A 112,979-nucleotide genomic window follows, 5' to 3' on the forward strand; every position below is an offset into this window, starting at 1 on the left:
GATGACGTCGCGGGCCGCAAGGCCGGCGATCTTCTCGACCACGCCGTCGGCGATCGTGGTGCGGCCGCGTCCCGCCGGATCGCCGCCGCCGCGTTTGCCGACGGAGGTGGTCTTCCTTGCCTGCTCGGCGGGTTCGCCCGACGGGTCCTTCTCGGGTGTACCGGGCCTGTTGCGCTGTGCGGTGTCGCTCATTGACCGTTCATCCCTTCGCCCTTGGACTCCGCTGCCCACATTAGGCGCGGTTGCCCCGGCCCGCCCCTGCGATGCGGCAGGCTGGAACCATGACGGGTGACGGATGGAATGCCGCGGTACGCAGGCGACTCGGCCTGGGCCGACTGCTTGCCCTCGGTGGTCCCCGGGACGGCGCCTGGATCTCCGAACGGGCCGCGGCCGCGGCGCTCGGAGCCGCGGCGGCGCGGTTGCCGGATCTGTGCGTGACGTCCCTGCGGCTCGCCCCGGCCGACCCCGAGGCGCCGGGCGAGGCAGTGGTTCCGGCCCCGCCGAGCGCCCTGCCGCCGGGCCCGCTCCGCATCTCGGCGGAGCTGGCCGCCCGCGGCGACCAGCCGCTGCCGGAGCTGGCGGCGGGTCTGCGCGACGCCCTGCTCACGGCGGCGGACGAGCGGCTCGGGCTGCTGGTCTCGGACGTCGACCTACGGGTGACCGCCCTGCTGGACGCCCTCCCGGATCCCCCGCCCAGCGGCCCCCCACCCGGCGTAGCCGAGCCGCCCGCGACGGCGGCCGCGGCGGCCGCCCTGTCGACCCCGGGCGTCGCCCACCTGACCGCGGAACTGGGCCCACCCGTGCACACGGCAGCCGGCCACATCAGGCTCGAACTGGCGACAACACCCCCGCACCACCCCCTGGAAGTGGCCCGAGCGGTCCGCAACGCGGTGGCAACGGCGACGCCGGAGGCGAAGTCGGTGGCGGTCCTGATCACGTGGTCCAGCTGACCATCCGCCGACCCTCCCGCGTCCGAGACCGGGCGACCAAAATCAAGCCCGCTCCGGCGATGGAGGACCGGGCAGCCAAATCAAGCCCCTCCGGCGATGGAGGAGCGGGGGTCTGGGGGCAGGGCCCCCAGCAACCCCCGTGGGATGCGGCCCAGTTCAGTCGGACAGGCCCGCCAGGTCCCGCAGCCGCCGAGCCTGAGCAGCCCGCTCAGCAGCCCGCTGCTCCTCGTACGGCCGCCCGACCGCACCCCGCAGCAGCCCCTTCGTCTCCACCACCGCATCCCGCGGAGCGGCAAGCAGCGCCCCCGCCAAGTCCCGTACCGCGGAGTCGAGTTCATCACCCGGCACCGCGAGGTTGGCGAGTCCGGTCCGCTCGGCCTCCTCGGCCCCCACGAACCGCCCCGTCGCACAGATTTCGAGCGCTCGGGCGTACCCGACGAGCCCGACGAGCGGATGCGTGCCGGTGAGGTCGGGGACGAGTCCGAGGCTGGTCTCGCGCATGGCGAACTGCACGTCCTGCGCGACGACCCGCAGGTCGCAGGCGAGGGCGAGCTGGAAACCGGCCCCGATCGCATGCCCCTGGACGGCCGCGATCGACACGATGTCGTTGCGGCGCCACCAGGTGAACGCCTCCTGGTACTCGGCGATGACCGCGTCGAGCTCCGCGTCGGAGCCGCGCGCGAGGTCGAGGAACGAGGGCTCGCCGTCGAAGCCTTCGGGGGTGAAGGCCTGGCGGTCGAGGCCCGCGGAGAAGGACTTGCCCTCACCGCGCAGCACGACGACACGCACGCTGCCCGGCAGCGACCGTCCGGCGTCCGCCAACGCCCGCCACAGAGCGGGAGATTGGGCGTTGCGCTTGGCCGGATTGGTCAGGGTCACCGTGGCGACCGCGTCGTCGACGGAGAGCCGGACGCCGTCCTTGTCGAATACCTCAGCTGCGGATGCGGGCGAAGCCATGGAGCGCCTCCGGGTCAGTGGCCGTCAGTGCATGACCGCGTCGGCGGTCATTAAGTGACTGCACAGTAACCACCCGGTCGACCGCACGGCCGACCGGGTGGCCACCACCGGACCCGGTGGGCCACAGGGGACGTCCGAACCCGCCTCGGTCAGGCCGAGGTGGCCTTCTTGCCCCGTGTCGCTCCGCCGCGTCCACGGAGAACGACGCCGGACTCGCTGAGCATCCGGTGGACGAATCCATAGGAGCGGCCGGTTTCCTCGGCCAGCGCCCGGATACTCGCACCGGAGTCGTACTTCTTCTTCAGGTCTGCCGCGAGCTTGTCGCGCGCGGCGCCGGTTACCCGGCTGCCCTTCTTCAGAGTCTCGGCCACCCGTGCCTCCTCATGGGAAGTGCGCTCTGGACTTCTCATGATCACCCCTCCCGCGCTTCCTGGCCACCCATTCGGCAAGGTCCGTACAACGAGCTTGCGGGCGCCGGCGGAGTCCAGCGGGGGCCGAATGCCGCATTCCGACGGGGCTTGGACCTGCACCGGCCCGAAAGTCGAGACGAAACGCCAGGTCAGCGTTGCGTTCCGGGTCACATACGGAAAAAGGCCCGTCCCGCGGGGGACAGACCTTGATCCGATGCGTCACACGCCGGGGTACGAGACGTACTCACTCAGATTGAGGATCACGGCTGAGCCGAATGATCCATAGGGAGTGGATCAGCGGATGGATCATGCACGGATCCCGCCGCCGGGGGCCTCGGATCAGGCGAGCGCGACGAGATCCGCGTAGTCGGGACCCCACAGGTCCTCGACGCCGTCCGGAAGCAGGATGATCCGCTCCGGCTGGAGCGCCTCGACCGCGCCCTCGTCGTGGGTGACCAGCACGACGGCGCCCTTGTACGTGCGCAGCGCGCCCAGGATCTCCTCGCGGCTGGCCGGGTCGAGGTTGTTGGTGGGCTCGTCGAGCAGCAGGACGTTGGCGGAGGAGACGACGAGGGTGGCAAGCGCGAGGCGGGTCTTCTCGCCGCCGGACAGGACTCCGGCCGGCTTGTCCACGTCGTCGCCGGAGAAGAGGAACGAACCGAGCGTCTTGCGCACCTCTACGAGGTCCAGGTCCGGGGCGGAGGAGCGCATGTTCTCCAGGACCGTGCGCTCCGGGTCGAGCGTCTCGTGCTCCTGTGCGTAGTAGCCCATCTTCAGGCCGTGGCCCGGGGTGACCTCGCCGGTGTCCGGGTTCTCGGCCCCGGCGAGCAGCCGCAGCAGCGTCGTCTTGCCGGCACCGTTCAGACCGAGGATGACGACCCGCGAGCCCTTGTCGATGGCCAGGTCGACATCGGTGAAGATCTCCAGGGAGCCGTACGACTTCGACAGGCCCTCGGCGGTCAGCGGGGTCTTGCCGCAGGGCGCCGGGTCGGGGAAGCGCAGCTTGGCGACCTTGTCGGAGACGCGTACCGCCTCCAGGCCGGACAGCAGGCGCTCGGCGCGCTTGGCCATGTTCTGCGCGGCGACGGTCTTGGTGGCCTTGGCGCGCATCTTGTCGGCCTGCGAGTTGAGGGCGGCGGCCTTCTTCTCGGCGTTCTGGCGCTCGCGCTTGCGGCGCTTCTCGTCGGCCTCGCGCTGCTGCTGGTAGAGCTTCCAGCCCATGTTGTAGATGTCGATCTGGGCTCGGTTGGCGTCCAGGTAGAAGACCTTGTTGACGACCGTCTCGACCAGGTCGACGTCGTGGGAGATCACGATGAAGCCGCCGCGGTACGTCTTGAGGTAGTCCCGCAGCCAGACGATGGAGTCGGCGTCGAGGTGGTTGGTCGGCTCGTCCAGGAGCAGGGTGTCGGCGTCCGAGAAGAGGATCCGGGCGAGCTCGATGCGGCGGCGCTGACCGCCGGAGAGGGTGTGCAGCGGCTGGCCGAGCACCCGGTCGGGCAGGCCGAGCGCGGCGGCGATGGTGGCGGCCTCGGCCTCGGCGGCGTACCCGCCCTTGGTGAGGAACTCGGTCTCCAGGCGCTCGTACTTCTTCATCGCCTTCTCGCGCGTGGCGCCCTTGCCGTTCGCCATGCGGTCCTCGTTCTCGCGCATCTTGCGCAGGACTTCGTCGAGGCCGCGGGCGGACAGGACGCGGTCGCGGGCGAGCACGTCGAGGTCGCCGGTGCGCGGGTCCTGCGGCAGATAGCCGACCTCGCCCGAGCGGGTGATGGCGCCGGCGGCCGGGACGCCCTCGCCGGCCAGGCACTTGGTGAGGGTGGTCTTGCCCGCTCCGTTGCGGCCGACCAGGCCGATGCGGTCGCCCTTGGCGACGCGGAAGGAAGCGGACTCGATGAGGATTCGGGCGCCGGCGCGCAGCTCGATGCCGGTGGCGGTGATCACGGAAAGACTCCAGGGCGGTATGGACGGCGGACGGGACGGGGGTCGCGGAGGTCGACGCCGTCTAATGCACAAGGAGAATTGCCATGGAGCCAATTCTAACTGGGCCGCGCAACCCGATTTCCGCCGCCGTCCGTGCGCCGCTGACCAGGGAGTTCGTTACCGAGCGGGGTACGGTCCGGGGTGATCGGGCCGAAGGTGTCGACGGCGGTCGGCCGCCGGCTCCCGGGTCCCCGTTCCCGGCAGGGCTGCGCGACGAGCAGCGCCCCGCCGGAGTGAGCGGTGTGCCCGGGGTCGAAGGTGCAGCCCTCGCGGGCGGACAGCAGCCAGCGCAGATCGCCGTCGGCGGCGCGGAAGGCGGTGATCCGCTCGGGCGTCACGACGGCGAGCATGCGGGCGCCGGGATCCAGCGGCTGGAACACGCCCGAGGCACGGCCGGGCCGTCCGGTCAGCCAGGCGCCGAGGCCGGGCACCGCGCGGTGCCAGCGCACCCAGCCCGGCCCGGTGTCGGTGATCATGCCGTCGGCCCAGAGGGTGAAGGTGTGGCCGGGCGCGCGACGCAGGGCGAGCGGGACGCTGCCTCGTCTCGCGTAGGTCCAGTGCCGGGCGCCGGTGCGGCGGTCGTACGCCTCGACGGCCGCGCCCCGGATCCGTACCGCCACGGGACCGGCCGGGCGTGCGGAGAAGCTGTCGAAGCGGTCGCCGTAAGGGGTTTGGCGGGTGTGCTGGGCCGCGGTGACCAGCGGCAGAGCGAGTACGGCGGCGACTGCGGTCAGCGCGAGGCGGGTCCGGTCCATGACGCGCAGAGCGTATCGGCCGACGTAACAAAACGGGCGTAGCGCAATGAACTGATCGATACTCGGGGAGACATTCGGTGGGCTGCCGCGCACGCCGGCCCCGGTGGAGCAGAGGGTGGTGCGCCCATGCAGTTCGACGACGACGCCGATCTGGACACATCCGAGGTCAAGGATGTGCGCGGCAGCCGGATCCCGGGCGGCCGGGCCACCGTGGGCGGCGGGCTCGTCGCCTTCGTGGCCCTGCTGCTCGGGCTGTTCTTCGGGGTGGGTCCGGAGGAACTCGGCCTCTCGTCGGGCGGCACCACACCGGCGGCCAGCTCCTCGTCCCAGGCGCAGGTGTCGCAGAGCTGCAAGCGGGGCTCGGACGCCAACACCAAGGAGGACTGCCGGATCGTCGCGGTGGTCAACAGCGTGCAGGACTACTGGAGCCAGGAGTTCCCGAAGCGGGGCGGCCGGTACTCCCCCGCCCAGACCGTCTTCTTCACCAACCGTGTCAACACCGCGTGCGGCGCGGCGAGTTCGGCGGTCGGCCCCTTCTACTGTCCGGGCGACCGGCAGGTCTATCTCGACCTGGGATTCTTCAACGAGCTGCGGACCAAGTTCGGCTCCAGCGGCGGCCCCTTCGCGCAGGCGTACGTGGTGGCGCACGAGTACGGGCATCACATCCAGAACCTGATGGGCACCCTGCAGAAGGCGCAGGACGGTCAGCAGGGCGCCAACAGCAACGCGGTGAAGGTGGAGTTGCAGGCCGACTGCTACGCCGGGATCTGGGCGCACCACGCGACGACGACTCCCGACCGGTCCACGGGCCGCCCGCTCATCTCCCAGCTGACCAGTCAGGACATCAAGGACGGCCTGGACGCGGCGGCCGCGGTCGGCGACGACCGGATCCAGGAGAAGTTCCAGGGCCGGGTCACCCCGGAGACCTGGACGCACGGCTCGGCCCAGCAGCGCCAGCAGTGGTTCTACACCGGCTATCAGAGCGGCGACATGGCCCGTTGCAACACCTTCGCGCGGTGAATTCCGGCGGCAGGAGGCGTTGTCAGTGCCGGGTGCCACACTGAGATCCAGGTCACAGTCAGCGGCTTGGACCCGGAAGGAATGATCGGCATGAGCATGTATCCGACGATTCTCTACAGCGACGCGAAAGCGGCGATCCGCCAGCTCAAGGACGCCTTCGGCTTCACCGAGGTGTGCGCGTACGAGGGGGAGGACGGCACCGTGATGCACGCCGAGCTGTCCTATGGGACCGGCATGGTGATGCTGGGCTCCAAGGGCCGCGAGGGCCTCTTCGCCCGGACGATGGCGGACGCGGGCCCGGCCGGGGTGTACGTGGTGGTGAGCGATGTGGACGCCCACCACAAGCGCGCCGCGGAGCAGGGCGTGGAAATCCTGATGGAGCCGACGGACCAGGACTACGGCTCGCGGGACTACATGGCGAGAGACGCGGAGGGCAATGTGTGGAGCTTCGGCACGTATGCGCCGGGCGGGGCGGAGTGAGGGGGTAGCGGGCGGCGGGCCCTTCGCCGACCTGCTTGGCACCGCTCGGCTCCGGGCCCGATCACGCCGACCGGGCTGACTCCCGACTAAGCGCCAACTGGCCGACGGGAAAGGGGAGTTGGCACATCGCCCGCGGCGCCCCGGGGCGGATGGGGGCGCCGCTACACGGAACCGTTGTGGACCTGGAAGGCCGCGCGGCGGACCGCCTTGGCCAGGGCCGGGTCGGGGTGCGCCGCGGCGAGGGCGACCAGGACCTGCACCGTGCGGGGATGTCCGACGGCCCGTACCTCGGCGAGCAGCGCGGGCACCGTGCCCTGCACCGCCGAATCGAGGTGGCGTACGAGCAGTTCGCTCTCGCCGTGGTCGGCCACGGCGGCGGCCGTGTCGACCCACAGCCAGGTGGACTCCTCCCGGGTGAGGACCCCCAGCGCGTCCTCCGGATCGCCGCCCTCGTACTCGGCGAGCCAGAGCAGGGCGTAGGGGCGCAGGGAGGTCTCCGTCGCGGCGGCGCGCACTCCGGGCTCGGCGGGTGCCCCCACCGCGCGCAGCGCCTCGAAAGCGAGTCCGCGCAGCAGGGCGTCGTCGCCGCGTGCGGTGTCGAGGAGCTCGGTGACGGCACTGCCGACGGTGCGCGCGGCGATCCAGGCGCGGTACTCGGCGCGGGCCGGGCCCGGGGTGAGACCGGCGCAGCCGCGCAGCATGTCCTCGGCGGACTGCTCGATGTTCCCGGCCGGGCTCTGCGCGGCGACGCAGATCTGCTCCAGCTTGACCCAGACCGCCCAGTTGCCGAGCGGGGTCAGGGTGGCCTGGCCCTCGCCGAGGGTGAGCGCGCCGACGGCGGCGAGGCCGGCCAGGGCCCAGTCGAGGAGGTGCGGAAGCAGCGGCGGCAGGGCTGTGAGGTCGGGCTCGGGGCGGTAGGGAACCTCGCAGCGCTCCTCGCGGAGTTCGGCGACCCGCTGCCCGAGCAGGTCGAGCAGGGCCGGGACCAGCACGGGGCCGGCCGAGAGCTGAAGGAGGGAGAGCACCTGGGGCACGGCCTCGACGACCTCGGCCACGGCGGTGGGGGCGATGTCGTCCGGGGCGGGATGGACGATGGACCACGCGTCGAACAGGGCGACCCAGCCGCGCAGTACGGCCGCGTCGTCGCGGTCCCAGGCGCGCAGCCGCCAGCCCGGACGCACGGTGTCGCCGTGCAGCTCGACCAGGCCCGCGAGCCGGGCGCGGTCCCAGGCGGCCCGCACCTGAGCGGCCGTCAGGCCGAGAGCGGCGGCGGCCCGCTCGGCGACCGCGGCCGGGAGCGGCCCCGGCCGGCCGGGGCCGGGGGCGGCGCCGCGGGCGCGCTCGGCGTCGGTCCAGCGGGCGACGCGTACGGCGTCGGCGAGCACCGCCCTGGCCTGGCGGGCCAGTTCGCCGGCGGCTGGGGTGCCCGCGGGTGGCCGGGGCGCCGGCCTGGTACGCCGGTCGGTCACGGCCCTGCGAGCGGTGGCAAGAGGTCGGGCTTCCCTCGGCTGCGGAGCGCGGACAAGCCGCAGTCTGGAGTCGCGCGGCAACTTCTCTTCAGGCTTCCGGGAGGTCACGGATGCAGTCTTCCCGCTGACGGCCCGAAAGCCCAAACGGAATCGGCCACGCCTGCCGTCCGCGGGACGGCGGGGACCGCTGGGATCCGGGGGCGGGGCCCCGAGTGATCGCCGTCCGCCGGCGGCCCGCGAGCCCGGCCGGAATCGACCGGCCGGCCTCGCCCGGCGGTGGGACCCGCCGTGCCCGGAACGGCGGGCCGGTCCGATGTCGTGGCGGAGGGCGCGTCACATGAGGGGGGTCAGGAAGCGGCGCAGGGTTTCTTCGTAGCGGGCCGGGTCGGCGTTCCACATCGAGGCGTGGGGGGCGTGCGGGACCGTGTGCAGGGTGATCAGTTCCGGGCGGCGGTCGGCCAGTTCGCGGGACGGGCCCCACGGGGCGAGCGTGTCGTCGGGGCCGTGGAAGAGCAGCGTCGGGACGCGCAGCGCCTGGGGGTCGACGGCTTCCTGGAGGCGGTCGCCGTGGATGCCGGTGCGGCCCTGGGCGGCGCGGACGGCGAGCGGCAGCAGCGCGCCCGGGGTGCGGCGGGCCGCGGCCAGGGCGCGCAGGGTGAACTCCCAGTCCAGCACCGGCGAGTCGAGGACGATGCCCCTGATGCGGTCGCGCAGCGGGGAGTTGGCGGCGGCGTGCAGGGCCATCGTGGCGCCGGTGGACCAGCCGTGCAGGATGACGCGCTGCGCCCCGGACCGCGTGGCGAAGCGGATCGCGGCGTCGAGGTCGCGCCATTCGGAGTCGCCGAGGTGGCCGAGGCCGTCCGGGGAACGGGGCGCGCCCTCGTCACCGCGGTAGGCGAGGTCGAGCACGGGCAGCTGCTGGCGGTGCAGGAACTCCATGATGTTCAGGGGGTGTTCGCGCGTGGTGCCCAGGCCGTGCGCGGTGATCACCCAGGTGGTGCGGGGGCCGGGGACCAACCAGGCGGGCAGCGAGCCGAGTTCGGCCGGGATCTCGACGTCGCGGTAGGAGAGGCCGAGCGCGGTTTCAGGGGTGCCTCGGTGCACCTGGGGCGTGAGCCGCACCCGGTCGCCCGGCGTGACGGCGCCCTGGGTGACCCGCTCCAGTCGGCGTACCACCGTGTCGGCGGTGTGCGGCTCGCCGTCGAGTACATCGCCGACGACCGCGTGGAGTCCCTCGCCTTCCAGGCCGTACGTCCCCGGGCGCAGCGCCGCGAGCGAGCGGGTCAGGGTGATCCGGCCGGGGGCCGTGGCGTGCACGGTCAGCCGGGGGTCGGTGGGCAGTGGGCGGCCCGGCGGCGGCCTGAGGGCGGCGTCGCTGGCGTACCGACCGGCGACGAACGCTGCCGCACCGACGCCGATGAGTGTGGTGACGGCCGCTGCCGTCTTCGTAGCGGGGCGCACAGTTCCAGTCTCGGCCCGGGTCGGCCCGGGTGCCAGCGGGCGGGACCGCAGGAGGCGGCGGCGCGGCGGGACCCGGCCATGATCCGCCGGACACCCCTGCCCCGGCCATGGCCCGCCACGCCCTAGGGCTGGCCGTAGCCGCGCAGCCGGTCGGCGGCCTCGTCGAGCTGGGCGGGGCTGAGCAGGGACGGGGTGCGGCCGGGCAGGGCGGAGGCGGTGAGCCAGAGCCGGCACATCCACTCCAGCTGGGCGGTGCGGTCGTAGGCCTGGGCGAGACCGGTTCCGTAAGTGACGGTTCCGTGGTTCTGGAGGAGGCATCCGGTGCGGCCCGCGAGCGCGCGCAGCATGTTCTCGGCCAGTTCCTCGCTGCCGTACAGGGCGTACGGGGCGACCCGCACCGCGCCGCCGAGGGCGGCCGCCATGTAGTGGACCAGCGGCAGTTCGGGCACGAGGGTGGACACGGCCGTGGCGTGCACGGCGTGGGTGTGGACGACGGCGCGGGCGTCGGTGTTCCGGTACACGGCCAAGTGCATCGGGATCTCGCTGGTGGGCCGGAGCGCGCCCATGACCTGGCGGCCTTCGAGGTCGACGGCGACGGTGTCGGCGGGGCCCAGCCGGTCGTAGGGGACGCCGGTCGGGGTGACGAGGACCAGGTCGCCGACGCGTACCGACACATTGCCCGAGGTGCCGACGACCAGTCCTTCCGCGGCGGTCCTGCGCGCGGTGTCGATCAGTTCGGCCCAGGCCGCGGCGGTCGCCGCCTCGTCACTCATGCGGCTGATCCTGCCAGGCCGGTTGCGGCCGGGGCACGGCGGCAGAACGGCGTTCTTCCACTAGCCTCTGGGCATTTGTTCCGTAAATCAGGCTGTACACCGGGATTCTGGGGGATCCATGGCTCGCGATCGCAACCCGGTTCGACGCGGCGTACGGGCACTGCTCGCGGCGTCGCTCGCCGCCCTTGCCGCGGGCTCGCTCGCGCTCACCGCGCTGCCCGGCGCGTCCGCCGCGGGCAAACCGCTCGGCCACGATGTCTCCTCGCACCAGAAGAACGTCGACTGGGGCTCCGCGAAGGACCGGGGCGCCTCGTTCGTCTATGTCAAGGCGACCGAGTCCACGACGTACCGCAATCCCTACTTCGGGCAGCAGTACGACGGTGCCCGCCAAGCGGGTCTGGTCCGGGGCGCCTACCACTTCGCGGTGCCCGACCAGTCCTCCGGCCGGACGCAGGCCGCGTACTTCGTGCGGAACGGGGGCGGCTGGCGGCGCGACGGCCGGACGCTGCCGCCCGCGCTCGACCTGGAGCACAACCCGTACGGCAAGGACGCCAAGGGCGGCAGCAGCGACAAGTGCTACGGGCTGAGCCCGGCCGCGATGACCGACTGGATCACGGGGTTCAGCGACGAGGTGCGGCTGCGCACCGGCCGCCGTCCGGTGATCTACACGACCGCCCGCTGGTGGAACGACTGCACCGGCGGCAGCCGGGCCTTCGCCGCGACCCACGCCCTGTGGCTCGCCCGGTACGCCGCGTCGCCGGGCGCGCTGCCGGCCGGCTGGTCGTACTGGACGTTCTGGCAGTACGCCAACGGCAGCGGGAGCCTGCCGGGTGACCAGAATCTCTTCAATGGGACTTTTGCGCAGCTGGAGCGGCTCGCGGCGGGCTGAGGCGAGGTTCCCGCTGGGCCGAGGGGGTTGGAAAGCGGCCACATACACCGCCACGCCCGCCTCAGTTCACCTTCCGTTCATCCAGGTTACTTACGTTCGTCCAGCCACTGACGTCGAACGATTGCCTGGGTAAATGGAACACATGACACTGCTGCTCGCGATCGTGATCGCGACAGCTCTCGTGTTCGATTTCACGAACGGTTTCCACGACACCGCCAACGCGATGGCCACCACCATCTCGACCGGCGCCCTGAAGCCCAAGACGGCGGTCGCCATGTCCGCCGCGCTCAACCTGGTCGGCGCGTTCCTGTCAGTGGAGGTCGCCAAGACGATCTCCGGCGGGATCATCGACGAAAAAGGCATCAGAACCGAGGTGATCTTCGCGGCGCTGGTCGGCGCCATCCTCTGGAACCTGGTGACCTGGCTGCTCGGACTGCCCTCCAGCTCCTCGCACGCGCTGTTCGGCGGCCTCATCGGCGCCGCGGTCATGTCGGCCGGCTGGTCCTCGGTCAACGGCTCGACGGTCGTCACCAAGGTGCTGCTCCCCGCCGTCGCCGCCCCGATCGTCGCGGGCATCGCCTCGATGCTGGCCACCCGGCTCACGTACCGGATCAACCGGAACACCGACGAGAAGGCCACCGCCAAGGGCTACCGTGCGGGCCAGATCGCCTCCGCCGGCCTCGTCTCGCTCGCCCACGGCACCAACGACGCCCAGAAGACGATGGGCATCATCACCCTCGCCCTGGTCGCCAGTGGTGTGCTGCACCCGGGTGCGAACCCCCCGATGTGGGTCATCGTCTCGGCCGGCCTCGCCATCGCGCTGGGCACCTACCTCGGCGGCTGGCGCATCATCCGCACCATGGGCAAGGGGCTGACCGAGCTCAGGCCGCCGCAGGGCTTCGCCGCCCAGACCGGCGCCGCCGCGGTCATCCTGACCTCCTCGCACCTCGGCTTCTCGCTCTCCACCACCCAGGTCTGCACCGGCTCGGTCATGGGCGCGGGCCTCGGCCGCAAGGGCGGTGTGGTCCGCTGGTCCACCGCCACCCGCATGGTCGTCGCCTGGTGTCTGACGCTGCCGGCGGCCGGACTGGTCGGCGCGGGAGCGGAGTTCCTCACCCGGCAGGGCGCCTGGGGCATCGCCGCCGTCGCGGTGCTCCTGATCGCCGGTTCGGGCGTCATCTGGTCGCTCTCGCGCCGCCAGCCCGTCGACCACACCAACGTCACCGCCGACGCGCCCGCCGAAGCGGCCGAGCCCGCCGGTGTCATCACCACCGCGATCGCCGCGGTCACCCCGCCGCCGACCGGCGTCGCCGCCGCGGCCACCGACCTCAAGGCCACGATCCAGGCCCCGGCCCCGGTGACCCCCGCCGACCCGCCCCGCCCGGCGACGGTCTGACCAGGTACAGGTAAGGAATCCCCATGCACATCGACTGGGCGGCCCTCGGCTCCGTCTTCGGCGTCAGCCTCGTGGTGACCGTCGGCCTGGTGGGCCTGTTCACCCTCGGCATCGTCGGCCTCACCAAGCAGGAGGCCGCGGCCTCCGGCTCCGGCAACGCGGCCCTGGCCCGCACCGGCGCGTACGCCTGCTTCGCGCTCTGCGCGGCGGCCGTCGGCTACGGGATCTACTTGATCGTCGGCTGACCCGCACCGCACTCGTGAACCGCCCTCCGGCCCCGCCGGGGGGCGGTTCGCTGTGTGTCTCGGCACACTCTCGCGCCGCAGGTCAACAGCAAGTTGACGGGTGTTCTCGCAGCGTGGTGGACTGCACCGGCCAGCTACGGCGGCAGAAGAGGAAGCCGGTGCGAATCCGGCGCGGTCCCGCCACTGTCACCGGGGAGCGATCCCCGCGAGCCAGGAACTCTCACCGCCGGTCACGTCGAACCAGGGCGCGGACACCCTGAGTGAGGACATACCGCCATGCGCGCCTGCCTGTTGAGACATACCGCAGTTCCACGCGACGGCCTGGCGGGCTGAGCCCGTGCGGGCCGATCGCAGCTTCGCGTACGGCGCCACGGCCGGACTCCTCGGCGACCTCCTGCTCGGCGATCCGCGCCGAGGGCATCCGGTCGCCGCGTTCGGGCGGGCGGCCGGCGCCGTCGAGCGCGTGCTGTGGCGCGACCACCGCGGGTGGGGCGCGCTGCACACCGTCGTGTGCGCGGGCGGCGCCGCGGGCGCCGCGGCCCTGCTTTCCCGCGCCGTACGAGGCCGTCCCGCCGCGGCCGCCGCGCTGACCGCCGCCGCCACCTGGACGGTGGTGGGCGGCACTTCGCTGGGCCGCGAGGCGCGGGCCATCGGCGGCGCGCTGGCCGCGGGCGATGTGGAGGTGGCCCGGGAGCGGCTGCCGCACCTGTGCGGGCGCGACCCGCAGTACCTGGACGCCGACCAGATCGCCCGTGCCGTCGTCGAGTCGGTGGCCGAGAACACCTCGGACGCGGTCGTCGGCGCCCTGGTGTGGGGCGCGCTGGCCGGAGTGCCGGGGCTCGTGGGCTTCCGGGCGGTCAACACGCTGGACGCGATGGTCGGGCACAAATCGGCCAAGTACCGCAGATACGGCTGGGCTTCGGCGCGCCTGGACGATGTGGCGGGCTGGCCGGGGGCCCGGCTCACCGCCGTCCTCGCGGCGCTCGCGGGCCCGGACAAGAAGGGTGCGGTGCGGGCCTGGCGCGCCGATGCCGGCCGGCACCCGAGCCCCAACGCGGGCCCGGTCGAGGCCTCGTTCGCGGGGGCCCTCGGCGTACGTCTGGGCGGCACGCTCTCCTACGGAGGGCGCGTCGAGCACCGGCCGGTCCTGAACGCATCCGGGCGGGCCGTCGAAGTCGCGGACATCGAGCGGGCGGTACGGCTCTCGCGCCGGGTGGGCTGGCTGACGCTGGCCACCGCCGTCGCCACGAGGGCCGCTGTGAGGAAGGGACGTACATGGGTGGCGGGCTGCTGATCGCGGGCACGACCTCCGACGCGGGCAAGAGCGTCGTCACGGCCGGGATCTGCCGCTGGCTGGTGCGCCAGGGCGTCAAGGTCGCGCCCTTCAAGGGGCAGAACATGTCGCTGAACTCGTTCGTCACGCGCGGGGGCGCGGAGATCGGGCGGGCGCAGGCCATGCAGGCGCAGGCGGCGCGCGTGGAGCCGACCGCGCTCATGAACCCGGTGCTGCTCAAGCCGGGGAGCGACCGGTCGAGCCAGGTCGTCCTCATGGGCAAGCCGGTGGGCGAGTTGAGCGCCCGCGGCTACCACGGGGGCCGCCAGCAGGCGTTGCTCGGCACCGTCCTGGAGTGCCTGGAGGAGCTGCGGGGCACATATGACGCCGTGATCTGCGAGGGGGCGGGCAGTCCGGCCGAGATCAATCTGCGGCGCACCGACATCGTCAACATGGGCATCGCGCGGGCCGCGCGGCTGCCCGTGGTCGTGGTCGGCGACATCGACCGGGGCGGGGTGTTCGCCTCGTTCTTCGGGACGACGGCGCTGCTGAGCCCCGAGGACCAGGCGCTGATCGCCGGGTACGTCGTCAACAAGTTCCGGGGCGATGTGTCGCTGCTTGAGCCCGGCATCGAGATGCTGCGCGGCCTCACCGGCCGGCACACCTACGGGATCCTGCCGTACGCCCACGGCCTCGGCATCGACGAGGAGGACGGCCTGAGCGTGTCGATGCGCGGAGCGGTGCGCGAATCGGTCGTCGCGCCGCCGGTCGGCGAGGACGTGCTGCGCATCGCCGTCTGCGCGGTGCCGCTGATGTCCAACTTCACGGACGTCGACGCGCTCGCGGCCGAGCCCGGTGTGGTCGTCCGCTTCGTGGACCGGCCCGAGGAACTCACCGACGCGGACCTGGTGGTGGTGCCGGGAACGCGCGGCACGGTCCGCGCGTTGGAGTGGCTGAGGGAGCGGGGGCTCGCGGAAGAGCTGGTGCGCAGGGCTGCCGAGGGGCGCCCGGTGCTCGGGATCTGCGGTGGCTTCCAGCTGCTCGGCGAGCACATCGAGGACGAGGTCGAGTCACGGGCGGGCTCGGTGCCCGGTCTCGGACTGCTGCCCGTGCGGGTTCGGTTCGCCGCCGAGAAGACGCTCGCCAGGCCCGTCGGCGAGGCCCTCGGCGAGCAGGTGGAGGGGTACGAGATCCACCACGGCGTCGCCCAAGTCCTGGGCGGGGAAGCCTTTTTGGATGGTTGCCGGGTGGGCGCGGTCTGGGGCACGCACTGGCACGGCTCGCTGGAGAGCGACGGCTTCCGGCGCCGCTTCCTGGAACAGGTCGCGCGGGCCGCGGGCCGCCGTTTCGTGCCCGCCCCCGACACGTCGTTCGGCGCGCTGCGCGAAGAGCAGCTGGACCGGCTCGGCGACCTGATCGAAGAGCACGCGGACACCGACGCGCTGCTGCGCCTGATCGAGCAGGGCCCGCCCGCCGGGCTGCCGTTCATCCCGCCGGGGGCACCGTGAACGCGCCCCGCACAGCCGACGACAGCCCGCCGCACACCCTGCCCGGCCCCGCCGGCAGCGATCGACCGCCCCTCGAAGGAGTGATCAGCACATGAGCACCCGGTATCCGTTCACCGCCGTCGTCGGCATGGACGACCTGCGCCTTGCGCTGCTCCTGAACGCCGTCAGCCCGGCCGTGGGCGGTGTCCTCGTCCGGGGCGAGAAGGGCACCGCGAAGAGCACGGCCGTCCGGGCCCTCGCGGATCTGCTGCCCGAGGTGGCGGTGGTGGCGGGCTGCCGCTTCAGCTGCGACCCCGCCGCGCCCGACGCGCGGTGCCCGGACGGGCCGCACGAGGCCGGGCCGGGTGCCGCCCGCGCCGCGCGCATGGTCGAGCTCCCGGTGGGCGCATCGGAGGACCGCCTGGTGGGCGCCCTCGACATCGAGCGCGCCCTCGGCGAGGGCGTGAAGGCCTTCGAGCCGGGCCTGCTCGCGGACGCCCACCGCGGCATCCTGTACGTGGACGAGGTCAACCTCCTGCACGACCACCTCATCGACCTCCTGCTCGACGCCGCCGCCATGGGGTCCTCGTACGTCGAGCGCGAGGGCGTCTCCGTGCGGCACGCCGCGCGGTTCCTGCTCGTGGGGACGATGAACCCCGAAGAGGGCGAGCTGCGGCCGCAGTTGCTCGACCGGTTCGGGCTGACCGTCGAGGTCGCGGCGTCCCGGGAGCCCGGACAGCGCGTGGAGGTCGTGCGGCGCCGGCTCGCCTACGACGACGACCCGGCCGCGTTCGCCGCGCGCTGGGCCGACGAGGAGGGCGCGCTGCGGGCCCGGATCGTGGCGGCTCGCGAACTCCTGCCCTCCGTCGTGCTCGGGGACGCGGTACTGCTGCAGATCGCCGCCACCTGCGCGGCGTTCGAGGTGGACGGGATGCGCGCCGACATCGTCATGGCGCGGACGGCGACCGCGCTGGCCGCCTGGGACGGGCGTACGGACGTGACGTCCGAGGACGTGCGGCAGGCCGCGCTGCTCGCGCTGCCGCACCGGCGCAGGCGAAACCCCTTCGACGCGCCGGGACTCGACCAGGACAAGCTCGACGAGACCCTGGAACAGTTCAGGGACGAGACCGAGGGTGACGACGATCCGGACCCGGGCCCCGAGGGGCCGGGCGGTCCCGGCGGGGGCGGTGGCATCCCGCCGCAGGGCGACTCCCCCGAGAACCCGGCCGAGGCCCCGGAGACCGCGGCGGCCTCCGACGCGCCGGAGACGGCCGGCTCCCCCGCCCCCGGTGGCCCCGGCGAGCGGGCCGCGGTGAAGGCCGCCGAGCCGTTCCGTACGAAGATGCTGAGCGTGCCCGGTCTCGGCGAGGGCGCGGCGGGCCGCCGCTCGCGGGCCCGTACCGACCACGGCCGGACGACCGGTTCGCGGCGGCCCCAAGGGGCGCTCACCAAGCTGCACTTGGCGGCGACCGTGCAGGCCGCGGCCCCCCACCAGCGGGCGCGCGGCCGGTCGGGCCGCGGCCTCGTGGTGCGGCGGGACGATCTGCGCCAGGCCACCCGCGAGGGCCGCGAGGGCAACCTGGTGCTGTTCGTGGTGGACGCGTCCGGGTCGATGGCGGCCCGGCAGCGGATGAGCGCGGTCAAGGGCGCGGTGCTCTCGCTGCTGCTCGACGCCTATCAGCGGCGCGACAAGGTCGGTCTGATCACCTTCCGCGGCAAGGACGCCGAGGTGGCGCTGCCGCCCACCTCGTCGGTGGACGCGGCGGCGGCCCGGCTCGAATCGCTGCCCACCGGCGGCCGCACCCCGCTCGCGGCCGGGCTCCTGAAGGCCCATGACGTGCTGCGCGTGGAGCGGCTGCGCGACCCGTCGCGGCGGCCGCTGCTCGTGGTCGTCACCGACGGCCGGGCGACCGGCGGCCCCGAGCCGGTGGCGCTCGGCGCGCGGGCCGCCCGGCTGCACGCCGCCGAGGGCACCGCGTCCGTGGTCGTGGACTGCGAGTCGGGATTGGTGCGGCTCGGGCTCGCCGGGGAGCTGGCGCGCGAGCTCGGCGGGAGCGCGGTCACGCTGGACGAGCTGCGGGCGGATTCCATCGCCGGTCTCGTCAAGGACGTACAGGGAACTTCGAGGAGGGCCGCTTAATGCCGCAGGGACAGGTCAGTGTCGTACCCGAGGACGGTCTGACGACGCGTCAGCGGCGCAACCGGCCGCTGGTCATGGTGCACACGGGCGTCGGCAAGGGGAAGTCGACGGCCGCGTTCGGGATGGCGCTGCGCGCCTGGAACCAGGGCTGGCCGGTCGGGGTGTTCCAGTTCGTGAAGTCGGCGAAGTGGAAGGTCGGCGAGGAGAACGCGCTGAAGGTGCTCGGGGCGTCCGGCGAGGGCGGCCGGGTGGACTGGCACAAGATGGGCGAGGGCTGGTCCTGGATCCAACGGGAGCCCGCCGACGGCGAGCCCAGCCACGAGGACAAGGCCCGCGAGGGCTGGGAGCAGGTCAAGCGCGACCTGGCGGCCGAGACCTACAAGTTCTACGTGCTCGACGAGTTCGCCTATCTGCTGCACTGGGGCTGGGTCGACGTGGCGGAGGTGGTCTCCGTGCTGCGGGACCGCCCCGGCACCCAGCACGTGGTCATCACGGGCCGCAACGCGCCGCAGCACCTGGTGGACTTCGCGGACCTGGTGACGGACATGTCCAAGGTCAAGCATCCGATGGACGCCGGGCAGAAGGGCCAGCGGGGCATCGAGTGGTAGCACGTCTCGTCATCGCCGCCCCGTCGTCGGGCAGCGGGAAGACCACCGTCGCGACGGGGCTCATGGCCGCGTTCGCGCAGTCCGGGCTCGCGGTGTCGCCGCACAAGGTGGGCCCGGACTACATCGACCCCGGATACCACTCGCTGGCGACCGGCCGCCCCGGCCGGAACCTGGACGCGTACATGTGCGGCCCCGACCTGGTGGCCCCGCTGTTCGCGCACGGCGCGCTCGGCTGCGACCTCGCCGTGGTCGAAGGGGTGATGGGCCTCTACGACGGCGCGAGCGGACTCGGTGAACTCGCCTCCACCGCGCAGGTGTCGAAGCTCCTGCGCGCCCCGGTCGTCCTCGTCGTGGACGCCTCGTCGCAGTCCCGCTCGGTGGCGGCGCTGGTGCACGGCTTCGCGTCCTGGGACCCGCAGGTGCGGATCGGGGGCGTGATCCTCAACAAGGTGGGCTCGGACCGGCACGAGGCGCTGCTGCGGGAGGCGATGGAGGACGTGGGGGTGCCGGTACTCGGCGCCCTGCGCCGCGCTCCCCAGGTGGACACCCCGTCCCGCCATCTGGGCCTGGTCCCGGTGGCGGAACGCCGCACGGACGCCCTGGCCGCGGTGTCGGCGATGGCCGCACAGGTACGGGCGGGCTGCGACCTGGAGGCCCTGCTCGCCCTGGCCCGCAGCGCACCGCGGCTGACAGCGCAGGCATGGTCCGCCGACGACGCCCTGGCCGGCGGAAAGCCGGCCGCGTGTGAGGAGCGGGGGCCCGGGGGCAGCGCCACCAGCGACCCCGGCAGGCCGGTGATCGCGGTGGCCGGAGGCCCCGCCTTCACGTTCTCGTACGCCGAACACGCGGAACTTCTCCGAGCCGCCGGCGCAGACGTGGCCGTCTTCGACCCGCTCAAGGACGAGCAACTCCCGCCCGACACCGCGGGGTTGGTCATCGGCGGCGGCTTCCCCGAGATGTACGCCGCCGAGCTCTCCGCGAACGAACCCCTCCGCAAGGCCGTCACGGAGCTGGCGCTGGGCGGCGCCCCCGTGGCCGCCGAGTGCGCCGGGCTGCTCTACCTCGCGAGGTCCCTGGACGGGCAGCCCATGTGCGGCGTGCTCGACGCCGACGCGCGGATGTCGGGCCGCCTCACCCTCGGGTACCGCGAGGCCGTGGCGGTGCAGGACAACAGCCTGGCCGCGGCCGGAACCCGGCTGCGCGGCCACGAGTTCCACCGCACCGTCATCGAGCCGGGCGCGGGCACCACCCCCGCCTGGGGTCTGGTGCATCCGGAGCGCCGGGTCGAGGGCTTCGTGCTGCGGGGTGTGCACGCGAGCTATCTGCACACGCACTGGGCGGCCCGCCCCGAGGTGGCCCGCCGCTTCGCCGGGGGCTGCGCGGGATGACACGCTCAGCCCGCGATGCCCACCACCAGCCAGATGAACCCCACGCCCGCGACGGTGCACAGCAGTGTCGACAGGGCGGGGTGCTCGTGGTGGGCCTCGGGGAGGATCTCGGCGGCGGCCAGATAGAGGAGCACGCCGCCGAAGAAGCCCAGATAGCTGCCGAGCAGCTGCTCCGAAAGGGTGAAGAGCAGCGTGGACGCGGCCCCCGCCATCGGGGCCAGCGCATCGGCGACCAGCATCGCCACCGCCTTGCGCTTCTCGTTCCCGTACAGGCTGGTGATCGTGTACGTGTTGAAGCCGTCGGCGAAGTCGTGGGTGATCACGGCGAGGGCCACGGCGGCGCCCATGCCGCCGCCCACCTGGAAGGCCGCGCCGATCGCGATGCCGTCCATCAGGCTGTGCCCGACCATCGCGGACGCGGCCGTGAGGCCCACCTGCGGAACCCTTTCGTCGCCCGCTCCGTGGGCGGCCTGGCGGACCGCGAGCACCCGCTCCACGACATGCGCGAAGAGGAAGCCGCCGACGAACAGAAGCAGCGCCCGCGGCACTCCGAACACGTCCTCGCCGGCCGCGTTCAGGGCCTCCGGCAGCAGGTCGAGCCCGACCACGCCGAGCATCAGACCGCCCGCGAGCCCGAGCACGAGGTGGCGCCGGTCGGTGACCCGCTGGGCGGTCCAGCCGCCCACCAGGGTCATCAGGAACGCGCCGAGCGCGACGATTACCGCCATGCGCCCTTGCTAACCGACCCGGCCCGTACTCCGCATGTCCACGCTCCGTCCCGCCGCCGCCCCCGAGCGGTCCGAGAGGAACCCCGCCATGGCCGACGACGCCACCCGCGGCAAGGCCGCCCTCGCCCCGCAGGACGCCGGGGCCCGTCTCGTCGTGGGGGTCGGCGCCTCGACGGGTGTCTGTGCCGAGGAGGTGCTGGACCTGATCGAGGCCGCGCTCACGCAGGCGGGTCTCGCCGGGTTCGCGGTCGCCGAGCTGGCCACCGTGGAGGGCAGAGCGCGGGAGCCGGGGATCGTCGGGGCCGCGGCGGAGCTCGGGGTGCCGGTCGTCTCGTACGCCGTCGAGGAGCTCGCGGCGGTCCGGGTGCCGCACGGGTCGGACGCGGTACTGGCCGCCGTCGGAACCCGTTCCGTGGCGGAGGCCGCCGCGCTGGCCGGGGGCGGCGAACTGCTCGTCCCCAAGCGGAAGTCGAACCCCGGTGGCCGGGCCGCGATGGCGACCTGCGCGATCGCGAGACGCCGTTCGGTCGCCCTTCGGGGCTCCGGGACCCCCACCAGCAGCGAGGAAGCCATGCCCATACCCGCGACCGAGGCCCCGCACGATCCGCGGCACCACCAAGGCCCCGAGGCGCACCACGATCTGCGCCACCACGGCGACGCCGAAGTCCGGGACGACGGCGTCGAGTTGACCGATCTGGCGGTCAACGTCCGCACGGGCACTCCCCCGGTCTGGCTGCGGGAGCGGATCGCCGAGTCGCTGACCGGCCTGGCCGCCTATCCGGACGGCCGGGCGGCCCGCGCGGCGGTGGCGGCGCGGCACGGGCTCGACGTGGAGCGGGTGCTCCTCACGGCGGGCGCCGCGGAGGCCTTCGTCCTGCTGGCCCGCGCTCTGACGTTCCGTCACCCGGTCGTGGTGCACCCGCAGTTCACCGAGCCCGAGGCCGCTCTGCGCGATGCCGGGCACGAGGTGCGGCGGGTGCTGCTGCGGGCCGAGGACGGCTTCCGGCTGGACCCGGCGTCCGTCCCGGCGGAGGCGGACCTGGTGGTGGTCGGCAATCCGACGAACCCCACCTCCGTACTGCATCCCGCGAGCACGCTGGCCCAACTCGCTCGCCCCGGGCGGACGTTGGTGGTGGACGAGGCGTTCATGGACGCGGTGCCCGGCGAGCGCGAGGCTCTCGCGGGCCGGACGGACCTCCCCGGGCTTGTGGTGCTGCGCAGCCTGACCAAGACCTGGGGGCTCGCCGGGCTGCGGATCGGTTACGTACTGGCCGACCCCGGGACGGTCGCCGCGCTCCAGCGGGCCCAGCCGCTGTGGCCGGTGTCGACCCCGGCACTGGTCGCGGCGGGTGCCTGTGTGGAGCCCCGCGCGCTGGCGGAGGCCGAGGCGGCCGCGGCGCGGATCGCCGGGGACCGGGCCCATCTCCTGGCGCGTCTCGGGGAGTTCGAGGAGGTGCTGGCGGTGGAACCGGCCGAGGGCCCCTTCGTCCTCATCCGCGTCGAAGGCGCGGCGGAGGTCAGGCAGCGGCTGCGCGGCCTCGGCTTCGCGGTCCGGCGCGGCGACACGTTCCCGGGCCTCGGGCCGGAGTGGCTGCGCCTCGCGGTACGCGACCGCCCCACCACCAACCGCTTCCTCCAGGCCCTCGACCGGGCGCTGGCCCGCGACAAGCACTGAGGAGCGCGGTGGACGGGCGGCGCGCATCCCTCGCACCGCCCGCCCCGCCCCCTCCGGCACCACGCCCTGAAGGGGCGCGGGGAACTGCGCGGCCGGCCACGCACGGCCCGCAGCCGACAACCGCCCTTCCCCGCGGAGCGCTCAGTGCTCAGTGCTCAGTACTCAGTCGGACCGGTTGCCGCGCCCCCGGGTCAGGACCAGGGCGCCCGCGCCGCCCACGAGCAGGACCGCGGCCCCGCCGACGAGGTACGGGGTCGCCGAACTCCCGCCCGTCTCCGCCAGCTTGGAGTCCCCCGCGACGCTCTGCGCCTTCACATCGGTGCTGGCCGGAGCCTTCGCCGGGTCTCCGCTCGCCACCGTGGTGCCGCCCCGTTCGGGCTGCTCCGGCGCCTTGGGCGCTTCGCAGCTCGCCTCGGCGAGGGTGACCTCGCCCTTGACGTCGGCGACGTTCAGATGGAGCGGGTTGACCGACACCTTCAGCTGAAGGGCGACGGCCGCGGCGGTGCGCGAGGTGGTCGTGGTCCTCGACAGGTCGAGGGTGACCTCGCCGACCCCGGGCACCTGCACCCGCGTGGTGCCGCCCGACGACAGTGTGACCTTCCGGCCGAGCACGGTCACCGCGCCCAGCACATTGGACTTGGCGACCGGCGCCCGGCCCGCCTCGCAGACCGCGCTGGAGGTCACCTCGCCGACCTCCACGAGGGAGAGCAGCGGCAGCCCCGGCACATGCAGCCGGGCGTTCACGAGGTGGGTGGAGCCCTCCGCCTTCCCGGCGTCGGCGCTCGCCCCGGCCGTGGCGACGTCCGCCTTGAGCACATTGACGGGCTGACCACCGCTCACCCCGTCCAGCTTCACGGTCAGCGCGGTCTTCTCGGCCCCGGCCGGCGCCTGCACCTCGTTGAGCGTGGCCTTGAGCGGTACGTCGACGGTCTTGTCGAGCAGGGCGACATCGAGCCCGGTGCGCAGCACGGCGGCGCTCGCCCGGCCGCCGCCGTCGCCGGATCCGCCGGTGGCCCGCGCGGGCGCGGCGAGCAGCAGCGGCCCGGCGGCGAGTGCCACACAGGCCGCGATCGCGGCGGAGCGGCGGCCGGTGGGACGACGGGCGGCCGGACCGTGCGCGGGCAGGCGGAAGTTGTTGCTGTTCAAAGTGGTGGAACCCCCACAGGAGACATGGCTGTCCGGGCGCCCGCCACGGGGACTCGTGGGACTCCTGCGAATCGTGGGGCGCGCCGGTGACTTGGGACACCGGAATCTTTACGCACTGAGAGTGAACTGGCAGTAGCCTGCCGTGAGTTCACCCCAAAGGGTGGTTTCCGCGCCTATTTTCGATTCTTCCGGCACGGGAGTTCCCACCTGTCACCCTTGTCGTCGCCCCGCGCCCCCTACGCCCGGCGTACGCACAAAGAAGTTCAACGACCCACCCACGCCACACGTAACGTCCAGTCAACCGGCCAAGGTACTGAACTACGAGGGAACGCCTACCGCCTCGCCGGGGCCCCAGTTGGCCGTCGTCAGCCCACGATGCGTCCGTTGAGCACGATCCGGCTCGGCGCCGCGAGCGCCCGGACGTCCGCGCGCGGGTCCTGGTCGTAGACGACCAGATCCGCCGGGGCGCCCTCTTCGAGGCCCGGACGCCCCAGCCAGGACCGCGCTCCCCACGCCGTCGCGGAGAGCGCGTCGAGCGCCGGGATACCCGCCTTGACCAGTTCGGCGACCTCGGCGGCGACCAGGCCGTGGGCGAGCGAGCCGCCCGCGTCCGTACCGACGAAGACGGGCACCCCCGCGTCGTACGCCGAACGCACCGTGTCGTAGCGGCGCTCGTACAACCGCCGCATATGGGCGGACCAGTTGGGGAACTTGGCCTCGCCGCCGTCGGCGAGATGCGGGAACGTGGCGATGTTGACCAGCGTCGGGACGATCGCGACGCCGCGCTCGGCGAACAGCGGGATGGTGTCCTCGGTCAGGCCCGTGGCGTGCTCGACGCAGTCGATGCCCGCCTCGACCAGGTCCCTGAGGGAGTCCTCCGCGAAGCAGTGCGCGGTGACCCGGGCGCCGAGCCGGTGGGCCTCGGCGATCGCGGCCTCGACCTCGCCGCGCGGCCAGCACGCGGTCAGGTCGCCGGCGTCCCGGTCGATCCAGTCGCCGACCAGCTTGACCCAGCCGTCGCCGCGCCGCGCCTCCCGGGCGACGTACGCCACGAGGTCGCCGGGCTCGATCTCGTGGGCGTAGTTGCGGATGTAGCGGCGGGTGCGGGCGATGTGCCGGCCGGCCCGGATGATCTTCGGCAGGTCCTCGCGGTCGTCGATCCAGCGGGTGTCCGAGGGCGAGCCCGCGTCGCGGACCAGCAGGGTGCCGGCGTCGCGGTCGGTGAGGGCCTGCTTCTCGCTGACATCGTCGGGCACCGGGCCGTGCCGGTCGAGGCCGACGTGGCAGTGCGCGTCGACCAGACCCGGCAGCACCCAGCCGGTCACGGCGAGGGCCTCGCCCGGGGGCCGCTCGTAGGTGATCCGCCCGTCGACCGCCCACAACTCGTCCCGTACGTCCTCGGGTCCGGCAAGGACGCGCCCCTTCACATGCAGCACCGCGCGATCGCTCATGGTCAGCACTGTACGAGGCGCTGGGTACCCTCGATCCAGAGGCTCAAGAACACCGACTTGACTGAAGAAGGCACCGCCGTGACGCACCCGCTCCTGGACCTGGCCCCGCTGACCGCCGACCACTTCGCGGCGATCGAGCGACGGGTGGCCGCCCTCCTCGCCACCGAGCAGGACGTGGTGATCATGCAGGGCGAGGCGCTGCTCCCCCTGGAGGGATGCATCCGGGGCGCCGCGCACCCCGGCTCCACCGCGCTCAACGTCGTGACCGGTCCCTACGGGCAGACCTTCGGCAACTGGCTGCGCGACTGCGGGGCCGAGGTGATCGATCTGGAGGTGCCGTTCCACACGGCGGTCACCGCGGAGCAGATCGATCGCTCGCTCACCGAGCACCCGGAGATCGATTTCGTTTCGCTCGTTCACGCGGAGGCGGCGACCGGCAATACGAACCCGGTCGCGGAGATCGGCGAGGTCGTGCGCCGGCACGGCGCCCTGTTCATGCTGGACGCGGTGGCTTCGGTGGCCGCCGAGCCGCTGCTCCCGGACGCCTGGGGCGTGGACCTGTGCGTGATCGGCGCGCAGAAGGCGATGGGCGGCCCGGCCGGTGTGTCGGCCGTCTCGGTCAGCGCCCGCGCCTGGGAGCGGATCGCCGCCAACCCCGAGGCGCCGCGCCGCTCCTACCTCTCACTCCTGGACTGGAAGCAGCGCTGGATCGACGGCGGCCGCAAGACCCTGCTGCACGCGCCCGCGCAGTTGGAGATGCTGGCCCTTGAGGCCTGTGTGGAGCGCATCGAGTCCGAGGGCCTGGACGCGGTCATGGCCCGGCACGCCTCGGCGGCCGCCGCGACCCGGGCGGGTGCGATCGCGCTGGGCGGCGGGCTCGCCCCGTACGTCCACGAGGCCGCCGACGCCGCCCCGGTGGCCACAACTCTCCGTGTTCCGCAGGGAGTTGACGCCCGCGACCTGGTCGCGAAGGCGCTCGCATCGGACCCCTCGCTGCCGATCATCGCGGGCGGCGGCGCGCTCGCCACGACGATGATCCGGGTCAACCACTACGGCGTGGACGCCACCCGCGGCGCGGTCCACTCCTCGCTGGCGGCACTGGGGGCGGCGCTCGGCGAGTACGGGATCGCGGTGGACCTGGAGGCCGCCCGCAAGGCCGTCTCCGAAACCTGGTGACACTTTTCCGGCAGTCCTCCGCCACATAAAGAGCAACCGAATTCCATAAAACATTCCGCACAACGATTCAACACAACGGGAAGCTGCTTATCCAACGCAGCTTCCCGTTTTCTTCTGCCCCGACTTCCCGACCTCAAACGCATACGTTTCATCAAGATTCCGTGGCCCTCATCGGGGTGTGATCGACTCCACAACCCTGCTCTTTTGCCCTGTAATACCAGGATATTTCGGTTCGCGCGCATGCTCGCGTGATAACACAGATGCCCTCCTGGCACACCCCCTGGCGGGAATGCGATTTCAATTTCCGGTCGGTAAATTCCCTCCGCATGACCGCCGCGCAAACAGCAGTCCATATCGAAAGCCCACGAGTGGAGGACGGAGCCGCGATCTGGCGCATCGCGCGTGACTCCGAGGTGCTCGACCTCAACTCCTCGTACAGCTATCTGCTCTGGTGCCGCGACTTCGCCCGGACCTCCGTGGTGGCCCGGGACGGCGCCGGTGAGCCGATCGCGTTCACCACCGGCTACGTACGGCCCGAGCGGCCGGACACCCTCGTGGTCTGGCAGGTCGCCGTCGACCGCGTCCACCGGGGCCGGGGGCTTGCCGGACTGCTGCTCGAAGCGCTGACCGCGAAGGTGACCGCCTCGCACGGGATCACCCGGGTCGAGACGACGGTGTCGCCGGACAACATCCCTTCCGACCGGCTCTTCACCTCGTACGCCGAGCGGCGCGGCGCCGCGCTCAGCCGTGAACTCCTCTTCGATGCGGGGCTGTTCCCCGACGACGGGCACCAGCCCGAGGTCCTCTACCGCATCGGCCCCCTCCACCCCCAGGGAGAATCGCTGTGACCATCACCCCGCCTGCCCGCCCGTCTCCCACCACCGCCCTCAACGGAGCGGCTTACAGCCGCACTCCCTCATCTCTCAGTGTCTTCGAGTCGCTCGAATCGGAGGTGCGCAGCTACTGCCGCGGCTGGCCCGCCGTGTTCGACCGTGCGCAGGGTGCCCGCCTCGCCGACGAGGACGGCCACAGCTACCTGGACTTCTTCGCCGGGGCCGGCTCACTCAACTACGGCCACAACAACCCCGTACTGAAACGGGCGTTGATCGACTACATCGAGCGGGACGGCATCACGCACGGCCTGGACATGGCGACCACCGCGAAACGGGCGTTCCTGGAGACCTTCCAGAACGTGATCCTGCGGCCGCGCGACCTGCCGTACAAGGTGATGTTCCCCGGCCCCACCGGCACCAACGCCGTCGAGTCGGCGCTGAAGCTGGCCCGCAAGGTGAAGGGCCGCGAGTCGATCGTGTCCTTCACCAACGCCTTCCACGGCATGTCGCTCGGCTCGCTCGCGGTGACGGGCAACGCCTTCAAGCGGGCCGGCGCCGGGATCCCGCTCGTGCACGGCACGCCGATGCCGTTCGACAACTACCTCGACGGCCGGGTGCCCGACTTCCTGTGGTTCGAGCGTCTGCTGGCGGACCAGGGCTCCGGGCTCAACAAGCCGGCCGCGGTGATCGTGGAGACCGTGCAGGGCGAGGGCGGCATCAACGTGGCCCGCGCCGAGTGGCTGCGCGCGCTCGCCGATCTGTGCCGGCGCCGCGACATGCTGCTCATCGTCGACGACATCCAGATGGGCTGCGGCCGCACCGGCGCCTTCTTCTCCTTCGAGGAGGCGGGCATCGTGCCGGACATCGTCACCGTCTCCAAGTCGATCAGCGGCTACGGCCTTCCCATGTCGCTGTGCCTGTTCAAGGGCGAGCTCGACGTGTGGGAGCCCGGCGAGCACAACGGCACCTTCCGCGGCAACAACCCGGCGTTCGTCACCGCGACCGCCGCGCTCGACGCGTACTGGGCCGACGGCCAGATGGAGAAGCACACCCTGGCGCGCGGCGAGCAGGTCGAGCAGGCGCTGCTCGCGCTGTGCGCCGAACACGTCCGGCTCGGTGCGCACTACCGGGGCCGGGGCCTGGTCTGGGGCCTGGAGTTCACCGACCCGGCCCGCGCGTCCGAGGTCTGCGCCCGCGCCTTCGAGCTGGGGCTGCTCCTGGAGACCTCGGGGCCCCGGAGCGAGGTGGTCAAACTGCTGCCGCCGCTGACCATCACGCCCGAGGAGCTGGACGAGGGGCTGCGGACGCTGGCCCGCGCGGTCGCCGCGACCGTCTGACCGATCGCCCAGTCCACCGACGTACACAGAAAGGCACCATCTCACCGTGATCGTCCGATCGTTCAAGGACATCGAGAACACCGACCGCCACGTCAGGGCCGCCTCCGGCACCTGGGAGAGCAAGCGGATCGTCCTGGCGAAGGAGAAGGTCGGCTTCTCCCTGCACGAGACCGTGCTGTACGCGGGCACCGAGACGGCCATGTGGTACGCCAACCACATCGAGGCGGTGCTCTGCGTCGAGGGCGAGGCCGAGCTCACCAACGAGGAGACCGGCGAGACCCACTGGATCGCGCCCGGCACGATGTACCTCCTCGACGGCCACGAGCGCCACACCCTGCGCCCCAAGACCGACTTCCGCTGCGTCTGCGTCTTCAATCCGCCCGTCACCGGACGGGAGGACCACGACGAGAACGGCGTCTACCCCCTGTTGACCGAACCCGAGGAGGGCTGACCATGACCGCCCAGGACCTGTACCCCACGCGTGGCACCGCCGAGGTGATCACCCCCCGCCAGGACCCGGTCGTCTGGGGACCGGCCGCCGGGCTCGAAGCGTACGACCGGGACGGCTTCCTCGCGATCGACCAACTGCTCACGGACGACGAGGTCGCGGTCTACCGCTCGGAACTTGAGCGATTGATCGTCGATCCTTCCGTACGTGCCGATGAGCGGTCGATCATCGAACCGCAGTCGCAGTCCGTGCGTTCGGTCTTCGAGGTGCACCGGATCAGCGAGCTCTTCGCCCAACTGGTGCGCGACGAACGGGTCGTGGGCACGGCCCGCCGGATCCTCGGCTCCGAGGTGTACGTCCACCAGTCGCGGATCAACGTCAAGCCGGGCTTCGGCGCTTCGGGCTTCTACTGGCACTCGGACTTCGAGACCTGGCACGCGGAGGACGGCCTGCCGCGGATGCGGACGGTCTCGGTCTCGATCGCGCTGACCGAGAACCACGACACCAACGGCGGCCTGATGATCATGCCCGGCTCGCACCGGGACTTCCTCGGCTGCGCGGGCGCCACCCCGAAGGACAACTACAAGAGGTCCCTGCAGATGCAGGACGCGGGGACGCCGTCCGACGAGGCGCTCACGAAGATGGCCGACCGGCACGGCATCCGGCTGTTCACCGGCCGGGCCGGCTCGGCGACCTGGTTCGACTGCAACGCGATGCACGGCTCCGGGGACAACATCACCCCGTATCCGCGCAGCAACGTCTTCATCGTCTTCAACAGCGTGGAGAACGCGGCGGTCGAACCCTTCGCGGCCCCGATCCGCCGCCCGGAGTTCGTCGGGGCGAGGGACTTCACGCCGGTGCGGTGAGCGCCCTGCCCTTGCCCCCGGGGCGGGCCGGCGGGCGAGGAACTCCCTTCCGTCGGCCCGCCACTGAGCGTTCGCACAACGATCACAGCCTCATTGATCATTCGCACAGAGATCGTTGGTACGGTCGCCCCATGGCTGATGAATCTTCACGGACTCCCGTCACCGCCGCCGACGTCGAGCACTCCGTGCGGCTGTCGGTCACCGCACTGCGGGCCGGGCTCGCCGCGGACTGGAGCGTGCGGGCCGGCCCGCTGGAGTGGGACTGCTGGGAGACCGTCGAGCACCTCTCGGACGACCTCTTCGCGTACGCCGTGCAACTCGGCCCCGCACAGCCGCCGCTCGACGGCGAGGTGCCGTACCTGTGGGAGGCGAAACGTCCCGGCGGCCCCCACAACGCGGTGCACGCGGACCGCGCCGCGGGTCCCGCCGGGCTTCTCCAGACCCTGGAGGCGAGCGGCGCCCTGCTCACCGCGATGGTGCGCACGGCCTCGCCGGAGGTACGGGCCTACCACAGCTTCGGTGTCTCGGATCCCGAGGGCTTCGGGGCGATGGGGATCGTGGAGACCCTGCTGCACACGCACGACGTGGCCCAGGGGCTCGGGCTTGCCTGGGCCCCGCCCGGCGGTCTGTGCGACCGGGTGCTGGCCCGGCTCTTCCGGGACGTACCGGCCGATCAGGACCGCTGGCAGGTGCTGCTGTGGGCCACCGGCCGGGCGGACCTGCCGGGGCGGCCCCGCCCGGAGCGGTGGCGCTGGCACGGCGAGCCGCTCGGCCGGGGCGCGGCCACTCGCTGAATCCGCTCCGGGCGACGCCTTCCGCCGCCTCGTACGCCCCCGACCGCGCTCAGCGCGCCCGCAGCAGTTCCAGCAGCCGGTCCACGTCGTCGGCCGAGGTGTAGAAGTGGAAGGCCGCGCGCAAGTTGCCCGCGCGGTTGGAGAGTTCGAGGCCGGCGCGGCTCAACTCCTCCTGGCGGTGGCCCAGTCCGGGCACCGAGACGATCGCCGAGCCGGGCGCGGCCACCGGCTCGTGCCCCAGCGGGGCGAGCCCGGCGCGGAAGCGGTCGGCGAGCGCCGTGTTGTGGGCGCGGATGCGTTCCGTGCCCAGTTCCTCGATCAGCGCGAGGGAGTGCCGGGCCCCGGTGTACGAGAAGAGCGCGGGGCTCTCGTCGAACCGCCGCGCGGAGTGGGCGAGTTCCTCGACGGGGCCGTAGCAGCTGTCCCAGGGGCGCTCGCCGGCCACCCAGCCGGCGAAGAGGGGGTTCAGCCCGCCGAGGTCGTCGGGGACGGTGAGGAAGGCGACGCCGCGCGGGGTGGTCAGCCACTTGAAGCCGACGGTCACGGTGTAGTCGTACGCGTCGGCGTCCACCGGGTACCAGCCCGCGCCCTGGGAGACGTCGACCAGGGTCCGGGCGCCGTGGGCGCGGGCGGCCGCGCGGATCGCGGCGAGGTCGGCGATCCGGCCGTCGGCGGACTGCACCGCGCTGACCGCGACCAGCGCGGTGCCCGGCCGGACCGCTTCGGCGAGGCCGTCCAGCGGCACGGTGCGCACCTTCAGGTCGCCGCGCATGTGGAACGGGTTCACCACGGAGCTGAAGTCGGCCTCGGGGACGAGGACTTCGGCGCCCTGCGGCAGCGAGGCGGCGACGAGCCCGGTGTAGACGGCGACGGAGGCGCCGGCCGCGACGCGGCGCGCGGGGACGCCGACCAGCCGGGCGTAGGTCGCGCGGGCCGCCTCCACGTCACCGAACATGTCGGTCGGCCGCCCGGCCGCCGAGGCGGCCACGGCTTCGCCCATGGCCGCCACGGTACGGGCGGGCAGCAGCCCGGTGCTCGCCGTGTTGAGGTAGGTGGTCTGCGGCGCGAACTCGCCGCGCGCGAGGGGGTCCAGTTCCATGGCTCCACCCTGAATCCCCGGCAACCCCAAGTCAATTGACAAAAAGTAACCGGCACCCCCAAGCGGCGCTTATGCAAGGGGCCGGGTCAGCGGACTTCGCAGCCCTCGGGTCCGCAAGCCTCCGCGTCGCCGTCGATCGTCTTCAGGACCGGGGTGTGCGACTGCCAGGCCTGCTCCAGGGCCCGGGTGAAGACCTCGGCGGGCTGGCCGCCGGAGATCCCGTACGTGCGGTCGAGCACGAAGAACGGGACGGCGTTGGCGCCGAGCTCCGCCGCCTCGCGCTCGTCGGCGCGCACCTCGTCGGCGTAGGCCTCCGCGTCACCGAGGACCGTGCGCACCTCGTCCGCGTCCAGACCGGCCTCGGCCGCGAGCTCCACCAGGACCTCGGCGTCGAAGACGGAGCGCTCCTCGGCGAAGTTGGCCCGGTAGGCGAGGTCGAGCAGCTCGCTCTGGCGGCCGCGCGCCTTGGCGAGGTGCAGAACGCGGTGGATGTCGAAGGTGTTGCCGTGGTCGCGCCCGTCGGCCAGGTAGCCCAGGCCCTCGGCGTGCGCGTTGGAGGCGACGTGCGCCTCCATCTCGCGGGCCTCTTCGAGGGTCCGGCCGTACTTCTTCGCCAGCATCGGGATCACCGGGCCGATGTCGCCCTTGGCGCGGTTCGGGTCGAGCTCGAAGGAGCGGTGGACCACCTCGATCTCGTCGCGGTGGGCGAACTCCGCCAGGCCCTTCTCGAAGCGGGCCTTGCCGATGTAGCACCACGGGCAGGCGATGTCGCTCCAGATCTCGACGCGCATGTCACTTCTCTCAGATTTGTTGAACACCGTACGTTTTGCCTCTGGGCAACGCATATCGGACCGGGACCATTCCCCGGGACCCTTCCCCGGGGTCAGGCCGCCGCGGCCAGCCTGCTGAAGGTGGCCCGGTAGGCGCTCGGCGTGAGCCCGGTGCGCCGCACCAGGTGGCCGCGCAGGGAGTCCGCGCTGCCCAGGCCGCTCGCCTCGGCGACCTGGTCCATGGCGAGCGTGGTCGTCTCCAGGAGCTCCTTGGCCCGCTCGATGCGCTGGTGCAGCAGCCACTGGAGCGGGCTCACCCCGCTCTCGGCGTGGAAGCGCCGGGTCAGGGTGCGCACGCTGACGCCCGCGTGCCGGGCCAGGTCGGTGAGGGTGAGCGGCTTGTCGAGGTTGCTCATCGCCCAGCCCCGGGTGTCCGCGCAGACCACCCCGCGCTCGGCGGGCAGCGGGGTCTGGGTGAACTGGGTCTGCCCGCCCGGCCGCACCGGTGCGACCAGCGCCTGCCGGGCCACCTTGTTGGCGACGGCGGCGCCGTAGTCGGTGCGGATGATGTGCAGGCACAGGTCGATCCCGGCGGCGTACCCGGACGAGGTCATGACATTGCCGTCCTGGACGTACAGGACATCGCCCTTGAGGTCGAGCGCGGGGTAGCGCTTGCGCAGTTCCTCGGCGAGTTCCCAGTACGTGGTGGCGCTGCGCCCGTCGAGCAGTCCGGCCTCGGCGAGCACGAAGGCGCCGCTGCAGATGGACGCGATGCGCACGCCTTCGGCCGCGGCCCGGCCGACCGCGGCCACCGTGCGCGGGTCCGGTTCGTAGCGCCGGCCCGTCCCGGCGACCAGCACGGTGCCGGCTCCCTCGACCGCCTCCAGGCCCCGGCCCACGTACAGGTCGAGTCCGCCGGTCGTGGCGATCGGGCCGGGCTGCGGGGTGCAGACCACCACCTCGTAGCCGGGCCCGCCGTCCACCTCGACCTTGCTGAACAGCAGCTCGGGGATGGCGAGGTTGAACATCGAGACGGGCGAGGGCGCGATGACGGCGACCCGGTGCAGCGACATGGCCAGAACCTCCGGACGTATGGCATTCAGGCCACTACTGTACGCGGCCTCCACTCGCCAAGCTGGGGGCATGTCACCGAACGCCACACTCCAAGCCGCGCCCGCCGACCACCAGTTGACCCCGAAGCCGCCGCGCGGGGCCTCCCCCGCCCTCACCCTCGCCGCCTCCCTGCTCGGCTTCGCGCTGATCACCCTGGACGCCTCCGTGGTGAACGTGGCACTGCCCGCGATCGGCGGCGACCTCGGCGGCGGCATGTCCGGCCTCCAGTGGGTGGTGGACGCCTACACGCTGGCATTCGCCGCGCTGATGCTCTCGACCGGCGCCTTCGCCGACCGGATCGGCTCGGCGAAGGCGTACGCGCTCGGCACGGTCGTCTTCACCCTCGCCTCGGCGGCCTGCGGCCTCGCCCCGGACCTGGGCGTGCTGATCGGCGCCCGGGTCGTGCAGGGCGTGGCGGCCGCGGTGGTGCTGCCCGCCTCGCTCGCCCTCGTACGCCAGGCGTATCCGGATCCGGCGCGGCGGGCCAAGGCCGTGGCGCTCTGGGCGGCCGGGGGTTCGGTCGCGGTGGCGCTCGGCCCGGTCGCGGGCGGCGCGCTGACCACGGTCTGGGACTGGCGCGGCATCTTCTTCATCAACCTGCCGCTGGGCATCGCGGCCCTCGCCCTGACCGCCCGCGCCCCGCGCACCGAGCGCCGGCCGGCCCCGCTCGACCTGCCGGGCCAGCTGGCGGCCGTCGTCGCCCTCGCCGCGCTCGCCTTCGCGGTGATCGAGCAGGGCACGGTACGGATCGCGGCGGGCGCGGTGGCACTGGCCGCCGGGGCCGCGTTCTGGCTGATCGAGCGGCGGGTGGCGCACCCGGTGGTACCGCTCGGCCTGTTCCGCAGCCGGACCGTGGTGGTCGCCATCGGCGCGGGCGCCGCGGCCAGCGTCGCCTTCTACGGGGTGATCTTCGTCTTCAGCCTCTACTTCCAGCGGGTGCGCGGCGAGTCCGCGCTGACGGCCGGACTGATGTTCCTGCCGATGACGGCGCTGATCCCGGTGGTCAACGTGCTCTCCGGAAAGCTGTCGAACCGCTTCGGGCCGCGCGTGCCGATGCTGATCGGCCAACTGCTCGCCCTGACCGGCCTGTTGGTGCTGCTGCTCGCCGATGAGCACACCCCGACGCTGCTCGCCGCGTTCCTGATGGTTCCGCTCGCGCTCGGCTGCGGGATCTCGGTGCCCGCGCTGACCGCCGCCATGATGGAGGCGCTGCCCCAGGAGCGGGCGGGCCTGGCGGCGGGGGTGCTGAACGCGGGCCGGCAGGTCGCGGGCGCTCTGAGCATCGCGGTGTTCGGCACCCTGGTCGCGGGCGGTGGCGGCTTCGTGCCCGGTCTGCGCACCAGCCTGCTGGTCGCGGCGGCCCTGTTCGCCCTGTCGGCACTGGCCACGCTGCGGCTGCGGCCCGCCGCGAAGTAGGTTCTTGACCCTCACACCGTGTCAGGCAGTGGACTCGGAGACGTCATGTTCACCATCGGAGACTTCGCCCGGCACGGCCGCGTATCGGTCCGCATGCTGCGTCACTACGACGCGACCGGACTGCTGTGCCCCGCCCGTGTCGATCCCGCCACCGGCTACCGCTTCTACACCGCCGCCCAGCTCGCCCGCCTCAACCGCCTCATCGCGCTGAAGGACCTCGGCTTCACGCTCCAGCAGGTCAAGAAGATCCTGGACGAGAAGGTCGACGCCGAGGAACTGCGCGGCATGCTGCGGCTGCGGCGGGCCGAGCTGGCGGAGACCGTGGCGGCAGCGGCGGCGCGGCTTGTGCAGGTCGAGGCGCGGCTCCGGTCGATCGAGAGCGAGGGCACCATGCCCGTGCAGGACGTCGTACTGAAGAAGCTTCCCGTGGTCCGGGTGGCCGAACTGACCGCCACCGCGGCCAGTTTCGTGCCGCAGGACATCACGCCCGTCATCCAGCCGCTGTACGAGGAGCTGTTCCGGCGCCTGGAGGCGGCCGGGATCGCGCCGACCGGCCCCGGCATCGCGTACTACGAGGACGCGCCGCGGGGCGGCGGCGCGATCACCGTGCACGCGGGCGTCCAGGTCTCGGCCCCGCCGCAGGAGCTGGACGGACTGCGGGTGCACGACCTGCCGCCCGTCGAGCGGGCGGCGACCGTCGTGCACCGCGGTTCGATGGACGCGGTCCTGACGAGCACGCAGGTGCTGGCCCGCTGGATCGACGCGCACGGCCACCGCTCGGCGGGCTACCCGAGGGAGGTCACCCTGGAGTGCCCGGCGGACGTCGACGCCTGGGTGACCGAACTCCAGGAGCCGGTCGCCTGAGCACGCGGGCCGGGACCTTCGCGGGGCCCGGCCCGTGCCGGGTCAGCCGCCGTCGCGGGCGTTCACGCGGCGGGGCAGTCCCAGCGGGTTGTCGTCGCGCAGCTCCGGCGGGAGCAGGGCCTGCGGAGTGCTCTGGTAGGTGACCGGACGCAGCCAGCGTTCGACGGCGGTGGCACCGACCGAGGTCGAGGTGGAGGTGGTCGCCGGGTAGGGGCCGCCGTGGTGCTGGGCGGGGGCGACCGCGACCCCGGTCGGCCAGCCGTCGACCAGGACCCGGCCAGCCAACTGGGTGAGTTCCGCGAGGAGTTGGGCCACCGAGCCGTCGCCCTCCGCTTCGGCGGCGGAGAGCTGGAGGGTGGCGGTGAGGTTGCCGGGCAGGCGGGAGAGCACCGCGCCGATCTCGCTGTCGTCCGCGTACCGGGCGACGACGGTCACCGGGCCGAAGCACTCCTCCAAGAGCAGATCGTGCTCGCCCGCCGCGGCGAGCAGCGCGGCCGGTACGGTCAGGAATCCGCCGCTCACCGTGTGCTCGCCGCCCGCACCGGGCGTGACCGGGGCCCCGACGCCGGGCAGCGCGGCCCGCTCGGCGACCCCGGCGAGGAACGCGTCCCGCATCCGGTGGTCGAGCATCACCCCGGCGTCGGTGTCGCTGACCGCCGCCGTGAGGGCCTTGAGCAGGGCGTCGCCGGCCTCTCCCCGGGGGGCGAGGACGAAGCCCGGCTTGGTGCAGAACTGGCCGACGCCCATGGTCATCGAGGCGCCGAGCCCGGCCCCGATCCGCTCGCCGCGCTCCTCGGCGGCGGCCGCCGTCACCACGACGGGGTTGAGGGAGCCGAGCTCGCCGTGGAAGGGGATGGGCACCGAACGCGCGGCCGCCGCGTCGAACAGGGCCCGCCCGCCGCGCACCGACCCGGTGAACCCGGCGGCCGCCACCAGCGGATGGCGTACGAGCTCGACGCCCGCGGCGAAGCCGTGCACCAGGACCACGACGTCCTCGGGCAGCCCCGCCCGCGCGGCGGCGCGGCGCAGCAGCGAGACGCAGAGTTCGGAGGTGGCCGGGTGGCCGGGGTGCGCCTTCACGACGACGGGGCAGCCGGCCGCGAGCGCGCTCGCGGTGTCGCCGCCGGGCACGGAGAAGGCGAGCGGGAAGTTGGAGGCCGAGTAGACGGCGACGACACCCAGCGGGATCTTGACGCGCCTGAGGTCCGGCCACGGCGGGGTGCGGGACGGGTCCGCGTGGTCGATCCGTACGTCGAGGAAGGAGCCCTCCTCGACGACCCCGGCGAAGGCCCTCAACTGGGCGGTGGTGCGGGCGAGTTCACCGGTGAGCCGGACCGGGCCCAGCGCCGTCTCGGCGTCGGCGGCCTCCACCACGTGTTCGGCGGAGGCGTCCAGGAGGTCGGCCGCGGTGCGCAGGAACACGGCGCGGACGCTCAGGTCGGCCAGCGCCGGGCGGGCGGCCCAGGCGGCCCGGACCGCCTGGTCGACCTCCTCGGGCGTGGCTTCGACCGCAACCTCTTCACGCGGCTTCCCGGTTCGGGGGTCGACACTCCAGACTGGTGCTGCTGTGCTCACCGCATTGTCCTTCCACTGCCGTTCCGCCACTGCCGCCCACCAGTACTTGTTCGCTATTCTGAACAGAGTTCCCGATGCTGAATATGCTGGGACTCTATTGACGGGCGTTCCGCCTTGGCAAGAAGCCTTGGCGAGAAGGAGCGGGGAGCTGCATGTCGGCCGATTCAGGTGGAGCACAGGTCAAGTCCGCGGTGCGGACCGTCGAGTTGCTCGAGTATTTCGCAGGGCGCCCCGGAATGCACTCCCTCGCCGCCGTCCAGGAGCAGGTCGGCTATCCCAAGTCCAGCCTCTACATGCTCCTGCGCACCCTGGTGGAGCTGGGCTGGGTGGAGACCGACGCGACGGGCACCCGGTACGGAATCGGGGTCCGGGCCCTGCTGGTGGGCACCTCGTACATCGACGGCGACGAGGTGGTGGCGGCGGCCCGCCCCACCCTGGACCGCCTCTCCGACGACACCACCGAGACCATCCACCTCGCCCGCCTGGACGGCACGAACGTGGTCTACCTGGCCACCCGCCAGTCCCAGCACTACCTGCGCCCGTTCACCAGGGTCGGCCGTCGCCTGCCCGCCCACTCGACCTCGCTCGGCAAGGCGCTGCTCGCCACCCACAGCGACGAGCAGGTGCGCAAGCTGCTCCCGGAGACCCTCCAGCAGCTCACCGAGCACACCATCACGGACCGCGAGAAGCTCATCGAGGAACTGCACCTCATCCGCGAGCAGGGCTACGCCGTGGACCGCGAGGAGAACACGCTGGGCCTGCGCTGCTTCGGCGTCGCGATCCCGTACCGCACCCCGGCCCGCGACGCGATCAGCTGCTCGGTCCCGGTGGCCCGGCTGACCCCGGCCCACGAACAGATGGTGAAGGACGCCCTGTTCGACGCGAGGGACCGCCTGACACTGGCGACGCGCCGGCTGTGACGGAGCCCGGCGCCTCCCCCGCGCGGCGGAGGCGGATCATCAGGGCGCAGGAGGCGCCGCCCCCGGGCGGCACGGCACGGTGAGGACATGACCGCACGCACCACCTACCCTGTGCAGATGATCATCGGGGTGCGGGCGCGGCACCGCTGGGTCCATCTGGTCCTCGGCGGTGCCCTGTTGATGCCGTACTTCCTGGTGGGTTCCGTCATCGTCGGTTCCTTCACGCACGGCACCAGCGCCTTCGCCTCGTTCCCGCTCGCGCTCCTCGCCTTCGCCGTCGCGCTGCCGTTCGCCGCCGTCTCCGGGCTCGTGCCGATCGCCCGGCCGCTCCTGGTGTTCGGCGTGCGGGCGCTGTGCGGGGTCGATCCCGCGGCGCTGGCCGACGGGCCCGCGCGCTCCCGGGACGCCCGGCTGCGCGCCTCCGCCTGGTACACGCTGCACGTCGCGACGGGCGGGATCCTGAGCGGGATGAGCCTGGCGCTGCCGCCGTTCGCGGTGTTCCTCATCGTCCTTCCCGCCTTCCCGGACCTGCGCGGGACCCCGTACAGCACCTCGGGCCCCCTCTCGACCGGCTGGGGCCTGGCCCTCGCCCCGGTCGCCGGGATCGCGATGCTGCTCGGTCTTGCGGCGTGCTCGGCGGCGGCCGGCTGGCTGCTCGCCCGGCTCGCGCCGGTGCTGCTCGGGCCGACGCCCACCGACCGGCTCGCCGCCGCCGAGCAGCGCGCCGCGGAGCTGGCCGTGCGCAACCGGCTCGCGCGCGAACTGCACGACTCGGTCGGACACGCCCTGAGCGCGGTCACCCTCCAGGCGAGCGCGGCCCGCCGCGTCCTGGACTCCGACCCCGGGTTCGTGCGCGACGCGCTCGCCGCGATCGAGGAGACCACCCGCCGCACGGTCGGCGAACTCGACTCCGTACTGGGCCTGTTGCGCCAGGACGACGAGGGCGGCGACCTCGCGACCCCGGACCTGGCGGCCCTGGAGGGCCTGCTGTCCCGCACCGGCCTGAAGGTGGCGTACACCCTGGAAGGCGATCCGGCAGCCGTGCCCGCGCTGGTCTCGCGCGAGGCGTACCGGATCGTCCAGGAGGGGCTGAGCAACGCCCTTCGCCACGGCGGGAGTTCACCCGTGACACTGCACGTCGCCGTCCGTGGCGGAGAGTTGGAGATGGTGATGGAGAACCCCCTGTCCGATGCCGCGCCCGTGGTGCGGCCGGGAGGCGGCCGCGGACTGCGCGGCATAGCGGAGCGGGCCCGGCTCCTGGGCGGCCGGGCCGAAGCGGGCCCGCGGGACGGCGTGTGGCGGCTCGGCGCCCGCTTCCCGCTGGACGGTGGCCGATGAGCACCGCGATCCGGGTGGTCGTGGCCGACGACGAGCGGATGGTGCGCACGGCGCTGCGGGTGATCCTCGACGCCGAGCCCGGCCTGGAGGTCGTCGGCGAGGCCGCCACGGGCGCGGAGGCCGTCTCGGTCGTCCGGGACAAGCTCCCCGACGTCGTCCTGATGGACGTCCGGATGCCCGAGATCGACGGCATCCGCGCCACCGAGCAGATCCTGGCCACCCTGGCGGCGCCGCCGCGGATCGTGGTGGTCACGACCTTCGAGAACGACAGTTACGTGTACGACGCGCTGCGCGCGGGCGCCGCCGGGTTCCTGCTGAAGCGGGCCGCGGCCGAGGAGCTGATCCAGGCGGTCCGCCTGGTCGCCCGCAGCGATTCGCTCCTCTTCCCGGCGAAGGTCCGCGACCTCGCCGCCCGGCACTCCCCCGGCCGCCCGGCCGCCCCGGCCTGGGCGGCCCGGCTCACCGAGCGCGAGGCGGAGGTGCTGCGGCTGATGACGACGGGCCTCACCAACGCGGAGATCGCGGGCCGCATGCATGTCGGCCCGGCCACGGTGAAGACCCATGTCGCCTCGGTCCTGGCCAAGACGGGCACCCGTGACCGCACCCAGGCGGTGATCGCGGCGTACGAGTCGGGCTTCGTACGGCCGCGATGAAGCCCTCCCGCGCGCCCTGCTGGAGCCCTCCCGCCCGATGAATGTTTCCTGAGAAACCGGGGCAACCGGAACTTCCCGCTCCCGCCCGGCCGTCTTGCGTTCGGGATGAACAAGACAATCAGGCACGCCTCGGTCTTCTGCCTGCTGATGGTGCTCGCCCTCCTCGGACGAGCCACCTATGTGCAGTTCTACAAAGGCCAGGCCCTCGCGGACGACAAGCTGAACCGGCGGAACACCATCGCGGAGTACGCGCAGCCGCTCGGGGACATCATCGTGGCCGGCTCGCCGGTCACCGGCTCGGAGAGGAAGAACAGCGGCGATCTCGCTTATCAGCGCAGCTACAAGGACGGGCCGATGTACGCGCCCGTCACCGGCTTCGCCTCACAGGTGTACGGATCGACCCAGCTGGAGGGGATCTACTCCAAGGTCCTCGACGGCAGCGACCCGCGCATGCAGAACCCGTTCGACGCGATCACGCGGCAGCGCGCGGCCGGCGGCGACGTCCTGACCACCATCGACCCGGCCGTGCAGAAGGCCGGGTACACGGCGCTCGGCGGCAAGGAGGGCGCGGCGGTCGCGATGGACCCGAAGACCGGCCGCATCCTCGGCATGGTCTCCACCCCGTCGTACGACCCGTCGAAGATCGCGGGTTCCTCGTCGGCGGACGGCGACGCGTGGAAGCAGCTGTCCGAGGACAAGAGCCAGCCGATGCTCAACCGGGCCCTGCGCCAGCCGCTGGCACCGGGCTCCACCTTCAAGCTGGTGGTGGCATCTGCGGCGCTGGAGAACGGGCTCTACTCCTCGATCGACGACAGGACGGCGAGCCCCAACCCGTACCGGATGCCGGGCACGACGACCGATCTGCGCAACGAGTCGGCGTCCGCGCCCTGCGAGAACGCCTCGATCCGCACGGCGCTCGAATACTCCTGCAACAACGTCTTCGGCAAGATGGCCGTGGACCTGGGCCAGGACAGGGTGCGGGCGATGGCCGAGAAGTTCGGCTTCAACGACGCCGCGCTGGATGTGCCCGTACGCGCCGCGGCGAGTGTGTATCCGAAGAACATGAACCCGTCGTCCACGGCCCTGTCGGGCATCGGCCAGTTCGATGTGACCGCGACGCCGATGCAGATGGCCATGGTGTCGGCCGCCATCGCCAACGACGGTGTGCTGTCGTCGCCGCACATGGTCTCGAAGGTCACCGACTCCAAGGGCACCACGCTCCAGTCGTACCCGGACTCCGAAGGCAAGCGGATCCTGTCCTCGAAGACGGCGCAGCAGATGTACAGCGCCATGGTCTCGGTGGTCACCGACGGCACCGCGTCCAACGCGAAGACGGACGGTCTGGAGGTCGGCGCCAAGACCGGCACGGCGCAGCACGGCGTGGACAACTCCAAGAAGCCGTACGCCTGGTTCACCTCGTTCGCCAAGGACCCGAAGACCGGCAAGGAGGTCGCGGTCGCCGTGGTCATCCAGGACTCCGACGCCGAGCGCTCCGAGGTCAGCGGCAACGGCCTGGCGGGCCCGGTCGCCCAGGCGATGATGAAGGCCGCCCTGGCTTCCCCGTGAGACACCGGCTCCAAGGCCCGGTCCGGGGCGCGCGGAACGGCGCGCGCCCCGGACCGGAGCGTGATCAGGGCAGGAAGTACATCGGGTTCGGGATCTTGTACGTCTTGTCGGCGTAGCCGCCCGAGAGATCGGTGTACTGGTCGCCGAGGTTGGCGACGATGTTGTAGCCGAGCGACTCGATGTGCTTGCGGGTACCCGCCTTGTAGTCGACGGTCGAACAGGTCCAGGTGGGCTTTCCGCAGCTCAGGTACGCCGGCGGGTTGGCCTTGTCCTTGAGGAAGAAGTGCGCGGCGTCGACCGGCACGGCGTAGCCCGCCCTGGTGAGGTTGGCGGCGCTGGCGTCCCGCTGGGTGGCGTCGCGGCCGGTGAGGAAGAAGACCGTGACACCGTTCTTGGCCGCGTAGTTGACCAGGTCCGGCATGCCGAACACGGCTATCGACTGCGCACGCTGCACATAGGCGTTGAAGGCGGCCGCGTTGTAGGCGAAGCCGTTCTTCTTCTCGAAGTCGTACGTCAGCAGCGTGGTGTCGTCGACGTCGAGCACGATGGCGGGCTTACGGCCGTCCCGCCCCGGGTGCTCGGCGGCGTGCTTGATCTGCCGCTTGGCACGGGCCTCGATCTCCGCGACCTGCTTGGCGTAGTTGCTGGTGGGCGAGGCCTGGTAGTTCCCGGCGGCGTCCGCCGTACCGCCGTAATACGCGTTGATCTTGTCTTCGACCTTGGTGATGTTGGGGATCTCGCGGTCCGACTTCGGCGCCGCGTTGTCGGCGGTGGCCGCGCCGACTCCGTAGAAGGCGACACCGGTGACGGCGAGCGCAGCGGCGGCGGCTGCGGTTTTGGTGAGAGTACGCATGGTCGCTTGTCTACGCGCATCACACGCGCCCCGCCAGGGGAAACGTCAAAAACGTTGCCGCACTGTGTCCTGCCGCGGCGGGGCGGAAGTGCCCGGTCTGCGCCCTTGACTAGGAAGCGGGCGCGCGCACTCGTAGGGAATCCGCCCGATCCGCGGGGGCGTGCCTATTGGCCACATTGGACGCCGTGAAACATGCAGAGAAGTGGGCAGTCGGACGTGTCCTTGGCGACCGGAACGCCGGGCTCTTCCTGACCGGTGTGGTCGTCTCGGGCTTCGGCTCGTCCGCGATGTGGCTGACGTCCGGCATCTGGGTCAAGTCGCTTACCGGCTCGGACAGTCTGGCGGCGCTGACGGTGTGCGCGATGTGGCTGCCGACGCTGGCCGGCCCGGCGCTCGGCACGGTCGCGGATCGGGTGCGCCGCCGTCCCCTCCTGGTGACGGCCAACCTGACGATGGCGGTCCTGCTCCCGCTGCTCCTCGCCGCGAACTCCCGCGACCGGATCTGGCTCCTGTTCGCCGTGCTGGTGCTGTACGGAGTGAACGGCGTCGTCCAGGACGCGGCCGAGGCCGCGCTGGTGGCCACGGCCCTGGACGAGGATCTGCTCGGCGACTTCAACGGGCTGCGGATGACGGCCAACGAGGGCATGAAACTGCTCGCCCCGCTCGCGGGCGCCGGCCTGTACGCGCGCTGCGGCGGCCCGGCGGTGGCCCTGCTGGACGCGACCACCTTCGTCCTGGCGGGCGGAGTCTTCGCGCTGATCCGGGTGCGCGAGCAGCACCGTCCCCGTACCCGGTCCGTGAGCTGGAGGGCCGAAACGGCGGAAGGCATACGCCACTTGTGGCACTCGCGGACCCTGCGCCCGCTCGTCCTGGCCGGGGCGGCGACGATGTTCCTGGCGAGCCTGAGCAGTTCGGCGCTGTACGCGGTGGTCGACAAGGGGCTCGGCCATGCACCCGGGTTCATCGGGGTGCTGTACGCCGTGCAGGGCGCGGGGTCGGTGACCGTCGGACTGCTCGCCGGGCCGCTGCTGCGGCGGCTGCCCGCGCGGGTGTTCGGGGCGGCGGGGACCGGGGTGTTCGCGGTCGCGGTGTGCCTGCGCGCGCTGCCCTCGGACGGGGTGGCGCTCGCGTGCGCCTTCGCCGTGGGGGCGGGGCTGCCGTGCGTGCTGATCGCGACGCTGACGTCGGTGCAGCGGGCGACTCCGTCGGCGCTGCTCGGCCGCACCGCGGCCACGGCGAACACCCTGCTGTTCGCCCCGAACGCGGTTGCGCTGGCGCTGGGTTCGGGATTGGTGGCGGTGGCGGACTTCCGGGTGACGCTGCCGGTGATGGGGGCGGCGGGCCTGGTGGTGGCGGGGTGGCTGCTTCCCCGGACCCCCCAGGTTTCAGCCGAGGCAAGTTCAGGCCCCTCCGGCTGTTGAGGAGCGGGGTCCGGGGCAGAGCCCCAGTTCGGGAAGGGGCGGGTAGGGGACTGGCGCCGCAGGCCTCCTACCCCACCACCCCCGACCTCCGCACCGCCTCAAGGTCCGCCTCGGACGCCAACCCCGCGTGGTAGAGCCGGAGTTCCGTCGCCCCCAGCGACACCGCCCGCCCCGCGTCCTCGGCCAGCGACCCGGGCCGACCCCCCATCCCCGACACCACGGTGAAGTTCGCGGCCAGCACAGCCCCCTGGTCGGCACACCCGGCAAAGGGCTCCAGCAGCCCCGCCCCGCCCGTGCAGGGCACCACCACCCCGTCGGCCACGCCGAGGATGTGCGCCGGGTCCACTCCCGCGTTGGGCCCGCAGTGGTGGGCCGCCGGGTCGGCGTGCAGCAGCACCTGGAACCCCGCGCGAGCCCGCCCCCGTACCGCCGCGACGGCCGAATCCTGGAGGGTCCGGGCGGTACGTGCGCGGAACTCCAGGGTGGCCGCGAGCAGTTCGGCGCCGGACGCGCCCACCGCCCCGCCCCGCCACACCGGATCCAGCGCGCCCCGCACCCCCTCCCTCAACTCCCCTTCCTCCAGACCGACTTCGGCATACCCCTCCCCGCACGCGGCGCAGAAGCACAGCGACATCAAGTACTGCGCGATGTCGTCCAGAGCCACGCCCGCGATCTTGTCGTGGGCGTGCAGATGCGCCAGCCCGTACCAGCCGCAGGACTCCAGTTCCGTGCCGGACGCGCCGGGGCGCGCCGCCGCCTCGGCCGCCAGCGCGACGAGGAAGGAGCGGACCCGGGGCTGGGCGATGCACGGCGCCCAGGGGTAGCGGTCGCCGTACGCGTTGACGACCGAGGTCGCGGGGTGTTCCGCGCCGAGCCGGGAGTTGTGCGCCAGCACCACCCAGGAGTGGACGTCGAGCCCCGCCGCGGCCAGGGCCTCGGCGGCCCGGCCGAACGCATCGCCAGGCGCCCAGGGGCCGGCCGGAAAGGGCCTCAACTCCCGCCTCCTCCAGAACAGTTCGTCCGGCGGGTACAGCACGGCCGCGTACTCGGCCGTGACGACGCGGTGGCGGGGATGGCGTGGTGTCAGGGCCCGCGTCGAGTGGTAGGCGGAGGCGAGGGTCACCTGACGGACGCCGAGGTCCGCGATGCGGGCCGGGGCGTCGGGATCACCGAGGACGTCCCAGGGGTAGAGGAACGCCGAGGTCTTCACGCGCCCGCCCCGAGCCCGTCCGGGGCCAGCAGCGCCCGCCCCCGTTCGATCAGCGCGGCGAGCTGCTTGACGTGTTGGGCGTCGGGCTCGCTCAGCGGCGGCCGGACCTCGCCGACCTCCAGACCGCCGAGCCGCACGCCCGCCTTGACCAGCGAAACGGCGTATCCGCGGCCCTGGTTGCGTAGCTCCACGAGCGGTACGAAGAACCCGTCGAGGAGGCGGTTGGCGGTTGCGTCGTCGCCCGAGTCGAGGGCCCGGTGGAAGGCCAGCGCGATGTCGGGCGCGAAGCAGAACACGGCTGAGGAGTACCGGGTGATGCCGATGCCGCGGTAGGCGAGGCCGGTGAGTTCGGCGGTGGGCAGCCCGTTGAAGTACAGCGGGTCGAGTCCCGCCGCGCGCACGGTGCTGACGATGCGCTGCATCAGGTCGAGGTCGCCGTGACCGTCCTTGAAGCCGATGATGCCGTCGACCCGGGCGAGCGCGACGGCGGTCTCGGGGGTCAGGATCGCGTTGTCGCGCTGGTAGACGATGACGTCGAGCCGGGTGGCCGCGGCCAGTTCGGTGTAGTGGCTCAGCAGTCCCGCCTGGTCGGCGACGACGAGGTAGGGGGGCATCGCGAGCAGCCCGTCGGCGCCGGCCTCCTCGGCGAGCCGGGCGTAGTGGACGGCGAGGGCGGTGCCGTATCCGGCGCCGGCGACCACCGGGACGCGGCCCGCCGCCTCCTCGACGGCCGCGGCTACGCAGGCGCGGAACTCCTGCGGGGTCAGGGCGTGGAACTCCCCCGTGCCGCAGCAGGCGAACACGGCGGCCGCACCCGCCTCGATCCCGTTCCTCACGTGCACGCGGAAGGTGTCCAGGTCGAGGGAGCCGTCCGGCCCGTACGCCGTCACGGGGAAGAACAGCGGTCCGCCGACGTGAGCGAGACGGGCGGCGAGCGGGGCTGAGGTCACGGGCTGCTCCCTGAACAAGGCCGTCGTGCACAATTCTGACTGACGTCTATATTTCTGAACGCCGCCACGCTAAGCCAGCCCACTGGCGCCGGTCAAGACGGACAGCCCCGGCGGACAGGCGAATTCGACGCCTCCGCGCGCCACTTGACGGGGTTCGGCCGCACTCCCTAGCGTGTCCACGCATGTGAATTACGTCCATGGATGGATCAGGCCGATGACCTGGGGCTCTCCTGGACCGCCCCGAGCACCGAGGAGAGCCCGTGCCCGTCCCCCGCACCGTCCTGCTGACCGGCGCCGCCGGCGGACTCGGCACCCTGATGCGCGGGCTGCTCCCGGCCTACGGATACGAGCTGCGGCTCCTGGACGTGCTGCCCATCCCCGGCGAGCCGGGCGCGATCACCGCCGACCTCGCCGACAAGGACGCGCTGCGCGAGGCCGTCCGCGGCGTGGACGCGGTCCTGCACCTCGCCGGCATCTCCCTCGAAGCCTCCTTCGACAAGATCGTCCGGGCCAACATCGAAGGCACGTACAACCTTTACGAGGCCGCTCGCGAGGAGGGCGCACGGCGGATCGTCTTCGCCTCCTCCAACCACGCGGTCGGCTTCACGCCCCGCCCGCAGGGCGCGGACCCGCTGATTCCGGTCGCCACTCCGCACCGCCCCGACACCTTCTACGGCCTGTCCAAGGCCTTCGGCGAGGACCTCGCGCAGCTCTACTGGGACAAGCACGGGCTGGAAACCGTGTCCGTACGCATCGGCTCCTGCTTCCTGGAGCCCGCATCCGTACGGATGCTGTCGATCTGGATGAGCCCCGGCGACGGGGCCCGGCTCTTCCACGCCGCGCTCACCGCCGAGCGGGTCGGGCACACCGTGGTGTACGGCTCCTCCGCCAACACCCGCCTGTGGTGGGACCTTTCATCGGCGCGGGCGCTCGGATACGAGCCGCGGGACGACTCCGAGCAGTACGCCGGGAAACTCCTCGCGCAGCAGGGCGAGCTCGACCCGGACGACCCGGGGCACGCGTGCCTCGGCGGCCATTTCACCACCGACCCGCCGATGTGGCCGCACTGAAAGCTCGTGGCCGGGCGGCGGGGCCCGGACCCATTGGCCCGATCGGCCGCCGCCGGAACGCCCCTCGCGCCCTCTGACACAACCCTGACGGCATTGGGCCGAGGTTCAAGGAACCGCAAAGCGGCGCCGCTCGTTCCCGGGGCATGACCGCAATGACCCCCGGCTCGAACCTCCCGCTCCCGACCGGCCGCGTGACGGTGGATGTCGCCGCTCCCGTGCGGCTCGACGTCTCGGGCCTGCTGCTCACCGCCGACGGCAAGGTCCGCTCGGACGACGACTTCATCTTCTACAACCAGCCGCAGGGCCCCGGTGTCACCCACCGCTCCGGCGGCGGCACCGCGCCCGACGCGATGGTTGTGGACACCTCCGCCGTGCCGCCCGGCATCGAGAAGATCGTGGTCACCGCGAGCCCGGACGCGGCGGGCCAGACCTTCCAGGGCATCGAGCCCACGGCCACTCTGCGCAACGCCGACGACGGCAGCGTGATCGCCTCGTTCACCCCGCCCCAACTGGGTGCCGAGACGGCCCTGGTGGTCATGGAGATCTATCTGCGCGGCGGCGCGTGGAAGGCCCGCGCGGTCGGCCAGGGGTACGCCGACGGCCTCGCCGGGATCGCCACGGACTTCGGCGTCTCGGTCGAGGAGCAGCCCGCGGCACCGGCCGCCGCGCCCCCGATGCCGTCCGCGCCCCCGGCCGACCCGCGCCTGACCGCGCCCGCCCCGGCGGCGCCCCCGGCCCCGCCCGCCCCCGCCCCTGTGGGCAGCGGAAAGGTCAACCTGGACAAGGGCCGGGTCAGCCTCCAGAAGAACCAGACGGTGTCGCTGGTCAAGGCCGGCCGCCCACTGCTCACCCAGGTCAAGATGGGCCTGGGCTGGGAGCCCGCGTACGGCGGCCGGGACATCGACCTGGACGCGTCGGTGATCGCCTACGGCCCGGAGCGCAACCACCTGGACAGCTGCTACTTCGGCAAGCTCTCCATCCTGAACGGCGCCATCAAGCACTCCGGCGACAACCTGACGGGCGAGGGCGCGGGCGACGACGAGGTGATCGTGGTCGACCTCGGCCGCGTCCCCGCCGAGGCCACCGGCCTGGTCTTCACGGTCAACTCCTTCTCGGGCCAGAAGTTCACCGAGGTCGCCAAGGCCTACTGCCGCCTGATCGACGCGGCGAGCGGCGAGGAACTGGTCCGCTTCGACCTGACGGGAGCGGAGCCGCAGACCGGGGTCCTGATGGCCAAGTTGATCAGGCAGTTCTCCGGAGAGTGGGAGATGACCGCCCTGGGCACCTTCGCGAAGTCCCGCACGGTCCGCGGCATGGTCAAGCCGGGGGCGGAGGCGCTGTAGGTTTCCCCAGATCGGCGCGCCCCCGGCCGCCACCACGGGAACGGCGGCAGCCGGGGCGCCATGTCAGGCCTTCGACGCGATGACGAACCCTCGCTGAGGCCTCAGGGTCAGACCGGCGTTCCCGGCGGCCTCCTGCCGTGCACGCATCTCAGCGACGAGGCGCGCGTAGCGGGGGTCGTGCCCGCGGTCCGCGGCGACCGAGACGAGTTCCTCGGCCGGAACGCGCCACGGCTCTGCGTCGACCGTGCAGCCCGTGACTTCGATGAGGGACGCCGTCCGGTCGATGACGGTTTGCGTCTGACGTCGTCCTGTTCGCGTTGATGGCGGGGACGGCCGTGGAACGACTCCCGAATTCCCCGCTCCATGGCCTACGTTGGCGCCCTCACCACTCAATTTGGGGGTCACCGTGCGCTTGTTCTGGGTCCTGCTCGCCCTGCTCCTCACCCTGCTGACCGTCGGGGGGCTGATCAGCGCGACGAAGACCTCCGACCCGGTCGGCGCGGTCGGCGACCTCGTCATCAGCTGCCTCGTCGGCTGGGGCGCCCTGGGCAGTTGGAGGCGGGCCCGGTGACAGCGGATGCCCCCGCCGTCCGAAGGCAGCGGGGGCAGCGCAGGGAGCAGTCGATGAACCTCATCCATCTGTAGAGACCCCACAACCCCCGCAGGACAAATCGCTACCCCCACCTCATCCACGCACACCACCTCCGACTGACAGAGTCGAGGCATGAGTGATCTTGGAGAAGTACTCGTCACCGGGCTCGGCGCGATCACCCCGCTCGGCGCGGACACCGCCACCACCTGGGCGGGGATGCTGGCCGGTACGTCCGGTGCGGGGCTGATCGGGGAGGACTGGGCTCTTGGGCTGCCGGTGCGGGTGGCCGCCGGGCTGCCCGTGGACCCGGTCTCGCTGCTCGGCCGGACAGAGGCGCGCAAGCTTGATCGATGTGAACAACTCGCCCTGATCGGATCCCGCGAGGCCTGGCAGGACGCGGGCGCCCCCGAGGTGGCCCCGGAGCGGCTCGCCGTGGTGATCGGCACCGGCACCGGGGGCGTCCTGACCACGCTGGGCCAGGACGACACGTTCGAGAAGAGCGGGGCCCGGCGGCTGTCCCCGTACGCCGTGCCGATGCTCATGCCGAACGGGCCCGCCGCCTGGGTGTCCATGGAGCTCGGCGCGCAGGGCGGGGCCCGGACGCCGGTCAGCGCGTGCGCGTCGGGGGCCGAGGCGATCGCGATGGGCCTGGACCTGATCCGCGCGGGGCGGGCCGACGTGGTGGTGGCCGGCGGCACCGAGGCCTGTCTGCATCCGTTCACGATCGCCGCGTTCGCGCAGATGAAGGCGCTGTCGACGCAGGACAAGGACCCGGAGTCGGTGTCCCGGCCGTTCGACGCCGACCGCAGCGGTTTCGTCATGGGCGAGGGCGCGGGTCTGCTCGTGCTTGAGCGGGCCGAGTTCGCGCGGGCGCGACGGGCGCGGGTGTACGGATCGGTGGCCGGTGCCGCCGTCACGTCCAGTGCGGACCACATCACGGCCTCGGACGTGGCCGGTCAGGTCCGGGCGATCGAATCGGCGCTGCGGGACGCCCGGTTGGGCCCCTCGGACATCGGCGTGGTGCACGCGCACGCCACCTCCACCCCCTCGGGCGACCTCGCCGAGGCCGAGGCGGTGGCTCGGGCGATCGGTACGCACCCGGTGGTCACGGCCACCAAGTCGATGACGGGGCACATGCTGGGCGCCTCCGGCGCGGTGGGCGCGATCGCGGCGCTGCTCGCGCTGCGCGACGGCACCGTGCCCGCCACCCGCAACCTGGACAACCTCGACCCGGCGGTCACGCTCGACGTGGTCGCGGGCCACAGCCGTACCGGCTCCTGGGGCGCGGCGCTCGCCAACTCCTTCGGGTTCGGCGGCCACAACGTGAGCCTGGTCCTGGGGAAGGCCTCCTCCTGAGACTCCCTCAGACCGGCGGCCTGATGCCTTCGAGCAGCAGCGTCAGATAGCGGCCCACGTCCTCGGTGCCGCCCTGCGACAGTTCGGCGGCGGTGGCGAGGGCGTGGGTGAGGCGCAGGAGTTCGGTGCGCTTGAGGTCGCGGCGGACCGCGCCCGCGTCCTGGGCTGCGGACAGCAGCCGGTCGGCGGCGGCCTTGAGCTTCTCGCTGCACTTCGACATGACCGCCGAACTGCCGTCCGTGACGGCCGCGCCGAGCAGCGCCTTGAGCCCCCGGATGCGGATCATCTGCTCGGCGAGCTCACGCAGCCACAGGGTGAGCGCCTCACCCGGATCCGGTCCCGCCCCCAACTCGTCGGCGCGGGCGGCGATTTCCTCGATGCTGTCCACGTAGACGCCTTCGAGGAGCGCCTGCCGGGTCGGGAAGTGCCGGTAGAGCGTGCCGGATCCGACGCCCGCGCGCTTGGCGATGTCGTCGAGCGAGGCCTGTTCACCGCGTTCCGCGAAGGCGATCGCAGCCTCTTTCAGGATGGCCTCGTAGTTGCGCCGGGCGTCCGCCCGCATCGGCTTGGCCGCGGCACCCGCTCCCGCCTGCGCCATTTCAGAACTCCTTGCCAACCGGGGACTGTCTCCGTATCTTACCTGACATCAAACGGAGACACTCCCCGGTTTGCGGGCGGTTCGTGCTGCCCGCACCCAACCGGGGTATTCCCACCGGGAGTTGAACATGTCGACCACGCCCGCCGCCCCTTCCACCGCACCCCCCGGCCAGGCGCCGGCCGGGGCGCGGCGGACCGGACGCCCCGGCGCCGTACTCGCCGTCATCGTCACCGCCTACCTGATGGTCGGCGTCGACTCCACCGTCATCAACGTCGCCCTGCCCGACATCCAGCGCGATCTACACTTCGGCCCCGCCGCGCTGTCCTGGGTGCTCAACGCCTACACCCTCACCTTCGGCGGACTGCTCCTGCTCGGCGGCCGGATCGGCGACATCGCCGGGCGCCGCCGCACCCTCACCGTCGGCGTCACCGTCTTCGCCCTCGCCTCCCTGCTCGGCGGGCTCGCGGGCGACAGCGGCTGGCTGCTCGCGGCCCGCGCGCTCCAGGGCGTCGGCTCGGCGCTCACCGCCCCCAGCACGCTCGCCCTGATCACCACCAACTTCGAGGAGGGCCCGCGCCGCAACCACGCCCTCTCCATCTACACCTCGGTCGCCTCCGTCGGCGCGTCCCTCGGCCTGGTGCTCGGCGGCGCGCTCACGGCCTGGGCGTCCTGGCGCTGGGCCCTGCTGATCAATGTGCCGATCGGCACCGCGGTGGCGCTCGCGCTGCCCCGCTTCGTCCGCGAGACCCCGCGCCGCGCGGGCCACTTCGACGCGGCGGGAGCGGTCACCGGCACCGCCGGAATGACCGCCCTCGTGTACGCCTTCGTACGCGTCGCCGAAAGCGGCTGGAGCGACGCGCTCGCCCAACTCTCCTTCGCTGCGGCCGGGTTGCTCCTCGCGCTCTTCGTGTACGTCGAGTCGCGGGCCCGCCAGCCCATCGCCCCGCTGAGGCTCTTCGCCGACCGCAACCGGGCGGGCGCCTACCTCGACATCCTGCTGCTGCCCGCGGGGATGTTCGGCGCGTTCTTCTTCCTCACGCAGTACGTCCAACACGCGCTCGGCTACGGCCCGTTGGAGGCGGGGCTCTCCTTCCTTCCGCTCACCCTCGCGATGTTCACCGTGCTGCGGTTCGTGCCGGGACTGCTCCAGCGCCACGGCCCGAAGCCCGTCCTGGTCACCGGGATGACCCTGATCACCGTCGCGGCCCTCTGGCTCACCCGGCTCAGCCCCACCGGCTCGTACGCCGGCGGGCTGCTCGGTCCGATGCTGGTGCTCGGGACCGGGGTGGGCCTGAGCTTCATGCCGCTCAACGCGACGATCCTGACCGGGGTCACCCCCGACCAGGCCGGTGCCGCGTCCGGACTGCTCCAGACCCTTCAGTGGCTGGGCGGCACGCTGGGCCTCTCGGTCCTGGTGACGGTCGCGGGCACGGCCACGCGGCACTCGTCCGGCAGCCCGGCGGAGCTGCTGACGCTGGGCGCGACGAGTGCGTTCGGCGTGGGGGCGGGGATCGCACTCGCCGCGGTGGTGGTGGCCGCGGTGGTGATCCGGGGGCGGCGGCGTTAGCCCCCTGAGAGGAGGATCAGGCCGCCGCCCACGGCCAGTTGGCGCTGCGGCCCGCCTCCAGCAGGGGGATCATGCGGAACGCCGCGTCCGTCAGGCCCGCGAAGACGTGCCGGTTCGCGTCGCCCGACGGGCCGTGGCCGACCCGGTAGCCCGCCAGGTTCCAGGTGTACACGGGCACCTCGGCCGGAACGAGCGCGGTCGGGTCGCCGCCGTAGGACGTCTGCTCGTCCGTCACGATCAGCACCCGGTCGTGGCCCTGGTAGTGCTTTCGCACCGCCTCGGCGGTGTTCGTGCCGCCCAGGTCGCCGAAGCGGCCCAGGACCTTCAGGACGGACTCCCCCGCCCGGTACTCCACCGGCGCGCTGCCCGTGCCGAATTCCACGAGGTCCGCGTCGGCGGCCCGCAGCGCCAGCGCCGTACCGAAGACCGCGGCGGCGTCCGCCCGGTTGAGCTGGGAACGCTCCGACAACGGCGACCACATCGAGCCCGAACGGTCCACCAGGACCAGCGTCCGGCCGCCGAGCGCGGGCACGTTGGCCAGCGAGTGGCCGAGCGCCTGCTCCAGCGGGTACGCCCAGCGCAGCGACGGGGCGTGCCGGTACGCGGCGAGGTAGCGGAAGGGGAACTGCCGTGACCGGGCGACGACTTCGGGATCGGAGATCTTCGCGGCCACCTCCGCCGCCACCTCGTCCGAGACGCCCGCCTCGTCGAAGTTGCGGAGGTTGCGCACCAGCGCCATCGCACCCATCGACGGGATGACCGCCTCCCAGGCCGCCCTGTCCATCGGCCCCTGCAGCCAGCCCGCGAGCGCCTCCCAGGTCAGGCCCGCCGCGGCGAGCCGCTCGGCCCCGTCGGGGGCGAGGACGACGGCCCGGCGCTCCTCGACGGGCAGCGCCATCAGCGCCCGGTGGGCGGTCAGCACGCGGTCCCCGGCCGGCGGCACCGCGGTGTCGGGGTTGTGCCGGCGGTCGAGCGCGTACCGGAACAGTTCGCCCTGCCCCGGCTTGGCCGGGTCGGGCGCGGCGTGCACCAGGTTGAGGATGTCGCCGAAGCGGTAACCCTTCGACTGGGTGTCGTACTTGAGCAGCGACTTCGCGCTGTAGAGGCGGCGTACGGCATCGGCTGTCCCGCGCTTCACCGGCTTGGGGACGGCGCGGCCGTACGTCGACGCCCAGTATCCGAGCAGTTCGCCCGGCTCGTCGGGGCGCAGCAGCACCGAGGCGACGACCTGCTGGTTGGCGGGGCCGTCCGAAGTGCCCGCGTCCAGGCGTGCCTTGACGTACTCGGCGGCGCCGACGATCGCGGCGGTGCGCAGTCCGCCCTCGCCGCGCAGCCAGCCGAGCAGTCCCGCGGTCCACTCGGGATCCTCGACGGCGAGCTCGCGCACCAGCGCCGCGAACCGGTCGTCGCGGGCCGCGCCGGTCTCGTAAAAGGTGTTCTGCGCAACGAAGTTGGCGACGGCGAGGACGAAGAGTTCCGACTTGGCGTCCCGCAGGTGGCCCGCGCCGCCCTCGTGCGTGAGGGCGGTACGGCCGGTGGACGCCACCGGCGAGGTGGTGCGCGTCCGGGTGGCGCGCAGGTTGAACCGAGCCATGGTGAATGGCCTCCCGAGATCGAATTCGGCGACGGCGGATTTCATGCGAAGAAGTAGCCGCGGCCTGCGCACCGGGAGGTGCACAAACGGATGAAGTGTTGGGTGTCCAGAGAACTGGGCGGCGGAACCGACGTGTTGGCGCTCTGCCCCTGAGCTACACCGGTACGTGCACCGGCGGCGGGATTCGAACCCGCGGCCTCCCCATTCGGAGTGGAAGTAGGTCCTGCCTGCGCACCTGGACGAGAACGACCTTAGGCGGAGGGCCTGATGGCGCGCCAAGTATTTTCGGAGCGGGCCGATGGAAATCAAAAGGCCGCCCGGAGGCCTCGGCCTCCGGGCGGCCCGGATTCGGACGCGGGATTCAGCCGCGGAAATCCACCGCGGAATTCACGCGCGCGAGCGGGCCTTGAATGCCGCCTTGCGGGCCGCCTTGGCCGTGGACTTGTCCGGGTGCAGCCGCCCCATCGCCTCCAGGACGTCCGCGGTCGCGGGGTGCGCCACCCGCCAGGCCGTGTCGAAGAACCCGCTGTGCTGGCCGACCAGGCCCTCCACGAGCTCCTGGAGCTCCTCCAGATCGCCCTCCACCGCCAGCTGCGCGGCGATGGTGTCGATGGCCAGCCAGAAGATCATCGTCTCGGACGGCGGCGGCACGTCCGGGGCGCCGCGCTCGGCGAGCCAGACCCGGGCGAGGCCGCCCAGCTCGGGGTCGGGCAGCACATCGCGGACGGCGGGTTCGGCCAGGGCGCCGGTCAGGGCGAGGGCCTGCTGGCAGTGCAGCCTGCGCAGCGGGCCGCCCGCGTCGCCGCCCCGGGCCGCGGCGAGCAACTCCCCCGCCGCTTCGGCCGGTTCGCGGCGGGCCAGCCACTGCTCGGTCTCGGCGCGGGCGGAGAGCTCGGAGAAGTAGGCGATGCCGTCGAGCAGCGCGTCCGCGCCCTTGTCGGCCAGATCGCCGACGGCCGGGGCGTCCACGCCCGCCTCCAGCATCCGGGCGCGCACGCCGTAGACGCCGAGCGGGGTCAGCCGGACCATTCCGTAGCGGGAGACGTCCTCGTCCTCGACCGGCGGCGCGGGCTCGTCGCCCTCCTCGGCCATCAGGGCCTCGTCCACGGGCTCGTACTCGACCAGACCGATCGGCTCAAGCAGCCGGAACTGGTCGTCGAGCCGCATCATCGCGTCGGAGACCTGCTCCAGGATGTCGTCGGTGGGCTCCCCCATGTCGTCGGGGACGATCATCGAGGCGGCGAGCGCGGGCAGCGGCACGGGCCCTTCGGGGGTGCCCGCCTCGCTCAGGCTCAGGACGTACAGATTGCCCAGGACGCCCTCCAGGAACTCGGCCTCCTCCTCCGGGTTCCACTCCAGGCGCTCGAAGTCGATCTCGCCGTCCTCGCCGACGAGGTCGGCGAAGTCGTCGATGACCGGCGCGGTGGCGTCCGCGAAGACCACGTCGAAGGCGTCGAGCCAGATGGCGAGGACGTCCTGCGGCGAGCCGGAGGTGAGCACGGCGAGGTTCTCTCCGACGGAGGCGGTGCCTTCGCCGTCCTCGTCCTCTTCGCCCGGTCCGCCCCCGGCGTCCTCGATCTCGACCAGGCCGGTGTCGACCGCGACCCGCCAGGCCTCGCTCGCGTAGGCCGGGCCGTCCTGGTCGTCGCCGAGGCCGAGTTCGGCGGCGGCCGCGGGCAGTTGCTCCTCGACGAGTTCACCGCCGGCCCCGACCCGCGTTTCGGGCCCGGCCCAGCGGGCGAGCCGTACGGCGCGGGCGAGCAGCGGGGCGGACAGTGCGTCCCGCGCCAGCTCCGCCTCGGAGTTCAGCCGTACCGGCGGCAGGATGGGGCGGTCTCCGGACATCTGGGGGTACTCCTCGGCCGTACGGTCTGGGCGCTCTGGTCGCGCTGGGTCAGCGATGGTTGAGCGGCACCCAGCGTAGACGCTGTGAGCGGGGTCGCGTCGCGCCCGCTTCCGCGCACCGTCCGGTCCCCGTCCACCTGGCGAACCCCGTAGCGGCTACCGGTCGGCCGGAGTGAGGCTCAGCGCCGGAAGGTAGCGCGTCAGCCGGGTGGTCCTCAGACCCTCGTAGGTGCGCACCCGGTCCCACTGGGGCGTCGGCGAGCCGATGCCCTCGCCGGGTGCGGCCAGGGCGTCGATGTGGGCCCGCTCGCTCTCCCACAGGGCGTAGTTGAGGACGCGGGTGCCGTCCACGCTGGTGTGGAAGTGGGCGGCGATCCCTCCCGAGGGAGGCGTCGGGTCGCTGTTCAGGGCCTCGAAGACGGCGTCCACCCAGGCCCGCTGCCGATCGGGGTCCGGCCCTTCGAACACCACGTCCACGACGACCACGCAGCCCGGCACCCGCTTCTCGCCCTCGGTCCGCATCCCGCTGCGGTGGAGCCGGTACGAGGTGAGCCCTTCCCGCACGATGCCGGGCACGGCCGCGTCGATCTCGGCGACCCGTTCGTCGCGCGAGCCGCGGAGCAGGAAGTCCTGGTAGACCTGCTCGTCCGTCCACTGCGAGTAGTGCAGCAGGCTGCTGCCGTCGGTGCCGGTGTGGACGCTGTAGGAGTGCAGTCCGGCATCCGGCCAGTCCCGGGCGCCCCAGGCCCCGGCGATGGCCTCGACGGCGGCCTGCTGCCGCTCGGGGGTGCCGACCCGCCAGGTACTGATCTTCACCACGCCGGAGGCCGAACGGTCGAGGTCGGGAAGGGAGTTGAACTGCACCCGGGTGGGCGTGGTCGTCATGGCGGGCTCCTCGGTATGCGGTGCGCTGCTTGCGATGACCACATCCTCAGACGTCAAGTCCGGTTGAGGTCAAGCGGTTCGCCGTCCCGGATCGCGGTGACGGCCCGGCCGAGCAGCGAGCGCAGCAACTCCCTTTCCTGGACGGTGAATTCGCGGGCGATTCGGCGCTCGATGGCCACCGCCCGCTCGTCGGCGGCGGCCAGCGCCGTGCGGCCGGGTCCGGTGAGCCGGGTCTCCAGGACGTTGCGGTGCCAGGGGTGCGGGGTGCGCTCGACCAGGCCGCGCTCTTCGAGGTTCTTCAGTACGACGTTCATGGCCTGCGGGGTGACCAGGCAGGACCGGGCCAGCGCGGCCGCCGAGATGCCGGGCGCGCCGGACAGCGCGAAGAGCGCGGCATACTGCGGCACGGTGAGCCCGGCCACCTTGACCGCCGCGCTCTTCGCGGCGATCAGCTCCTGCTCGGCGCGCTTGATGTCGAGGCCGAGGCGCTCCTCGGCGGGCATGGTCATGGCTCCGAGCATACGGCTCGAACATAAACCTCTTGCGCATCATCAAAACGTTGATAACGTTCGGGATCATGACGACGAGCTCGAACGACTCCGTGATCCCGGCCAGCCACGCCGACCTGCTGACCCGCCCCCTCTTCGTACACCTCGCCACCAAGGGCCCGAACGGCATCCCGCACGTCAACCCCGTCTGGCAGATCTGGGACGGCGAGTTCCTGCGCTTCACCACGACCACCGACCGCCGCAAGTGCAAGAACGTGACCGCCGACCCCAAGGTGTCCCTCTCGGTCAACGACCCCGAACAGCCCTACCGCTACCTGGAGGTCCGCGGCACGGTCGAGCGCATCGAGCCGGACCCCTCGGGCGCGTTCTTCGACGTTCTCGCCAAGCGGTACGGCCTGGAGTACGAGGCGCCGGTCGGCGACGCCGAACGCCGAGTCGTCCTGGTCGTACGCCCGGAGCGCACCACCTCGCAGTGAACCCCGGGCGGCCATCGCCACTGCGTCACACGAGGTTGCCGCCGCCGTCCACGAACACGACCTCGCCCGTGATGTACGGGGCGTCGACGAGGTGGACGATCTCGTCGGCCACGTCCTCGGCGGTGCCGGTGCGCTTCAGCGGGACCGCGTTCTCCACGTGCCGCTTGGTGTCGACGAAGCCTTCGACACCCTCGTACCACGGGGTCTCGATGAAACCGGGGGCCACCGCGTTGACGCGGATCTCAGGTCCCAGCGTCTTGGCGAGCAGCCGGGTCAGATGGTTCACGGCCGCCTTGGAGACGGCGTACGGGATGGAGCTGCCGTTCGGGCGGATGCCCGCCTGGGAGGACACGTTGACCACGGCGCCCGCGCCGCTCGCCCTCAGGTGCGGGGCGGCCGCCGTGACGGTCTGCCAGACGCCGAGCACATTGACGTCGAAGATGTCCCGCCACACCTCGGGGCTCGCGGCCGCGAAGTCGTCGTGCGGGACGAACCGGGTGGTACCGGCGCTGTTGACCAGGATGTCGAGCCGTCCGCAGGCCTCGATGACGGCCCCGACCAGCCGCTCGGCCTCACCGTCCACCGAGACGTCCGCCCGGATGTAGACGGCGCCGGGCAGTTCCGCGGCCAGCTTCTCGCCCGCCTCGGGCGACCGCGAGTTGATCACCACCCGGACGCCGGACGCCGCGAGCCGGCGGGCGGTGGCGGCGCCGATGCCCGAGGAGGAGCCGGTCACCAGCGCAACACGTGCTTCGCTCATACTGCTGTTCCCTACATGCGGTGTTCAGCCGCGCCCGCCGGCGATCATGCCACAGGGCACGTCTCGGCCGGCTCCCGCACACTGGAGCCTGCCAGGGACCGATCAGCAGAGCGGAGTTGTGCGATGGACCGCGCGGCATTCAGTCGCAGGGCCTTCCTCGGTACGGCGGGAGCCGTCGTCGCCGCGGGGGCGGCGGGGTGCTCGTCCGGCGAGGGGACCGGCAAGGACGGGCCCGCGGCTTCCGGACACGGCGTCTCGAAGCCGCCCGCGAAGGAGAACGACCGGCCCGGCGACGCCGGCTGGCGGCTCAAGGGGCGCGGCGCCGAGCACGAGGTCGAGGGCTACGCGGACCGCGTGAGCGTCGCCTCCGGAGAGGCCTTCCGGCTGCATGTGCACACCACCGCGAAGACGTTCCGCGCCGAGGCGTTCCGGATGGGCTGGTACGGGGGCGCGCTGGCCCGCAAGGTGTGGGAGTCGGACTCGGTCAAGGGCGACCGGCAGCCCGCCGCCAAGGTCGAGCCGGGCACCTACACCGTGACCGCCGACTGGTCGGCGAGCACCGAGGTCACCACCAAGGACTGGCCCGAGGGCTCCTATCTGATCCGGCTCACCGCCGACAGCGGCGGCCAGCGCTACGTCCCGGTCACCGTCAAGTCGGCCACCACCAAGGGCCGGGTGGTGATCGTCAACGCGGTCGCGACCTGGCAGGCGTACAACGAATGGGGCGGCTACAGCCTCTACAACGGGCCGAGCGGCGACGACGCGGACCGCTCGCGCGCAGTGAGCTGCGACCGGCCCTACCACCGTGACGGCGACGGCCTCTTCCTCACCTACGAGCAGCCCGTCGTCGCGCTCGCCGAGAAGATGGGCCTGGAGCCTGCGTATGTCACCACCATGGACATCGAGCGCGACGCCCAGCTCCTGAACGGCGCGAGTGCCGTGCTGTCGCTCGGCCACGACGAGTACTGGACGCAGTCCATGCGCGAGCGGGTCACGGCCGTCCGTGACCGGGGCACCAACATCGCCTTCCTCGGCGCGAACGCCTGCTTCCGCCGCATCCGCCTGGAGAAGACGGGTCTTGGCGACCACCGTCTGATCGTCTGCTACAAGAACGACTGGGCCAAGGACCCGGGCCGCCGCGGCGGCGAGCCGCCGACCACCAACTTCCGCGAGCCCCCGCACGCCCAGCCGGAGAGCTCCCTGACCGGCACGTTGTACGAGTCCAACCCGACCACCGCCGACTACGTGGTCACCTCGCCCGGCCACTGGCTGTTCGAGGGCACCGGCGTCAAGCGGGGCTCGGCGTTCCCGGGTCTGGTCGGCACGGAGTACGACCGCGCCAACGGCGAGGAGGGCACGCCCCGGCCGATCGAGGTCATCTCGCACTCGCCGCTGACCTGCCGAGGGGTCCACTCGTACGCCAACTCGGCCTACTACACGGTGAGTTCGGGCGCGGGCGTCTTCAACACCGGCACCATGCGCTGGGTCCAGTCGACCATCGGCGACGGCGGCCACGGCATCGACGCCACGACGGCGAGGTTCACCTCGCGGGTCACCGAGAACCTGCTGCGCGTCTTCGCGGCGGGCCCGGCCGGGCGCAGCCACCCGGCCAGGGACAACCTGGACACGTTCCATCCGTACGCGGGCGACCCGACGTGGTCGAAGCACAACCTCTGGTAGGGGCGGTCACCGGGAGCCGGGCGGAGGCAACACTTCAGCGGTGCTACCCCCCACCCCCACAAACTCTAAGTAGACGTTAACTCTCCCCCGGGCGAAACTGCCGTATGACGACATCACGCCCACCCCGCCCGTTCGGGCGCGCGCTCTGCGCCATGGTCACGCCGTTCACCGCGTCGCACGAGCTCGACCTCGCGGGTGCCCGGGAGCTCGCCGCGCACCTGGTCGACAACGGGTGCGACGGCCTGGTCCTGAACGGCACCACCGGGGAGTCCCCGACCACCTCGGACGAGGAGAAGACCGCACTGGTACGGGCCGTCGTGGCGGCGGTCGGCGACCGCGCCGCGATCGTGGCGGGCGTGGGCAGCGCGTCGACCGCGCACACCGTCGCCCTGGCCCGCGCGGCCGAACGGGCGGGCGCGGACGGCCTGTTGGTGGTGACCCCGTACTACAGCCGGCCGCCGCAGGAAGCCGTGGCGGCCCACTTCCGCACGGTGGCCGACGCGACGGGACTGCCGGTGATGCTCTACGACATCCCGGGCCGCACGGGCACCCGCATCGAGGTCGACACGATGCTCCGGCTCGCGGACCACGAACGCATCGTGGCGGTGAAGGACTGCGCGTACGACCTGCTCGGCTCCACCAAGGTCATCGGCCGCACCTCGCTGGCGTACTACTCGGGGTGCGAGGAACTGAACCTTCCGCTGTACGCGGTGGGCGGGGCGGGCTATGTAAGCACGGTGGCGAACGTGGCGCCGCGCGAGCTGCGGGCGGTCCTGGACGCCCACGACGCGGGCACCCCCGCCGAGGCGGCCCGCCGCAACCAACTGGCCGTCCCGCTCACGGAGTTGATGATGGCATCGGGCCTGCCGGGGGCGGTGACGGCGAAGGCGCTGCTGGGCTACCCGGTACGGGAGCCGCTGCTGCCGGCGGGGGCGGAGGCGGTGGAACGATTGCGCGCGGCGCACGAGGCGCTGGTACGGGCCTGATCCTGGCTGAGCACGATCAAGCCCGTCCGGCGTTCGAGGACCGGGGGTCCGGGGGCCGAGCCCCCGGCGGCCCCGGCGCGCACTAGTTGTGGCTGTGCAGGATCTCGTTCAGGCCGCCCCACACCGCGTTGTTCGGACGCGCCTCGACCGTGCCCGTCACCGAGTTCCGGCGGAACAGGATGTTGGACGCGCCGGACAGTTCGCGGGCCTTGACGATCTGCCCGTCGGGCATCGTCACGCGCGTACCCGCCGTGACGTAGAGACCGGCCTCCACGACGCACTCGTCGCCGAGCGCGATGCCCACGCCCGCCTCGGCGCCCACCAGGCACCGCTCGCCGATGACGATGCGGACGTTGCCGCCGCCGGACAGCGTGCCCATCGTGGACGCGCCGCCGCCGATGTCGGAGCCGTCGCCGACGACGACACCGGCCGAGATGCGGCCCTCGACCATGGACGTGCCGAGCGTGCCCGCGTTGAAGTTCACGAAGCCCTCGTGCATGACCGTGGTGCCCTCGGCGAGGTGCGCGCCGAGGCGCACCCGGTCGGCGTCGGCGATGCGGACGCCCTTGGGCGCGACGTAGTCCGTCATGCGCGGGAACTTGTCGATCGAGGTGACCTGGAGGTGCAGGCCCTCGGCGCGGGCGTTCAGGCGGACGCTCTCCACGGAGTCCACGGCGACCGGGCCGAGCGAGGTCCAGGCGACGTTGGAGAGCAGCCCGAAGAGGCCGTCGAGGTTCTGGCCGTGCGGCTTGACCAGCCGGTGCGAGAGGAGGTGCAGCCGCAGGTAGGCGTCGTGCGCGTCCAGGGGCTTGTCTTCGAGCGAGGCGATGACCGTACGGACGGCGACGACCTCGACGCCGCGGCGCTCGTCGGTGCCGACGGCCTTGAGCGCACCCGCGCCCAGAAGTTCGGCGGCGCGCTCGGCGGAGAGGCGCTCGGTGCCGGCCGGGCCGGGCTCGGCGACGGTCACGAGCTCGGGGGCGGGGAACCAGGTGTCCAGAATGGTGCCGTCGGCGGCGATGGTGGCGAGTCCGGCGGCCGCGGCGCCGGTCGTAGCAGTAGCAGTCGTGTCGGTCATGACCAAAACCTAACCGGCCGCGCCCCGCCGCCGCGAACCGGTCTCACCTCCCGGTCCCGCGTCCGCCCGACCGGCTGACCTGCGCGGCGCTCAGTGCGAGGCGCCCCCGAGGTTGAGCAGGACCACTCCGCCGATGACGAGGGCGATCCCGGCGAGCTTGGCGGCGGTCATCGCCTCGCCCATGAAGACCATGCCCACGGCCGCGATGACGGCCGTCCCGACGCCCGACCAGATCGCGTACGCGGTGCCCACGGACAGGGACTTCAGCGTGAGCGACAGCAGATAGAAGGCGAGCAGATAGCCGGCGCCGGTGATCAGCGAGGGCCAGAGCCTGGTGAATCCCTCGCTGTACTTCAGCGCGGACGTGGCGATGATCTCCGAGCCGATGGCGCAGCCGAGCAGGACGTAGGGCATGTGTACCAGCGTACCCAAGGATGCGTACGCCCGTACACAACGGCTGCCCCACGAGCTATCTCAGCAGTCTGCCGAGCAGATCGCGCGCGTACTCCTCGTCGTACGCGCCGCCGGTGAGGAGCGACTGGAGGCAGATGCCGTCCATCGCGGCGACCAGGCCGCGCGCGGTGACCGGATCGGTGTGGCGGGCGAGCAGTTCGGCGACCGAGTCGGTCCATTCGGCGGCGACCGGGCGCAGCGCGGGGCGGCGCAGGGCGGCGAGGTAGAGCTCGTACTCCAGCTCGGCGCGGGCCCGGTCCCCGGTCAGCCAGTCGCCCATCAGCCGGGCCAGTTCGACGGCCAGGTCCGCGCCGGGGTCATCGAGGCCCGCGCAGTCGCGGACGGCCGCCGCGAAGCCCTCGTTGGCCTGGCGCAGCGCCGCGACGAGCAGTTCGTCAAGTGTCTTGAAATGGTACGTCGTCGAGCCCAGCGGCACATCGGCCTCGGCCGCGACGCTGCGGTGGCTGAGACCGGCGATGCCGCGCTCGGCGACCACCCGGATCGCCGCGTCGATGATGCGCCGGCGCCGGTCGGGGTCGTAGCGGCGGGCCATCAGCGGCCTCCGGGGGGTCCGGCCTGGTCACAGAGCATGCCCCCGACCGTACCCGCAGCGCGTGCGGGCTACCGTAAGCCGATCGATCAGGGGACGGGACGTACGCGCGGCGTACGGGAAATGCGAGGTTGCAGTGACGCAGGACATGGGGTGGGGCCCCGGTGCCCAGGGTGGACCTCCGGGACCGCCGCCCGCGCCGCCGGGGTGGGGGCCCGGCTGGGGAGGTGGCTGGATGCCGCCCCCGCCGAAGCCGGGCGTGATACCGCTCAGTCCGCTGCAGGTCGGCGACGTACTGAGCGGCGCGTTCTCGGCGCTCGGCCGGTACTGGAAGCAGCTCTTCGGCGTGGCCCTGATCGCGTACGGGGCCGCCGCCCTGGTCGTCGTCGCGGCGGGCGCGCTCGCGGTGGCCGCCGTCCACGAGCACCTCGATCCGGTCTTCCATCCCCCGTACGGGGAGCACCCGGTGCGCTCCGACTGGGAGCCGGTGCTGGTCGCCGGGTGCCTGGTCGCCCTCGTCGCGATCGCGATGTGGCTGGTCTCGGCGGCGCTGATGTACACGGCGGTGCCGGTCGTGCTCCAGGAAGCGGTGCTCGGGCGGCGCACCACGTTCGGCGCGGTGTGGCGCAGGACCTGGTCCCGTTTCCCGGCGGTGCTCGGCGCACTCGCGCTCTCGTGGCTGGCCGGGCTGGGCGTGATGGTCCTGTTCATCGCGCTGTTCATGTCCCTGATGCTGACGGACTTCGGCCACGGCGATCCGCCGGCCGTGCTGATCGTGCCGTTCGTGCTCGGCATCCTGGCGCTGATCCCGGTCTGCGTCTGGCTGTGGGTGCGCTTCAGCTTCGCGCCGTCCGCCGTGGTCCTGGAGAACCAGCGGCCCGTCGAGGCACTGCGCCGCTCGGCGCTGCTCGTCCGGGACGTCTGGTGGCGGACCTGCGGCATCCTGCTGCTCGTCGGCATGATCAGCGGGATGATGGGCTACGTCGTCCAACTCCCGTTCACCTACGGCGGGATCCTCGCGGCCATGCCGCTGGCGCTGTCCCACTCCACCGGCAGCAGGGTCACGGCCGTGGTCGTCGTCGCGGTGCTGTACACGATCGGCATGGCGGTCAGCCAGTTCCTGTCGACCGTCGTGCCCCAGATCGCCGCAGGACTGCTCTACGTCGACCGGCGCATCCGCCGCGAGAACCTGGCCCCCGCGCTGGCCGAAGCCGCCGCGATGTGACCGCAGGGAAAACGGCCATGCCCTCCCCCCTGCTCGCAGAGCTTGGGGGAGGGCATGGCCGTCAACCGGAGTCGAACCGGGTCGGACTCAGACGTTGAACCCGAGCGCGCGCAGCTGCTCGCGGCCGTCGTCCGTGATCTTGTCCGGGCCCCACGGCGGCATCCAGACCCAGTTGATCTTCAGCTCGTTGGCGATGCCGTCGGTCGCGGACTTCGCCTGGTCCTCGATCACATCGGTCAGCGGGCAGGCCGCGGACGTCAGGGTCATGTCCAGCGTGACGACGTTGGAGTCGTCGATGTGGATGCCGTAGATGAGGCCGAGGTTGACGACGTCGATACCCAGCTCGGGGTCGACCACGTCGTACAGCGCCTCGCGGATCTCTTCTTCGGTCGCCGGCTTGATCGCCGCCTGTGCGTTCTCGGTCATGCCGTCTTCCTTTCGGCGACCTCGCCCAGAGCCTGGGCCGTCGCGTCCTTCCACGCCATCCAGCTCAGCAGAGCACACTTCACACGGGCGGGGTACTTGGAGACGCCGGCGAAAGCCACCGCGTCCTCCAGGACCTCCTCCATCGCGTCGTCGGGCACCAGCTGGCCCTTGGACTGCATCAGCTCCAGGAAGGTCTCCTGGATCTTCCGCGCCTCGGCCAGCTCCTTGCCCACGAGCAGCTCGTTCAGCACGGAGGCGCTCGCCTGGCTGATCGAGCAGCCCTGCCCCTCGTACGACACGTCCTCGATGCGCGAACCCTCGTACTTCACGCGCAGGGTGATCTCGTCCCCGCACGTCGGGTTCACGTGGTGCACCTCGGCGTCACCGTCCCGCAAGCCCCGGCCGTGCGGGTGCTTGTAGTGGTCCAGGATGACGTCCTGGTACATCGAATCAAGCTTCACGTCTCGACTCCCCTAGCCGAAGAAGTTTCGTACGTGCTCCAGACCGTCCACCAGGGCGTCGACCTCGGCGGGCGTGGAGTACAGATAGAAAGACGCTCGCGTGGTCGCCGGAATTCCGTAGCGGAGGCAGACCGGGCGCGCGCAGTGGTGGCCGACCCGGACCGCGATGCCCTGCTCGTCCAGGACCTGGCCCACGTCGTGCGGGTGGATGTCGCCGAGCGTGAAGGAGATCGCGGCGCCGCGGTCCTCGGCCGTGGTGGGGCCGATGATCCGCAGGTCCGGCACCTCCAGGAGGCGCCTGACCGCGTACTCGGTGAGCGCGTGCTCATGCGCGGCGATCTTGTCCATGCCGATCGCCGAGAGGTAGTCCACCGCCGCGCCCAGGCCCACGGCCTGCGCGATCGGGGGCGTGCCGGCCTCGAACTTGTGCGGCGCCGGAGCGTAGGTGGAGGAGTGCATCGAGACCGTCTCGATCATCTCGCCGCCGCCCAGGAACGGCGGCAGGTCCTCCAGGAGCTCCTGGCGGCCCCACAGCACTCCGATGCCGGTCGGGGCGCACATCTTGTGACCGGTGAAGGCCACGAAGTCGGCCTGCAGGGCCTGTACGTCCAGCGGCATGTGCGGGGCGGCCTGCGAGGCGTCGATGCAGACCAGCGCGCCGACCTGCTGCGCGCGGCGGACGATCGCCTCGACCGGGTTCTGGGTGCCGAGCAGGTTGGAGACCAGCGTGAAGGAGACGATCTTCGTCTTCTCGGTGATGATCTCGTTGATGTTCGACAGGTCGAGCCGGCCGTCGTCGGTCAGGCCGAACCACTTCAGCTTCGCGCCCGTGCGCTGCGAGAGCAGCTGCCAGGGCACGATGTTGGAGTGGTGCTCCATCTCCGTGATGACGATCTCGGTGTCGCTGTCCACGCGGTAGGGCTCATCGGCCCAACCCAGCATGTTGGCAACGAGGTTGAGCGACTCCGAGGCGTTCTTGGTGAAGATGACCTCGTCGCGGCTCGGCGCGTTGATGAACGTGGCGACCTTGTCCCGGGCGCCCTCGTACAGCGCCGTGGCCTCCTCGGCGACCAGGTACACGCCACGGTGGACGTTGGCGTTGTGCTGCTCGTAGTACTCGTTGAGCGCGTCGAGCACCTGGCGCGGCTTCTGCGAAGTCGCCGCGCTGTCGAGGTAGACGATCTTCTTCCCGTCGTGGACCACACGGTCCAGCAAGGGGAAGTCCTTGCGGATCGCCTCGGTGTCGAGGAGGCCCGGCAGTGTCGTCACTCGGAAGCGCCGCCCTTCGTGTACGACTCGTAGCCCTCGGCCTCAAGCTTGTCGGCGAGCTCGGCGCCGCCGGACTCGACGATGCGCCCGGCCGCGAAGACGTGGACGTAGTCGGGCTTGATGTAGCGCAGGATGCGCGTGTAGTGGGTCACCAGGAGGGTGCCGACCTCGCCGTTCTCACGGACGCGGTTGATGCCCTCGGAGACCTGGCGCAGCGCGTCCACGTCGAGGCCGGAGTCGGTCTCGTCCAGAATCGCGATCTTCGGCTTGAGGAGCTCCAGCTGGAGGATCTCGTGGCGCTTCTTCTCGCCGCCGGAGAAGCCCTCGTTCACATTGCGCTCGGCGAAGGCCGGGTCCATCTGGAGCTGCTCCATCGCGGACTTGACCTCCTTCACCCAGGTGCGCAGCTTGGGGGCCTCGCCGCGGATCGCCGTCGCCGACGTGCGCAGGAAGTTGGAGACCGAGACGCCGGGGACCTCGACCGGGTACTGCATGGCGAGGAACACGCCGGCGCGGGCGCGCTCGTCGACGGTCATCTCCAGCACGTCCTCGCCGTCGAGGGTGACGGTGCCGCTGGTGATCGTGTACTTGGGGTGACCGGCCAGCGAGTAGGCGAGGGTGGACTTGCCGGAGCCGTTGGGGCCCATGATGGCGTGGGTCTCGCCCTGCTTCACGATCAGGTCGACGCCCTTGAGGATCTCACGGGGGCCGTTCTCGGCCTCGACGGAGACGTGCAGGTCGCGGATTTCAAGCGTTGCCATGGGGAACTCAGGACTCCTGGGTGACGGAGACGAGCACATCGTCCCCTTCGATCTTGACGGGGTATACGGGGACGGGGCGCGTCGCGGGAAGGCCGGACGGCTTGCCGGTGCGGAGGTCGAAGCTGGAACCGTGCAGCCAGCACTCGATGGCGCAGTCCTCGACCTCACCCTCCGAGAGGGAGACGTTCGCGTGCGAGCAGATGTCGTTGATCGCGAACACCTCTCCCTCGGTGCGGACGAGGGACACCGGCGTGCCGTCGATCTCCACCCGCTTGGGGGTGTCGCTCTCCAGCTCGCTCAGCGCACAGGCTTTGACGAAGGCCATCAGACGGAAGCCTCCAGCTCCGTCTCGATCTTGGCGAGCAGCCGCTCTTCGACGTCCGGCAGACCGATCTGCTGGACCAGCTCCGCGAAGAAGCCGCGGACGACCAGGCGACGGGCCTCGTTCGCCGGGATGCCGCGCGACATCAGGTAGAAGAGCTGCTCGTCGTCGAAGCGTCCGGTGGCCGAGGCGTGACCGGCGCCGGCGATCTCGCCGGTCTCGATCTCCAGGTTCGGCACCGAGTCGACGCGGGCACCGTCGGTCAGAACCAGGTTGCGGTTCATCTCGTAGGTGTCCGTGCCTTCGGCCGCGGCCTGGATGAGCACGTCACCGATCCACACGGCGTGCGCGTCGGCGCCCTGGAGGGCTCCCTTGTACACGGCGTTGGACTTGCAGTGCGGGGTGTTGTGGTCGACGAAGAGCCGGTGCTCCTGGTGCTGGCCCTGGTCGGTGAAGTACAGGCCGAACAGCTCGGCCTCGCCGCCGGTGCCCGCGTAGGCGACCCGCGGGTGCAGCCGTACGAGATCGCCGCCGAAGGTGACCACGAACGACTTGAAACCGGCGTCCCGGCCGATCAGCGCGTTGTGCTGACCGACGTGGACGGCCTTGTCGTCCCAGTCCTGGACGGAGACGACGGTCAGCTTGGCGCCGTCGCCCACGATGTAGTCGACGTTGGCGGCGAGCACCGCGTCACCGGTGTGGTCGATGACCACGACGGCTTCGGCGAACGCGCCGAGCTCCACGACCTGGTGGCCGTAGGCGACGCCGCCCTCGCCGTGCACGGCGATGCGGATCGGCTCGGTGAGCACCGTGTCCTTGGGGACGGTCACCACGGAGGCCTTCTCGAAGGACGAGTACGCCTGGGCTGCGACCCGGTCCACCGGCGTGCCGGCCCTGCCGAGCCGGGCGTCGTCGCGCCCGACGGTCTCCACGACGACGCCCTCGGGCGCGTCGACGGCGACCTGCACACCGTTGCCGGTCGCGACGGCGGTGCCGTCGTGCAGCCCGCGCAGCCGCTCGAGCGGCGTGAAGCGCCACTCCTCCTCGCGGCCGTGCGGGACCGGGAAGTCGGCCACGTCGAAGGACGGGGGCGCGCTCATGCGGGTGGCGACGGTCGACTCGGCGGCCACCGCGATGGAGCCGGCGGTGGTGGAGCCCAGCGGTGGGGGCGCCCCCTGTCCGAGGGCGTTCGAGGACTGGGGGGAGTTCTGAGCCTCAGCCATGGCTGTCGTAGTGCTCTCTTCCTAGATCAGAATCTGCTCAACTGCCGGACGGGGTACGGTCGTTATCCGACCGAGCCCTCCATCTGCAGCTCGATCAGCCGGTTGAGCTCCAGGGCGTACTCCATGGGCAGCTCCTTGGCGATCGGCTCGACGAAGCCGCGCACGATCATGGCCATGGCCTCGAACTCGGTCAGACCGCGGCTCATCAGGTAGAAGAGCTGGTCGTCGGAGACCTTGGAGACGGTGGCCTCGTGGCCCATGGACACGTCGTCCTCGCGGACGTCCACGTAGGGGTAGGTGTCCGAGCGGGAGATCGTGTCGACCAGGAGCGCGTCGCACAGCACGTTGGACTTGGAGCCGTGCGCGCCCTCGCCGATCTCGACCAGGCCGCGGTAGGAGGTGCGGCCGCCGCCGCGCGCCACCGACTTGGAGACGATGTTGGAGGAGGTGTTCGGCGCCATGTGGACCATCTTGGAGCCGGCGTCCTGGTGCTGGCCCTCGCCCGCGAACGCGATGGAGAGCGTCTCGCCCTTGGCGTGCTCGCCCATCAGGTAGACGGCCGGGTACTTCATGGTGACCTTGGAACCGATGTTGCCGTCGATCCACTCCATGGTCGCGCCCTCGTACGCCACGGCGCGCTTGGTGACCAGGTTGTAGACGTTGTTCGACCAGTTCTGGATCGTCGTGTAGCGGCAGCGGCCGCCCTTCTTGACGATGATCTCGACGACGGCGCTGTGCAGCGAGTCCGAGGAGTAGATCGGGGCGGTGCAGCCCTCGACGTAGTGGACGTAGGCGTCCTCGTCGACGATGATCAGCGTCCGCTCGAACTGGCCCATGTTCTCCGTGTTGATGCGGAAGTAGGCCTGGAGCGGGATGTCGACCTTGACGCCCTTGGGCACGTAGATGAACGAGCCGCCGGACCACACCGCGGTGTTCAGCGAGGCGAACTTGTTGTCGCCGACCGGGATGACGGTGCCGAAGTACTCCTGGAAGAGCTCCGGGTGCTCCTTCAGCGCGGTGTCGGTGTCGAGGAAGATGACGCCCTGCTCCTCCAGGTCCTCACGGATCTGGTGGTAGACGACCTCGGACTCGTACTGGGCCGCGACACCGGCGACGAGGCGCTGCTTCTCCGCCTCGGGGATGCCGAGCTTGTCGTACGTGTTCTTGATGTCCTCGGGCAGGTCCTCCCAGGACTCCGCCTGCTTCTCCGTGGAGCGCACGAAATACTTGATGTTGTCGAAGTCGATGCCCGAGAGGTCGGAGCCCCAGTTCGGCATGGGCTTCTTGTCGAAGAGCCGCAGACCCTTGAGGCGCAGCTTCAGCATCCACTCGGGCTCGTTCTTCTTCTGCGAGATGTCGCGTACGACAGCCTCGGAGAGACCGCGCTTGGCAGCGGCGCCCGCCGCGTCGGAGTCGGCCCAGCCGTATTCGTACGTGCCCAGGCCTTCGAGCTCAGGGTGGGCAGTCTCCGTGGGGAGAGTCATGCGGGGTTCCTCCCGGCCGTGCTTGCTGATGCTTGCTGATGTGTGGTCTGTGGTGGCGCGCCGTGCGGGATGAACGTGGTGCACACGCCGTCGCCGTGGGCGATCGTGGCCAGACGTTGCACATGGGTTCCCAGGAGGCGGGAGAAGAACTCCGTCTCCGCCTCGCACAGCTGCGGGTACCGCTCGGCGGCGTGGGCCACCGGGCAGTGGTGCTGGCAGAGCTGCTCACCCCTCTGCGGAAGGGGCGCGCTGCGTGCCGTAGCAGCGTACCCGTCGGCGCTCAAGGCCCTGGCCAGGGCTTCGGTGCGCGCCTCGGGCCCTGCGGCCTCGATGGCGCTTCGGTACGTCCCCGCCTGGGCCTCTATGCGGGCTCGGGCGAACGCGGCGACGGCTTCCTCGCCTGCCGCGCCGCCGCCGACGGACTGCTCGATCCAGTGCAGCGCGTCCACGGCGAGCTTGTCGTAGGACTGCTCGAAGGCGTCCCGGCCGCAGTCGGTGAGCGCGAAGACCTTGGCCGGCCGGCCGCGGGTCCGGGCCCCGTACACGCGCTGTTCGCGGGGGGCGACGACCTCGTCGGCCACGAGCGCGTCGAGGTGGCGGCGGACGGCGGCCTGGGTGAGGCCGAGGCGCTTCGCGAGGTCCGCGACGGTCGAGGGCCCGTGGTCCAGGATCGACCGCGCGACCCGGTTGCGGGTGGACCGCTCACCGGTCGCGAGTTCCTCCTGGGGAGCCTCGCCGATGTTTTTCACAACGCCATTGTTGCGTAATTCCTCGGGGCCTGACAACCCACGTCCGGATCGTGACCGGTGCAGTGCATCACTTAGGTATACCTAATCTGACCTGCGGAAACGATCTTTGATCGATCAGCTCCCGGCTAATTCGGTGGCCCCCGGAAACGGCCCTGGGGCAGACTCGCGTGCTATGCCCACACCCCATGTGACCGGCCCTTTGTGCACCCGCGACTCCCTCGCCGCCGACCTGGCCGGCCTGGGCGTGCGCCGCGGCGAGACGCTCCTGGTGCACTCGTCCCTGAGTTCGCTCGGCTGGGTCTGCGGAGGCGCGGTCGCGGTGGTCCAGGCACTCCTCGACGCACTGGGCGAAACGGGGACGCTGGTGGTGCCCACCCACACCGGGGACAACTCCGACCCCGCCGGCTGGGTGGACCCTCCGGTGCCCGAGGAGTGGTGGGAGGCCGTCCGGGCCACGACCCCGGGGTACGACCCGCTGATCACCCCGACCCGGGGCGTCGGAATCGTCCCGGAGACCGTACGCACCTGGCCCGGAGCCCTGCGCAGCGCGCACCCGCAGACCTCCTTCGCGGCGATCGGGCCGGGCGCGGCGCGCGTCACCGCGGGGCATGCCCTGGACTGCCGCCTCGGCGAGCGCAGCCCGCTGGCCCGCCTGGAGGAGGCGGCTGCCCGGGTACTGCTGCTCGGGGCGGGCTACGACTCCTGTACGTCCTTCCACCTCGCGGAGTACCGGATTCCGGGGCCGGTGGTGGAGGAGTCGTACGCGGTGGCCACGCCGGAGGGCGGACGGCGCCGGATGACGGTCCGGGAGACCTCGATCACGAGTGAGCGCTTCGACGAACTGGGGGCGGACTTCGAGCGGGACCGCACGGTGGTACGCGGCACCGTGGGCGCGGCCGCGTCCCGGCTGTTCCCGGTGCGGGACGCCGTCGCCTACGCACAGGCGTGGCTGGCCACGCACCGCTCCCGCGAGGAGTGGGCCTGACCGCTCGGCTCCGGCCCGCGCCACTGGTGAACCAGTGGTCTCTTCGACATTCTCCGCGAGGGTTGTCACCCTTGGACGTCAGGGTCCGCGAACGATCGCAACTGTCCGAAAACGTCCCCGGTCGAGGGACCCGGGCCCCCGCGCCACCGGGACCTTCTCCCCCTGCCTAGACTTGCCCGTCATGAAGAGCGAGCCCGTCGTCCAGGTCACCGGCCTGGTCAAGCGGTACGGACCCAAGACCGCTGTGGACGGCCTCGACCTCACGGTCGGCGGGGGCACCGTGACCGCCGTCCTCGGCCCCAACGGCGCCGGCAAGACCACCACCATCGAGACCTGCGAGGGCTACCGCAGGCCGGACGCGGGCACCGTCCGCGTCCTCGGACTCGACCCGGTCGCCGACGCCCGGCAGCTGAAGCCGCGGATCGGGGTGATGCTCCAGTCCGGCGGCGTCTACTCCGGCGCCCGCGCCGACGAGATGCTCCGCCACATGGCGAAGCTGCACGCGGATCCGCTGGACGTGGACGCGCTCATCGAGCGCCTCGGCCTCGGCAGTTGCGGGCGCACCACCTACCGCAGGCTCTCCGGCGGCCAGCAGCAGCGGCTCGCGCTGGCGATGGCCGTCGTCGGCCGCCCCGAACTGGTCTTCCTGGACGAGCCGACCGCCGGCCTCGACCCGCAGGCCCGCCGCGCCACCTGGGACCTCGTGCGCGAGCTGCGCACCGACGGCGTGTCCACCGTGCTGACCACGCACTTCATGGACGAGGCCGAAGAGCTCGCCGACGACGTCGCGATCGTCGACGCGGGCCGGGTCGTCGCCCAGGGCTCCCCCGAGCAGCTCTGCAGGGGCGGCGCCGAGAACACCCTCCGCTTCACCGGCCGCCCCGGCCTCGACCTCGGCTCGCTCCTCAAGGCCCTGCCCGACGGCACCGCCGCGGCCGAGCTGACCCCGGGCGCGTACCGCATCACCGGCACCATCGACCCCCAGCTGCTCGCCACCGTCACCTCCTGGTGCGCCCAGCACGGCGTGATGCCGGACGGCATCTCGGTCGAGCGCCACACCCTTGAGGACGTATTTCTCGAACTCACCGGCAAGGAGCTGCGCTCATGACGCGGGACCACACCAGCGCCGCACCCGGCCGGGGGTCCGGGGGTTGTCCCCCGGGAAGACACAGCCTCGAACTCACCGGCAAGGAGCTGCGCTCATGACACGGGACCACATCAGCGCCGCACCCGGCCGGGGGTCCGGGGGTTGCCCCCCGGGAAGACACAGCCTCGAACTCACCGGCAAGGAGCTGCGCTCATGACACGGGACCACATCAGCGCCGCACCCGGCCGGGGGTCCGGGGGTTGCCCCCCGGGAAGACACAGCCTCGAACTCACCGGCAAGGAGCTGCGCTCATGAGCGCCGGCACGTACGCACCCAGGCCTGGAGCGGCTCCGCTCGGGCGGATGATCGGGGCGCAGACCGCGCTGGAGACGCGGATGCTGCTGCGCAACGGCGAGCAGCTGCTGCTCACGGTGATCATTCCGAGTCTGCTGCTCGTCCTCTTCTCGACCGTCGACATCATCGACACGGGCGGTGGCAAGTCCGTCGACTTCCTCGCGCCGGGCATCCTCGCGCTCGCCGTGATGTCCACCGCGTTCACCGGCCAGGCCATCGCCACCGGCTTCGAGCGGCGGTACGGGGTGCTCAAACGGCTCGGCGCCTCGCCGCTGCCGCGCTGGGCGCTGATGACCTCGAAGACGCTGGCCGTCCTTGTCACCGAGGTGCTCCAGGTCGTCCTGCTGGCCGTGATCGCGTACGCGCTCGGCTGGTCCCCGCACGGCAACCCCCTCGCCGTGCTCCTGCTGCTCGTGCTCGGCACCGCCGCGTTCTCCGGACTCGGGCTGCTCATGGCCGGCACCCTGAAGGCGGAGGCGACGCTGGCCGCCGCCAACCTCGTCTTCCTGCTGCTGCTCGTGGGCGGCGGGGTGATCGTGCCGATGGACAAGTTCCCCGGCGGCGTGCAGGACGTGCTCGGGCTGCTGCCCGTCTCGGCCCTGTCCGACGGCCTGCGCGAGGTGCTCCAGCACGGTGCCTCGATGCCGTGGGGCGACGCCGGGATCCTCGCCGTGTGGGCGGTGCTCGGCCTCGGCGCGGCCGCGAAGTTCTTCCGCTGGGAGTGAGTCCGGGAGCGTACGGGAGTGACTTTCCTCCCGTCCCGGCCGGGCGGGCACCCCTCGTGAAATCATGCACAAACGGGCGCCTACGATAGGGCGCATGCCGAAATGGACCCGGGCCGACCTGGCCGAAGCGGCGCGCAATCCGCTCGCCTACATCGCTGAGCGCTGGACCCCGACCCAGCGGATCGTGGAACGCGCGGCCCTCAGCGCCGTCGTCATGGGTGTCGTCATCGTCGTGACCGGCGGTGCCGTACGGCTCACCGGCTCCGGGCTCGGCTGCCCGACCTGGCCCAAGTGCACCGACGAGAGCCTGACGGCGACCAGCCAGATGGGCTTCCACGGGGCGATCGAGTTCGGCAACCGCATGCTGACGTACGTGCTGTGCGCGGCGGTCGGCTGGGCGATCATCGCGGCGCGCTCCGCCAAGCCCTGGCGACGCGGCGTCACCCGGCTCGGCTGGGTGCAGTTCTGGGTGGTCATGGGCAATGCGGTGCTCGGCGGCATCGTGGTCCTGGTCGGCCTCAACCCGTACACGGTGGCCGCCCACTTCCTGCTGTCCAGCGCGCTGATCGCGGTGGCCGTGGTGACCTGGCAGCGCACCCGCGAGGGCGACGGCGCACCAAGGCCCTTGGTGGGCAAGGCAGTTGTGCAGCTCACCTGGCTTCTGGTGGGCGCGGCGGCCGCGCTGATCGCGGTCGGCACCATCGTCACCGGAGCCGGCCGGCACGCGGGCGACACCAGCGAGGTGTACCGCATCCCGCTCGACTGGACGATGATCACGCAGCTGCACGCGGACCTCGCGTGGGTCGTGGTGGCGCTGACCGTCGCGCTCTGGTTCGTCCTGAAGGCCGTCGACGCACCGGCCGGGCCCCGCGACCGGGCCCGTGATCTGTTCGTGGTGCTGCTGAGCCAGGGCGTGATCGGCTACGTCCAGTACTTCACGAAGACGCCCGAGATCCTGGTCGGCCTGCACATGTTCGGCTCCTGCCTGGTGTGGATCGCGGTGCTGCGCGTCCTGCTCGCGCTGCGCGAACGCCCGGAGGCCTCGGCCGAGCTGCCGGCTCAGCCGGACGCCGCGCTGACCAGCGCCTGACGGCTCCTAGCCCGACAGCCCGTAGACGCGGCGGGCATTGCCCGCCGCGATCATCCCGGCGACCCGCTGCGCGTCCGTGCGCGACCAGGCGCCGTCCCCCACCCAGCCGCCCAGCACCCGGCCGAGCGCCTCCGAGAACAGCCGCGCGCCCACCACATGCAGCTCGGGCAGCCCGCGCGCGCCACTGGAGTAGAGCAGCTTCCCGAACGGGGCCAGCTCCATGATCTCCGCGAGCACGGCCGCGGCCCCCGCCCCCGTGCGCACCAGGGCGGGCCCGACATCCGCGTACACATGCGGGTGGACGCTGGCCAGATGGGCGGCCTGGCGGTGGTACGGGTAGCCGTGCAGGAGCACCAGATCGGTGCCGAGCCCGGCCGTCGCGGTCGCGAATCCGCCGAGCGGCATCGGGTCGGCCATCCCCACCCGGAGCTGGAGCGGCCGCCCGGCCGCGACGGCGCTCCACAGCAGGTGCCGCAGCAGTACGGGATCCTCCAGGCGCCCGTGTGCGCGCCGCCCCGCCAGCCACCGCCCGGCCGCCCCGCGCACCTCTCCCGGGCCCGGCGGCTCCGGGTCGAGTCCTTCGGGTACGCCCGCAACGGAGGCGAAGGCGATGGCGGAGGCCGCCGCGGTGTGCACGGCTTCGGCGAGGTTGGCGAGGAAGGACTCGACGGTCCCCGAGGTGTCGGCGACCTGCTCGGCGAGGAGTTCGAGGCGGACGATCTCATGGGCGTCGGCCGCGCCGGTCTCGGCGATCTCGTGCGGGGAGGTGAGGTCTCCGGGCAGTCCGGTGTCCACCAGATAGGTGGAGATCCCGGAGCCCCGCAGGAGCCGTCTGCCCGACTCCAGTACGCCGAGCTCGCGGCGGCGGGCCAGATAGCGGACCGGCGGGCAGTGCGGCTCAAGGCCCAGGAGCGGGGGGCACCAGCGGCGTACGGCGAAGCCGGTCTGGGTGTCGAAGAAGGTGGTGCCGGGCGCGGGCAGGGCTCCGGTGCGGCCGAGGGCGGTCTCGAAGGTGCCGAGACCGAGCTCCGTGCGCAGGACCCCGTGGCAGTACTGGTCCACCAGGGTCGGGGTGTCGATCATCCGGGGCTCCCTGCGATGGACGCGCTTCCACCACTCCTAACGGGTGAGCCCCGGATCGGTGTTGCTCGGAGCCGGTGTCTCAGCTGTTCTTCGGACCGCCGAGCTGGATGCCGGCCATGCGCGTCCACTCGTACGGGCCGGTCTTCACCTTGCCCGCGAACTCGCCGTCGAAGTCCTCGTGGACGGTGATCCCGGACTTCTCGACGGCGCTCAGCGCGACGGCGTGGCTCGGGGCCACCAGGTCGCCCCAGCCGCCGTCCTCGCCGACGAGCACGATGCGGGCGCCCTTCTGGCCGATGTACGCGATCTGGCCCTCCGCGCCGCCGTGCTCCTTGGCGAAGGAGCCGATCTGCCGGGCCAGTTTGGCCGCGCGCCGTTCGGCCCTGGCGGCCTGCTTCTCGTCAACCTGGGTGTCTGCCATGCCGCGATGCTACTAGCGGGTAGCTCCCGGTGCGACAAGAGGGGCCAGTGGCTTGCGCCACTGGCCCCTCTTGTCGGAAAACGATGTGGTCAGCGCAGGAACGGGTCCACCGCGACGGCCACGAACAGCAGGGACACGTACGTGATCGACCAGTGGAAGAGCCGCATTTCCTTCAGCTTGGCCCCCGTCGCCTCGGCCTTGGCGCGGGACTGGAGCGCGTGCGCCTCCCACAGCCACCAGCCGCCCGAGAGCAGCGCGACGGCCGTGTAGAGCCAGCCGGTGTAGCCGAGCGGGGTCGGCAGCAGCGAGACGAGGACCATCACCCAGCTGTAGAGGACGATCTGGCGGGCCACGACCTTGTTGGAGGCGACCACCGGCAGCATCGGCACGCCGGCCCGCGCGTAGTCCTCCTTGACCTTCATGGACAGCGGCCAGTAGTGCGCCGGCGTCCAGAAGAACATCACGAGGAAGAGGATGACCGGCGCCCACGACATGGAGTTCGTGACCGAGGACCAGCCGATCAGCACCGGCAGGCAGCCCGCGATGCCGCCCCACACGATGTTCTGCGAGGTGCGGCGCTTGAGGATCATCGTGTAGACGACGACGTAGAAGAGGAGCGCGCCGAGCGACAGGGCCGCCGAGAACCAGTTGACCAGGAGGCCGAACCACAGCGTCGAGATGACGGCGAGCGAGATGCCGAAGACCAGGCACTCGCGCGGCGAGACCATCCCGGTCACCAGCGGACGCTGCGAGGTGCGGTCCATCAGCGCGTCGATGTCGCGGTCGATGTACATGTTCAGCGCGTTGGCGCCACCCGCGGAGAGGTAACCGCCGAGCGTGGTGGCGAACACCAGCCACAGCGGAGGGACGCCCTGCTCGGCCAGGAACATCACCGGGATCGTGGTGATGAGGAGCAGTTCGATGATCCGTGGCTTGGTCAGCGCCACAAAGGCCTTGACGCGGGCCCCGAATGGCCGATGGCCCCCCGGGCTGGGAGTCAAGACGACCCCTGCGGGTCGGGACTCGACGGCCGTCACGCACACCCCTGACAGAGAATTCCAGCAAGTCCCCGGTGATCCGGACGTTCCCGGACGTGAAAGCCCGGTAAAGACTTGCGCGTACCACGCCACTGTAGACGTTGCCCATACGCCGCCATCCCCGGGGGTGGGGTCGTGTTGGGGGCGGTTCGCCGGCAGGCGGATTTCGCCGCCCACCGGCACCCTGGAGGTGTCTGTCCCAACGGGCAGACAGTCGAAAAAGTGAGCGTTCCGGCAGGGGTAGGCTCGACAACGCCCGGTGCGCCCTCAGTCACCGGGATTCGACATGTGGAGAGGAGCCCTGACTCAGGGTGAGCACCAAGCCGACCACCACAGACCTCGAGTGGACCGAGCTGGACCAGCGGGCCGTTGACACCGGCCGCGTACTGGCCGCGGATGCTGTACAGAAGGTCGGCAACGGCCATCCAGGTACGGCGATGAGCCTGTCCCCGGCCGCGTACACCCTCTTCCAGAAGGTGATGCGGCACGACCCGGCGGACGCCGACTGGGTCGGACGCGACCGGTTCGTCCTCTCTGCGGGCCACTCGTCACTGACCCTGTACGTCCAGCTGTACCTGGCCGGTTTCGGCCTGGAGCTGGCGGACCTGGAGTCGTTCCGGACCTGGGGTTCCAAGACCCCCGGGCACCCGGAGTACGGCCACACCACCGGTGTCGAGACGACGACCGGCCCGCTGGGCCAGGGTGTCGCCAACGCCGTGGGCATGGCGATGGCCGCCCGCTACGAGCGCGGTCTGTTCGACCCGGAGGCCGCCGCCGGCACCTCCCCGTTCGACCACTTCGTGTACGCGGTCGCCGGCGACGGCTGCCTCCAGGAGGGCATCTCCGCCGAGGCGTCCTCGCTGGCCGGCCACCAGAAGCTCGGCAACCTGGTCCTTTTGTGGGACGACAACCACATCTCGATCGAGGGCGACACCGAAACCGCCGTCTCCGAAGACACCATGAAGCGGTACGAGGCGTACGGCTGGCACGTCCAGCGCGTGGCGCCGAAGCCGGACGGCGACCTCGACCCCGAGGCGCTGTACAACGCGATCGAGGCCGCCAAGGCGGTGACCGACAAGCCGTCGTTCATCGCGATGCGCTCGATCATCGCCTGGCCCGCGCCGCACGCCCAGAACACCGAGGCCGCGCACGGCTCGGCGCTCGGCGCCGACGAGGTGGCCGCCACCAAGCGCGTCCTCGGCTTCGACCCGGAGAAGTCCTTCCAGGTGAGCGACGAGGTTCTCGCGCACACCCGCGAGGCGCTCGACCGCGGCCGCGAGGCCAAGGCCGAGTGGGAGAAGTCCTTCGCCGCCTGGCGCACCGCCAACCCGGAGCGCGCCGACCTGTTCGACCGCATCAACGCGGGCGAGCTGCCCGAGGGTTGGGAATCGCACCTTCCGGTCTTCGAGACCGGCAAGGGCGTCGCCACCCGGGCCGCCTCGGGCAAGGTCCTGGAGGCGCTGGGCGCGGTCGTCCCGGAGCTGTGGGGCGGCTCCGCCGACCTCGCGGGCTCGAACAACACGACCATCGACAAGACGTCGTCGTTCCTGCCGGCCGGCAACCCGCTGCCGGAGGCCGAACCGTACGGCCGCACGGTCCATTTCGGCATCCGCGAGCACTCCATGGCCGCGGAGATGAACGGCATCGCGCTGCACGGCCACACCCGCATCTACGGCGGCACCTTCCTGGTGTTCTCCGACTACATGCGCAACGCCGTGCGCCTGTCCGCGCTGATGCACCTGCCGGTGACGTACGTGTGGACGCACGACTCCATCGGTCTGGGCGAGGACGGCCCGACGCACCAGCCGGTCGAGCACCTGGCCTCGCTGCGCGCGATCCCCGGCCTCAACGTGGTCCGCCCGGCGGACGCCAACGAGACCGTCATCGCCTGGCGCGAGATCCTCAAGCGCTACACCAAGGTGTTCGGCAAGGGTGCCCCGCACGGCCTCGTGCTGACCCGCCAGGGCGTGCCGACGTACGAGGCCAACGAGGGTGCCGCCAAGGGCGGTTACGTGCTCTTCGAGGCCGAAAGGCCCTCCGGGCAGACCACAGACGCCCAGGTCGTGCTCATCGGCACCGGCTCCGAGGTCCAGCTCGCCGTCGGCGCGCGCGAGCAGCTGCAGGCCGCCGGCATTCCGACCCGGGTGGTCTCGATGCCGTCCGTCGAGTGGTTCGAGGAGCAGGACCAGGCGTACAAGGACAGCGTCCTGCCGCCGTCGGTCAAGGCCCGGGTCGCGGTCGAGGCCGGTATCGGTCTGACCTGGCACCGCTACGTGGGCGACGCGGGCCGCATCGTTTCGCTGGAGCACTTCGGCGCTTCGGCCGACGGCAAGGTCCTCTTCCAGGAGTTCGGCTTCACTGCCGACCACGTGGCCGCCGCCGCCCGGGAATCTCTCGAAGCCGCAGCGCGCTGACGCCGGTATACGAACTAGTAGGAGATGCAATTCTCATGACAGACGCACTCAAGCGCCTCTCCGACGAAGGCGTCGCGATCTGGCTCGACGACCTGTCGCGCAAGCGGATCACGTCCGGCAACCTGGCCGAGCTGATCGACCAGTCGCACGTCGTGGGCGTCACGACCAACCCGTCGATCTTCCAGAAGGCGATCAGCAGCGGTGACGGTTACGAGCAGCAGCTCGCCGACCTCGCCGCCCGCAAGGTCACCGTCGACGAGGCCATCCGCATGATCACGACGGCTGACGTGAGGGACGCCGCCGACATCCTGCGCCCGGTCTTCGACGCGACGGAGGGCCAGGACGGCCGGGTCTCCATCGAGGTCGACCCGCGCCTCGCGCACAACACCAGGGCGACGGTCGCCGAGGCCAGGCAGCTGGCCTGGCTGGTGGACCGGCCGAACACGCTCATCAAGATTCCGGCCACCAAGGCGGGTCTGCCGGCGATCACCGAGACCATCGGTCTCGGCATCAGCGTCAACGTCACGCTGATCTTCTCGCTCAAGCGCTACCGCGAGGTCATGGACGCCTACCTGGCCGGTCTGGAGAAGGCCAGGGAGCGCGGCCTGGACCTCTCGAAGATCCACTCCGTGGCGTCCTTCTTCGTGTCCCGGGTGGACACCGAGATCGACAAGCGGATCGACGCGCTCGGCACCGACGAGGCCAAGGCCGCCCGCGGCAAGGCGGGGCTCGCCAACGCCCGGCTCGCCTACGAGGCGTACGAGGAGGTCTTCTCCTCGGACCGCTGGAACGCCCTGGACAAGGCGCACGCCAACAAGCAGCGCCCGCTGTGGGCGTCCACCGGCGTCAAGGACAAGGCGTACAAGGACACCCTGTACGTCGACGATCTGGTGGCTCCGAACACGGTGAACACCATGCCGGAGGCCACCCTGGAGGCGGCCGCCGACCACGGGCAGATCACCGGCGACACGGTGACCGGCACGTACGAGCAGTCGCGAGCCGAGCTCGCCGCCGTCGAGAAGCTGGGGATCTCCTACGACGAGGTCGTGCAGCTCCTTGAGGACGAGGGCGTCGAGAAGTTCGAGTCCGCCTGGAACGACCTGCTCAAGTCCACCGAGGCGGAGCTCAAGCGCCTCGCACCCGCGGAGGCGTAAACCTTGTCAAGCAGCAATCCGCTGCGTGACGCCGCAGACCGACGGCTCCCGCGTATCGCGGGGCCGTCGGGCCTGGTGATCTTCGGCGTCACGGGCGATTTGTCCCGTAAAAAGTTGATGCCCGCCGTCTACGACCTCGCCAACCGGGGTCTGCTGCCGCCGGGCTTTTCCCTGATCGGTTTCGCCCGCCGCGAGTGGCAGGACGAGGACTTCGCGCAGGAGGTGCACGACGCGGTCAAGGCGCACGCCCGTACGCCGTTCCGCGAGGAGGTCTGGCAGCAGCTCATCCAGGGGATGCGCTTCGTCCAGGGCGACTTCGACGATGACGACGCCTTCGAGACGCTGAAGTCGACCATCCAGGAGCTCGACAAGGCGCAGGGCACGGGCGGCAACTTCGCGTTCTACCTGTCGGTGCCGCCGAAGTTCTTCCCCAAGGTCGTCCAGCAGCTCAAGAAGCACGGTCTGGCCGACCAGAAGAACGGCTCCTGGCGCCGCGCGGTCATCGAGAAGCCGTTCGGCCACGACCTGGTCTCCGCCAAGGAGCTCAACCAGGTCGTGCACGAGGTCTTCCCGCCCAACGAGGTCTTCCGGATCGACCACTACCTGGGCAAGGAGACCGTTCAGAACATCCTGGCCCTGCGGTTCGCGAACACCATGTTCGAGCCGCTGTGGAACCGCTCCTACGTCGACCACGTGCAGATCACGATGGCCGAGGACATCGGCATCGGCGGCCGGGCCGGCTACTACGACGGCATCGGCGCCGCCCGTGACGTCATCCAGAACCACCTGCTCCAGCTGATGGCGCTGACCGCGATGGAGGAGCCCGCCTCCTTCGACGCGGACGCGCTCGCGGCGGAGAAGACCAAGGTGCTCGGCGCGGTACGGCTGCCGAAGGACCTCGGCAAGGACACCGTGCGGGCCCAGTACGCGGCCGGGTGGCAGGGCGGCGAGAAGGCCGTCGGCTACCTCCAGGAAGACGGCATCGACCCCAAGTCGAAGACCGACACCTACGCCGCGGTCAAGCTGGAGATCGACAACCGCCGCTGGGCGGGCGTTCCGTTCTACCTGCGCACCGGCAAGCGCCTCGGCCGCCGCGTCACGGAGATCGCGGTGGTCTTCCAGCGCGCCCCGCACTCCCCCTTCGACCACACCGCCACGGAGGAGCTGGGCCAGAACGCCCTGGTCATCCGGGTGCAGCCGGACGAAGGCGTGACCGTGCGGTTCGGCTCCAAGGTGCCGGGCACCTCGATGGAGGTCAGGGACGTCTCCATGGACTTCGCGTACGGCGAGTCCTTCACCGAGTCGAGCCCCGAGGCCTACGAACGCCTCATCCTGGACGTCCTGTTGGGCGACTCCAACCTCTTCCCGCGCGTGGAGGAGGTCGAGCTGTCCTGGAAGATCCTCGACCCGATCGAGCAGTACTGGGACGCCCACGGCAAGCCCGCCCAGTACCCGTCCGGGACCTGGGGACCGGCCGAGGCGGACGAAATGCTCGCACGAGACGGACGGAGCTGGCGTCGGCCATGAAGATCGACCTTACGGACACCACGGCCAGCAAGATCAACAAGGCGCTCGTACAGGGCCGCCGGGCCATCGGCACCCCCGCCGTCGGCATGGTGCTCACCCTCGTCATCGTCACCGACGAGGAGAACGCCTACGACGCCCTGCGGGCGGCCAGCGACGCCTCGCGCGAGCACCCCTCGCGCACGCTCGTCGTCATCAAGCGGGTCTCGCGCTCGCCCCGCGACCGCACCACCTCCCGGCTCGACGCCGAGGTGCGGGTCGGCGCGGACGCGGGCACCGGCGAGACGGTGGTCCTGCGGCTGTACGGCGAGGTACTCAACCACGCCCAGTCGGTGGTCCTGCCGCTGCTCCTGCCGGACGCGCCGGTCGTCGTCTGGTGGCCGGTGAACGCGCCGATCGACCCGGCGAAGGACCCGCTGGGCGCGCTCGCCCAGCGCCGGGTGACCGACACGTACGCGGCCGAGCAGCCCATCCAGGAGCTGACCGCCCGCGCCGAGACGTACCACCCCGGCGACACCGACCTGTCGTGGACCCGCATCACGCCGTGGCGTTCGATGCTGGCCGCGGCGCTCGACCAGATCGCCTGCAAGGTGACCTCCGTCGAGGTGGAGGGCGAGGAGTTCAACCCGAGCTGCGAACTGCTCGGCATGTGGCTCGCGGACCGGCTGAGCGTACCGGTCAAGCGCTCGTTGTCGTCGGGCCCCGGCCTCACCGCCGTGCGCCTGGAGACGGACGGCGGCCCGATCGTCCTGGACCGCGCCGACGGCTCGCTCGCCACGCTCTCCGTGCAGGGCCAGCCGGACCGCGCGGTGGCGCTGAAGCGCCGCGAGACCTCCGAGCTCATCGCGGAGGAACTGCGCCGCCTCGACCCGGACGACACCTACGCGTCCGCGCTGAAGTACGGCGTCGACCGGCTCGGCGAGGCCGTGGAGGCCAAGGTCGTACCGCCCTCCCCCGCGGAGGCGGACGCCAGGCCGGCTCCGGCGAAGAAGGCCGCTCCGGTCAAGAAGGCAGCGGCCAAGTGAGCACGCCGCAGCTCGTCGTCCACCGCGACAAGGAGCTGATGGCCCAGGCCGCGGCGGCCCGGCTGATCACGAAGGTCGTGGACGCCCAGGCCGCCCGCGGTTCGGCGTCCGTGGTCCTCACGGGCGGCCGCAACGGCAACGGCCTGCTCGCGGCGCTGGCCTCCTCACCGGCCCGGGACGCGATCGACTGGTCGCGCCTGGACCTGTGGTGGGGCGACGAGCGCTTCGTGCCGGAGGGCGACCCGGAGCGGAACGTCACGCAGGCCCGTGCGGCGCTGCTCGACTCGGTGCCGCTGGACCCGAAGCGGGTGCACGCGATGCCGGCCTCGGGCGGGGCGTACGGCAGTGACGCCGACGCGGCGGCGGCCGCCTACGCGGCGGAGCTCGCGGCCGCCGCGGGCCCCGAGGACCACGGGCCGGTGCCGACGTTCGACGTCCTGCTCCTCGGCGTCGGCCCGGACACCCATGTGGCCTCCCTCTTCCCGGAGTTGCCGGGCGTACGGGAGACCGAGCGGACGGTCGTCGGGGTGCACGGCGCCCCGAAGCCGCCGCCCACCCGGATCTCGCTGACCCTCCCGGCGATCCGGGCGGCCCGTGAGGTGTGGCTGCTCGCGGCGGGCGAGGACAAGGCGCATGCCGCGGCGATAGCCCTGTCGGGCGCGGGCGAGATCCAGGCCCCGGCGGCAGGCGCCTACGGCCGTGCCCGCACCCTGTGGCTGCTGGACTCGGCGGCCGCCTCCCAGCTCCCGAGAACGCTGTACCCCCCGGCGTCCGCCTGACGCCAACCGCCTTGGGAACCGGCCCGGTTCACCCCCCCCGGGGTGGAGCGGGCCGGGGTGTTTCGCCTCAACGCCCCCGCAGCGAGCGGTACTTGGCGACCAGGGCCCTGCTCGACACGTCGAGACCCGGCACGTCCGCGCCCTCGGTCAGGGCGGGCTCGACGCGCTTGGCGAGGACCTTGCCGAGCTCGACGCCCCACTGGTCGAAGGAGTCGATGTTCCAGATGGCGCCCTGGACGAACACCTTGTGCTCGTACAGGGCGATCAGCTGGCCGAGGACCGAGGGGGTCAGCTCCTTGGCGAGGATCGTGGTGGTGGGGTGGTTGCCCCGGAACGTCTTGTGCGGCACGAGCTCATCGGCCACGCCCTCGGCCCGCACCTCGTCCGGCGTCTTGCCGAAGGCCAGCGCCTGCGTCTGGGCGAAGAAGTTGGCCATCAGGAGGTCGTGCTGGGCCACCAGGCCCGGCAGCAGGTCGGCGACCGGCTCGGCGAAACCGATGAAGTCGGCCGGGATGACCTTCGTACCCTGGTGGATCAACTGGTAGTAGGCGTGCTGCCCGTTGGTGCCCGGGGTGCCCCACACGACCGGTCCGGTCTGCCACTCGACCGGGTTGCCGTCGCGGTCCACGGACTTGCCGTTGGACTCCATGTCCAGCTGCTGGAGGTAGGCGGTGAACTTGGACAGGTAATGGCTGTACGGCAGCACCGCGTGCGACTGGGCGTCGTGGAACGCGCCGTACCAGACCCCCAACAGGCCGAGCAGCAAAGGCGCGTTGGACTCCGCGGGGGCGGTGCGGAAGTGCTCGTCGACCAGGTGGAAGCCGTCGAGCATCTCGCGGAACCGGTCCGGCCCGACGGCGATCATCAGGGAGAGACCGATGGCCGAGTCGAAGGAGTAGCGGCCGCCGACCCAGTCCCAGAACCCGAACATGTTGTCCGTGTCGATGCCGAACGCCGCGACCTTCTCGGCATTGGTCGACAGCGCCACGAAGTGCTTGGCTACGGCCTCCTGGCCGGCGTTCAGCCCGGTGAGCAGCCAGTCGCGCGCCGAGGTGGCGTTGGTGATGGTCTCGATGGTGGTGAAGGTCTTGGACGCGATGATGAACAGCGTCTCGGCGGCGTCCAGGTCGCGGACGGCCTCGTGGAGGTCGGCGCCGTCGACATTGGACACGAACCGGACCGTCAACTCCCGGTCGGCGAAGGACTTCAGGACCTCGTACGCCATCGCGGGGCCGAGGTCGGAGCCGCCGATGCCGATGTTGACGACGTTCTTGATGCGCTTGCCGGTGTGGCCGGTCCACTCGCCCGAGCGGATCCGCCCGGAGAAGGAGGCCATCTTGTCGAGCACGGCGTGCACGCCCGGCACCACGTTCTCGCCGTCGACCTCGATCACCGCGTCGCGCGGGGCGCGCAGCGCGGTGTGCAGGACGGCGCGGTCCTCGGTGGTGTTGATCTTCTCGCCGCGGAACATGGCGTCCCGCAGCCCGGCGACATCGGCGGCCGAGGCCAGCTCGCGCAGCAGCGCGAGGGTCTCGTCGGTCACCAGATGCTTGGAGTAGTCGAGGTAGAGATCGCCGACCTGCAGGGTGTATCCGGTGCCGCGACCGGGTTCGGCGGCGAACAGCTCACGCAGATGGGTGTCGCCCAACTGCTCCCGGTGCTTGCCCAGTGCGATCCACTCGGGCATCTGGTTGAGCCTGGTACGGCTTCCTGCGTTCATCTGCGGCATCAGCCCACTTCTTCTCGTACTTGCGTACCTGCCCCGCTGCCCCTCCAACCTAATTGATCAGGCGGCGAGGGCAGGAATCAGAACGCCGACCGCGACCACGAACAAACCGGACGCGAGCAGGGCCGGTGTGTTGAGGCCCCAGGACGCCGCGGCCACGCCGCCGGCCAGCGCGCCGAGCGGGGCGCCCGCGACGGCGAGCGTCCGGAACGCCGCGCTCACCCGTCCCAGCATGGCCTCCGGTGCGCGCTCCTGCATCAGCGTCGTCTGGTTCACGTTCCACACCATCCCCATGAGCCCGAACAGCGCCAGGGCGGCGACCGTCACCCACAGCTCACGGATCGTGCCCATGGCCGCCAGACAGCCGGTCTGGACGATCCCGGCGATGAGCACGCTCCGTATCCGCCCGAGCCGCTGGGAGAGCCGTTTGGCGAGCAGCCCGCCGGTCACGCTGCCGGCGCCGTACGCCGTGATGGCCGCGGCATAGCCGCCGTGCCCGGCGTGCAGCCAGCCGGTGACGTGGAGCACCAGGGTGGCGATGAGGGCGCCCATGCCGATGTTGCACACGGTGGTGGCGGCGCACAGTCCGCGCAGCACCCGGTCGGCCCGGAGCGCCCGCAGCCCTTCGGATATCTCCCCGCGCAGGGTGGACCCGGGCTTGCGGTCCGCCCGCCGGGGCGCCTCGGGCCGCAGTGAGGCGACGAGTGCCGCGGCGAGCACATAGCTGACCGCGTCCACCCCGTACGGCGCCGCGGCTCCGACGGCGAGGAGCGCCGGCACCAGCGGGGCCGCCAGGAAGCCGCCCGCGATCTGCTGCCCGGTCATCACCCGGGCGTTCGCGCCGGCCAGCGCCTCGCGGGGCACCAGCGAGGGCAGCAGCGCGGTGGCCGCGTTGTCGAAGAGGGTCTGGAGGGTGGTGAGCGCGAAGGCCAGCACGATCAGCAGGACTGTCGAGGCGTGCCCCAGGGCGACGGCCAGCGCGAAGGCGGCGACCAGGGCGCCGCGGACCAGATCGACGGCCCACATGGCGCGGCGCTGGTCCACCCGGTCGGCGATCGCCCCGCCGAGCAGTCCGAACAGCAGCCACGGCAGATAGCCGCAGGCCGTGACGAGCACGACGAGGAACGGATCGGCGGTGAGCGTGGTGGCGAGGAGCGGCAGCGCGGCCGTGCGCAGCGCGTCACCGAGACGGCTGACGACGGCGGCCGTCCAGAGCCTTCCGAATCCCCCGCGCCAGGCCGGCGCCGTCGCCGCCGCGCTCTGGACGGCTTGCACTGCTGCCACAACTCCCCCTCGTGATCGGCTGCTTCACAAGGTAGAGGGCACCACTGACAATCGGCTCCGACCTGCGCTTTCATCCTTCGGGCCGGGGGTGTGCACGCCGAAGGGGCCCGGACGCACCGAAGGGCCCCGCAGGCGAACCGAGTTCACCCATTGGGCCCTTCAACTGTCAGATCTCGCCCCGGAGCTTGGCCAGCGCCTCCGCGAGGATCGCCTCGCCGTCCGCGTCGCTGCGCCGTTCCCGTACGTACGCGAGGTGGGTCTTGTACGGCTCGGTGCGCGGCGGGTCCGGCGGGTTGTCCCGGTCCTGTCCTGCGGGGAATCCGCAGCGCGGGCAGTCCCACGTCTCCGGAACCTGTGCGTCACTGGCGAAGCTCGGCTGCGTCTCGTGCCCGTTCGAGCACCAGAAGGAGATGCGGAGGCGCGGCGCGGACTCGCCCCGCTCGGCCTCCCCCATCGGCCCCGCTCCGACCCGGCTTCCCCGGATCGCGTTGCCACTTGCCACGGTCGTAACTCCCTGCGTGATGGTGCTCGAAGATGCCCCAGTCTACGTAAGGCCCAACGCGCGTCCAGCGATTGGAGTTACACCCCACCCCCGAAACGCCGAACGACGACTGCTTACTTGAGCTTCATCAGCAGACCAAGTACGACAATGCACGCGAACCACAGCAGACCGATCACGATGGTGATCCGGTCGAGGTTGCGCTCGGCGACCGAGGAGCCGCCGACGGAGGACTGCATGCCACCGCCGAACATGTCGGAGAGGCCGCCGCCCTTTCCCTTGTGCATCAGCACCAGCAGCATCAGCAGCAGGCTGAAGACGATCAGGGCAATCGAGAACCCGACAATCACGGCTGGACCAACTTCCTAGGACTGATATGACGAGGGGGGCCGGCGGCGTCACGTTCCATAACACCCCACCGGCCCCCGCAAGGGTACGACGGATCCGCGCTACCGCATACTTACTGGTCGCGGAAGCGGACGATCTTGACGAACTCGTCGGCGTCCAGCGCCGCGCCGCCCACCAGAGCGCCGTCCACGTCGGGCTGCGCCATGATCGCGGCGACGTTCCCGGACTTCACCGAGCCGCCGTACTGGATGCGCACCTTGTCGGCGAGCTCCTGCGAGTACAGCTCGGCGAGGCGGGCGCGGATCGCACCGCAGACTTCCTGGGCGTCCTCGGGGGTGGCGACCTCGCCGGTGCCGATGGCCCACACCGGCTCGTACGCGATCACGATGGACTCGGCCTGCTCGGCCGGGATGTCCTTGAGGCCGCCGTCGAGCTGGGCCAGCGTGTACGGGACCTGCCGGCCGGCCTTGCGGATGTCCAGGCCCTCGCCGATGCAGAGGATCGGGGTCAGGCCGTGCTGGTAGGCGGCCTTCACCTTGGCGTTGCAGATCTCGTCGGACTCGGCGTGGTACTGGCGGCGCTCGGAGTGACCGACGGCGACGTAGGTGCACTTCAGCTTGGACAGCATCGGGCCCGAGATCTCGCCGGTGTAGGCACCGGAGTCGTGCGCCGAGATGTCCTGGGCGCCGTACTTGATCTTGAGCTTGTCGCCGTCCACGAGGGTCTGCACGGAACGCAGGTCGACGAAGGGCGGCAGGACCGCGACCTCGACGGCCTCGTAGTCCTTGTCGGCGAGCGCGAAGGCGAGCTTCTGGACGTGCGCGATGGCCTCTAGGTGGTTGAGGTTCATCTTCCAGTTGCCCGCCATCAGCGGGGTACGGGTGCTCACAGGTGTTCAGTCCTCCAGTGCGGCGAGGCCGGGAAGCGTCTTGCCCTCGAGGTATTCGAGGCTGGCGCCGCCACCGGTCGAGATGTGGCCGAACTTCGACTCGTCGAAGCCCAGGTTGCGGACGGCCGCGGCGGAGTCACCGCCGCCGACGACCGTGAAGCCCTTGCTGTCGAGCAGGGCCTGCGCGATGGCGGTGGTGCCACCGGCGTAGTCGGGGTGCTCGGCGACGCCGACCGGGCCGTTCCAGAAGACCGTCTCGGCGTCGGTGATCTTCGAGGCGAACAATTCGCGGGACTTGGGGCCGATGTCAAGGCCCTCCTTGTCCGCGGGGATCTTGTCCGAGTCGACGGTGTCGAAGCTGGCGGGGGCCTTGGTCTTCAGGTCCGGGAAGTCGGCCGAGACCAGCACGTCGACCGGGAGCACCAGCTCGACGCCGGTCTCCTCGGCGCGCTTCATGTACTCCTGGACGACCGGGATCTGGTCCTCCTGGAGGAGGGAGATGCCGACCTCGTACCCCTTGGCCTTGAGGAAGGTGTACGCCATGCCGCCGCCGATGAGCAGGCGGTCGGCCTTGCCGAGCAGCTCGTCGATGACGGCGAGCTTGTCGGAGACCTTGGCGCCGCCGAGGACCACGGTGTAGGGGCGCTTGACGTCCTCGGTGAGCTTCTTGAGGACGCCGACCTCGGTGGCGATGAGGTGGCCCGCGTAGTGCGGAAGGCGCGCCGGGAGGTCGAAGACCGAGGCGTGCTTGCGGTGCACGGCGCCGAAGCCGTCACCCACGTACACATCGGCGAGGGCGGCGAGCCGGTCGGCGAACTCGCCGCGCTCGGTGTCGTCCTTGGCCGTCTCACCGGCGTTGAAACGCAGGTTCTCGATGACCGCGACCTGGCCGGGCTGGAGCCCGTTGACCGCGTCGTGGGCGGCGGGGCCGACGGTGTCCTGCGCGAACGCGACCGGGGCGCCGAGGAGTTCGGCGAGCCGCTCGGCGGCGGGGAGCAGCGAGAACTGCGGGTCCGGGGCGCCCTTGGGACGGCCGAGGTGGGAGGCCACGACGACCTTGGCGTCGGCGGCGACGAGCGCCTTGACGGTGGGCAGCACGGCGCGGATGCGGCCGTCGTCGGTGATGAGGCCGCCTGCCAGCGGCACGTTGAGGTCGGCGCGGACGAATACCCGCTTGCCCGCGACCCCTTCGGCGAGAAGTTCGTCGATCGTCTTCATTACGGGGACTCCTTGGAGGTACGTGACGGGGGGTCTGGACAGGCGACAGGGCCCGTACAGCGCTTCGTTGCGCTGCCCGAGCCCTGTAGCTCACATCAGGTGCCTACCGGACCGTGTCAGAGCTGGCCGCCGACGAAGACGGTCAGGTCGACGAGGCGGTTGGAGTAGCCCCACTCGTTGTCGTACCAGCCCAGGATCTTCACCGTCTTGCCGTCCTGAACCATCGTCATGAGGGAGTCGAAGGTGCAGGAGGCCGGGTCGCTGACGATGTCCGAGGAGACGATCGGGTCCTCGGTGTAGTACAGGATGCCCTTGAGGTCGCCGTCGTCGGCGGCCTTCTTGAACGCGGCGTTGACCTCGTCCTTGGTGACCTCGCGGGTCAGCTCGACGACGAGGTCGGTGGCCGAACCGGTCGGGACCGGGACGCGCATGGCGATGCCGTCCAGCTTGCCCTTGAGCTGCGGGAGGACCAGAGCGGTGGCCTTCGCGGCGCCGGTCGTGGTCGGGATGATGTTCTCGGCGGCGGCACGCGCACGGCGCAGGTCCGAGTGCGGGAAGTCCAGGATCCGCTGGTCGTTGGTGTACGCGTGGACCGTCGTCATCAGGCCCTTGACGATGCCGAAGCTCTCGTCGAGCACCTTGGCCATCGGCGCCACGCAGTTGGTGGTGCAGGAGGCGTTGGAGATGACGTGGTGCTGAGCCGCGTCGTACTTGTCCTGGTTGACGCCCATCACGATGGTGATGTCTTCGTCCTTGGCCGGAGCCGAGATGAGGACCTTCTTGGCACCGCCGGCGATGTGCTTCTCGGCGTCGGCCTTCTTGGTGAAGATGCCGGTCGACTCGATGACGATGTCGACGCCCAGCTGACCCCAGGGGATGTCGGCCGGGTTGCGCTCGGAGAGCACCTTGATGGTGTGGCCGTCGACCGTGATGGTGTCGGCGGTGTGGGTGACCTCGGCCTTGAGACGACCCAGAATGGTGTCGTACTTCAGCAGGTGAGCAGTGGTCGCGGTGTCACCCAGGTCGTTGACAGCCACGATCTCGATGTCAGCACCCTGCTTCAGCAGCGCGCGGAAGTAGTTGCGCCCGATGCGGCCAAAGCCGTTGATGCCTACGCGGATCGTCACGAACCGATCTCCTCGTTAGGTACGCCGGGTTTCGACGCCGGCGAGTTGTATGGGATGTCCCCGACCGCTTACGACCCTACCTCCCCGGGGACGCCGGGGTGACATCGAGCGCGTCCGGATGGTTCCGAAATGGGGCCCTGAGCGGCCCGGAGGCCCGTACCTACTTGCGGGTACGGGCCTCCAGGGACTTTCGGCCCCATTACGCGGCGTCAGCGGTGCAGTGCGCTGAGCGCCTTGGCGATGACCTGCTTGCGGTCGGCGGCCGCGGGCACGTTCTCCAGGCCGAAGCCGAGGAGGACGGTGCTGCGGGTGGTGATCGCCGCCGAGGAGTGGAACAGCGCCTGGGAGCGGGCCCAGTCGCCGACGTTGCCGGGGCTGCCGGCGGGCGGTCCCGGCACGCTCCAGGGGCCGAGCGAGGTCTCGAAGCCCTCGGCGCCCTGCACGGTGCCGCCGACGACGAGCCTGGTGTCGTCGACGAAGGCGCCCAGGCCTCCGGTGCCCGAGTCGGACACGTAGGACACGGCGACCTCGACCTGCTTGCCCGCGTAGGCGCTGAGGTCGACCGAGACCTGCTGCCAGCCGTTGGAGGAGCCGGTGAAGCGGTTCCAGCCGCCGGTGCTGCCGGTCGCCTTGCAGGAGGGCGAGCCGAGCGTGAGGTAGTGCGCGAGGAAGGGGTGCGACTGGAGCAGGAAGCCCTGTTCACACTGGCTGGGGACGCTGGTGGTACTGCCCCCGTTGACGTCCGGCAGGGTCGTCCAGTCGTTCTGTCCGACGGTGTGGGCCTCGATGACGACCTGGTCGTAGCCGGGTTCGGTGTCGTAGCTGAGCTGGAAGTCGAGGCTGGGCTTGGCGGATGCGGCCGTCTGCGCCAGGTCGACGGTGCGGGCGAGCCTCATGTACGCGTTGTCCTGGTGCTTCGCCGCGGCGAACCAGGAGCCCTCGGCGGGCTCGAACGGGGTGCGGACGCCGGGGTAGTCACCTGCGGCGACGCTCTTGAACTGCGGGAACTGCTGCGGATTGAGCGTGTCGGACGTGACGGTGTACGTACCGGCCGTGGTCGGCGGGCTGCCGGGTGCGGCGCCCAGCGAGGCCTTCGCGCCCGCGAGCCGTCCCGTCCCGGCGAAGGCCGGCGGGGACTTGATCCCGGCCTTGTTGTAGGCGCCGAGGTAGTACTGCGAGAAGTCGTCGGACAGGGCGCCGCCGCCGAGGTCGACGCTGCCGCCCGCCTGCTCGCCCGCGTCGACCAGTCTGCCTCCCTCGTTGACGAAGTCGCGTACGGCGAAGGTGGTCGCGGCCGTCGGCTGGTGGCTGCCGCTGTACCAGACCACGTTCTTGAAGTGGCTGAGCACGCCGAGCGCGCTCGGCGTGCCCTGGGTGGCGACGTCCCAGACCGCGGCCTTCCTGCCGTTGTCGGCGAGCGCCTTGGTGTAGAGCGCGGCGTTCTTGGCCGGGGCGCTGCCGCCCTCGTCGGCGAGCACCAGGGTGTCCGCCTCGGGCCGGTCGGCCACGGTGTACGTGAACGGCTTGCTGGAGGTCGGTTTGCCCTCGGCGGTGCGCCCGGTGTACCAGACCTCGACCTTGTCACCGGCGTTGGCGTCCTCGACCTTGGCGCGGTACTGGTCGAAGCGGATGTTGTCGTGCCCGCCGAAGACGTCGCCGCCCTTCCAGGGCTCCAGGTCCTCGGTCCGCGTACGGCCGCCGTCGATGCGGTAGTTGAGCCTCTTGTCGCGCACCGACTTGCGTGCGGTGACGGCGACTTCCTGGTCGTCGTCACGCGTGTACGAGGTGGCGAAGGTGTCCGGGGTGAAGTCGGGCGCGTCGATGCCGACCGAGGAGGACGGCCGGTCGGGGTGGGCGGTGGTCTCGGCGACGGAGAGCGCGAAGGGGATGTTCTTCTCGAACTCGCCCTGGATCAGCTTCTCGCTGTCGGGGAAGTTGAAGTCCGAGGGACAGTCGGCCGCGTTCCACTGGTCGTTGGGGTCCACGTTCGAGGCGGTGGTGCAGGTCGACATCTCCGGGGTGAACATCATCGTGCCGTTGACGTTCGCCGCGTGGCCGTCGGCCTCGCCGTTGGTGGTGTAGAGCGCGGAGGAGACCTCGGAGAGGTAGCCGGGGATGGCCGGCTTGTCGGGGGTGCCCGCGAGCGACTTGTAGATGATGTCGTCGGGGGTCGGCGTGGCGACCTGCCAGCCCACTCCGTACAGCAGCAGTTCGGCCGCGGAGTGGTAGTTGATGGCGTAGTTGAAGTGGACCCGCTTCTCGAAGGAGTCCAGCGCCTTGGTCTCGGGCTCGCTGCCCGCGCTCGGGCCGCGGTAGGTCTCGCTCGCCGGGTCGGGGGACGAACCCTCGTTGTCGTAGCCCCACTTGTAGGGGAAGTTCCGGTTGGGGTCGACGCCGTCGCCGACGGTGATCTTGCCGTCGCCGTTGTTGTCGCGGAGGTTCTTGCGCCACAGCCGGTGGCCCGGGGTGAACGTGAAGTCGTAGCCGTCCGGGTTGGCGGAGATCACGAACCACAGCTCGGTGGAGTCCACGATCTTGGTGATCCGCGGGTCCTTGCCGTAGTTGTCGAGGTAGTAGTGCATCAGCCGCCGGGTCATCTCCGGGGTGATCCACTCACGGGCGTGCTGGTTGGACATGTACAGCGTGGCGGGCTTCGAGCCGTCCTTGGACTTCCGGGCGCCCTTGGTGAGCTTGACGGCGAGGATGTCCTGGCCCCTGACGGTCTTGCCGATCGACTCGACCTTGGTGAGCTCCGGGTTGGCCTTCCCGGTGTCGAGGATCTCCTGCTTCAGCCCGTTCTTGCCGCTGTACGGCCGGAACACCCCGTCGCCCGCGGCCTTGAGGCGCTTCTGGGTCTGCGCGGAGACCTTGTGCTCGGTGAGCTCGACGCCCTTGCCCCGCAGGGCGGCGGCCTGGGTCTTGGTCAGGTACAGCTCGATGCCGGCCGAGCCCTTGGCGGGCAGCTCGGGGCCCAGTTCCTGGGCGTCGGCGCCGGCCTCCAGGAGCAGCGGCAGCTGTGCGCGGCTGACCTTGGCGTTCCACACGACGATGGACTCGTCGTCGGCAGAGCCCTGACTGGCCTGGGCGACGGGTGCCGCCACCAGTGCGGCCGTCAGGAGTGATGCAGCGGCGAGGATCGCTCTCGCTCTGCGTCTCATAAGCCCCCCTTGCTGTTGTCTGCCACGAAAGTGAACAGACGCCAGGCTCATGACTCTTCATGATCATGTCAATACCGCCCAGCTCCCGGCGACACGTACGCGAAACGGAACCGGCGCCCACCAAGTGGGCGCCGGATAAGGCGAGTTGAGCACGGAACCGGATCAGCCGACCATGCCGTCCGCCATCTCCTCCGTGAGGTTGGACTCGGTCCCGGGGATCCCCAGATCCTGCGCCCGCTTGTCGGCCATCGCCAGCAGGCGGCGGATCCGGCCCGCGACCGCGTCCTTGGTCAGCGGCGGGTCCGCGAGCGCGCCCAGCTCCTCAAGGGAGGCCTGCTTGTGCTCCATCCGCAGCCGGCCCGCCGCGGCGAGGTGCTCCGGGACCTCCTCGCCGAGGATCTCCAGGGCGCGCTGGACGCGGGCCCCGGCGGCGACCGCGGCCCGCGCCGAGCGGCGCAGGTTGGCGTCGTCGAAGTTGGCCAGGCGGTTCGCGGTGGCCCGGACCTCGCGGCGCATCCGCCGCTCCTCCCAGGCGAGCACCGACTCGTGCGCGCCGAGGCGGGTGAGCAGCGCGCCGATCGCGTCGCCGTCCCGGACGACCACCCGGTCCACACCGCGGACCTCGCGGGCCTTCGCCGCGATCTGGAGGCGCCGTGCGGCGCCGACCAGCGCGAGGGCCGCCTCCGGGCCCGGACAGGTCACCTCAAGGGACGAGGAGCGGCCCGGCTCGGTCAGCGAGCCGTGCGCCAGGAACGCGCCGCGCCAGGCGGCCTCGGCGTCACAGGTGGCCCCCGAGACCACCTGGGGCGGCAGGCCGCGGATGGGGCGGCCGCGGCCGTCGACGAGCCCGGTCTGGCGAGCCAGCTGATCGCCGCCCGCCACGACCCGTACGACGAAGCGCGAGCCCCTGCGCAGACCCCCCGGAGCCATCACGACCAGCTCGGAGCTGTGCCCGAAGATCTCCAGAATGTCCCGCTTCAGCCGGCGTGCCGCCATCGCGGTGTCCAGCTCCGCCTCGATCACAATGCGGCCGCTCACCAGGTGCAGCCCGCCCGCGAACCGAAGAATCGCCGAGACCTCCGCCTTCCTGCAGCAGGTCCGGGTGACGGGCAGCCGGGAAATTTCGTCCTTCACCGCCGGCGTCATCGCCATGGGCCGATCCTTCCATGCATCCGAAAAATACGGTCGTACGCGGCGGCCAACAGCTCCGGATCGTGCTTCGGAGAACCATCGGGCCTGGCCACCGGCGCCAGCTCGACCTCGGCTCCGAGCCTTTTGGCGGCATCGGTCAGGCTCCCCCGGTCGGGCACGGCGGCCGCATCGGCCAGCACCACGTCGAAGGCGAGTTTAGGGGCGTGTCGTCCCAAAACCTCCAAATGACGCTGCGGAGAGAAGCCATCGGTTTCGCCCGGTTGTGGCGCGAGGTTCAGCGAGAGGACCTTGCGGGCCTTGGTCTCGGTGAGCGCGTCGAGCAGTTCGGGCACCATCAGATGCGGGATCACCGAGGAGAACCAGGAGCCGGGACCGAGCACCACCCAGTCCGCGTCGAGGACCGCGGCGACCGCTTCGGGCACGGCCGGCGGGTCGTGCGGCACCAGCTGCACGGAGAGCACCTCGCCGGGCGTGAGCGCCACGGTGGCCTGGCCGCGCACGGTGTCCACGTCGTCGGGGCGGCCGGGATCGTGGCCCCGTACAAGGGCCTCCAGCTCCAGCGGGACGGCCGACATCGGCAGCACCCGGCCCTGGGCGCCGAGCAGCTTGCCCACCAGGTCCAGGGCCTGGACATGGTCGCCGAGCTGCTCCCACAGGGCCACGATCAGCAGATTGCCCACCGCGTGCTCGTGCAGCTCGCCCTTGGACTGGAAGCGGTGCTGGATGACCCGGGACCAGGTCTGGCCCCAGTCGTCGTCGCCGCACAGGGCCGCCAGGGCCTTGCGCAGGTCGCCGGGGGGCAGCACGCCGAGCTCGTCGCGGAGCCGACCGCTGGAGCCGCCGTCGTCGGCCACGGTGACGACGGCGGTCAGGTCGCCGGTGATCCGGCGCAGTGCGGCGAGCGAGGCCGACAGGCCCATGCCGCCGCCGAGTGCGACGACCTTGGGCTGGGCGCCCCGCTTGCGGCCGGTGCGCAGCACCGGGCCGACGGTACGCCTGCGGTACACCTTCACTCGCGCCCCATGTCCCGGTGTACGACGACGGTCTCGATCCCCTCGGAGGCGAGGCGGGCGGCGAGCTTCTCGGACATGGCGACCGAGCGGTGCTTGCCGCCGGTGCAGCCGACGGCGATCGTCACATACCGCTTGCCCTCGCGGCGGTAGCCCGTCGCGATCAGCTGGAGCAGCTCGCTGTACTGGTCGAGGAACTCCTTGGCGCCCGGCTGATTGAAGACGTAGCCCGACACCTCCTCGTTCAGACCGGTGAACGGACGCAGCTCCGGCACCCAGTGCGGGTTGGGCAGGAAGCGGCAGTCGACCACCAGGTCGGCGTCGACCGGCAGGCCGTACTTGTAGCCGAACGACATCACGGTGGCCCGCAGCTCCGGCTCCTCGTCGCCTGCGAACTGGGCGTCCATCTTGGCGCGCAGCTCGTGGACGTTGAGGCTGGAGGTGTCGATCACCAGGTCGGCGTCGCCGCGCAGCTCGCGCAGCAGGTCGCGCTCGGCGGCGATGCCGTCGACGATCCGGCCGTCGCCCTGGAGCGGGTGCGGGCGGCGCACCGACTCGAAGCGGCGCACCAGCGCGTCGTCGGAGGACTCCAGGAAGACGATCCGCCGGGTGACCTCCTTCGCGTCGAGGTCGGCGAGCGACTCGCGGAGGTTGTCGAAGAACCTCCGGCCGCGCACGTCCACGACGACCGCGATGCGGGCCACATTGCCCTGGGACCGGGCGCCGAGCTCCACCATGGTGGGGATCAGCGCGGGCGGCAGGTTGTCGACCACGAACCAGCCGAGGTCCTCCAGGCACTTGGCGGCGGTACTGCGCCCGGCGCCGGACATACCGGAGATGATCACCAGCTCGGGGATGGCCGCATCGGCCCCGCCGGCCTCGATCGTCGTGCCCGTACTCACGTCTACTCCCGCTTCTCGGTCTTCTGCGTGGTGCTCGGTCATGTCGTGCTGCCCCCGTCGTCCTCTTCAATGATCTCTCCTGTCGCCGTGTTCACGGCGGGCGCGGCCGGGGCCGCTTCGGCGAGGGCCGCGGCAACGGTCTCGGCCGTCTTGCGGCCTATGCCGGGGACCTCGCAGATCTGGTCGATTGTCGCCGACCGGAGCTTCTTCACCGAGCCGAAATGCTTGATCAGGGCCTGTTTGCGGGAGTCGCCGAGGCCGGGCACCGCATCCAGCGGCCCCGCCTTGAAGCGCTTGGCCCGCTTGGCCCGCTGATAGGTGATGGCGAACCGGTGGGCCTCGTCACGCACCCGCTGCAGGAGGTACAGGCCCTCGCTGGAGCGCGGCAGCACCACGGGGTCGTCCTCCTGGGGCACCCAGACCTCTTCGAGCCGCTTGGCGAGCCCGCACACCGCGATGTCGTCGATCCCCAGCTCGTCGAGGGCCCGCTTGGCGGCGGCCACCTGCGGCTGCCCGCCGTCGACGACCAGGAGCTGCGGCGGGTAGGCGAAGCGCTTGGGACGGCCGTCCTCCTCCTGGAGGGCGGACACCTCACCGGACACCTGGCCGTTCTCCTGGCCGTTCTCCTGGCCGATGTCCTCGCCCTCTTCCTCGCCCCACTCCCCCGTGCGCACCTTCTCGGCCAGATAGCGCTTGAAGCGGCGGCTGATCACCTCGTGCATGGACCGGACGTCGTCCTGGCCCTCGAAGCCCTTGATCTGGAAGCGCCGGTACTCGCTCTTGCGCGCCAGGCCGTCCTCGAAGACCACCATCGACGCCACCACGTCGTCGCCCTGGAGGTGCGAGATGTCGAAGCACTCGATGCGCAGCGGCGCGCTGTCCAGCTCCAGCGCGGCGGCGATCTCCTCAAGGGCCCGCGAGCGCGTGGTGAGGTCCGACGCGCGCTTCGTCTTGTGCAGGGTCAGGGCCTGCTGGGCGTTGCGGGCGACGGTCGCCATCAGGTCCTTCTTGTCGCCGCGCTGCGGGATGCGCAGCGAGACGTTGGAGCCGCGCCGGCTGGCGAGCCAGCCGCTGACCGCCTCCGCGTCCTCGGGCAGCGCCGGGACCAGGACCTCCTTCGGTACGGACTCGCCGGTCTCCTCCCCGTACAACTGCTGGAGCGCGTGCTCGACCAGGCCCGCGGTGTCGACGGCCTCCACCTTGTCGGTGACCCAGCCGCGCTGGCCGCGCACCCGGCCGCCGCGGACGTGGAAGATCTGGACGGCGGCTTCCAGTTCGTCCTCGGCGAGCGCGATCAGGTCGGCGTCGGTGGCGTCGTTGAAGACGATCGCGTTCTTCTCAAGTGCCTTCTTGAGCGCCTCTATGTCGTCGCGCAGCCGCGCAGCCCGCTCGTACTCCATCTCCTCGGCCGCGGCCGTCATCTCCTGCTCGATGCGCCGCAGGTACGCGCCGGTGCGGCCGGCCATGAAGTCGCAGAAGTCCTCGGCCAGTTCGCGGTGTTCCTCGGGGGTGACGCGGCCGACGCAGGGGGCGGCGCACTTGCCGATGTAGCCGAGCAGACAGGGGCGGCCGATCTGGGCCGAGCGCTTGAACACGCCCGCCGAGCAGGTGCGTACCGGAAAGACGCGGAGCATCAGGTCGACGGTCTCGCGGATCGCCCAGGCGTGCCCGTACGGACCGAAGTAGCGCACGCCCTTCTTCTTGGCGCCGCGCATGACCTGGACGCGCGGAAACTCCTCGTTCATCGTCACCGCGAGGTACGGATAGCTCTTGTCGTCGCGGTACTTGACGTTGAAGCGGGGGTCGAACTCCTTGATCCAGGAGTATTCGAGCTGGAGCGCCTCGACCTCGGTGGCGACGACCGTCCACTCCACGGAGGCCGCCGTGGTGACCATCGTGGCCGTGCGGGGGTGCAGGCTCGTCAACGGCTGGAAGTAGTTGGCGAGCCGCTGGCGCAGGGACTTCGCCTTCCCGACGTAGATCACCCGGCGGTGCTCGTCGCGGAATTTGTAGACCCCCGGCGAGTCGGGGATCTGTCCCGGCTTGGGGCGGTAGCTGGAGGGGTCTGCCATGGCCACCACCCTACTGGCGGGGGCTGACAACGCGGCCTCTCCCCTGGGGGCGGGCGGTGAACGCTCCGGTGCGGGGGCACGCCGTCGGGCCCCCGCACCGGAGCGTGTGCTATGCCTGCCCGGTCCGGCGGCGCCTGCGCAGCGCCGCCGTGCCGGTGAGGCCGAGCGCCACGAGCGCGCCCGCACCGGCCACGGTGGAGACCACCGTCGCGGAGGAGCCGTCGTGGCGGGCCGCCACGACCGCGGCCTGGGCGGCCTGGTCCCTGGTCTCCTGGGCCGTCTCGTTGTAGCCGCCGGCCTTGCCCGAGCTGTCGTACGCCGAGCCGGGCAGCTTGTCGCCGTACGCCTTGGAGACGCGCTTCTGGTAGGCGGCGAGCGTGGTGCCGTTGGCCCCGATCGCCTTGACCGCGTCCTGGTCCAGCGGCAGCACCTTGGTGCCCTTCTGGACGTACCAGGCGTTGATCTGCGGCTCCTGGAACACGGTGCCGCCGGGGAGCTTGGCGGCGCCCGAAGCGGCGTAGCGGGACTCGTCGTCGCCGGTGGCTATGTTGACCACCTTCCAGGAGGAGCCCTGCTGAACCGTCCACAGGGAGGCCTTCTGGCCGTCCGAGGAGACGGCGGTGGAGGCCAGGTATTCCAGCTGTGCGACGGGGGCGCCCGCCTTCCCGGCGACGAACTGCGGGGAGAGCGTGTAGACGGGCACCGTGTCGCCCTCGATGTGCGGGGCGGCGGCCTTGAGCGCGACCTTGCCGTCCCGGGCGAAGAAGCGGGACAGCGTGTCGAGCGTGGCCGGAGCGGTCGCGGCCTGGCGGGCCGCGGCCTTCGACTGCGCGGAGGCGGCGGGCGCCTGGTCGGCCGCGGCGTACGGCGCGGCGAGGGCGACGAGCGCCGCGGCGACGGCGGCCGCGGGGGCGAGGCGGGTCGGCTTCATCGTCGTCACGCCCCGATCCGGTACAGCGAGTGGGTCCAGGAGAAGGAGTTGTTGTTGACGTACCAGTCGTGCGAGCCCCAGTTGTAGCGGTTGTCGGAGGGCCACGGATCGCCCCAGTACACCCAGCTGTTGGCGTCGTCGTAGCCGTACAGGACGTTCATGTGCCCGCCGCCGCTCGACCACTGGATCCGGGTCTCGATCGGACGGTTGTTGTTGATCTCCGTCTGCACGGTCGAGTAGCGCAGCCAACCGGTCACGTACGAGCCCGAGTTGATGCCCGCCCAGTCCAGGGCGTTCTGCACATTGCCCAGGTCGGCCTGCCAGTTGGGGCAGTCGTAGCCCTGGGTCCGGCCGAAGGCGGCGTTGCAGAACTGGTTCTGGCTGTAGTTGCGGCCGAACCAGGTGGCGATGGTGTTTCCGCTCGCGGCCCAGCACCAATTGTTCTTCTGCTGGGCCTGCATGGTGATGTCGAGCTGCCTGGAGCTCGCCGCGGCGGCTGCGGCGGGCACTGCCTTGTCGTGGTGCGGGGCGGCGGCGGTGGCCGTTGCCGTGGGGGCGGCAAACAGGGCCGTCACCACGAGGGCGAGGGCGGACAGCCGTCTCTTTCGGTTGCGCATCGCGTTCCTCCCATGGCGGGGTGGGGATGGTGGAGGATCGCGTCCGGACGCTTGCGGTTGAGCATCGGCCGTTGTCGGGAACTGGTCAACGCGCTTCAATGCGGAGTGGGACGCGGGTGTGAACGAGGTGGCCGGAGTGTGAACAACTCCTTCCCCGCCACCAGGTTGTGCGGCTCCGCCGCCACCGCGCGCCCACCCCCCACCGTGAACGTTCACTGAGGAGTCCCCTCATGCTCCACACCGAGGCCGATCTGACGCAGGCGCTGCGCACCGGCCCGTTCCACCTTGCGCTGCGCGCCGCCCTCGCCGTACGCGGCCTGCCGCTCCAGCGCGTCCAGCACCATCTCGCCGGGCGCGGCATCAAAGTCGGGGTGACCAGCCTGAGTTACTGGCAACAGGGGGCGCGGCGGCCGCAGCGCCCCGAGTCGCTGCGCGCGGTGCGCGGCCTCGAAGAGGTGCTCGGCCTGCCCGCGCACTCCCTGCTGCGCCTCCTTGACGATGCCTCCGCGGCCGAGGTGGATCGGCCCGCCGGCCGCTCCTACCGCTCGCTCGTCGAGGCGTCGGGCGCGGTGGAGCGCCTCATCGCCGAGCTGGAGTCCCCGGTGGACGGCGGCCTGCACACCGTCGGCCACCACGAACGGGTCCGCATCGGAGCCGCCCGGGAACTGCGCGGGCGTGACTCGCAGCACGTCGTACGGGCCCACCGCGGCGGCGTCGACCGCTATCTGGCCATCCACCGCGGGGACGCCGGCTGCGATCCGGCCCGGGTGGAGGTGCGGGCCGGCGAGAACTGCCGCACCGGCCGCGTCCGCTGGGACACCGGGACCGGGGTGCTGGTCGCCGAGCTGCTCTTCGACACCCGGCTGCGGGCCGGAGAAACGTATCTCTTCGGCTACGGCTTCGAGGACGGCACCGGCGGGCCGAGCCGGGAGTACGTGCGCGGCTTCAGCTTCGCGGGCGGCCAGTACGTCCTTCAGGTGCGGTTCGACGAGGCGGCCCTGCCGGCCCGCTGCCACCGCTTCGCACAGACCTCGACCGGCGCCGCCCACTCCGGCCGCAGCGACCTCACCCTCAGCGGGCGGCACCGGACGGTGCACCTGGTGGAACAGGGGGTGCGGCCGGGGATCCTGGGGATCGACTGGGAGTGGGAGTGAGCCCCGGTTACGCGTCCGGCCCCGCCACGAGCTCGCCGTTCTTCAGCTTCACCGGCACCGAGGGCAGCGGCACGGTGGCCGGGCCCTGCACCGGCTGGCCGGTCATCACGTTGAAGCGGCTGCCGTGGCACGGGCAGTTCGCGTGGCCGTCCACGATCTTCTCCAGGAGGCAGCCGGCGTGCGTGCACTGGGCGCTGAACGCCTTGTACTCGCCCTTCGCCGGGCAGGCCACCATGACCCGCTGCTCGCGGTAGAGCTTGGCGCCGCCCACCGGGACCGCGTCGGGCGAGCCCAGCGGCTCGGGCGCGGTCGGGGTCGGCGTCTCGGCATGGCCCAGCTTGGACTCGGTGGAGCAGGCTGCCGCGCCGAGCCCCGCCACTCCGGCGAGGGCGGCGCCTTTCAGCACGGTGCGGCGGGCGGCGGGCTGGCCGGTCATGGGCTCTCCACTGATCACTGGTCTCGGTCGGCCGTCCGCGCGGCCGACCCGGTCGGCGCGCAACCGACTCGGGGGTTGCGGAACCGACGATACCGGCGCAGATCGAGCCCCCTTCGCGGGGGCTGCCCGCACCGCCCGCGATGGGTTACGTTCTGGGCCGTGATCGTCGTCGCCGGAGAGTCCCTCATCGACCTGGTGCCGCAGCGGCCCGCGGATCCGCTGGGGCCGCTGGCCCCGCGGCCCGGCGGCGGCCCGTACAACACCGCGGTCGCCCTCGGCCGGCTCGGCGCGCGGGCCGCCTTCTGCTCCCGGGTGTCCACGGACGGCTTCGGCGAGGCCCTGCTCGGCGGGCTGCGCGCGGCCGGGGTCGACACGTCCCTGGTGCAGCGCGGCCCGGAGCCGACGACGCTCGCGGTGGCGACGCTCGGCGCGGACGGCTCCGCGGGCTACGGCTTCTACGCGGACGGCACCGCCGACCGGCTCTTCGAGCTGCCCCCTCAACTGCCGCCCACCGTCAGCGCGTTGGCGTTCGGCACCTGCTCGCTGGTGCTCGAACCCGGGGCGAGCGCGTATGAGGCGCTGCTGCGCCGGGAGTCCGCCCGCGGTGTCCTCACCCTGCTCGACCCGAACATCCGACCGGGTCTGATCCCGGACGCCGAGGCCTACCGGGCGCGGTTCAGGAGCTGGCTGCCGTACGTCTCGCTCCTGAAGCTCTCCGAGGAGGACGCCGCCTGGCTGGGCGGGACGGTCGAGCACTGGCTTGCGGCGGGGCCGCGCGCGGTGGTCCTGACGCGGGGCGCGGCGGGGCTGACCGTACGTACCGCCGAGAGCGCGGAGCACTCCGTACCCGGCGAGCGGGTCGATGTGGTGGACACGATCGGAGCGGGCGACACGGTCAACGCGGCGCTGCTGCACCGGCTTTCCACACCCGGCGCACTCGCTTCGGCGAACTGGCCCGAGGTGCTGCGGTACGCGGCGAGGGCGGCGGCGCTGACCTGCGCCAGAGAGGGAGCCCAGCCACCACTGGCGACGGAGCTGGCAGAGCCGAGGCACAACTGAGCCCCGGCGGCGTTCGAGGAGCGGGGTCCGGGGCGGGAGCCCCGTGCCCGCCGGGCCGCACCCGCCCCCTCCCCCGGAGGGTCTCGGGAAGGGGCGGGGTGGGGAACGGACTCAGGCCTTCTTGGCCCGTGCCGCCTTCTTGGCCGGAACCGCCTTCTTCACGGGCGCGGCCTTCGCCGCGGCGGCCGCAGCCACCGCCTTCCTGGCCGGAGCCTTCTTCGCCGTCTTGCGCGCCGGCGACGGCGCCGCGTCACTGATCCGGTCGGCCCCCAGGATGTCCCGCAGGAACTTGCCGGTGTGGCTGGCCGGGACCGAGGCGACCTGCTCGGGGGTGCCCTCGGCGACGACCAGACCGCCGCCGTTGCCGCCCTCGGGGCCCATGTCGACCACCCAGTCCGCGGTCTTGATGACGTCCAGGTTGTGCTCGATGACGATCACCGAGTTGCCCTTGTCGACCAGCCCCGAGAGCACCTTGATCAGCTTCGAGATGTCCTCGAAGTGGAGACCGGTGGTCGGCTCGTCCAGGACGTACACCGTGCGGCCCGTGGAGCGCTTCTGGAGCTCCGAGGCGAGCTTCACGCGCTGGGCCTCACCGCCCGACAGCGTGGGCGCGGACTGGCCGAGCCGGACGTAACCGAGGCCGACCTCGTTGAGCGTCCTGAGGTGCCGGGCGATGGTCGGGACGGCCTCGAAGAACTCCAGGCCCTCCTCGATCGGCATGTCCAGGACCTCGGAGATGGACTTGCCCTTGTAGTGGACCTCCAGGGTCTCCCGGTTGTAGCGCGCCCCGTGGCAGACCTCGCAGGGGACGTACACGTCCGGCAGGAAGTTCATCTCGATCTTGATGGTGCCGTCGCCCGAGCAGTTCTCGCAGCGGCCGCCCTTGACGTTGAAGGAGAAGCGGCCGGGCAGATAGCCCCGGACCTTGGCCTCCATCGTCTCGGCGAACAGCTTGCGGACGTGGTCGAAGACTCCGGTGTACGTCGCCGGGTTGGACCGCGGGGTGCGGCCGATCGGCGACTGGTCGACGTGCACCACCTTGTCGACCAGGTCGTCGCCCGCGACCCGGGTGTGCCGGCCGGGCACGCTGCGCGCGCCGTTCAACTCCCGTGCCAGATGCGTGTAGAGGATGTCGTTGACCAGCGTCGACTTTCCGGAGCCGGAGACTCCGGTGACGGCGGTGAGGACGCCGAGCGGGAACGAGACGTCGATGTCGCGGAGGTTGTTCTCCTTCGCGCCGTGCACGGTGAGCCGGCGCGCCGGGTCCATGGGGCGCCGGATGTCGGGCAGCGGGATCGACTTCTTGCCCGCCAGGTACTGCCCGGTCATCGACTCCTTGTTGCCGAGGAGCTGCTTCAACGGCCCGCTGTGGACGACCTTTCCGCCGTGCTCACCGGCGCCGGGGCCGATGTCGACCACCCAGTCGGCCACCTTGATGGTGTCCTCGTCGTGCTCGACCACGATCAGGGTGTTGCCCATGTCGCGAAGGCGTACCAGGGTCTCGATCAGGCGGTGGTTGTCGCGCTGGTGCAGGCCGATCGAGGGCTCGTCCAGGACGTACAGCACGCCGACCAGGCCGGAGCCGATCTGGGTGGCGAGCCGGATGCGCTGGGCCTCGCCGCCGGAGAGCGTGCCGGCCGCGCGGTTGAGCGAGAGGTAGTCGAGGCCGACGTCGACCAGGAACTTCAGCCGTTCGTTGACCTCCTTCAGGACCCGCTCGGCGATCTTCTTGTCGCGGGCGTTGAGCCTCAGCTCGGCCAGGAAGTCAGCGCAGTCGCTGATCGACATCGCGGCGACCTCGGCGATGGACCTCTCCATCACGGTGACCGCGAGGACCAGGGGCTTCAGGCGCGTGCCCTCACAGGTGGGACAGGGCACCTGGCGCATATAGCCCTCGAAGCGCTCGCGGGCGCCGTCGCTCTCCGCCTCGGAGTGGCGCCGCTTGACGAACGGCACCGCGCCCTCGAAGGACGTCGTGTACGCGCGCTCGCGGCCGTACCGGTTGCGGTAGCGGACCTCGATCTGGGTCTTGTGGCCGTGGAGCAGCGCCTTCTTGGCGCGCTGCGGAAGGCCGGCCCAGGGGATGTCGGTGCGGAAGCCCAGCTCGTCGGCGAGCGCGCCGACCAGGCGGGCGAAGTAGTCCTTGGTGTGGCCGAGCGACCACGGCGAGACCGCTCCCTCGTCGAGGGACTTGTCCTCGTCCGGAATGATCAGGTCGGGGTCGACCTCCATGCGGGTGCCGATGCCGGTGCAGTCGGGGCAGGCGCCGAACGGCGAGTTGAAGGAGAAGGAGCGCGGCTCCAGCTCTTCGAAGGAGAGGTCGTCGTACGGGCAGTAGAGGTGCTCGGAGTACATCCGCTCACGCTCGGGGTCGTCGGCCGGGAGGTCCACGAAGTCGAGGACGACCATGCCTCCGGCGAGACCGAGCGCGGTCTCCACGGAGTCGGTGAGCCTGCGCTTGGCCGAGTCCTTCACCGTGAGGCGGTCGATGACCACCTCGATGGTGTGCTTCTCCTGCTTCTTCAGCTTGGGCGGCTCGGCGAGCTGGATGGTCTCGCCGTCGACCCGGGCCCGGCTGTAGCCCTTGGTCTGGAGGTCGGCGAAGAGGTCCACGAACTCGCCCTTGCGCTCGCGGACCAGCGGCGAGAGCACCTGGAAGCGGCTGCCCTCGGGCAGTTCGAGGACCTTGTCCACGATGGCCTGCGGCGACTGGCGGGAGATCGGCCGGCCGCACTCGGGGCAGTGCGGCTTGCCGATGCGCGCGAAGAGCAGCCTCAGGTAGTCGTAGACCTCGGTGATGGTGCCGACCGTCGAGCGCGGGTTGCGCGAGGTCGACTTCTGGTCGATGGAGACCGCGGGCGACAGACCTTCGATGAAGTCGACGTCGGGCTTGTCCATCTGGCCGAGGAACTGGCGGGCGTACGACGAGAGCGACTCGACGTAGCGACGCTGTCCCTCGGCGAAGATCGTGTCGAACGCGAGGGAGGACTTGCCCGACCCCGAGAGCCCGGTGAAGACGATGAGGGAGTCGCGCGGGAGGTCGAGCGAGACGTTCTTGAGATTGTGCTCGCGCGCGCCACGGACGATGAGACGGTCGGCCACGCCGGTCCGCACCTTTCTAGAGAGAAGCGAGGGAGCTCCAGGAGCCCCCGTCCCAGGGTATGGGGGGCGCCGGATTGCTGTCGGTGAAGTCTTCGGGGAACAGGCCGGCTCGGCGGGAAGCCGATGAGCGATCCCACACCCGAGCGTATAGCACGCGCATTCGATTTACGGACTCGTCCAACCACCTTCACCCGAATGAGTGGCGGGGCTATCGTCGGCGCCATGATTGATCACGCGCGCGACCTGGACTCTGTACGCGAAGCCACCGAACGGCTGCTCACCGCAGCCGCCGGACTGGACAACGCCTCCGTCACCGAGCCGTCACGGCTTCCCGGCTGGAGCCGCGGCCATGTGCTGGCCCATATCGCACGGAACGCGGATGCGCTCGTCAACGTGCTGGCCGGGCGGCCCATGTATGCGAGCGCCGAGATCCGCGACGCCGACATCGACCGCGACGCACCGCGCCCCCTGGCGGTCCAGCTCGCGGACGTGCGCGACAGCGCGGCCGCCTTCCAGGCGGAGGCCGACCGGCCCGCCGACTGGTCGCGCACGGTCGAACTGCGCAACGGCGTGACCGACGCGGCCGCCCGCGTGCCCTTCAGGCGGCTCGTGGAGGTCGAGCTGCACCACGTGGACCTCGGGATCGGATACGAACTGGAGGATCTGCCGGAGGACTTCGTCCGCCGCGAGATCGACTTCCTCGCGGACCGGTTCACCGGGCACCAGGACCTCCCGTCGATCGCGCTGACCGACGACACCGGGCGGAGCTGGACCACCGGGGGCGGCGCCGATGGCGGCCCCGTCCAGGTGACGGGCCCCGCCGCGGACCTCGTCGGCTGGCTGGCTGGACGGCGCGACGGCGCCGCCCTGAAGACGACCGGCGGGGCGCTGCCCGCACTGCCCCCGCTGTGACCCCGGCGATAGGCTGAGCCCATGACGTACAGCGGAGCGGTGAAGGTCGGCGGCCCGGCCGATGTGCATGAGCTGTCGGACCTGATGATCTCCAAGGTCGCGGTCGGGCCGATGAACAACAACGCGTATCTGCTGCGCTGCCGGGCCACCGGCGAGCAGCTGCTCATCGACGCGGCGGCCGAGCCCGGGACGCTGCTCACGCTGATCGGTGACGACGGCATCGCGTCCGTCGTCACCACGCACCGCCACGGCGACCACTGGCAGGCACTCGCCGAGGTCGTCGCGGCGACGGGCGCGCGTACCTACGCCGGCCGGTACGACGCCGAGGGCATCCCGGTGCCGACCGATGTCCCCGTCGAGGACGGGGACACGATCAGGGTCGGCCGCGTCGAGCTCACCGCGCGCCACCTGGTCGGCCACACACCCGGCTCGATCGCCCTGGTCTACGACGACCCGCACGGCCACCCCCATGTGTTCACCGGCGACTGCCTGTTCCCGGGCGGTGTGGGCAACACCTGGAAGGACCCCGAGGCCTTCGCCAGCCTCATCCGCGATGTCGAGGCCAAGCTCTTCGACGCGCTGCCGGACGAGACCTGGGTGTATCCCGGTCACGGCAACGACACCACCCTCGGCGACGAGCGTCCGCACCTGCCGGAGTGGCGCGCCCGGGGCTGGTAGCCGCCCGGCGGCGGGTTCCTCGGCCGGGCCCGGTGGCGGGTCCGGCTCGATCGGAGCGACGGAGAGGTCCATGCCTCGATCGTGGCACCCGCCACTGACAATCGGCGGCGCGGAAGTGCGCCCGCCCGCCGTCCGGTGAGCTTCCGTGCGCCCCCGTAACGGATGATCACCAGGGGTAGTTGGCGTGACATGCGCACCACCACTGCCCCGGCCGCTCCTTCGATGGTCCGCCTCGCGGCCGCCTCGCTCGCGGGGACCGCCATCGAGTTCTACGACTTCTTCGTGTACGGGACCGCGGCCGCCCTCGTCCTCGGCCCGCTCTTCTTTCCGACGTTCTCCGCGCTCGCGGGAACTCTGGCCGCCTTCGGCACATTTGGGGTCGGCTTCCTGGCCCGCCCCCTCGGCTCGGTCGTCTTCGGGCACATCGGCGACCGCTACGGGCGTCGCCCGGTGATGTTCGCCTCGCTGGCGCTGACCGGGCTCGCGACGGTGGCGGTCGGCTGCGTACCCTCGTACGCCACGATCGGTATCGCGGCGCCCTCACTGCTGCTTGTGCTGCGGTTCCTTCAAGGGCTCGGGCTCGGTGGCGAATGGGGCGGCGCGGTGCTGCTCACGGCCGAGCACGCCCCCGCCCACCGGCGCGCGCTGTGGGCGAGCTTCCCACAGATCGGGCCCCCCACCGGTTTCCTGCTGGCCAACGGGGTGATCCTCGCACTGTCCGCCGGGCTGACCGACGCCGAGTTCCGCGACTGGGGTTGGCGGGTGCCGTTCTGGGGCGCCGGGCTGCTCGCGCTGGCCGGACTGCTGCTGCGGACCTCGCTGGCCGAGACGCCGCAGTTCCGCGAGATGGGCGAGCCGGCGAAGCTGCCGATGCTCGAAGTGGCGCGCGAGCACTGGCGGTTGGTGCTGCTGACCGCGGGGGCCCTCGCGATGGGGTACGCCGTCTTCTACGCGGTGTCGACCTGGTCACTGGCGTACGCGACGGAACGCCTAGGGGTCGACCGCACGGTGATGCTGGTCTGCATCATGGCGGCCGTGGCGGTCATGGGCGCGCTGACACCTCTCGCGGCACTGCTCGGCGACCGCTACGGGCGCCGATCGCTCTGCCTGGTGGGGTGCGCGGCGACGGTGGCGTGGATGTTCCCGATGGTGGCGCTGCTCGCGACCGCCGAGCCGCTTCTGATCTTCGCCGGATTCCTCGGTGCGATGCTGGCGTTCATCTCGATGTTCGCGGTGATCGCGGCGTATCTGCCGGAGCTGTACGAGCCGAGGGTGCGCTGCACGGGAGCCGCGGTCGGCTACAACCTGGGCGGTGTGCTGGGCGGCGCGCTCACCCCGATCGTGGCGACTTCCCTGTCCCGCGGTGAGGGCCCGCCGTGGGGTGTGGCCGCCTATCTGACCGGGATCGGGCTGCTGAGCCTGGGCTGTTTCGCGCTGCTTCCCGAGACCCGGCCCGCGCCGGTGGCGGAGCCGGGCCCCGGAGCGGAGCCGGAGGCGGCCCCGGCGTAATGGGCCGCCTCGCCCTGCGGGGGAAGCGCAGGTCAGGCGCCGATCCTGTCCTTCTCGGGCGCCTCGGCCACCGCCTGATTCTTGGTGGCCACGAGGCTGGTGATGGTGGTGATGACCAGCACTCCGCAGATGACGGCGAGCGAGACCGGGATGGAGATCTCCGGAACGTTCACCCCGTTCTCGTGCAGCGCGTGCAGCACCAGTTTCACGCCGATGAAGCCGAGGATGACCGAGAGGCCGTAGCTGAGGTGCACCAGCTTCTTGAGCAGTCCGCCGATCAGGAAGTACAGCTGACGCAGACCCATCAACGCGAAGGCGTTGGCGGTGAAGACGATGTACGGGTCCTGGGTGAGGCCGAAGATCGCGGGGATCGAGTCCATCGCGAACAGCACGTCGGTGGTGCCGATGGCGAGCATGACGACCATCAGCGGCGTCAGGATCCTCTTGCCGTTCTTCTCCACGAACAGCTTGGTGCCGCGGTACTTGTCGGCGACTCCGAACTTCTTCTCGACGGACTTGAGCAGGCGGTTCTCCTCGAACTCCTCCTCCTCGTCGCCGGATCGCGCCTCCTGGATGAGCTTCCAGGCGGTGTAGATCAGGAACGCGCCGAAGATGTAGAAGACCCAGGAGAAGCTGGCGATGATCGCGGCGCCGGCCGCGATGAAGATCGCGCGCAGTACGAGAGCGATCAACACACCGAAGAGCAGCACCCGTTGCTGGAGCTGGGAGGGCACCGAGAACTTCGCCATGATCAGGATGAAGACGAAGAGGTTGTCGACGGAGAGCGACTTCTCGGTGATGAAGCCCGCGAAGAACTCGCCCGATGCCTGACTGTTGCCGAAGAACAGCAGGCCGAGGCCGAAGAGCGCGGCCAGCACGATCCAGACCACGGTCCAGACGCCGGCCTCCTTGACCGACACGTCATGGGGTTTGCGCCCGATGAAGAAGTCGGCCGCGATCAGGGCACACAGACCGAGAATGGTCAGTACCCACAGGGTCATTGAAACGTCCACTGCGCCTCCGGCGTCGTACGGCTACTGATCAGCGTCGTCGCTGCCGGAGGTCTCTTCCACCCGGGCGCCTTCCCTCGCGCCGCGGGCCGGCGTCCCGGGACCCGTCCCGTGGGTCCGTATTGACGGGAACGCCGCAGCCGGGAGTACTCCCCTCCGCTGGAGGGAGTCTATCCGAATCACCAAGAACCAGTAAAGAGATTGGTAAGGGCTGACCAAGTAGCCAGGTCGGAGGTGGTCACACCGGTCCTTTTGGCGGGCCGCCGGGGCCTCGGCATCGGCCGGAGAGCCGGCGGGCGTCCGGTGGATCGGGGGCGGCCACCTAGCGTGGCCAGGCGTCGCGGGCCTCGCCGACCTGGCCGAGTACCCGCTCCAGAATCCGGCTGCCGGGCGGCGTCAGCGGGGGCTCGTACGTCCAGGCGTGGCCGACCCACGGGTCGGCGAGGTGGTCGTCGGGCACCGGGGTCAACCGGAGCAGCGAGCGCCACAGCGGCTGGAGGACCGGCCCGTACTCACTGGCCTCCTCGCGGTCGGCGACCATCAGGAGGTGCACGCCCACCGACGGCCCCTCGTCGGCCAGGTAGCGCAGCTGGTTCAGCGCGCGGTCGTCGAAGCCGTGCGGGAAGTCGTTGACGATCAGCAGCTGTTCGGCGGTGTCCATGCCGGGCGGCAGCGCGTCGGCGCCCGCGCCGCCCCGGACCGCCATCTGCACGAGGTCCACCCGCTGGGTGAGTCGGGCGAGCACCTCAGCCACTCCGGCCGCACCTGCCGCGGGCGGTGCGGCGAGCACCCCGGCGCGGGTGAGCGGCGCGAGGCGGGCCGCCGCCGAGCCCGCCGGGTCGATGACGTGGACCGCGAACTCATGGGCCGGATGGACCGCGAGCAGCCGGGCCGCGACCGCCACCGCCGTGTCCATCGCCAGACCCTTGACCTGGTCCGGGTCCATGAACGCCGCCGCCTCGGAGTCGGTGCGGCCGGAATCGATCCACAACCCCCGCTCCAGCGGCAGCCGGACCAGCATCGGAATGCGCAGCTCCGGCTGCTCGGGCAGATGCAGATCGCCGATCCGCAGCGCCATGGGGAGCTCCATCGGGGCCCGGTAGGCGTGCCACACCGGGTTGTCCCAGCGGGCGTACGCGGGCGGCAGGGCGGGCTCGACGACCTCCGACTCGGCGGCCAGCTGGGCGAGATCGCGGTCGAGGACCTCTCGGGCCCGGTCCACGAGCTGCTCGCGCTTGGTGCGGGCCTGCTCGCGCGCCTGGTCCCCGGCGGAGCCGTTGCGGCCGTGCGGGTCGGCGAGGACGAGGTCCAGCTCCTGCTCCATCCGCGAGTCTGCGAAGTCGACGGCGCTGCGATAGGCGGCGAT

104 protein-coding genes and 1 riboswitch (2 of these 105 running past the window's edge) are annotated in these 112,979 nt (G+C 71.5%); of the genes, 48 read left to right on the top strand and 56 right to left on the bottom strand.

From position 1 onward, the window contains the following. Positions 1–192: the 5' end (the start) of an Asp23/Gls24 family envelope stress response protein gene (locus tag ACIQ8J_RS00285; RefSeq protein WP_403276470.1), read on the bottom strand. The gene continues 309 nt to the left of window position 1, outside the view; 192 of the gene's 501 nt are visible here — the first part of the coding sequence; the start codon lies at positions 190–192; the stop codon falls past the left edge of the window. 89 nt (positions 193–281) lie between these two features. Here ACIQ8J_RS00285 and ACIQ8J_RS00290 point away from each other — a divergent pair, with 89 nt between their 5' ends. Next, positions 282–950 (top strand): hypothetical protein, encoded by a 669-nt coding sequence (locus ACIQ8J_RS00290; RefSeq protein WP_403276471.1) that lies wholly within the window; start codon positions 282–284, stop codon positions 948–950. Positions 951–1,106: 156 nt separating this feature from the next. Here the strand turns inward: ACIQ8J_RS00290 and ACIQ8J_RS00295 are convergent, their stop codons facing one another. From ACIQ8J_RS00295 to ACIQ8J_RS00310, 4 genes are all read right to left on the bottom strand, one after another. Continuing rightward, the gene (locus tag ACIQ8J_RS00295) at positions 1,107–1,907 is read right to left on the bottom strand and encodes an enoyl-CoA hydratase/isomerase family protein (RefSeq protein WP_403263370.1); all 801 of its coding nucleotides are present in this window, start codon (positions 1,905–1,907) and stop codon (positions 1,107–1,109) included. A 149-nt stretch (positions 1,908–2,056) separates the two neighbouring features. After that, the gene (locus tag ACIQ8J_RS00300; protein WP_398906876.1) at positions 2,057–2,278 is read right to left on the bottom strand and encodes a helix-turn-helix domain-containing protein; all 222 of its coding nucleotides are present in this window, start codon (positions 2,276–2,278) and stop codon (positions 2,057–2,059) included. Between the two features lie 378 nt (positions 2,279–2,656). After that, the gene (locus ACIQ8J_RS00305; RefSeq protein ID WP_403263371.1) at positions 2,657–4,255 is read right to left on the bottom strand and encodes an ABC-F family ATP-binding cassette domain-containing protein; all 1,599 of its coding nucleotides are present in this window, start codon (positions 4,253–4,255) and stop codon (positions 2,657–2,659) included. Positions 4,256–4,350: 95 nt separating this feature from the next. Next, complete coding sequence (locus ACIQ8J_RS00310; protein WP_403263372.1) at positions 4,351–5,049, bottom strand: hypothetical protein; 699 nt, start codon at positions 5,047–5,049, stop codon at positions 4,351–4,353. Positions 5,050–5,175: 126 nt separating this feature from the next. Here ACIQ8J_RS00310 and ACIQ8J_RS00315 point away from each other — a divergent pair, with 126 nt between their 5' ends. Beyond that, entirely contained in the window at positions 5,176–6,069 is an 894-nt protein-coding gene (locus tag ACIQ8J_RS00315; RefSeq protein WP_403263373.1) for a neutral zinc metallopeptidase, read from the top strand. A gap of 90 nt (positions 6,070–6,159) precedes the next feature. After that, complete coding sequence (locus tag ACIQ8J_RS00320; RefSeq protein ID WP_403263374.1) at positions 6,160–6,549, top strand: VOC family protein; 390 nt, start codon at positions 6,160–6,162, stop codon at positions 6,547–6,549. 161 nt (positions 6,550–6,710) lie between these two features. On the opposite strand, the gene ACIQ8J_RS00325 is transcribed toward ACIQ8J_RS00320, so the two are convergent. From ACIQ8J_RS00325 to ACIQ8J_RS00335, 3 genes are all read right to left on the bottom strand, one after another. Continuing rightward, the gene (locus tag ACIQ8J_RS00325; RefSeq protein ID WP_403263375.1) at positions 6,711–8,018 is read right to left on the bottom strand and encodes a hypothetical protein; all 1,308 of its coding nucleotides are present in this window, start codon (positions 8,016–8,018) and stop codon (positions 6,711–6,713) included. Between the two features lie 333 nt (positions 8,019–8,351). Further along, complete coding sequence (locus ACIQ8J_RS00330; RefSeq protein ID WP_403263376.1) at positions 8,352–9,479, bottom strand: alpha/beta hydrolase; 1,128 nt, start codon at positions 9,477–9,479, stop codon at positions 8,352–8,354. 122 nt (positions 9,480–9,601) lie between these two features. Continuing rightward, complete coding sequence (locus ACIQ8J_RS00335; protein WP_403263377.1) at positions 9,602–10,252, bottom strand: class II aldolase/adducin family protein; 651 nt, start codon at positions 10,250–10,252, stop codon at positions 9,602–9,604. Between the two features lie 118 nt (positions 10,253–10,370). Here ACIQ8J_RS00335 and ACIQ8J_RS00340 point away from each other — a divergent pair, with 118 nt between their 5' ends. The 8 genes from ACIQ8J_RS00340 to ACIQ8J_RS00375 all read left to right on the top strand — a co-directional run bounded on the left by ACIQ8J_RS00340 (position 10,371) and on the right by ACIQ8J_RS00375 (position 19,678). Continuing rightward, positions 10,371–11,141, top strand: coding sequence for a lysozyme (locus ACIQ8J_RS00340; RefSeq protein WP_403263378.1), 771 nt, complete (start codon positions 10,371–10,373; stop codon positions 11,139–11,141). Positions 11,142–11,274: 133 nt separating this feature from the next. Next, positions 11,275–12,537, top strand: a complete 1,263-nt coding sequence (locus tag ACIQ8J_RS00345; protein ID WP_403263379.1) for an anion permease — start codon at positions 11,275–11,277, stop codon at positions 12,535–12,537. 23 nt (positions 12,538–12,560) lie between these two features. Next, entirely contained in the window at positions 12,561–12,782 is a 222-nt protein-coding gene (locus ACIQ8J_RS00350; protein ID WP_403263380.1) for a hypothetical protein, read from the top strand. A gap of 99 nt (positions 12,783–12,881) precedes the next feature. Continuing rightward, a riboswitch (cobalamin riboswitch) is annotated at positions 12,882–13,023 on the top strand. Positions 13,024–13,119: 96 nt separating this feature from the next. Further along, positions 13,120–14,076: a cobalamin biosynthesis protein gene (locus ACIQ8J_RS00355; protein WP_403263381.1), complete on the top strand. Its 957-nt coding sequence runs from the start codon at positions 13,120–13,122 to the stop codon at positions 14,074–14,076. Next, positions 14,058–15,563 (top strand): cobyric acid synthase, encoded by a 1,506-nt coding sequence (locus ACIQ8J_RS00360; protein WP_403263382.1) that lies wholly within the window; start codon positions 14,058–14,060, stop codon positions 15,561–15,563. Before ACIQ8J_RS00355 ends, ACIQ8J_RS00360 begins: the two co-directional genes overlap by 19 nt. A 91-nt stretch (positions 15,564–15,654) precedes the next feature. After that, positions 15,655–17,682 carry a putative cobaltochelatase gene (locus ACIQ8J_RS00365; RefSeq protein ID WP_403263383.1) on the top strand — a complete coding sequence of 676 codons (2,028 nt, stop codon included), beginning with the start codon at positions 15,655–15,657 and terminating at the stop codon, positions 17,680–17,682. Next, the gene (gene cobO / locus ACIQ8J_RS00370) at positions 17,682–18,290 is read left to right on the top strand and encodes a cob(I)yrinic acid a,c-diamide adenosyltransferase (RefSeq protein ID WP_403263384.1); all 609 of its coding nucleotides are present in this window, start codon (positions 17,682–17,684) and stop codon (positions 18,288–18,290) included. Before ACIQ8J_RS00365 ends, cobO begins: the two co-directional genes overlap by 1 nt. Next, on the top strand, positions 18,284–19,678 hold the full coding sequence (locus tag ACIQ8J_RS00375; protein WP_403263385.1) for a cobyrinate a,c-diamide synthase: 1,395 nt from the start codon (positions 18,284–18,286) through the stop codon (positions 19,676–19,678). The genes cobO and ACIQ8J_RS00375 overlap by 7 nt, the downstream gene beginning before the upstream one ends. A 5-nt stretch (positions 19,679–19,683) precedes the next feature. On the opposite strand, the gene ACIQ8J_RS00380 is transcribed toward ACIQ8J_RS00375, so the two are convergent. Then, a complete protein-coding gene (locus tag ACIQ8J_RS00380) occupies positions 19,684–20,406 on the bottom strand; it encodes a ZIP family metal transporter (protein WP_403263386.1) in 723 nt (240 codons plus the stop codon). Between the two features lie 88 nt (positions 20,407–20,494). On the opposite strand from ACIQ8J_RS00380, the gene cobC reads away from it, so the two are divergent. Further along, positions 20,495–22,081 carry an Rv2231c family pyridoxal phosphate-dependent protein CobC gene (cobC, locus tag ACIQ8J_RS00385; RefSeq protein WP_403265124.1) on the top strand — a complete coding sequence of 529 codons (1,587 nt, stop codon included), beginning with the start codon at positions 20,495–20,497 and terminating at the stop codon, positions 22,079–22,081. A 162-nt stretch (positions 22,082–22,243) separates the two neighbouring features. On the opposite strand, the gene ACIQ8J_RS00390 is transcribed toward cobC, so the two are convergent. Next, positions 22,244–23,227 carry an SCO1860 family LAETG-anchored protein gene (locus ACIQ8J_RS00390; protein WP_403263387.1) on the bottom strand — a complete coding sequence of 328 codons (984 nt, stop codon included), beginning with the start codon at positions 23,225–23,227 and terminating at the stop codon, positions 22,244–22,246. A gap of 365 nt (positions 23,228–23,592) precedes the next feature. Beyond that, complete coding sequence (locus ACIQ8J_RS00395) at positions 23,593–24,678, bottom strand: amidohydrolase family protein (RefSeq protein ID WP_403263388.1); 1,086 nt, start codon at positions 24,676–24,678, stop codon at positions 23,593–23,595. A gap of 78 nt (positions 24,679–24,756) precedes the next feature. Between ACIQ8J_RS00395 and ACIQ8J_RS00400 the strand changes: the two genes are divergently transcribed. The 6 genes from ACIQ8J_RS00400 to ACIQ8J_RS00425 all read left to right on the top strand — a co-directional run bounded on the left by ACIQ8J_RS00400 (position 24,757) and on the right by ACIQ8J_RS00425 (position 30,132). Next, positions 24,757–25,854: a pyridoxal-phosphate-dependent aminotransferase family protein gene (locus ACIQ8J_RS00400; RefSeq protein ID WP_403263389.1), complete on the top strand. Its 1,098-nt coding sequence runs from the start codon at positions 24,757–24,759 to the stop codon at positions 25,852–25,854. Positions 25,855–26,180: 326 nt separating this feature from the next. Continuing rightward, a complete protein-coding gene (ectA, locus tag ACIQ8J_RS00405) occupies positions 26,181–26,702 on the top strand; it encodes a diaminobutyrate acetyltransferase (RefSeq protein WP_403263390.1) in 522 nt (173 codons plus the stop codon). Between the two features lie 2 nt (positions 26,703–26,704). Then, positions 26,705–28,024: a diaminobutyrate--2-oxoglutarate transaminase gene (gene ectB / locus ACIQ8J_RS00410; RefSeq protein WP_403265126.1), complete on the top strand. Its 1,320-nt coding sequence runs from the start codon at positions 26,705–26,707 to the stop codon at positions 28,022–28,024. A gap of 46 nt (positions 28,025–28,070) precedes the next feature. Beyond that, the gene (locus ACIQ8J_RS00415) at positions 28,071–28,475 is read left to right on the top strand and encodes an ectoine synthase (protein WP_403263391.1); all 405 of its coding nucleotides are present in this window, start codon (positions 28,071–28,073) and stop codon (positions 28,473–28,475) included. 2 nt (positions 28,476–28,477) lie between these two features. Continuing rightward, entirely contained in the window at positions 28,478–29,338 is an 861-nt protein-coding gene (gene thpD / locus ACIQ8J_RS00420; RefSeq protein ID WP_403263392.1) for an ectoine hydroxylase, read from the top strand. A gap of 131 nt (positions 29,339–29,469) precedes the next feature. Then, positions 29,470–30,132 (top strand): hypothetical protein, encoded by a 663-nt coding sequence (locus tag ACIQ8J_RS00425; protein ID WP_403263393.1) that lies wholly within the window; start codon positions 29,470–29,472, stop codon positions 30,130–30,132. Between the two features lie 49 nt (positions 30,133–30,181). Here the strand turns inward: ACIQ8J_RS00425 and ACIQ8J_RS00430 are convergent, their stop codons facing one another. From ACIQ8J_RS00430 to ACIQ8J_RS00440, 3 genes are all read right to left on the bottom strand, one after another. After that, positions 30,182–31,231 carry an aminotransferase class V-fold PLP-dependent enzyme gene (locus ACIQ8J_RS00430; RefSeq protein ID WP_403263394.1) on the bottom strand — a complete coding sequence of 350 codons (1,050 nt, stop codon included), beginning with the start codon at positions 31,229–31,231 and terminating at the stop codon, positions 30,182–30,184. A gap of 86 nt (positions 31,232–31,317) precedes the next feature. After that, positions 31,318–32,022 (bottom strand): DsbA family oxidoreductase, encoded by a 705-nt coding sequence (locus ACIQ8J_RS00435; protein ID WP_403263395.1) that lies wholly within the window; start codon positions 32,020–32,022, stop codon positions 31,318–31,320. A 92-nt stretch (positions 32,023–32,114) separates the two neighbouring features. Continuing rightward, positions 32,115–33,074: a GlxA family transcriptional regulator gene (locus tag ACIQ8J_RS00440; RefSeq protein ID WP_403263396.1), complete on the bottom strand. Its 960-nt coding sequence runs from the start codon at positions 33,072–33,074 to the stop codon at positions 32,115–32,117. 70 nt (positions 33,075–33,144) lie between these two features. Here ACIQ8J_RS00440 and ACIQ8J_RS00445 point away from each other — a divergent pair, with 70 nt between their 5' ends. Both ACIQ8J_RS00445 and ACIQ8J_RS00450 read left to right on the top strand, forming a co-directional pair. After that, entirely contained in the window at positions 33,145–34,530 is a 1,386-nt protein-coding gene (locus ACIQ8J_RS00445; RefSeq protein WP_403263397.1) for an MFS transporter, read from the top strand. Between the two features lie 45 nt (positions 34,531–34,575). Then, a complete protein-coding gene (locus tag ACIQ8J_RS00450; RefSeq protein WP_403263398.1) occupies positions 34,576–35,394 on the top strand; it encodes a MerR family transcriptional regulator in 819 nt (272 codons plus the stop codon). A gap of 42 nt (positions 35,395–35,436) precedes the next feature. Here the strand turns inward: ACIQ8J_RS00450 and ACIQ8J_RS00455 are convergent, their stop codons facing one another. Then, entirely contained in the window at positions 35,437–36,969 is a 1,533-nt protein-coding gene (locus ACIQ8J_RS00455) for an aldehyde dehydrogenase (NADP(+)) (RefSeq protein WP_403263399.1), read from the bottom strand. Positions 36,970–37,121: 152 nt separating this feature from the next. Between ACIQ8J_RS00455 and ACIQ8J_RS00460 the strand changes: the two genes are divergently transcribed. The 4 genes from ACIQ8J_RS00460 (at position 37,122) to ACIQ8J_RS00475 (ending at position 41,446) form a co-directional block, all read left to right on the top strand. Continuing rightward, positions 37,122–37,889 (top strand): IclR family transcriptional regulator, encoded by a 768-nt coding sequence (locus ACIQ8J_RS00460; protein ID WP_403263400.1) that lies wholly within the window; start codon positions 37,122–37,124, stop codon positions 37,887–37,889. Positions 37,890–37,976: 87 nt separating this feature from the next. Continuing rightward, entirely contained in the window at positions 37,977–39,227 is a 1,251-nt protein-coding gene (locus ACIQ8J_RS00465; protein WP_403263401.1) for a sensor histidine kinase, read from the top strand. After that, positions 39,224–39,880, top strand: a complete 657-nt coding sequence (locus tag ACIQ8J_RS00470) for a response regulator (RefSeq protein WP_403263402.1) — start codon at positions 39,224–39,226, stop codon at positions 39,878–39,880. Before ACIQ8J_RS00465 ends, ACIQ8J_RS00470 begins: the two co-directional genes overlap by 4 nt. A gap of 105 nt (positions 39,881–39,985) precedes the next feature. Next, positions 39,986–41,446, top strand: coding sequence for a peptidoglycan D,D-transpeptidase FtsI family protein (locus ACIQ8J_RS00475; RefSeq protein WP_403263403.1), 1,461 nt, complete (start codon positions 39,986–39,988; stop codon positions 41,444–41,446). Positions 41,447–41,510: 64 nt separating this feature from the next. Here the strand turns inward: ACIQ8J_RS00475 and ACIQ8J_RS00480 are convergent, their stop codons facing one another. Continuing rightward, positions 41,511–42,299 carry an HAD family acid phosphatase gene (locus tag ACIQ8J_RS00480; protein ID WP_403263404.1) on the bottom strand — a complete coding sequence of 263 codons (789 nt, stop codon included), beginning with the start codon at positions 42,297–42,299 and terminating at the stop codon, positions 41,511–41,513. 185 nt (positions 42,300–42,484) lie between these two features. On the opposite strand from ACIQ8J_RS00480, the gene ACIQ8J_RS00485 reads away from it, so the two are divergent. Then, the gene (locus ACIQ8J_RS00485) at positions 42,485–43,720 is read left to right on the top strand and encodes an MFS transporter (protein ID WP_403263405.1); all 1,236 of its coding nucleotides are present in this window, start codon (positions 42,485–42,487) and stop codon (positions 43,718–43,720) included. Between the two features lie 67 nt (positions 43,721–43,787). Here the strand turns inward: ACIQ8J_RS00485 and ACIQ8J_RS00490 are convergent, their stop codons facing one another. Continuing rightward, positions 43,788–44,930: a hypothetical protein gene (locus ACIQ8J_RS00490; protein ID WP_403263406.1), complete on the bottom strand. Its 1,143-nt coding sequence runs from the start codon at positions 44,928–44,930 to the stop codon at positions 43,788–43,790. Next, positions 44,927–45,880: a 5-dehydro-4-deoxyglucarate dehydratase gene (locus tag ACIQ8J_RS00495; RefSeq protein WP_403263407.1), complete on the bottom strand. Its 954-nt coding sequence runs from the start codon at positions 45,878–45,880 to the stop codon at positions 44,927–44,929. Before ACIQ8J_RS00495 ends, ACIQ8J_RS00490 begins: the two co-directional genes overlap by 4 nt. Positions 45,881–46,140: 260 nt before the next feature. Between ACIQ8J_RS00495 and ACIQ8J_RS00500 the strand changes: the two genes are divergently transcribed. From ACIQ8J_RS00500 to ACIQ8J_RS00515, 4 genes are all read left to right on the top strand, one after another. Then, the gene (locus ACIQ8J_RS00500) at positions 46,141–46,950 is read left to right on the top strand and encodes an NAD-dependent epimerase/dehydratase family protein (protein WP_403263408.1); all 810 of its coding nucleotides are present in this window, start codon (positions 46,141–46,143) and stop codon (positions 46,948–46,950) included. Positions 46,951–47,093: 143 nt separating this feature from the next. Continuing rightward, positions 47,094–48,293 carry a TerD family protein gene (locus ACIQ8J_RS00505; RefSeq protein ID WP_403263409.1) on the top strand — a complete coding sequence of 400 codons (1,200 nt, stop codon included), beginning with the start codon at positions 47,094–47,096 and terminating at the stop codon, positions 48,291–48,293. A 406-nt stretch (positions 48,294–48,699) separates the two neighbouring features. After that, positions 48,700–48,864 (top strand): hypothetical protein, encoded by a 165-nt coding sequence (locus ACIQ8J_RS00510; protein WP_403263410.1) that lies wholly within the window; start codon positions 48,700–48,702, stop codon positions 48,862–48,864. Positions 48,865–49,017: 153 nt separating this feature from the next. Further along, entirely contained in the window at positions 49,018–50,241 is a 1,224-nt protein-coding gene (locus ACIQ8J_RS00515; protein WP_403263411.1) for a beta-ketoacyl-[acyl-carrier-protein] synthase family protein, read from the top strand. A 7-nt stretch (positions 50,242–50,248) separates the two neighbouring features. On the opposite strand, the gene ACIQ8J_RS00520 is transcribed toward ACIQ8J_RS00515, so the two are convergent. Continuing rightward, the gene (locus ACIQ8J_RS00520; protein ID WP_403263412.1) at positions 50,249–50,839 is read right to left on the bottom strand and encodes a TetR/AcrR family transcriptional regulator; all 591 of its coding nucleotides are present in this window, start codon (positions 50,837–50,839) and stop codon (positions 50,249–50,251) included. A gap of 127 nt (positions 50,840–50,966) precedes the next feature. On the opposite strand from ACIQ8J_RS00520, the gene ACIQ8J_RS00525 reads away from it, so the two are divergent. Further along, entirely contained in the window at positions 50,967–52,406 is a 1,440-nt protein-coding gene (locus ACIQ8J_RS00525; RefSeq protein ID WP_403263413.1) for an MFS transporter, read from the top strand. A gap of 16 nt (positions 52,407–52,422) precedes the next feature. Here the strand turns inward: ACIQ8J_RS00525 and ACIQ8J_RS00530 are convergent, their stop codons facing one another. The 4 genes from ACIQ8J_RS00530 to ACIQ8J_RS00545 form a co-directional block, all read right to left on the bottom strand. Continuing rightward, the gene (locus tag ACIQ8J_RS00530) at positions 52,423–54,000 is read right to left on the bottom strand and encodes a TROVE domain-containing protein (RefSeq protein ID WP_403263414.1); all 1,578 of its coding nucleotides are present in this window, start codon (positions 53,998–54,000) and stop codon (positions 52,423–52,425) included. A 387-nt stretch (positions 54,001–54,387) separates the two neighbouring features. Continuing rightward, positions 54,388–55,845: a hypothetical protein gene (locus ACIQ8J_RS00535; protein WP_403263415.1), complete on the bottom strand. Its 1,458-nt coding sequence runs from the start codon at positions 55,843–55,845 to the stop codon at positions 54,388–54,390. Positions 55,846–56,001: 156 nt separating this feature from the next. Then, positions 56,002–56,730, bottom strand: a complete 729-nt coding sequence (locus ACIQ8J_RS00540) for an antibiotic biosynthesis monooxygenase (RefSeq protein WP_403263416.1) — start codon at positions 56,728–56,730, stop codon at positions 56,002–56,004. A 53-nt stretch (positions 56,731–56,783) separates the two neighbouring features. Further along, positions 56,784–57,239, bottom strand: coding sequence for a MarR family winged helix-turn-helix transcriptional regulator (locus ACIQ8J_RS00545; protein ID WP_403263417.1), 456 nt, complete (start codon positions 57,237–57,239; stop codon positions 56,784–56,786). A gap of 68 nt (positions 57,240–57,307) precedes the next feature. Here ACIQ8J_RS00545 and ACIQ8J_RS00550 point away from each other — a divergent pair, with 68 nt between their 5' ends. Next, entirely contained in the window at positions 57,308–57,715 is a 408-nt protein-coding gene (locus ACIQ8J_RS00550) for a PPOX class F420-dependent oxidoreductase (RefSeq protein ID WP_403263418.1), read from the top strand. 25 nt (positions 57,716–57,740) lie between these two features. Here the strand turns inward: ACIQ8J_RS00550 and ACIQ8J_RS00555 are convergent, their stop codons facing one another. Further along, on the bottom strand, positions 57,741–58,475 hold the full coding sequence (locus ACIQ8J_RS00555; RefSeq protein ID WP_403263419.1) for an SDR family NAD(P)-dependent oxidoreductase: 735 nt from the start codon (positions 58,473–58,475) through the stop codon (positions 57,741–57,743). Positions 58,476–58,598: 123 nt separating this feature from the next. On the opposite strand from ACIQ8J_RS00555, the gene ACIQ8J_RS00560 reads away from it, so the two are divergent. Continuing rightward, positions 58,599–60,155 (top strand): N,N-dimethylformamidase beta subunit family domain-containing protein, encoded by a 1,557-nt coding sequence (locus tag ACIQ8J_RS00560; RefSeq protein ID WP_403263420.1) that lies wholly within the window; start codon positions 58,599–58,601, stop codon positions 60,153–60,155. Positions 60,156–60,259: 104 nt separating this feature from the next. Further along, the gene (dapA, locus tag ACIQ8J_RS00565; protein WP_403263421.1) at positions 60,260–61,141 is read left to right on the top strand and encodes a 4-hydroxy-tetrahydrodipicolinate synthase; all 882 of its coding nucleotides are present in this window, start codon (positions 60,260–60,262) and stop codon (positions 61,139–61,141) included. A gap of 82 nt (positions 61,142–61,223) precedes the next feature. Here the strand turns inward: dapA and dapD are convergent, their stop codons facing one another. The 3 genes from dapD to ACIQ8J_RS00580 form a co-directional block, all read right to left on the bottom strand. Then, positions 61,224–62,219 (bottom strand): 2,3,4,5-tetrahydropyridine-2,6-dicarboxylate N-succinyltransferase, encoded by a 996-nt coding sequence (dapD, locus tag ACIQ8J_RS00570; protein WP_403263422.1) that lies wholly within the window; start codon positions 62,217–62,219, stop codon positions 61,224–61,226. 90 nt (positions 62,220–62,309) lie between these two features. Continuing rightward, positions 62,310–62,633: a DMT family transporter gene (locus ACIQ8J_RS00575; RefSeq protein WP_403263423.1), complete on the bottom strand. Its 324-nt coding sequence runs from the start codon at positions 62,631–62,633 to the stop codon at positions 62,310–62,312. Positions 62,634–62,688: 55 nt separating this feature from the next. Continuing rightward, positions 62,689–63,225: a TetR/AcrR family transcriptional regulator gene (locus ACIQ8J_RS00580; protein ID WP_403263424.1), complete on the bottom strand. Its 537-nt coding sequence runs from the start codon at positions 63,223–63,225 to the stop codon at positions 62,689–62,691. Between the two features lie 232 nt (positions 63,226–63,457). Between ACIQ8J_RS00580 and ACIQ8J_RS00585 the strand changes: the two genes are divergently transcribed. After that, positions 63,458–64,447: a hypothetical protein gene (locus tag ACIQ8J_RS00585; RefSeq protein ID WP_403263425.1), complete on the top strand. Its 990-nt coding sequence runs from the start codon at positions 63,458–63,460 to the stop codon at positions 64,445–64,447. An 87-nt stretch (positions 64,448–64,534) separates the two neighbouring features. On the opposite strand, the gene ACIQ8J_RS00590 is transcribed toward ACIQ8J_RS00585, so the two are convergent. From ACIQ8J_RS00590 to ACIQ8J_RS00625, 8 genes are all read right to left on the bottom strand, one after another. Further along, the gene (locus ACIQ8J_RS00590; protein ID WP_053729358.1) at positions 64,535–64,873 is read right to left on the bottom strand and encodes a metal-sulfur cluster assembly factor; all 339 of its coding nucleotides are present in this window, start codon (positions 64,871–64,873) and stop codon (positions 64,535–64,537) included. Beyond that, entirely contained in the window at positions 64,870–65,334 is a 465-nt protein-coding gene (gene sufU, locus ACIQ8J_RS00595) for a Fe-S cluster assembly sulfur transfer protein SufU (RefSeq protein WP_403263426.1), read from the bottom strand. The genes ACIQ8J_RS00590 and sufU overlap by 4 nt, the downstream gene beginning before the upstream one ends. Before the next feature lie 12 nt (positions 65,335–65,346). Next, complete coding sequence (locus tag ACIQ8J_RS00600) at positions 65,347–66,603, bottom strand: cysteine desulfurase (protein ID WP_403263427.1); 1,257 nt, start codon at positions 66,601–66,603, stop codon at positions 65,347–65,349. Continuing rightward, positions 66,600–67,364 carry a Fe-S cluster assembly ATPase SufC gene (gene sufC / locus ACIQ8J_RS00605; protein ID WP_403263428.1) on the bottom strand — a complete coding sequence of 255 codons (765 nt, stop codon included), beginning with the start codon at positions 67,362–67,364 and terminating at the stop codon, positions 66,600–66,602. Before sufC ends, ACIQ8J_RS00600 begins: the two co-directional genes overlap by 4 nt. A 7-nt stretch (positions 67,365–67,371) precedes the next feature. Continuing rightward, positions 67,372–67,689, bottom strand: a complete 318-nt coding sequence (locus ACIQ8J_RS00610) for a bifunctional 3-phenylpropionate/cinnamic acid dioxygenase ferredoxin subunit (protein WP_399049535.1) — start codon at positions 67,687–67,689, stop codon at positions 67,372–67,374. Beyond that, a complete protein-coding gene (gene sufD, locus ACIQ8J_RS00615) occupies positions 67,689–68,909 on the bottom strand; it encodes a Fe-S cluster assembly protein SufD (protein ID WP_403263429.1) in 1,221 nt (406 codons plus the stop codon). The genes ACIQ8J_RS00610 and sufD overlap by 1 nt, the downstream gene beginning before the upstream one ends. 62 nt (positions 68,910–68,971) lie before the next feature. Further along, positions 68,972–70,393, bottom strand: a complete 1,422-nt coding sequence (sufB, locus tag ACIQ8J_RS00620; protein ID WP_403263430.1) for a Fe-S cluster assembly protein SufB — start codon at positions 70,391–70,393, stop codon at positions 68,972–68,974. Next, positions 70,390–71,142 carry a helix-turn-helix transcriptional regulator gene (locus ACIQ8J_RS00625; protein WP_403263431.1) on the bottom strand — a complete coding sequence of 251 codons (753 nt, stop codon included), beginning with the start codon at positions 71,140–71,142 and terminating at the stop codon, positions 70,390–70,392. Before ACIQ8J_RS00625 ends, sufB begins: the two co-directional genes overlap by 4 nt. Before the next feature lie 172 nt (positions 71,143–71,314). On the opposite strand from ACIQ8J_RS00625, the gene ACIQ8J_RS00630 reads away from it, so the two are divergent. From ACIQ8J_RS00630 to ACIQ8J_RS00645, 4 genes are all read left to right on the top strand, one after another. Further along, on the top strand, positions 71,315–72,127 hold the full coding sequence (locus tag ACIQ8J_RS00630; protein WP_403263432.1) for an aminoglycoside N(3)-acetyltransferase: 813 nt from the start codon (positions 71,315–71,317) through the stop codon (positions 72,125–72,127). Between the two features lie 181 nt (positions 72,128–72,308). Next, complete coding sequence (locus ACIQ8J_RS00635; RefSeq protein WP_403263433.1) at positions 72,309–73,235, top strand: ABC transporter ATP-binding protein; 927 nt, start codon at positions 72,309–72,311, stop codon at positions 73,233–73,235. A 290-nt stretch (positions 73,236–73,525) separates the two neighbouring features. Beyond that, positions 73,526–74,293 carry an ABC transporter permease gene (locus ACIQ8J_RS00640; protein ID WP_403263434.1) on the top strand — a complete coding sequence of 256 codons (768 nt, stop codon included), beginning with the start codon at positions 73,526–73,528 and terminating at the stop codon, positions 74,291–74,293. A 94-nt stretch (positions 74,294–74,387) separates the two neighbouring features. Further along, positions 74,388–75,383, top strand: coding sequence for a heme A synthase (locus ACIQ8J_RS00645; RefSeq protein WP_403263435.1), 996 nt, complete (start codon positions 74,388–74,390; stop codon positions 75,381–75,383). A gap of 6 nt (positions 75,384–75,389) precedes the next feature. On the opposite strand, the gene ACIQ8J_RS00650 is transcribed toward ACIQ8J_RS00645, so the two are convergent. The 3 genes from ACIQ8J_RS00650 to ACIQ8J_RS00660 all read right to left on the bottom strand — a co-directional run bounded on the left by ACIQ8J_RS00650 (position 75,390) and on the right by ACIQ8J_RS00660 (position 77,930). Continuing rightward, positions 75,390–76,466 carry an amidohydrolase gene (locus ACIQ8J_RS00650; protein ID WP_403263436.1) on the bottom strand — a complete coding sequence of 359 codons (1,077 nt, stop codon included), beginning with the start codon at positions 76,464–76,466 and terminating at the stop codon, positions 75,390–75,392. Between the two features lie 79 nt (positions 76,467–76,545). Further along, a complete protein-coding gene (locus tag ACIQ8J_RS00655; RefSeq protein ID WP_403263437.1) occupies positions 76,546–76,887 on the bottom strand; it encodes a hypothetical protein in 342 nt (113 codons plus the stop codon). Between the two features lie 89 nt (positions 76,888–76,976). Beyond that, entirely contained in the window at positions 76,977–77,930 is a 954-nt protein-coding gene (locus ACIQ8J_RS00660; protein WP_403263438.1) for a heme o synthase, read from the bottom strand. A 305-nt stretch (positions 77,931–78,235) separates the two neighbouring features. Here ACIQ8J_RS00660 and tkt point away from each other — a divergent pair, with 305 nt between their 5' ends. From tkt to pgl, 5 genes are read left to right on the top strand one after another with little or no spacing between them, the layout of a single operon-like run. Continuing rightward, on the top strand, positions 78,236–80,338 hold the full coding sequence (gene tkt / locus ACIQ8J_RS00665; RefSeq protein ID WP_403263439.1) for a transketolase: 2,103 nt from the start codon (positions 78,236–78,238) through the stop codon (positions 80,336–80,338). A gap of 35 nt (positions 80,339–80,373) precedes the next feature. After that, the gene (tal, locus tag ACIQ8J_RS00670) at positions 80,374–81,492 is read left to right on the top strand and encodes a transaldolase (RefSeq protein ID WP_403263440.1); all 1,119 of its coding nucleotides are present in this window, start codon (positions 80,374–80,376) and stop codon (positions 81,490–81,492) included. A 3-nt stretch (positions 81,493–81,495) separates the two neighbouring features. Further along, complete coding sequence (gene zwf, locus ACIQ8J_RS00675; protein WP_403263441.1) at positions 81,496–83,019, top strand: glucose-6-phosphate dehydrogenase; 1,524 nt, start codon at positions 81,496–81,498, stop codon at positions 83,017–83,019. Further along, a complete protein-coding gene (gene opcA, locus ACIQ8J_RS00680; RefSeq protein WP_403263442.1) occupies positions 83,016–84,041 on the top strand; it encodes a glucose-6-phosphate dehydrogenase assembly protein OpcA in 1,026 nt (341 codons plus the stop codon). Before zwf ends, opcA begins: the two co-directional genes overlap by 4 nt. Continuing rightward, positions 84,038–84,820 (top strand): 6-phosphogluconolactonase, encoded by a 783-nt coding sequence (gene pgl, locus ACIQ8J_RS00685; protein ID WP_403263443.1) that lies wholly within the window; start codon positions 84,038–84,040, stop codon positions 84,818–84,820. The genes opcA and pgl overlap by 4 nt, the downstream gene beginning before the upstream one ends. A gap of 67 nt (positions 84,821–84,887) precedes the next feature. Here pgl and pgi read toward each other — a convergent pair whose 3' ends face one another. The 14 genes from pgi to ACIQ8J_RS00755 all read right to left on the bottom strand — a co-directional run bounded on the left by pgi (position 84,888) and on the right by ACIQ8J_RS00755 (position 101,753). Then, a complete protein-coding gene (pgi, locus tag ACIQ8J_RS00690; protein ID WP_403265128.1) occupies positions 84,888–86,540 on the bottom strand; it encodes a glucose-6-phosphate isomerase in 1,653 nt (550 codons plus the stop codon). A gap of 66 nt (positions 86,541–86,606) precedes the next feature. Beyond that, the gene (locus ACIQ8J_RS00695) at positions 86,607–87,830 is read right to left on the bottom strand and encodes an MFS transporter (protein WP_403263444.1); all 1,224 of its coding nucleotides are present in this window, start codon (positions 87,828–87,830) and stop codon (positions 86,607–86,609) included. A 166-nt stretch (positions 87,831–87,996) separates the two neighbouring features. After that, positions 87,997–88,332 carry an RNA polymerase-binding protein RbpA gene (locus ACIQ8J_RS00700; RefSeq protein WP_003976875.1) on the bottom strand — a complete coding sequence of 112 codons (336 nt, stop codon included), beginning with the start codon at positions 88,330–88,332 and terminating at the stop codon, positions 87,997–87,999. 113 nt (positions 88,333–88,445) lie between these two features. Next, positions 88,446–88,679, bottom strand: a complete 234-nt coding sequence (secG, locus tag ACIQ8J_RS00705; RefSeq protein WP_261711188.1) for a preprotein translocase subunit SecG — start codon at positions 88,677–88,679, stop codon at positions 88,446–88,448. Positions 88,680–88,789: 110 nt separating this feature from the next. After that, complete coding sequence (tpiA, locus tag ACIQ8J_RS00710; RefSeq protein WP_403263445.1) at positions 88,790–89,566, bottom strand: triose-phosphate isomerase; 777 nt, start codon at positions 89,564–89,566, stop codon at positions 88,790–88,792. Positions 89,567–89,572: 6 nt separating this feature from the next. Beyond that, positions 89,573–90,784 carry a phosphoglycerate kinase gene (locus ACIQ8J_RS00715; protein WP_403263446.1) on the bottom strand — a complete coding sequence of 404 codons (1,212 nt, stop codon included), beginning with the start codon at positions 90,782–90,784 and terminating at the stop codon, positions 89,573–89,575. 116 nt (positions 90,785–90,900) lie between these two features. Continuing rightward, positions 90,901–91,911 (bottom strand): type I glyceraldehyde-3-phosphate dehydrogenase, encoded by a 1,011-nt coding sequence (gene gap / locus ACIQ8J_RS00720; protein ID WP_403263447.1) that lies wholly within the window; start codon positions 91,909–91,911, stop codon positions 90,901–90,903. 209 nt (positions 91,912–92,120) lie between these two features. Further along, on the bottom strand, positions 92,121–95,069 hold the full coding sequence (locus tag ACIQ8J_RS00725) for a M14 family zinc carboxypeptidase (protein ID WP_403263448.1): 2,949 nt from the start codon (positions 95,067–95,069) through the stop codon (positions 92,121–92,123). A 162-nt stretch (positions 95,070–95,231) separates the two neighbouring features. Continuing rightward, complete coding sequence (gene whiA, locus ACIQ8J_RS00730; RefSeq protein ID WP_403263449.1) at positions 95,232–96,221, bottom strand: DNA-binding protein WhiA; 990 nt, start codon at positions 96,219–96,221, stop codon at positions 95,232–95,234. Continuing rightward, a complete protein-coding gene (gene yvcK, locus ACIQ8J_RS00735; protein WP_399049571.1) occupies positions 96,212–97,234 on the bottom strand; it encodes a uridine diphosphate-N-acetylglucosamine-binding protein YvcK in 1,023 nt (340 codons plus the stop codon). The genes whiA and yvcK overlap by 10 nt, the downstream gene beginning before the upstream one ends. Continuing rightward, positions 97,231–98,175 carry an RNase adapter RapZ gene (gene rapZ, locus ACIQ8J_RS00740; protein WP_403263450.1) on the bottom strand — a complete coding sequence of 315 codons (945 nt, stop codon included), beginning with the start codon at positions 98,173–98,175 and terminating at the stop codon, positions 97,231–97,233. The genes yvcK and rapZ overlap by 4 nt, the downstream gene beginning before the upstream one ends. After that, entirely contained in the window at positions 98,172–100,205 is a 2,034-nt protein-coding gene (gene uvrC / locus ACIQ8J_RS00745) for an excinuclease ABC subunit UvrC (protein WP_403263451.1), read from the bottom strand. Before uvrC ends, rapZ begins: the two co-directional genes overlap by 4 nt. 109 nt (positions 100,206–100,314) lie before the next feature. Further along, positions 100,315–101,136, bottom strand: coding sequence for a hypothetical protein (locus tag ACIQ8J_RS00750; RefSeq protein ID WP_403265131.1), 822 nt, complete (start codon positions 101,134–101,136; stop codon positions 100,315–100,317). A gap of 5 nt (positions 101,137–101,141) precedes the next feature. Next, positions 101,142–101,753 (bottom strand): papain-like cysteine protease family protein, encoded by a 612-nt coding sequence (locus ACIQ8J_RS00755; protein ID WP_403263452.1) that lies wholly within the window; start codon positions 101,751–101,753, stop codon positions 101,142–101,144. Positions 101,754–101,983: 230 nt separating this feature from the next. On the opposite strand from ACIQ8J_RS00755, the gene ACIQ8J_RS00760 reads away from it, so the two are divergent. Then, entirely contained in the window at positions 101,984–102,907 is a 924-nt protein-coding gene (locus tag ACIQ8J_RS00760; RefSeq protein WP_403263453.1) for a hypothetical protein, read from the top strand. Between the two features lie 7 nt (positions 102,908–102,914). Here the strand turns inward: ACIQ8J_RS00760 and ACIQ8J_RS00765 are convergent, their stop codons facing one another. After that, a complete protein-coding gene (locus ACIQ8J_RS00765) occupies positions 102,915–103,343 on the bottom strand; it encodes a Rieske (2Fe-2S) protein (protein WP_403263454.1) in 429 nt (142 codons plus the stop codon). Positions 103,344–103,502: 159 nt separating this feature from the next. On the opposite strand from ACIQ8J_RS00765, the gene ACIQ8J_RS00770 reads away from it, so the two are divergent. Further along, positions 103,503–104,402, top strand: coding sequence for a carbohydrate kinase (locus ACIQ8J_RS00770; RefSeq protein ID WP_403263455.1), 900 nt, complete (start codon positions 103,503–103,505; stop codon positions 104,400–104,402). A gap of 111 nt (positions 104,403–104,513) precedes the next feature. Here the strand turns inward: ACIQ8J_RS00770 and uvrA are convergent, their stop codons facing one another. Then, positions 104,514–107,504 (bottom strand): excinuclease ABC subunit UvrA, encoded by a 2,991-nt coding sequence (gene uvrA, locus ACIQ8J_RS00775; RefSeq protein WP_403263456.1) that lies wholly within the window; start codon positions 107,502–107,504, stop codon positions 104,514–104,516. A 222-nt stretch (positions 107,505–107,726) separates the two neighbouring features. On the opposite strand from uvrA, the gene ACIQ8J_RS00780 reads away from it, so the two are divergent. The 3 genes from ACIQ8J_RS00780 to ACIQ8J_RS00790 all read left to right on the top strand — a co-directional run bounded on the left by ACIQ8J_RS00780 (position 107,727) and on the right by ACIQ8J_RS00790 (position 110,603). Next, on the top strand, positions 107,727–108,416 hold the full coding sequence (locus ACIQ8J_RS00780; protein WP_403263457.1) for a maleylpyruvate isomerase family mycothiol-dependent enzyme: 690 nt from the start codon (positions 107,727–107,729) through the stop codon (positions 108,414–108,416). A 21-nt stretch (positions 108,417–108,437) separates the two neighbouring features. After that, positions 108,438–109,094, top strand: a complete 657-nt coding sequence (locus ACIQ8J_RS00785; RefSeq protein WP_403263458.1) for an MBL fold metallo-hydrolase — start codon at positions 108,438–108,440, stop codon at positions 109,092–109,094. 222 nt (positions 109,095–109,316) lie between these two features. Further along, entirely contained in the window at positions 109,317–110,603 is a 1,287-nt protein-coding gene (locus ACIQ8J_RS00790; RefSeq protein ID WP_403265134.1) for an MFS transporter, read from the top strand. Between the two features lie 32 nt (positions 110,604–110,635). Here the strand turns inward: ACIQ8J_RS00790 and ACIQ8J_RS00795 are convergent, their stop codons facing one another. Next, the gene (locus ACIQ8J_RS00795) at positions 110,636–111,616 is read right to left on the bottom strand and encodes a TerC/Alx family metal homeostasis membrane protein (RefSeq protein WP_403263459.1); all 981 of its coding nucleotides are present in this window, start codon (positions 111,614–111,616) and stop codon (positions 110,636–110,638) included. Between the two features lie 319 nt (positions 111,617–111,935). Next, on the bottom strand, positions 111,936–112,979 hold the 3' portion of the coding sequence (locus ACIQ8J_RS00800; RefSeq protein WP_403263460.1) for a TerD family protein. 867 nt of this gene lie beyond the right edge of the window; only the last 1,044 of its 1,911 coding nucleotides appear in the window; the start codon falls outside the window, past its right edge — the gene reads right to left on this strand; the stop codon is at positions 111,936–111,938.

The sequence above is a fragment of the Streptomyces sp. NPDC094147 genome (genome assembly GCF_044764265.1).
In the GTDB taxonomy this organism is placed as follows: Bacteria; Actinomycetota; Actinomycetes; order Streptomycetales; family Streptomycetaceae; genus Streptomyces.

Bases quoted from the DNA above. Each gene is read 5' to 3' on its own strand.
- ACIQ8J_RS00290 (WP_403276471.1), top strand. From the start codon at position 282: ATGACGGGTGACGGATGGAATGCCGCGGTACGCAGGCGACTCGGCCTG.
- ACIQ8J_RS00295 (WP_403263370.1), bottom strand. From the start codon at position 1,907: ATGGCTTCGCCCGCATCCGCAGCTGAGGTATTCGACAAGGACGGCGTC.
- ACIQ8J_RS00310 (WP_403263372.1), bottom strand. From the start codon at position 5,049: ATGGACCGGACCCGCCTCGCGCTGACCGCAGTCGCCGCCGTACTCGCT.
- ACIQ8J_RS00315 (WP_403263373.1), top strand. From the start codon at position 5,176: ATGCAGTTCGACGACGACGCCGATCTGGACACATCCGAGGTCAAGGAT.
- ACIQ8J_RS00320 (WP_403263374.1), top strand. From the start codon at position 6,160: ATGAGCATGTATCCGACGATTCTCTACAGCGACGCGAAAGCGGCGATC.
- ACIQ8J_RS00335 (WP_403263377.1), bottom strand. From the start codon at position 10,252: ATGAGTGACGAGGCGGCGACCGCCGCGGCCTGGGCCGAACTGATCGAC.
- ACIQ8J_RS00340 (WP_403263378.1), top strand. From the start codon at position 10,371: ATGGCTCGCGATCGCAACCCGGTTCGACGCGGCGTACGGGCACTGCTC.
- ACIQ8J_RS00345 (WP_403263379.1), top strand. From the start codon at position 11,275: ATGGAACACATGACACTGCTGCTCGCGATCGTGATCGCGACAGCTCTC.
- ACIQ8J_RS00350 (WP_403263380.1), top strand. From the start codon at position 12,561: ATGCACATCGACTGGGCGGCCCTCGGCTCCGTCTTCGGCGTCAGCCTC.
- ACIQ8J_RS00360 (WP_403263382.1), top strand. From the start codon at position 14,058: ATGGGTGGCGGGCTGCTGATCGCGGGCACGACCTCCGACGCGGGCAAG.
- ACIQ8J_RS00365 (WP_403263383.1), top strand. From the start codon at position 15,655: ATGAGCACCCGGTATCCGTTCACCGCCGTCGTCGGCATGGACGACCTG.
- cobO (WP_403263384.1), top strand. From the start codon at position 17,682: ATGCCGCAGGGACAGGTCAGTGTCGTACCCGAGGACGGTCTGACGACG.
- ACIQ8J_RS00380 (WP_403263386.1), bottom strand. From the start codon at position 20,406: ATGGCGGTAATCGTCGCGCTCGGCGCGTTCCTGATGACCCTGGTGGGC.
- cobC (WP_403265124.1), top strand. From the start codon at position 20,495: ATGGCCGACGACGCCACCCGCGGCAAGGCCGCCCTCGCCCCGCAGGAC.
- ACIQ8J_RS00395 (WP_403263388.1), bottom strand. From the start codon at position 24,678: ATGAGCGATCGCGCGGTGCTGCATGTGAAGGGGCGCGTCCTTGCCGGA.
- ectA (WP_403263390.1), top strand. From the start codon at position 26,181: ATGACCGCCGCGCAAACAGCAGTCCATATCGAAAGCCCACGAGTGGAG.
- thpD (WP_403263392.1), top strand. From the start codon at position 28,478: ATGACCGCCCAGGACCTGTACCCCACGCGTGGCACCGCCGAGGTGATC.
- ACIQ8J_RS00425 (WP_403263393.1), top strand. From the start codon at position 29,470: ATGGCTGATGAATCTTCACGGACTCCCGTCACCGCCGCCGACGTCGAG.
- ACIQ8J_RS00430 (WP_403263394.1), bottom strand. From the start codon at position 31,231: ATGGAACTGGACCCCCTCGCGCGCGGCGAGTTCGCGCCGCAGACCACC.
- ACIQ8J_RS00435 (WP_403263395.1), bottom strand. From the start codon at position 32,022: ATGCGCGTCGAGATCTGGAGCGACATCGCCTGCCCGTGGTGCTACATC.
- ACIQ8J_RS00440 (WP_403263396.1), bottom strand. From the start codon at position 33,074: ATGTCGCTGCACCGGGTCGCCGTCATCGCGCCCTCGCCCGTCTCGATG.
- ACIQ8J_RS00445 (WP_403263397.1), top strand. From the start codon at position 33,145: ATGTCACCGAACGCCACACTCCAAGCCGCGCCCGCCGACCACCAGTTG.
- ACIQ8J_RS00450 (WP_403263398.1), top strand. From the start codon at position 34,576: ATGTTCACCATCGGAGACTTCGCCCGGCACGGCCGCGTATCGGTCCGC.
- ACIQ8J_RS00460 (WP_403263400.1), top strand. From the start codon at position 37,122: ATGTCGGCCGATTCAGGTGGAGCACAGGTCAAGTCCGCGGTGCGGACC.
- ACIQ8J_RS00465 (WP_403263401.1), top strand. From the start codon at position 37,977: ATGACCGCACGCACCACCTACCCTGTGCAGATGATCATCGGGGTGCGG.
- ACIQ8J_RS00470 (WP_403263402.1), top strand. From the start codon at position 39,224: ATGAGCACCGCGATCCGGGTGGTCGTGGCCGACGACGAGCGGATGGTG.
- ACIQ8J_RS00475 (WP_403263403.1), top strand. From the start codon at position 39,986: ATGAACAAGACAATCAGGCACGCCTCGGTCTTCTGCCTGCTGATGGTG.
- ACIQ8J_RS00480 (WP_403263404.1), bottom strand. From the start codon at position 42,299: ATGCGTACTCTCACCAAAACCGCAGCCGCCGCCGCTGCGCTCGCCGTC.
- ACIQ8J_RS00505 (WP_403263409.1), top strand. From the start codon at position 47,094: ATGACCGCAATGACCCCCGGCTCGAACCTCCCGCTCCCGACCGGCCGC.
- ACIQ8J_RS00515 (WP_403263411.1), top strand. From the start codon at position 49,018: ATGAGTGATCTTGGAGAAGTACTCGTCACCGGGCTCGGCGCGATCACC.
- ACIQ8J_RS00520 (WP_403263412.1), bottom strand. From the start codon at position 50,839: ATGGCGCAGGCGGGAGCGGGTGCCGCGGCCAAGCCGATGCGGGCGGAC.
- ACIQ8J_RS00525 (WP_403263413.1), top strand. From the start codon at position 50,967: ATGTCGACCACGCCCGCCGCCCCTTCCACCGCACCCCCCGGCCAGGCG.
- ACIQ8J_RS00530 (WP_403263414.1), bottom strand. From the start codon at position 54,000: ATGGCTCGGTTCAACCTGCGCGCCACCCGGACGCGCACCACCTCGCCG.
- ACIQ8J_RS00535 (WP_403263415.1), bottom strand. From the start codon at position 55,845: ATGTCCGGAGACCGCCCCATCCTGCCGCCGGTACGGCTGAACTCCGAG.
- ACIQ8J_RS00540 (WP_403263416.1), bottom strand. From the start codon at position 56,730: ATGACGACCACGCCCACCCGGGTGCAGTTCAACTCCCTTCCCGACCTC.
- ACIQ8J_RS00545 (WP_403263417.1), bottom strand. From the start codon at position 57,239: ATGACCATGCCCGCCGAGGAGCGCCTCGGCCTCGACATCAAGCGCGCC.
- ACIQ8J_RS00550 (WP_403263418.1), top strand. From the start codon at position 57,308: ATGACGACGAGCTCGAACGACTCCGTGATCCCGGCCAGCCACGCCGAC.
- ACIQ8J_RS00555 (WP_403263419.1), bottom strand. From the start codon at position 58,475: ATGAGCGAAGCACGTGTTGCGCTGGTGACCGGCTCCTCCTCGGGCATC.
- ACIQ8J_RS00560 (WP_403263420.1), top strand. From the start codon at position 58,599: ATGGACCGCGCGGCATTCAGTCGCAGGGCCTTCCTCGGTACGGCGGGA.
- dapA (WP_403263421.1), top strand. From the start codon at position 60,260: ATGACGACATCACGCCCACCCCGCCCGTTCGGGCGCGCGCTCTGCGCC.
- dapD (WP_403263422.1), bottom strand. From the start codon at position 62,219: ATGACCGACACGACTGCTACTGCTACGACCGGCGCCGCGGCCGCCGGA.
- ACIQ8J_RS00575 (WP_403263423.1), bottom strand. From the start codon at position 62,633: ATGCCCTACGTCCTGCTCGGCTGCGCCATCGGCTCGGAGATCATCGCC.
- ACIQ8J_RS00580 (WP_403263424.1), bottom strand. From the start codon at position 63,225: ATGGCCCGCCGCTACGACCCCGACCGGCGCCGGCGCATCATCGACGCG.
- ACIQ8J_RS00585 (WP_403263425.1), top strand. From the start codon at position 63,458: ATGCCGCCCCCGCCGAAGCCGGGCGTGATACCGCTCAGTCCGCTGCAG.
- ACIQ8J_RS00590 (WP_053729358.1), bottom strand. From the start codon at position 64,873: ATGACCGAGAACGCACAGGCGGCGATCAAGCCGGCGACCGAAGAAGAG.
- sufC (WP_403263428.1), bottom strand. From the start codon at position 67,364: ATGGCAACGCTTGAAATCCGCGACCTGCACGTCTCCGTCGAGGCCGAG.
- ACIQ8J_RS00610 (WP_399049535.1), bottom strand. From the start codon at position 67,689: ATGGCCTTCGTCAAAGCCTGTGCGCTGAGCGAGCTGGAGAGCGACACC.
- sufD (WP_403263429.1), bottom strand. From the start codon at position 68,909: ATGGCTGAGGCTCAGAACTCCCCCCAGTCCTCGAACGCCCTCGGACAG.
- sufB (WP_403263430.1), bottom strand. From the start codon at position 70,393: ATGACTCTCCCCACGGAGACTGCCCACCCTGAGCTCGAAGGCCTGGGC.
- ACIQ8J_RS00630 (WP_403263432.1), top strand. From the start codon at position 71,315: ATGCCCACACCCCATGTGACCGGCCCTTTGTGCACCCGCGACTCCCTC.
- ACIQ8J_RS00635 (WP_403263433.1), top strand. From the start codon at position 72,309: ATGAAGAGCGAGCCCGTCGTCCAGGTCACCGGCCTGGTCAAGCGGTAC.
- ACIQ8J_RS00640 (WP_403263434.1), top strand. From the start codon at position 73,526: ATGAGCGCCGGCACGTACGCACCCAGGCCTGGAGCGGCTCCGCTCGGG.
- ACIQ8J_RS00645 (WP_403263435.1), top strand. From the start codon at position 74,388: ATGCCGAAATGGACCCGGGCCGACCTGGCCGAAGCGGCGCGCAATCCG.
- ACIQ8J_RS00650 (WP_403263436.1), bottom strand. From the start codon at position 76,466: ATGATCGACACCCCGACCCTGGTGGACCAGTACTGCCACGGGGTCCTG.
- ACIQ8J_RS00655 (WP_403263437.1), bottom strand. From the start codon at position 76,887: ATGGCAGACACCCAGGTTGACGAGAAGCAGGCCGCCAGGGCCGAACGG.
- tal (WP_403263440.1), top strand. From the start codon at position 80,374: ATGACAGACGCACTCAAGCGCCTCTCCGACGAAGGCGTCGCGATCTGG.
- opcA (WP_403263442.1), top strand. From the start codon at position 83,016: ATGAAGATCGACCTTACGGACACCACGGCCAGCAAGATCAACAAGGCG.
- pgi (WP_403265128.1), bottom strand. From the start codon at position 86,540: ATGAACGCAGGAAGCCGTACCAGGCTCAACCAGATGCCCGAGTGGATC.
- ACIQ8J_RS00715 (WP_403263446.1), bottom strand. From the start codon at position 90,784: ATGAAGACGATCGACGAACTTCTCGCCGAAGGGGTCGCGGGCAAGCGG.
- ACIQ8J_RS00725 (WP_403263448.1), bottom strand. From the start codon at position 95,069: ATGAGACGCAGAGCGAGAGCGATCCTCGCCGCTGCATCACTCCTGACG.
- whiA (WP_403263449.1), bottom strand. From the start codon at position 96,221: ATGGCGATGACGCCGGCGGTGAAGGACGAAATTTCCCGGCTGCCCGTC.
- rapZ (WP_403263450.1), bottom strand. From the start codon at position 98,175: ATGACCGAGCACCACGCAGAAGACCGAGAAGCGGGAGTAGACGTGAGT.
- uvrC (WP_403263451.1), bottom strand. From the start codon at position 100,205: ATGGCAGACCCCTCCAGCTACCGCCCCAAGCCGGGACAGATCCCCGAC.
- ACIQ8J_RS00750 (WP_403265131.1), bottom strand. From the start codon at position 101,136: ATGAAGCCGACCCGCCTCGCCCCCGCGGCCGCCGTCGCCGCGGCGCTC.
- ACIQ8J_RS00755 (WP_403263452.1), bottom strand. From the start codon at position 101,753: ATGCGCAACCGAAAGAGACGGCTGTCCGCCCTCGCCCTCGTGGTGACG.
- ACIQ8J_RS00760 (WP_403263453.1), top strand. From the start codon at position 101,984: ATGCTCCACACCGAGGCCGATCTGACGCAGGCGCTGCGCACCGGCCCG.
- ACIQ8J_RS00765 (WP_403263454.1), bottom strand. From the start codon at position 103,343: ATGACCGGCCAGCCCGCCGCCCGCCGCACCGTGCTGAAAGGCGCCGCC.
- ACIQ8J_RS00780 (WP_403263457.1), top strand. From the start codon at position 107,727: ATGATTGATCACGCGCGCGACCTGGACTCTGTACGCGAAGCCACCGAA.
- ACIQ8J_RS00785 (WP_403263458.1), top strand. From the start codon at position 108,438: ATGACGTACAGCGGAGCGGTGAAGGTCGGCGGCCCGGCCGATGTGCAT.
- ACIQ8J_RS00790 (WP_403265134.1), top strand. From the start codon at position 109,317: ATGGTCCGCCTCGCGGCCGCCTCGCTCGCGGGGACCGCCATCGAGTTC.